General features: G+C 34.1%; 97 protein-coding genes, 1 tRNA gene and 12 pseudogenes (1 of these 110 running past the window's edge). 60 read left to right on the top strand and 50 right to left on the bottom strand.

Annotated elements, in window-relative coordinates:
- From ONG75_RS04510 to wmk (ONG75_RS04480), 7 genes and pseudogenes are all read left to right on the top strand, one after another.
- Positions 1-558 carry the 3' portion of a JAB domain-containing protein gene (locus ONG75_RS04510; RefSeq protein ID WP_264375884.1) on the top strand. The gene continues 99 nt to the left of window position 1, outside the view, so 558 of the gene's 657 nt are visible here — the last part of the coding sequence; its start codon lies off the left edge, out of view; its stop codon occupies positions 556-558.
- A 106-nt stretch (positions 559-664) separates the two neighbouring features.
- Positions 665-1,330: pseudogene (locus tag ONG75_RS04505) on the top strand (hypothetical protein); the annotation flags it as partial.
- 62 nt (positions 1,331-1,392) lie between these two features.
- Positions 1,393-1,524 (top strand): hypothetical protein, encoded by a 132-nt coding sequence (locus ONG75_RS04500; protein ID WP_255521118.1) that lies wholly within the window; start codon positions 1,393-1,395, stop codon positions 1,522-1,524.
- A 255-nt stretch (positions 1,525-1,779) separates the two neighbouring features.
- The gene (locus tag ONG75_RS04495; RefSeq protein ID WP_214303292.1) at positions 1,780-3,534 is read left to right on the top strand and encodes a reverse transcriptase domain-containing protein; all 1,755 of its coding nucleotides are present in this window, start codon (positions 1,780-1,782) and stop codon (positions 3,532-3,534) included.
- Between the two features lie 92 nt (positions 3,535-3,626).
- Positions 3,627-4,091 (top strand): annotated as a pseudogene (locus ONG75_RS04490) (hypothetical protein); the annotation flags it as partial.
- Positions 4,092-4,156: 65 nt separating this feature from the next.
- Entirely contained in the window at positions 4,157-5,071 is a 915-nt protein-coding gene (wmk, locus tag ONG75_RS04485; protein ID WP_264375755.1) for a WO male-killing family protein Wmk, read from the top strand.
- Positions 5,072-5,108: 37 nt separating this feature from the next.
- Positions 5,109-6,023 (top strand): WO male-killing family protein Wmk, encoded by a 915-nt coding sequence (gene wmk, locus ONG75_RS04480; protein ID WP_405197653.1) that lies wholly within the window; start codon positions 5,109-5,111, stop codon positions 6,021-6,023.
- Between the two features lie 92 nt (positions 6,024-6,115).
- Here the strand turns inward: wmk (ONG75_RS04480) and ONG75_RS04475 are convergent.
- The 5 genes and pseudogenes from ONG75_RS04475 to ONG75_RS04455 all read right to left on the bottom strand — a co-directional run.
- Positions 6,116-6,388: pseudogene (locus ONG75_RS04475) on the bottom strand (patatin-like phospholipase family protein); the annotation flags it as partial.
- A gap of 23 nt (positions 6,389-6,411) precedes the next feature.
- On the bottom strand, positions 6,412-7,794 hold the full coding sequence (gene tnpC / locus ONG75_RS04470) for an IS66 family transposase (protein WP_264375454.1): 1,383 nt from the start codon (positions 7,792-7,794) through the stop codon (positions 6,412-6,414).
- 283 nt (positions 7,795-8,077) lie between these two features.
- Entirely contained in the window at positions 8,078-9,874 is a 1,797-nt protein-coding gene (gene lepA / locus ONG75_RS04465; protein ID WP_264375882.1) for a translation elongation factor 4, read from the bottom strand.
- A gap of 81 nt (positions 9,875-9,955) precedes the next feature.
- Entirely contained in the window at positions 9,956-10,933 is a 978-nt protein-coding gene (locus tag ONG75_RS04460; protein WP_264375881.1) for a hypothetical protein, read from the bottom strand.
- Positions 10,934-11,018: 85 nt separating this feature from the next.
- On the bottom strand, positions 11,019-12,395 hold the full coding sequence (locus ONG75_RS04455; protein WP_264375880.1) for a malonyl-CoA decarboxylase: 1,377 nt from the start codon (positions 12,393-12,395) through the stop codon (positions 11,019-11,021).
- 282 nt (positions 12,396-12,677) lie between these two features.
- On the opposite strand from ONG75_RS04455, the gene ONG75_RS04450 reads away from it, so the two are divergent.
- Positions 12,678-13,370 (top strand): TerC family protein, encoded by a 693-nt coding sequence (locus ONG75_RS04450; protein ID WP_029237607.1) that lies wholly within the window; start codon positions 12,678-12,680, stop codon positions 13,368-13,370.
- Positions 13,371-13,618: 248 nt separating this feature from the next.
- Here ONG75_RS04450 and ONG75_RS04445 read toward each other — a convergent pair whose 3' ends face one another.
- From ONG75_RS04445 to ccmC, 6 genes are all read right to left on the bottom strand, one after another.
- Positions 13,619-14,623 carry an ankyrin repeat domain-containing protein gene (locus ONG75_RS04445; RefSeq protein WP_264375879.1) on the bottom strand — a complete coding sequence of 335 codons (1,005 nt, stop codon included), beginning with the start codon at positions 14,621-14,623 and terminating at the stop codon, positions 13,619-13,621.
- Positions 14,624-14,984: 361 nt separating this feature from the next.
- Complete coding sequence (guaA, locus tag ONG75_RS04440) at positions 14,985-16,547, bottom strand: glutamine-hydrolyzing GMP synthase (RefSeq protein ID WP_264375878.1); 1,563 nt, start codon at positions 16,545-16,547, stop codon at positions 14,985-14,987.
- A gap of 227 nt (positions 16,548-16,774) precedes the next feature.
- A complete protein-coding gene (locus ONG75_RS04435; RefSeq protein ID WP_264375877.1) occupies positions 16,775-18,250 on the bottom strand; it encodes a type II secretion system protein GspD in 1,476 nt (491 codons plus the stop codon).
- A gap of 326 nt (positions 18,251-18,576) precedes the next feature.
- Positions 18,577-19,959 carry an IS66 family transposase gene (tnpC, locus tag ONG75_RS04430; protein ID WP_264375454.1) on the bottom strand — a complete coding sequence of 461 codons (1,383 nt, stop codon included), beginning with the start codon at positions 19,957-19,959 and terminating at the stop codon, positions 18,577-18,579.
- A 346-nt stretch (positions 19,960-20,305) separates the two neighbouring features.
- On the bottom strand, positions 20,306-20,902 hold the full coding sequence (locus ONG75_RS04425) for a hypothetical protein (protein WP_241653902.1): 597 nt from the start codon (positions 20,900-20,902) through the stop codon (positions 20,306-20,308).
- Positions 20,903-21,241: 339 nt separating this feature from the next.
- Positions 21,242-21,952: a heme ABC transporter permease CcmC gene (ccmC, locus tag ONG75_RS04420; RefSeq protein ID WP_264375876.1), complete on the bottom strand. Its 711-nt coding sequence runs from the start codon at positions 21,950-21,952 to the stop codon at positions 21,242-21,244.
- A gap of 142 nt (positions 21,953-22,094) precedes the next feature.
- Between ccmC and ONG75_RS04415 the strand changes: the two genes are divergently transcribed.
- The 3 genes from ONG75_RS04415 (at position 22,095) to ONG75_RS04405 (ending at position 23,315) form a co-directional block, all read left to right on the top strand.
- The gene (locus ONG75_RS04415; protein WP_264331331.1) at positions 22,095-22,913 is read left to right on the top strand and encodes a pyruvate, water dikinase regulatory protein; all 819 of its coding nucleotides are present in this window, start codon (positions 22,095-22,097) and stop codon (positions 22,911-22,913) included.
- Positions 22,914-22,982: 69 nt separating this feature from the next.
- A complete protein-coding gene (ykgO, locus tag ONG75_RS04410; protein WP_006015378.1) occupies positions 22,983-23,111 on the top strand; it encodes a type B 50S ribosomal protein L36 in 129 nt (42 codons plus the stop codon).
- Positions 23,112-23,147: 36 nt separating this feature from the next.
- On the top strand, positions 23,148-23,315 hold the full coding sequence (locus ONG75_RS04405; RefSeq protein WP_264375875.1) for a hypothetical protein: 168 nt from the start codon (positions 23,148-23,150) through the stop codon (positions 23,313-23,315).
- A 7-nt stretch (positions 23,316-23,322) separates the two neighbouring features.
- On the opposite strand, the gene ONG75_RS04400 is transcribed toward ONG75_RS04405, so the two are convergent.
- Positions 23,323-23,517: a hypothetical protein gene (locus ONG75_RS04400; protein ID WP_264331209.1), complete on the bottom strand. Its 195-nt coding sequence runs from the start codon at positions 23,515-23,517 to the stop codon at positions 23,323-23,325.
- A 327-nt stretch (positions 23,518-23,844) separates the two neighbouring features.
- Entirely contained in the window at positions 23,845-25,884 is a 2,040-nt protein-coding gene (gene recG / locus ONG75_RS04395; RefSeq protein ID WP_264375874.1) for an ATP-dependent DNA helicase RecG, read from the bottom strand.
- A 144-nt stretch (positions 25,885-26,028) separates the two neighbouring features.
- Between recG and ONG75_RS04390 the strand changes: the two genes are divergently transcribed.
- Positions 26,029-26,982 (top strand): hypothetical protein, encoded by a 954-nt coding sequence (locus tag ONG75_RS04390; protein WP_264375873.1) that lies wholly within the window; start codon positions 26,029-26,031, stop codon positions 26,980-26,982.
- Positions 26,983-27,354: 372 nt separating this feature from the next.
- Here ONG75_RS04390 and ONG75_RS04385 read toward each other — a convergent pair whose 3' ends face one another.
- Complete coding sequence (locus ONG75_RS04385; RefSeq protein WP_007301923.1) at positions 27,355-27,603, bottom strand: hypothetical protein; 249 nt, start codon at positions 27,601-27,603, stop codon at positions 27,355-27,357.
- 515 nt (positions 27,604-28,118) lie between these two features.
- On the opposite strand from ONG75_RS04385, the gene ONG75_RS04380 reads away from it, so the two are divergent.
- The 4 genes from ONG75_RS04380 to ONG75_RS04365 all read left to right on the top strand — a co-directional run bounded on the left by ONG75_RS04380 (position 28,119) and on the right by ONG75_RS04365 (position 32,189).
- Positions 28,119-29,078: an IS5 family transposase gene (locus ONG75_RS04380; RefSeq protein WP_264375556.1), complete on the top strand. Its 960-nt coding sequence runs from the start codon at positions 28,119-28,121 to the stop codon at positions 29,076-29,078.
- A gap of 31 nt (positions 29,079-29,109) precedes the next feature.
- The gene (locus ONG75_RS04375; protein ID WP_264375872.1) at positions 29,110-29,649 is read left to right on the top strand and encodes a hypothetical protein; all 540 of its coding nucleotides are present in this window, start codon (positions 29,110-29,112) and stop codon (positions 29,647-29,649) included.
- A 339-nt stretch (positions 29,650-29,988) separates the two neighbouring features.
- A complete protein-coding gene (gene mtaB, locus ONG75_RS04370) occupies positions 29,989-31,215 on the top strand; it encodes a tRNA (N(6)-L-threonylcarbamoyladenosine(37)-C(2))-methylthiotransferase MtaB (protein ID WP_010402133.1) in 1,227 nt (408 codons plus the stop codon).
- Positions 31,216-31,274: 59 nt separating this feature from the next.
- Positions 31,275-32,189, top strand: coding sequence for an outer membrane protein (locus ONG75_RS04365; protein WP_264375871.1), 915 nt, complete (start codon positions 31,275-31,277; stop codon positions 32,187-32,189).
- Positions 32,190-32,468: 279 nt separating this feature from the next.
- Here ONG75_RS04365 and secD read toward each other — a convergent pair whose 3' ends face one another.
- Together secD and ONG75_RS04355 are read right to left on the bottom strand one after the other, a co-directional pair.
- Positions 32,469-33,983 carry a protein translocase subunit SecD gene (gene secD / locus ONG75_RS04360; protein ID WP_264375870.1) on the bottom strand — a complete coding sequence of 505 codons (1,515 nt, stop codon included), beginning with the start codon at positions 33,981-33,983 and terminating at the stop codon, positions 32,469-32,471.
- Positions 33,984-34,084: 101 nt separating this feature from the next.
- Positions 34,085-34,450, bottom strand: coding sequence for a hypothetical protein (locus ONG75_RS04355; protein WP_264336278.1), 366 nt, complete (start codon positions 34,448-34,450; stop codon positions 34,085-34,087).
- Between the two features lie 118 nt (positions 34,451-34,568).
- Between ONG75_RS04355 and hemC the strand changes: the two genes are divergently transcribed.
- The gene (hemC, locus tag ONG75_RS04350) at positions 34,569-35,447 is read left to right on the top strand and encodes a hydroxymethylbilane synthase (protein ID WP_264336279.1); all 879 of its coding nucleotides are present in this window, start codon (positions 34,569-34,571) and stop codon (positions 35,445-35,447) included.
- The gene (gene murB, locus ONG75_RS04345; protein ID WP_264375869.1) at positions 35,438-36,322 is read left to right on the top strand and encodes a UDP-N-acetylmuramate dehydrogenase; all 885 of its coding nucleotides are present in this window, start codon (positions 35,438-35,440) and stop codon (positions 36,320-36,322) included. The genes hemC and murB overlap by 10 nt, the downstream gene beginning before the upstream one ends.
- 82 nt (positions 36,323-36,404) lie before the next feature.
- Here murB and ONG75_RS04340 read toward each other — a convergent pair whose 3' ends face one another.
- Positions 36,405-36,878 (bottom strand): hypothetical protein, encoded by a 474-nt coding sequence (locus ONG75_RS04340; RefSeq protein ID WP_264375868.1) that lies wholly within the window; start codon positions 36,876-36,878, stop codon positions 36,405-36,407.
- Between the two features lie 117 nt (positions 36,879-36,995).
- Between ONG75_RS04340 and ONG75_RS04335 the strand changes: the two genes are divergently transcribed.
- Positions 36,996-38,180 carry a dicarboxylate/amino acid:cation symporter gene (locus ONG75_RS04335; RefSeq protein WP_264375867.1) on the top strand — a complete coding sequence of 395 codons (1,185 nt, stop codon included), beginning with the start codon at positions 36,996-36,998 and terminating at the stop codon, positions 38,178-38,180.
- Positions 38,177-38,767 carry an orotate phosphoribosyltransferase gene (gene pyrE / locus ONG75_RS04330; protein WP_010402118.1) on the top strand — a complete coding sequence of 197 codons (591 nt, stop codon included), beginning with the start codon at positions 38,177-38,179 and terminating at the stop codon, positions 38,765-38,767. The genes ONG75_RS04335 and pyrE overlap by 4 nt, the downstream gene beginning before the upstream one ends.
- 392 nt (positions 38,768-39,159) lie before the next feature.
- On the opposite strand, the gene ONG75_RS04325 is transcribed toward pyrE, so the two are convergent.
- The 5 genes from ONG75_RS04325 to rpsB form a co-directional block, all read right to left on the bottom strand.
- On the bottom strand, positions 39,160-40,176 hold the full coding sequence (locus ONG75_RS04325) for a substrate-binding domain-containing protein (RefSeq protein WP_264375866.1): 1,017 nt from the start codon (positions 40,174-40,176) through the stop codon (positions 39,160-39,162).
- 193 nt (positions 40,177-40,369) lie between these two features.
- On the bottom strand, positions 40,370-40,927 hold the full coding sequence (gene frr / locus ONG75_RS04320; protein ID WP_017532537.1) for a ribosome recycling factor: 558 nt from the start codon (positions 40,925-40,927) through the stop codon (positions 40,370-40,372).
- A gap of 7 nt (positions 40,928-40,934) precedes the next feature.
- A complete protein-coding gene (pyrH, locus tag ONG75_RS04315) occupies positions 40,935-41,678 on the bottom strand; it encodes a UMP kinase (protein WP_010407219.1) in 744 nt (247 codons plus the stop codon).
- Entirely contained in the window at positions 41,662-42,507 is an 846-nt protein-coding gene (tsf, locus tag ONG75_RS04310) for a translation elongation factor Ts (protein WP_264375865.1), read from the bottom strand. Before tsf ends, pyrH begins: the two co-directional genes overlap by 17 nt.
- Positions 42,504-43,319, bottom strand: coding sequence for a 30S ribosomal protein S2 (rpsB, locus tag ONG75_RS04305; RefSeq protein ID WP_139686382.1), 816 nt, complete (start codon positions 43,317-43,319; stop codon positions 42,504-42,506). The genes tsf and rpsB overlap by 4 nt, the downstream gene beginning before the upstream one ends.
- Positions 43,320-43,500: 181 nt before the next feature.
- Here rpsB and ONG75_RS04300 point away from each other — a divergent pair.
- The 3 genes from ONG75_RS04300 (at position 43,501) to glmS (ending at position 45,941) form a co-directional block, all read left to right on the top strand.
- Positions 43,501-43,577 (top strand) — tRNA-Asp (locus tag ONG75_RS04300).
- Positions 43,578-43,707: 130 nt separating this feature from the next.
- On the top strand, positions 43,708-44,121 hold the full coding sequence (gene yajC / locus ONG75_RS04295) for a preprotein translocase subunit YajC (protein ID WP_264375864.1): 414 nt from the start codon (positions 43,708-43,710) through the stop codon (positions 44,119-44,121).
- An 8-nt stretch (positions 44,122-44,129) separates the two neighbouring features.
- Positions 44,130-45,941, top strand: coding sequence for a glutamine--fructose-6-phosphate transaminase (isomerizing) (gene glmS / locus ONG75_RS04290; protein WP_264375863.1), 1,812 nt, complete (start codon positions 44,130-44,132; stop codon positions 45,939-45,941).
- Between the two features lie 241 nt (positions 45,942-46,182).
- Here glmS and ONG75_RS07840 read toward each other — a convergent pair.
- Positions 46,183-46,359, bottom strand: a pseudogene (locus ONG75_RS07840) (IS481 family transposase); the annotation flags it as partial.
- Positions 46,360-46,572: 213 nt separating this feature from the next.
- On the opposite strand from ONG75_RS07840, the gene ONG75_RS04285 reads away from it, so the two are divergent.
- Both ONG75_RS04285 and ONG75_RS04280 read left to right on the top strand, forming a co-directional pair.
- Positions 46,573-47,322: a hypothetical protein gene (locus tag ONG75_RS04285; protein WP_264375862.1), complete on the top strand. Its 750-nt coding sequence runs from the start codon at positions 46,573-46,575 to the stop codon at positions 47,320-47,322.
- 227 nt (positions 47,323-47,549) lie between these two features.
- Entirely contained in the window at positions 47,550-48,575 is a 1,026-nt protein-coding gene (locus ONG75_RS04280) for a hypothetical protein (RefSeq protein ID WP_264375861.1), read from the top strand.
- Here the strand turns inward: ONG75_RS04280 and ONG75_RS04275 are convergent.
- Complete coding sequence (locus tag ONG75_RS04275) at positions 48,565-49,089, bottom strand: gamma carbonic anhydrase family protein (protein WP_010404888.1); 525 nt, start codon at positions 49,087-49,089, stop codon at positions 48,565-48,567. The genes ONG75_RS04280 and ONG75_RS04275 overlap by 11 nt on opposite strands.
- Before the next feature lie 116 nt (positions 49,090-49,205).
- Here ONG75_RS04275 and secG point away from each other — a divergent pair, with 116 nt between their 5' ends.
- From secG to tnpC (ONG75_RS04250), 5 genes are all read left to right on the top strand, one after another.
- Positions 49,206-49,526, top strand: coding sequence for a preprotein translocase subunit SecG (gene secG / locus ONG75_RS04270; protein WP_264375860.1), 321 nt, complete (start codon positions 49,206-49,208; stop codon positions 49,524-49,526).
- A complete protein-coding gene (locus ONG75_RS04265) occupies positions 49,526-51,133 on the top strand; it encodes a CTP synthase (protein ID WP_127464150.1) in 1,608 nt (535 codons plus the stop codon). Before secG ends, ONG75_RS04265 begins: the two co-directional genes overlap by 1 nt.
- 39 nt (positions 51,134-51,172) lie before the next feature.
- On the top strand, positions 51,173-51,466 hold the full coding sequence (locus ONG75_RS04260) for a hypothetical protein (protein WP_007302591.1): 294 nt from the start codon (positions 51,173-51,175) through the stop codon (positions 51,464-51,466).
- Positions 51,467-51,483: 17 nt separating this feature from the next.
- A complete protein-coding gene (locus ONG75_RS04255; RefSeq protein ID WP_010404879.1) occupies positions 51,484-51,891 on the top strand; it encodes a nucleoside deaminase in 408 nt (135 codons plus the stop codon).
- Positions 51,892-52,058: 167 nt separating this feature from the next.
- Positions 52,059-53,441: an IS66 family transposase gene (tnpC, locus tag ONG75_RS04250; protein ID WP_264375454.1), complete on the top strand. Its 1,383-nt coding sequence runs from the start codon at positions 52,059-52,061 to the stop codon at positions 53,439-53,441.
- A gap of 189 nt (positions 53,442-53,630) precedes the next feature.
- Here tnpC (ONG75_RS04250) and ONG75_RS04245 read toward each other — a convergent pair.
- A pseudogene (locus ONG75_RS04245) lies at positions 53,631-54,672 on the bottom strand (IS256 family transposase); the annotation flags it as partial.
- Positions 54,673-54,891: 219 nt separating this feature from the next.
- On the opposite strand from ONG75_RS04245, the gene ONG75_RS04240 reads away from it, so the two are divergent.
- Both ONG75_RS04240 and ONG75_RS04235 read left to right on the top strand, forming a co-directional pair.
- Positions 54,892-55,914: an IS110 family RNA-guided transposase gene (locus ONG75_RS04240; protein WP_264375440.1), complete on the top strand. Its 1,023-nt coding sequence runs from the start codon at positions 54,892-54,894 to the stop codon at positions 55,912-55,914.
- A 245-nt stretch (positions 55,915-56,159) separates the two neighbouring features.
- A pseudogene (locus ONG75_RS04235) lies at positions 56,160-57,374 on the top strand (IS256 family transposase).
- A 101-nt stretch (positions 57,375-57,475) separates the two neighbouring features.
- Here ONG75_RS04235 and tnpC (ONG75_RS04230) read toward each other — a convergent pair.
- Together tnpC (ONG75_RS04230) and ONG75_RS04225 are read right to left on the bottom strand one after the other, a co-directional pair.
- Positions 57,476-58,858: an IS66 family transposase gene (gene tnpC / locus ONG75_RS04230; RefSeq protein ID WP_264375454.1), complete on the bottom strand. Its 1,383-nt coding sequence runs from the start codon at positions 58,856-58,858 to the stop codon at positions 57,476-57,478.
- Positions 58,859-59,057: 199 nt separating this feature from the next.
- Positions 59,058-59,435 (bottom strand): TraR/DksA family transcriptional regulator, encoded by a 378-nt coding sequence (locus tag ONG75_RS04225; RefSeq protein WP_007302671.1) that lies wholly within the window; start codon positions 59,433-59,435, stop codon positions 59,058-59,060.
- Positions 59,436-59,543: 108 nt separating this feature from the next.
- Between ONG75_RS04225 and ONG75_RS04220 the strand changes: the two genes are divergently transcribed.
- Together ONG75_RS04220 and ONG75_RS04215 are read left to right on the top strand one after the other, a co-directional pair.
- A complete protein-coding gene (locus ONG75_RS04220; protein WP_007302672.1) occupies positions 59,544-60,191 on the top strand; it encodes a heme exporter protein CcmB in 648 nt (215 codons plus the stop codon).
- Between the two features lie 78 nt (positions 60,192-60,269).
- A pseudogene (locus ONG75_RS04215) lies at positions 60,270-61,090 on the top strand (IS630 family transposase).
- A gap of 190 nt (positions 61,091-61,280) precedes the next feature.
- On the opposite strand, the gene ONG75_RS04210 reads toward ONG75_RS04215, so the two are convergent.
- Positions 61,281-61,991 carry a class II aldolase/adducin family protein gene (locus ONG75_RS04210; RefSeq protein ID WP_139686912.1) on the bottom strand — a complete coding sequence of 237 codons (711 nt, stop codon included), beginning with the start codon at positions 61,989-61,991 and terminating at the stop codon, positions 61,281-61,283.
- Positions 61,992-62,226: 235 nt separating this feature from the next.
- Here ONG75_RS04210 and ONG75_RS04205 point away from each other — a divergent pair, with 235 nt between their 5' ends.
- Positions 62,227-62,811, top strand: a complete 585-nt coding sequence (locus tag ONG75_RS04205) for an adenylate kinase family protein (RefSeq protein ID WP_250120390.1) — start codon at positions 62,227-62,229, stop codon at positions 62,809-62,811.
- On the opposite strand, the gene tsaB is transcribed toward ONG75_RS04205, so the two are convergent.
- The 3 genes from tsaB to ubiG form a co-directional block, all read right to left on the bottom strand.
- On the bottom strand, positions 62,781-63,386 hold the full coding sequence (gene tsaB, locus ONG75_RS04200) for a tRNA (adenosine(37)-N6)-threonylcarbamoyltransferase complex dimerization subunit type 1 TsaB (RefSeq protein ID WP_264375859.1): 606 nt from the start codon (positions 63,384-63,386) through the stop codon (positions 62,781-62,783). The genes ONG75_RS04205 and tsaB overlap by 31 nt on opposite strands.
- Positions 63,386-64,516 carry a cation:dicarboxylate symporter family transporter gene (locus ONG75_RS04195; protein WP_064085278.1) on the bottom strand — a complete coding sequence of 377 codons (1,131 nt, stop codon included), beginning with the start codon at positions 64,514-64,516 and terminating at the stop codon, positions 63,386-63,388. Before ONG75_RS04195 ends, tsaB begins: the two co-directional genes overlap by 1 nt.
- A 107-nt stretch (positions 64,517-64,623) precedes the next feature.
- Positions 64,624-65,790, bottom strand: coding sequence for a bifunctional 2-polyprenyl-6-hydroxyphenol methylase/3-demethylubiquinol 3-O-methyltransferase UbiG (ubiG, locus tag ONG75_RS04190; protein WP_064085277.1), 1,167 nt, complete (start codon positions 65,788-65,790; stop codon positions 64,624-64,626).
- Between the two features lie 145 nt (positions 65,791-65,935).
- Here ubiG and dnaG point away from each other — a divergent pair, with 145 nt between their 5' ends.
- From dnaG to ONG75_RS04160, 7 genes and pseudogenes are all read left to right on the top strand, one after another.
- Positions 65,936-67,669 (top strand): DNA primase, encoded by a 1,734-nt coding sequence (gene dnaG / locus ONG75_RS04185; RefSeq protein ID WP_010401576.1) that lies wholly within the window; start codon positions 65,936-65,938, stop codon positions 67,667-67,669.
- A gap of 98 nt (positions 67,670-67,767) precedes the next feature.
- Positions 67,768-69,066: a Na+/H+ antiporter NhaC family protein gene (locus tag ONG75_RS04180; protein WP_264375858.1), complete on the top strand. Its 1,299-nt coding sequence runs from the start codon at positions 67,768-67,770 to the stop codon at positions 69,064-69,066.
- A gap of 135 nt (positions 69,067-69,201) precedes the next feature.
- A pseudogene (locus ONG75_RS07835) lies at positions 69,202-69,483 on the top strand (DnaJ domain-containing protein); the annotation flags it as partial.
- Positions 69,484-69,540: 57 nt separating this feature from the next.
- A complete protein-coding gene (locus ONG75_RS07890; RefSeq protein ID WP_458694721.1) occupies positions 69,541-70,971 on the top strand; it encodes a TomO hydrophobic C-terminal domain-containing protein in 1,431 nt (476 codons plus the stop codon).
- A gap of 237 nt (positions 70,972-71,208) precedes the next feature.
- Positions 71,209-71,556 (top strand): ferredoxin family 2Fe-2S iron-sulfur cluster binding protein, encoded by a 348-nt coding sequence (locus tag ONG75_RS04170; RefSeq protein WP_006013713.1) that lies wholly within the window; start codon positions 71,209-71,211, stop codon positions 71,554-71,556.
- A gap of 7 nt (positions 71,557-71,563) precedes the next feature.
- Positions 71,564-72,577: a hypothetical protein gene (locus tag ONG75_RS04165; RefSeq protein WP_264374757.1), complete on the top strand. Its 1,014-nt coding sequence runs from the start codon at positions 71,564-71,566 to the stop codon at positions 72,575-72,577.
- Positions 72,561-72,962: a cytochrome c-type biogenesis protein gene (locus ONG75_RS04160; RefSeq protein WP_010401557.1), complete on the top strand. Its 402-nt coding sequence runs from the start codon at positions 72,561-72,563 to the stop codon at positions 72,960-72,962. Before ONG75_RS04165 ends, ONG75_RS04160 begins: the two co-directional genes overlap by 17 nt.
- A gap of 59 nt (positions 72,963-73,021) precedes the next feature.
- On the opposite strand, the gene ONG75_RS04155 is transcribed toward ONG75_RS04160, so the two are convergent.
- Positions 73,022-76,291, bottom strand: coding sequence for a UvrD-helicase domain-containing protein (locus tag ONG75_RS04155; RefSeq protein WP_264375857.1), 3,270 nt, complete (start codon positions 76,289-76,291; stop codon positions 73,022-73,024).
- 74 nt (positions 76,292-76,365) lie between these two features.
- On the opposite strand from ONG75_RS04155, the gene ONG75_RS04150 reads away from it, so the two are divergent.
- The 5 genes from ONG75_RS04150 to holA all read left to right on the top strand — a co-directional run bounded on the left by ONG75_RS04150 (position 76,366) and on the right by holA (position 79,708).
- On the top strand, positions 76,366-77,232 hold the full coding sequence (locus tag ONG75_RS04150) for a 4-(cytidine 5'-diphospho)-2-C-methyl-D-erythritol kinase (protein ID WP_264375856.1): 867 nt from the start codon (positions 76,366-76,368) through the stop codon (positions 77,230-77,232).
- 3 nt (positions 77,233-77,235) lie between these two features.
- On the top strand, positions 77,236-77,583 hold the full coding sequence (locus tag ONG75_RS04145; protein WP_007302686.1) for an Mth938-like domain-containing protein: 348 nt from the start codon (positions 77,236-77,238) through the stop codon (positions 77,581-77,583).
- Positions 77,577-78,386 (top strand): metal ABC transporter permease, encoded by an 810-nt coding sequence (locus ONG75_RS04140; protein ID WP_007302687.1) that lies wholly within the window; start codon positions 77,577-77,579, stop codon positions 78,384-78,386. The genes ONG75_RS04145 and ONG75_RS04140 overlap by 7 nt, the downstream gene beginning before the upstream one ends.
- A 114-nt stretch (positions 78,387-78,500) precedes the next feature.
- Positions 78,501-78,683, top strand: coding sequence for a hypothetical protein (locus ONG75_RS04135; RefSeq protein WP_015588477.1), 183 nt, complete (start codon positions 78,501-78,503; stop codon positions 78,681-78,683).
- 5 nt (positions 78,684-78,688) lie between these two features.
- Positions 78,689-79,708 (top strand): DNA polymerase III subunit delta, encoded by a 1,020-nt coding sequence (holA, locus tag ONG75_RS04130; protein WP_264375855.1) that lies wholly within the window; start codon positions 78,689-78,691, stop codon positions 79,706-79,708.
- Between the two features lie 207 nt (positions 79,709-79,915).
- On the opposite strand, the gene gltX is transcribed toward holA, so the two are convergent.
- The gene (gene gltX, locus ONG75_RS04125) at positions 79,916-81,265 is read right to left on the bottom strand and encodes a glutamate--tRNA ligase (RefSeq protein WP_264375854.1); all 1,350 of its coding nucleotides are present in this window, start codon (positions 81,263-81,265) and stop codon (positions 79,916-79,918) included.
- A 222-nt stretch (positions 81,266-81,487) separates the two neighbouring features.
- Here gltX and typA point away from each other — a divergent pair, with 222 nt between their 5' ends.
- Both typA and ONG75_RS04115 read left to right on the top strand, forming a co-directional pair.
- Positions 81,488-83,317: a translational GTPase TypA gene (gene typA, locus ONG75_RS04120; protein WP_007302691.1), complete on the top strand. Its 1,830-nt coding sequence runs from the start codon at positions 81,488-81,490 to the stop codon at positions 83,315-83,317.
- A gap of 333 nt (positions 83,318-83,650) precedes the next feature.
- Positions 83,651-84,877 carry a CCA tRNA nucleotidyltransferase gene (locus ONG75_RS04115; protein WP_264375853.1) on the top strand — a complete coding sequence of 409 codons (1,227 nt, stop codon included), beginning with the start codon at positions 83,651-83,653 and terminating at the stop codon, positions 84,875-84,877.
- Here the strand turns inward: ONG75_RS04115 and ONG75_RS04110 are convergent.
- The 7 genes and pseudogenes from ONG75_RS04110 to ONG75_RS04080 all read right to left on the bottom strand — a co-directional run bounded on the left by ONG75_RS04110 (position 84,870) and on the right by ONG75_RS04080 (position 91,460).
- Positions 84,870-87,125 (bottom strand): coiled-coil domain-containing protein, encoded by a 2,256-nt coding sequence (locus ONG75_RS04110; RefSeq protein ID WP_264375852.1) that lies wholly within the window; start codon positions 87,123-87,125, stop codon positions 84,870-84,872. The two genes, ONG75_RS04115 and ONG75_RS04110, sit on opposite strands and share 8 nt — an antisense overlap.
- Positions 87,126-87,226: 101 nt before the next feature.
- Positions 87,227-87,760, bottom strand: coding sequence for an HK97 family phage prohead protease (locus ONG75_RS04105; RefSeq protein WP_252154529.1), 534 nt, complete (start codon positions 87,758-87,760; stop codon positions 87,227-87,229).
- Positions 87,761-87,935: 175 nt separating this feature from the next.
- Positions 87,936-88,154, bottom strand: coding sequence for a hypothetical protein (locus ONG75_RS04100; RefSeq protein ID WP_264375851.1), 219 nt, complete (start codon positions 88,152-88,154; stop codon positions 87,936-87,938).
- A complete protein-coding gene (locus ONG75_RS04095; protein ID WP_264375850.1) occupies positions 88,129-88,257 on the bottom strand; it encodes a hypothetical protein in 129 nt (42 codons plus the stop codon). Before ONG75_RS04095 ends, ONG75_RS04100 begins: the two co-directional genes overlap by 26 nt.
- 302 nt (positions 88,258-88,559) lie before the next feature.
- Positions 88,560-89,452: pseudogene (locus ONG75_RS04090) on the bottom strand (IS256 family transposase); the annotation flags it as partial.
- Positions 89,453-89,504: 52 nt separating this feature from the next.
- Positions 89,505-90,464, bottom strand: a complete 960-nt coding sequence (locus tag ONG75_RS04085; RefSeq protein WP_264375556.1) for an IS5 family transposase — start codon at positions 90,462-90,464, stop codon at positions 89,505-89,507.
- Positions 90,465-90,587: 123 nt separating this feature from the next.
- Positions 90,588-91,460 (bottom strand): IS982 family transposase, encoded by an 873-nt coding sequence (locus tag ONG75_RS04080; protein WP_264375849.1) that lies wholly within the window; start codon positions 91,458-91,460, stop codon positions 90,588-90,590.
- Between the two features lie 196 nt (positions 91,461-91,656).
- On the opposite strand from ONG75_RS04080, the gene ONG75_RS04075 reads away from it, so the two are divergent.
- Entirely contained in the window at positions 91,657-92,616 is a 960-nt protein-coding gene (locus tag ONG75_RS04075; RefSeq protein ID WP_264375556.1) for an IS5 family transposase, read from the top strand.
- A gap of 455 nt (positions 92,617-93,071) precedes the next feature.
- Positions 93,072-93,689 (top strand): annotated as a pseudogene (locus ONG75_RS04070) (IS6 family transposase); the annotation flags it as partial.
- A 253-nt stretch (positions 93,690-93,942) separates the two neighbouring features.
- Here ONG75_RS04070 and ltrA read toward each other — a convergent pair.
- The gene (gene ltrA, locus ONG75_RS04065; protein ID WP_264336129.1) at positions 93,943-95,190 is read right to left on the bottom strand and encodes a group II intron reverse transcriptase/maturase; all 1,248 of its coding nucleotides are present in this window, start codon (positions 95,188-95,190) and stop codon (positions 93,943-93,945) included.
- A gap of 43 nt (positions 95,191-95,233) precedes the next feature.
- Complete coding sequence (locus ONG75_RS04060; protein ID WP_264336130.1) at positions 95,234-95,383, bottom strand: hypothetical protein; 150 nt, start codon at positions 95,381-95,383, stop codon at positions 95,234-95,236.
- A gap of 344 nt (positions 95,384-95,727) precedes the next feature.
- Here ONG75_RS04060 and ONG75_RS04055 point away from each other — a divergent pair.
- A pseudogene (locus ONG75_RS04055) lies at positions 95,728-95,949 on the top strand (TomO hydrophobic C-terminal domain-containing protein); the annotation flags it as partial.
- Between the two features lie 236 nt (positions 95,950-96,185).
- On the opposite strand, the gene ONG75_RS04050 reads toward ONG75_RS04055, so the two are convergent.
- Entirely contained in the window at positions 96,186-97,130 is a 945-nt protein-coding gene (locus ONG75_RS04050) for an IS110 family RNA-guided transposase (RefSeq protein ID WP_264375534.1), read from the bottom strand.
- A 318-nt stretch (positions 97,131-97,448) separates the two neighbouring features.
- Between ONG75_RS04050 and ONG75_RS04045 the strand changes: the two genes are divergently transcribed.
- Complete coding sequence (locus ONG75_RS04045; RefSeq protein ID WP_264376171.1) at positions 97,449-98,768, top strand: dihydroorotase; 1,320 nt, start codon at positions 97,449-97,451, stop codon at positions 98,766-98,768.
- Positions 98,769-98,852: 84 nt separating this feature from the next.
- Complete coding sequence (locus tag ONG75_RS04040; protein WP_029237687.1) at positions 98,853-100,031, top strand: ribonuclease D; 1,179 nt, start codon at positions 98,853-98,855, stop codon at positions 100,029-100,031.
- 283 nt (positions 100,032-100,314) lie between these two features.
- Here the strand turns inward: ONG75_RS04040 and coaE are convergent, their stop codons facing one another.
- A complete protein-coding gene (gene coaE / locus ONG75_RS04035) occupies positions 100,315-100,893 on the bottom strand; it encodes a dephospho-CoA kinase (protein ID WP_264375848.1) in 579 nt (192 codons plus the stop codon).
- Positions 100,894-101,027: 134 nt separating this feature from the next.
- Between coaE and ONG75_RS04030 the strand changes: the two genes are divergently transcribed.
- The 3 genes from ONG75_RS04030 to tnpC (ONG75_RS04020) all read left to right on the top strand — a co-directional run bounded on the left by ONG75_RS04030 (position 101,028) and on the right by tnpC (ONG75_RS04020) (position 104,905).
- Positions 101,028-102,431 (top strand): NAD(P)H-dependent flavin oxidoreductase, encoded by a 1,404-nt coding sequence (locus ONG75_RS04030; RefSeq protein ID WP_264375847.1) that lies wholly within the window; start codon positions 101,028-101,030, stop codon positions 102,429-102,431.
- 81 nt (positions 102,432-102,512) lie between these two features.
- Positions 102,513-103,418, top strand: a complete 906-nt coding sequence (locus tag ONG75_RS04025; RefSeq protein ID WP_264375846.1) for a DUF1129 domain-containing protein — start codon at positions 102,513-102,515, stop codon at positions 103,416-103,418.
- Between the two features lie 104 nt (positions 103,419-103,522).
- Complete coding sequence (gene tnpC, locus ONG75_RS04020) at positions 103,523-104,905, top strand: IS66 family transposase (protein ID WP_264375454.1); 1,383 nt, start codon at positions 103,523-103,525, stop codon at positions 104,903-104,905.
- A gap of 117 nt (positions 104,906-105,022) precedes the next feature.
- Here the strand turns inward: tnpC (ONG75_RS04020) and ONG75_RS04015 are convergent, their stop codons facing one another.
- Positions 105,023-106,642 (bottom strand): recombinase family protein, encoded by a 1,620-nt coding sequence (locus ONG75_RS04015; protein WP_264375845.1) that lies wholly within the window; start codon positions 106,640-106,642, stop codon positions 105,023-105,025.
- Positions 106,643-106,947: 305 nt separating this feature from the next.
- Between ONG75_RS04015 and ONG75_RS04010 the strand changes: the two genes are divergently transcribed.
- Together ONG75_RS04010 and ONG75_RS04005 are read left to right on the top strand one after the other, a co-directional pair.
- Positions 106,948-108,144 (top strand): hypothetical protein, encoded by a 1,197-nt coding sequence (locus ONG75_RS04010; protein ID WP_264375844.1) that lies wholly within the window; start codon positions 106,948-106,950, stop codon positions 108,142-108,144.
- Entirely contained in the window at positions 108,110-109,219 is a 1,110-nt protein-coding gene (locus ONG75_RS04005) for a hypothetical protein (protein ID WP_264375557.1), read from the top strand. The genes ONG75_RS04010 and ONG75_RS04005 overlap by 35 nt, the downstream gene beginning before the upstream one ends.
- Positions 109,220-109,231: 12 nt before the next feature.
- Here the strand turns inward: ONG75_RS04005 and ONG75_RS04000 are convergent, their stop codons facing one another.
- From ONG75_RS04000 to ONG75_RS03980, 5 genes are read right to left on the bottom strand one after another with little or no spacing between them, the layout of a single operon-like run.
- Positions 109,232-111,247, bottom strand: coding sequence for an AAA family ATPase (locus tag ONG75_RS04000; protein WP_264375809.1), 2,016 nt, complete (start codon positions 111,245-111,247; stop codon positions 109,232-109,234).
- Positions 111,248-111,270: 23 nt separating this feature from the next.
- Positions 111,271-112,485, bottom strand: coding sequence for an AAA family ATPase (locus ONG75_RS03995; RefSeq protein WP_264375808.1), 1,215 nt, complete (start codon positions 112,483-112,485; stop codon positions 111,271-111,273).
- Positions 112,482-112,970 (bottom strand): hypothetical protein, encoded by a 489-nt coding sequence (locus ONG75_RS03990; RefSeq protein WP_264375552.1) that lies wholly within the window; start codon positions 112,968-112,970, stop codon positions 112,482-112,484. Before ONG75_RS03990 ends, ONG75_RS03995 begins: the two co-directional genes overlap by 4 nt.
- A 23-nt stretch (positions 112,971-112,993) precedes the next feature.
- Positions 112,994-113,791, bottom strand: a complete 798-nt coding sequence (locus ONG75_RS03985) for an ATP-binding protein (RefSeq protein WP_264375551.1) — start codon at positions 113,789-113,791, stop codon at positions 112,994-112,996.
- Between the two features lie 51 nt (positions 113,792-113,842).
- Entirely contained in the window at positions 113,843-114,334 is a 492-nt protein-coding gene (locus ONG75_RS03980; RefSeq protein ID WP_264375550.1) for a sigma-70 family RNA polymerase sigma factor, read from the bottom strand.
- An 870-nt stretch (positions 114,335-115,204) separates the two neighbouring features.
- Here ONG75_RS03980 and ONG75_RS03975 point away from each other — a divergent pair.
- Positions 115,205-115,343 (top strand): annotated as a pseudogene (locus ONG75_RS03975) (Holliday junction resolvase); the annotation flags it as partial.

The raw sequence follows: 115,343 nt of genomic DNA, 5'->3' as shown, positions 1-115,343 counted from the left end.
CATGAAAGGCCACAAGCTCAAGAAATTGCTAAAAATCTGGTGAATACTTATGCAGGAGTAGGAAGGATTTTAGGTCGAGAAATGGATGACCTGAAAGTCATAGAAGGAGTAACTGATTCTGCAGTAGCAATGATTATGTGTGTTAAGGAAACACTAGAAAGGGTACTGAGAGAAAAGCTCAAAAGTGAGCCAATAATGGACTTACAAGGGCTAGTAGAGTACTTAAACGTAAGTATAGGCCACTCAGAAAGGGAATGTGTAAAAATACTGTACTTGAATAAAAGGCGCCAATTAATCGGAGAAGAATCCTATATTGGTGAAATGGAAAAAGCACCAGTATACATAAAGGAAATTACAAGAAAAGCATTAATAAAGAATGCAACATTAGTAATAATGTCACACAACCACCCTGGGGGAAGTTTAGAACCTTCAGAAGAAGATCAAGAAGTAACAAAGAGCTTAGCAGCAGCATGTAGTACTGTAAGCGTTAGATTATTTGATCATATTATCATTACAAGTGGGGGTTATTTTAGCTTTAGAGAAAACGGATTGTTATAGCAGAAAGTATTTGCAAATCCACTCATTATAATTTATAATGAGTAATAGAATGTATAATAACAAAGTTTATTGTACACTTAAAAAGTATTTTTAATATGGGGGTTATATGACTAGTAAAGACAAGTTATTGAAGAAAATATTTGGTGCTCTTGAAGGCGTTGATATAAAGCAGTCTAAGTTTGTGAGCAAAATTAATAATCAGAAGGAGATAAAACCGGAAGATGCAATGCCTTTCCCTGGTAGAGAAGTTCGCGAAAACAAAATCAACTATGGGAAAGGATTTGACTATATTTATGGCACAAAACCTTTGAGTAATCAAGCAGATTATCCAGAAGGGTTAAATCCATTTGCTTCAGCTTTGCAAAAAATAAAGCCAAATACAGAAAAGTTGAGCTGGTTTAAGAGTGCTGTGGTAAGAGCAAAAAATCCAAATGAACTGCACAAGGTTGTAGACGAAGCACTAGCTGCTGGAGGAAGGCTAAATGCATGTAATGATGGGGAATGGAGCTTTGCTGAGTATGTAGTGTTGAGTACACATTTTCACAAATTAGAAAAAAGTGATCGTAAAAAGCTAATACGAAAATTAATGCTAAACGGTGCAGAGTTTCATGATACTCTACTACAGAATAAACTGATAGGTGAAATCTATGATGAGCTACAACCAGAAGTTCAACCACAGATAGATAAGCAACTAGAAGAACTAGAGAAAGCTGGTGAAAGTGCTGTTCAAGAAGGAGAATTAATAGATATCGAGATAGACAATACAACATCGGTGCGACCCGAAGTTGCGATTTTGTGATGGTTAGATTCCATCTTCCCTAGACATCAGGGATAATGTATGTCTCACATTTTAAAGAATGGCAACCTTTAGGATGCAAGCATGAGATAAAAGCAGGTAATGCTAAACCTTATAGCAAACTCCTGCAAACAGAGTTAGATATGGTTACGAGAGAAACTTATGATTGAATTGTCGTTATATTGAATATGCGAAATTAAGGTTGTTTTACGCATAGACCAAAATGGTATGAAGCATACGAGGAATTAAAGTTAGATGTCTTTGATTATAGATGTTCTCAGCTTCCGGTAAAAAGTAAGAACCTAAGTCTAACACGAAACAAAATCGTGAAACGGGATAACCATATAGGTGCTCTTATATTCATTTGAATGTAAGTAGGCAGCCAGCCATAAGCACTTACATTGGAGGGATTGTCCAAGAAGCTAATGCCCAAAGTAATATTTGGGATATGCAGACGTGGACACTATAATTTGGAAGGTAAAGTGGTGAATAGTAGTAAATATGTTATAGACCAACAATTTGTTAGGTATGAATGGAATACAATTCCTTGGCGTAAAGTTGAGAAATTTGTATTTAAGCTACAAAAGCGAATTTACCAAGCTGCAATATGTAATGATAAGAAGAAGGTACATAAACTTCAAAGATTATTACTCAATTCAATAAGTGCAAAACTACTTGCTGTCAGAAAAGTAACTCAAGATAACAGAGGGAAGAAAACTGCAGGTATTGATGGAAAAGCAAATCTTAATCATAAAGAAAGATTGCAATTAGCATATTCTTTAAATGTTAGAGAAAAAGCGAAACCATCAAAACGTGTTTGGATTCCAAAACCTGGAAAACCAATAGAATATCGCCCTCTTGGTATACTTACTATCTCAGATAGGGCAAAAGAAACACTTATGAAAATGGCACTAGAGCCAGAGTGGGAGGTAGGATTTGAACCGAACATGTATGGTTTTAGACCTGGTAGGTCATGTCATGATGCTATTGAAGCCATATTTAATTCACTGAATTGGAAAACAGCGTACTGTTTAGATGCTGATATTTCTGGATGTTTTGATAATATTAATCAAAATGCTCTGTTGGAAAAACTTAACACTACACCAACCTTTAGAAGAATTATAAAAGGATGGTTAAGAGCTGGAGTAATGGAAAACAGAAAATTTGAATCCACAAAACGTGGTACAATTCAAGGAGGGACGATCTCACCGTTACTTGCTTGTGTTGCATTAAATGGATTAGAACAATATATCAAAGAAACGTTATGGAGTGAACTTCTTCAATATAGGAAGATGAAATGTGGTGTTGCAAGCAGTAGAGAAGCAAAAAGCTCATTAAGTGTAATTTTCTACGCAGATGACTTTATCATCATACATGAGAGTAAGGAAATCATTCTGAAGGCAAAAATGATAGTTGAAGAATGGCTCAAAACCATTGGACTAGAATTGAAACCTTCAAAAACAAAGATTTCTCATACTCAAAATGGAGAAAAGCCAGGATTTAATTTTCTTGGTTTCTCAATAAGGCATTACTCTACGAAAAATAATAAGAGGGGTTATAAATTATTAGTCAAACCAAGTCGTGAATCCAGAAAACAGCATACACTCACTATAAAACATAAGATTAGAGGATTAAGAGGATCAACACAAGAAACAGTAATAAGACAGCTTAACCCAATTACTAGAGGGTGGAGCAAATATTATTCTTCGGTTGTGTCAAACAAGACCTTTAGGTTTATTGACAGTGTAATGTTTAGAAACATCTGGAAGTGGGCAGTCTACAGGCACCCAACCAAAGGAAAATACTGGATTAAAAATAAATACTTTAAAAAGTATAAAAACGATAATTGGCGATTTATGACAAATAACAAAGTTCTTCTTATTAAGCACGGAGATCATGCTATTAAAAGGCATGTCAAAGTGAAAGGAACCAAGTCTCCATATGATGGCGATTGGGTTTATTGGGGTAATCGTTTAAGGAAGATACCAGATAAACTACCAAGAGTAATAAAATTGTTGAAGTTACAACAAGGTAAATGTGGTCATTGTCAACTTTGGTTTAAAAATGATGATATCTTAGAAACACATCATATTGACCGAAACAGACGTAATAATATGAAAAAGAATTTATCCTTGTTACATGGACATTGTCACGATGAATTACATAGAAAGTGTGCATGACAAGCACCAAATTATAGAGGAGCCGTATGAGGCGAAAGTCTCACGTACGGTTCTGAAGTCGAGTGGGGAGAGGCGACTTTTCCCACTTAGATAACTATATAGAATTTTCTGATAATAGCAAGGTAGAGGTAGCAAAAATACTGAGAGAGTTAGGAAGTAATATTTTAAAAATTGGTAATAATGCAGTTGAGGTTAAAAGTGAGAAGGGAGGTATAAGAAACTATACCGATATGTCAGATGGAAGCTCTATTGTATTAGAATTTCCTACAAGCGCTGGCAAGCTAAATATCATATTGTACCAAGATGCAAATCAGGTGCAAGTGAGAGTAGAAAACAAGGAAATGTGGGCTGAGTTACAAAAAAGAGGCGAAGAAATAGGAAAAAATTGCCTTTTTGGAGGAGTGAAACTTCAAGAAGCAGTAGAGAAAGGTAATTTCACTAGATGTGGCATATGGAGTGAAAAGTATGCTATAAAAGAGATTGGCAATGATGAAGTATTGTCTTCATGGGTAGATAGGGTATGTGGAGGTAGTAAAGAAACCTTTAGGGAACTTTAATTCATTTATTTTAAGGTTCCAGAGTTTACTGGAGCCTTTGAGCTATAGTAGAAAATATTATATATATGGTTTTTTGCGTGGAAAAAAGTCTAGATTATGAAGTAGGACAAAAAGTAAAAAGTTGGAGGTTAGAGAGAGGGTATACTCAGAAGGATTTAGCAGAGAAGGTTGGTGTAAAGTACTGGGCAATACTGCAATATGAGAAAGGGAATCGTAGAGTTCCAATTGAAAGGTTATATGCTATAGCTGAGGCACTATCAATCAGTATTACGGATCTTATTCCTGTATCAAAAATCTGTCTTGAAGATGAGGGAGAAGAAATATTAGATCTAGTAAGAGAATATAAAAAGATTAATGATCAGGAGTTACGTAAGATGTTTTGTTTGCTAACCAAATTTGTCCAAGTTAGTGAGAAAAGTAGTAGAAAATCGGAAAAAATAAAAATTGCAAAGAGTCTGGTTAAAGCAGGAGTTTCTGTTGATATTGTTGCAAAAACAATTGGTCTGTCTGCTGATGAATGTGTTGAAGAAAAAGTTGGTTCTATCTACTACCAAATAGGAAAAAAGATAAAAGAATGGAGGCTAGTGAGAGAGTATACTCAAAAAGATTTAGGAGAGAAAATGAGTACAACGCGTCACGAAATAAGCAACTATGAACAAGGAAGGACTGCTGTTCCACTTGATAAATTATATGAAATGGCAGAAGCGTTATCGATTAATATTACGGATCTACTAATAGAGGAAGGGAGTAAAGCGAAAAATGAGCTACCTGATTTGATTAAAGAATACAAAGAAATTGAGAGCCAAGAACTACGTAATGCACTAATAAAATCTTTGTTTGAAGGTATAAGGATTTGTGAAGAAAAAGTGAGAAAAGCGGAAAGGATCAAAGTTGCAAGAGATCTAGTAAAAGGGGGAATTTCTATTGATATTATTTTGCAAGCAGTAGGTTTATCCATTGATATGGTTTTAGATGGGTAGCTCGTGGAAAATTATAGTAATAGAGTTTTTTTCTTAAATGGAGGTATATGTGTTTGTTTCTGCAAGCAATGTTAGCTATGGAATAGGGCAAAAAATAGAAGATTGTAGGTTAATGCGAGGTCATACTCAAATAGGATTAGCAGGTCAAATAGGTTTAACATGCCAAGAAGTGAACAGCTATGAAAATGGGTATAGTTCTATTCCAATTGAAGTACTATATGTAATAGCAAGAGTACTGTCAGTTAATGTTGTAGATCTATTACCTAAACCAATAACAGTAAGAGAGTATGAAGATGAAGACGAAGAAATACTCTATCTAACAAAAATATATGAGAATCAAAAGTTAGGTAAAATAGTACCTTCATTAATCAGGTTTGTTCATATCAGCGAAAAAATCAATCAAGAAGAGACAAGGTTGGAAATAGCAAAAAATCTAGTGAAAGAAGGGGTTTCAGTTGACATAATTTCCCAAGCAACGGGTTTATCTATTTACGAGTATGATAGTACAGAGAGAGAAATCTGCACTGATTCTATATATTACAGAATAGGACAAAGAATAAGAGAATGGAGATTGATAAGGAGATACACTCAAAAAGATTTGGCGGATAAAGTTGGTGTAACACTCAAGGAAATACACGAGTATGAAAAAGGATACACTGCCATATCATTTGATAAATTATATCAAATAGCAGAAGGATTATCAGTGAATATTAAAGTTCTGCTACCTAAAACAAGAGAAAGCAAAAAGCTATTGAGTTTAATGGATGAGTACAGAGAACAAGAATCACTAGTCAAATCCCTATCTGAAAGTATGAAAAATGGCAAGAAAAAAGTTAAAAAAATAGAAAAGATCAAAGTTGCGAAAAATCTAGCAAAGGCAGGTGTTGCTCTTGATATTATTGTGCGAGCAAGTGGCCTAACTGTTGATGAGTTAGGTGAGTGTGAAAATTGAATTGTGTTTAAGATATAAGTAAAGATAGTTAATATATTATCTATTATAAACCCTTATTTAGCTCTGCAGAATTTTTTTGGCATTTCTACGTATCAAGATAAAACATCACAGAATTTATCGACTACTTTTTGATTTTCCTCTATCATTGCCTTTGCTTCTTGCTGAAGAGATTTGATATTTTTTGATGTAATATTATCCATGTCAGGTGATGCTATTTTTAATTGCGATTGTATACGTATATATTTATCAGCTATAACTTGATCAAGTTGGTAATTTACTGCATCTAAACTTGAGGCAAACATTACGTTCAACAGCGGTTTTATCCAACCTATCTTTCCAAATTTCCTCGAGTTAGAATACCTTATACGTATCCGTTCAGGAGAGTGGTTTAAGAAACAATAGATAAGAGGTTTTGGAAAGGATTGAGACCCCTTTGTTTCCATGTTAAGTATAACGAAATTATCCGTTCAAGGAATGCATTTCCCCGCTTTGATTGTGTAAAATACGAATTTTTGCGGTAAACGACATAATGCCGTATCTGCTGTTCAGCATGGTTGTTTGTCAGCGGAATGTTTTTTGGGTCATCTAAAAAATTCCACATCATTCTTTCAGATTTCAAAATATTTTTCGCAACTCGAGAGGCTCCAATTGCTTCAGGTAAGTAGGATATTTCCTTCAAGTAATACCTTGTACGTTTTCGCAACTTTCTGGCACGTCTGGCAAATCTAAAAACATCTATCTCATTTTTTAGCAAAGCCTTTTTTAGTGCAAATAATTCAGTAGCTACATTTCTTAAGTAACAGCCAAGAACTTTGACTTCAATATTCCAACTATGCGCTAATCTTTCAAAATCCCTTGCTAAGTGTGCCCAGCAGATTTGCCTTTTTTCATCAGCAAAGTAATTGTATACTGCGTACCTGTCGGTTACCACTAAGCTATTATGATTGCAGCATGCGTTATTTTTTAAAACTTTCATTCCTCTTGACTCTGTCAACTTCACAAAACTTGCCGTATTGCTTGCAAACATCCAACACCAAGCGAGTTTACCTTTGTTATAATGGCTCGTTTCATCAATATGTAGAACTTTACTCCTACTTATCTCTTGTTCGATCTGCTCATACATTTTTTTGCATTTTGAAGCAACTCTATGTTCACTATTTGATATGCTAACGACGCTTATGTTCAAATTGAAGATATCATTTACGACACTCGCTATTTCGCGTTTTGAATTTTTGTAGAATCCGCTGAACGCTGCAATTATTGACTTAACCCTTGGACCAAATGTATCTGACGTAACACCTTCTGGTAACTTACTGCTTCTTCTTTTTCCGCATCTCCGGCAACGACCATGCTCCATCTGATATTCCACTACATAAGGCCTAATTTCCGGAAGATCAACTTTTTGATGAATGTACGGTCCATTGCATATTGCAATCCCTCCTCCGCATTCACAAGTAGATGACAACTTTACTTTTATCACCTCATCTGCATCCATTTTGGCGCGAAAACTTCCTTTATGACCAACCTGACCACCAACGTTTCTGTCGCTCTTTGGCTTGTCCTTTTTTATTTTGTACAACTCTCTAGAGCTTGGTAGAGATGAATTTTTCGAGTTTAAACCAAGCCTTTCCTTTAATTCAGCGTTCTCTATCTTTAAAGCCTTGTTCTCTGCTTTTAAACTTTCATTCTCCCTTTCCAGCTTTTCTATTTTTGCTTCTAACTTTTCTATTTTTTGCTGTAAATTTTTGCAAAGCTCTAAAAGGTTTACCACATTACCTCACTTTTGCTCTATGATTATCTTTTTAGATCACCTTGTCTACCTTATTCTGCCACTCCGCTGAACGGATACTATATCTGATTTTTACTGATTGAGTGGAGCAATTGAGCTGCTCTCTGTCATCCCAGCGTTTAACACTGGGATGATTTCGTTGTATGGTATCTTATATAGTGTTTTACAAATTCACATAGCTATTTCAAATTTACCCATATCAATGTCAGTCAATTTATTGAGAAAATATCACTTAGTTCTTTAAATTTATGTTTTTGGATATATATTAATCATTTATTTTCAAAGCCTCAATAAAAGCATTTTGTGGGATGTTTATGTTTCCTACAGAATGCAATCTTTTCTTACCTTTCTTCTGCTTTTCAAGCAGCTTCATCCTTCGTGTGACGTCTCCACCATAGAGCTTGGCTGTTACATCTTTTCTATACGGGTTAATCGTTTCTCTAGCAATAATTTTTCCGCCTACTGCCGCTTGAATCGCGATTTTATATTGCTGGCGTGGTATCAAGTCTTTCAAACGTGCACATATTTCACGGCCTCTTTTTTCTGCCCTGCTTTTATGAACAATGCAGGCTAACGCATCCACAGGTTCTCCATTAACTAAAAAACTTAATTTATCTATCTGACTTTCCTGATAATCGGATATTTCCCAATCTAAACTTGCATATCCCTTGGAAATTGATTTTAGTCTATCGTAAAAATCAAAAACAACCTCAGACAGCGGTAATTTATACTTCAGTAGTGCTGTTGTCGTATTACCAACATAAGATAAATCCTGCTGTTCTCCTCTCCTTTCTTCACACAGAGATAGAATCTCTCCTAAATATTGATCAGGTACCATTATAGTTGCAGTGATCCACGGTTCTTCCACTATTTCAATTTTTGTAGGGTCTGGCATATCGCTTGGGTTATGGATATTTAAAACTTTACCATTTTGTGTTGCAACTTTATATATAACACTCGGTGCAGTTGCTGTTAGATCTAAATCAAATTCTCTTTCGAGTCTTTCTTGAATGACTTCAAGATGTAGCATTCCTAAGAAACCGCAACGAAATCCATAACCTAGGGCATTTGACGTTTCAGCATCAAATGTAAAACTAGCATCATTTAAATGTAATTTTTCTAGTGCTTCCCTTAAATATTTAAAATCATCTGTGTTATTGGGAAAAATACTGCAAAATACTACAGGATGTACTTCTTTAAAGCCAGGTAATGCCTTGTTGCACGGCCTTTTCTCTTCAGTAATAGTGTCTCCTACTTTGCAGTCAGCTACTTCTTTCATTGAAGCAGTTATAAAACCAACTTCACCTGCTGAAAGTTCACCAGTCATAACTTTTTTAGGAGTGAAAATACCGATATTATCGACCTGATATGTAGCATTATTAGACATCATAACGATTCTCATGCCTTTTTTTAGTACTCCATTTTTAACTCGCACTAAAATTACTACTCCTAGGTAAGGATCATACCAACTATCAACTAAAATTGCTTGCAGTGGAGCATTTGTATCACCTTGAGGAGCGGGAAGTTTTGTCACTATAGCTTCAAGTACATCCTTTATCCCAAGACCAGTTTTTGCCGATATCAAAATTGACTCAGTTGCATCAATTCCGATTACCTCTTCAATCTGAAGCTTTATCCTTTCTGGATCTGCAGCAGGAAGATCGACTTTATTAAGCACAACTATTATCTCATGATTATTGTCAATTGCCTTGTAGACATTTGCCAGGGTCTGAGCTTCAACTCCTTGGCTGCTATCTACTACCAAAAGTGAGCCTTCACATGCGGCTAAGCTTCGGCTGACTTCATATGAAAAGTCAACATGACCTGGTGTGTCCATGAGGTTGAGGCAATATTTATTACCATTATTTGCAGTGTAATTGAGTCTTACCGTTTGTGCTTTGATTGTGATTCCGCGTTCACGCTCTATATCCATTGAGTCAAGTACCTGATTGGTCATTTCCCTTGTCTCAAGACCGTTACATTCTTCTATCAAACGATCAGCAAGAGTTGACTTCCCATGATCTATATGTGCTATTATTGCAAAATTTCTTATATTGTTCATAGATCTACTTATTTAAGTAGATCTATTTTACATTTTAAGTATTACAAGAGCAATTACTTATCTTCCTTTTTGCTGAAAACATTAAGCTGGCGTCTGTACTGGTCGGAAGTATTCAGTAGTTGATGGTTGACTCAGTTTGCTACTTGCCTCATTCTTTTCCTGCTTGCATGTTTTTACTGCATCAGCAAGGCTTAGGTAATCATTACCAACTTTAATTCTTACATCTTTATTTTTTTCTAAATCCGCATCAGTTGGTCTATCACTTATTATTCTAATACTACCATCACTGTTAGCACCTAATGTAATGCTAAATTCTTTTCCGTCTACATACCAGTTAAACTTTATTCCATATTGAGCTGCAGTACCTAAATTATAATATCTAACCCCCTCATGTATGTAGCCACTGATAGGTTCTTTTTGATCTCCACTTGAAAGAAGAAAACCGGCAATATTGTTTTCTTTACAAAATTCACTATTTAAAAATTCGCTTATTTTAATATCTGTGCTTTTATTGTCTTCTTTTAGCTTAATTGTTGCATAAAGAAGATTTTTATCCCCATGCTTTGTAATTGATACCGCATCAATAGTGCCGCTTTCTATGTACTCGCTAAACTTTTCTTCAATTTTCTTTTCTAATTCTTTTTGCCTTTCTGCACTTTGTTGTTGCATTTTTTCTAACTCTTCTTTCATTTTTTTCTGAAGTGATGTAATTTGATTAAGTTCTTCTTCACTCCGGTTAACACTATTAAGCAACTTTAAAGCTTCTACTATTATACTTAAATTTTCATAAGCTACTACAACATCATACTTGTCACTTAAAGGCTCATTATTAGCTAAAGAGTGTTTAAAGCTATCCCAACACTCGTGTTGAACAATAAAACCTGCTCCTATAAGCTTTTCTTTTATGTTTTTCTCTTGATCAGGATGTTTTTTAATTAGCTCCAGGCTTTCTTTAATATCATTAACTAAATTATCAGATACAGGCGACTTTACTATCGACTTGCTCTGTATTGACTCATCTAGTTCTTTTATGATATCTTGAAGCTTTTCCAAAACCATACATTTTACCTCATAAAACTATTCAATATTATATACATAAACATTAGGGAATGTTAGCACTTTCTATATGCTTGCGCGCTTCCTATTATTCCTTTAACATAGCTGACACTTTTTTTGAATGAGAAATCGCTTTATTAATCATATAATTCTCATGATTGTTATCTATTTTAGGCAGCTCATACAGATAATTCACCATTATTCCGGCTGACTGACTAATGCCTTTTTCAGAAGTATCAGCCATCCAGTTGATTTGTTTGATTGATGCACCATTGCTTAAATGAAAGTGTGCTACTGGATCATAAGCACCCCCACCACTGCTTTTAACCTTTAGCAAATAATGTGCACAAAGTTTCAGTAGGGACTGTTTTTCGCATTCAATGTTAGTTTTTATGCTTTCTAAAATTTCTGTACCTGATTGTTTTATATTAAGCTTACCTAATAAAGCTACGTCTTGATTTTTTAGCCATTTTGTAAATCCAGGAACTGGAGAAAGAGTTGCATACACTTTTACGCTTTTAAATTCTTGCGATAGTTTTTCTACGACTCTCTTTATTAAAAAGTTACCGAGGCTAATTCCAGATAAACCAGTTTGAGTGTTTGATATTGAATAGAATATAGCAGTACTTGCACTGCTTGGGTCACTTGAGGGCACTGACTCATCCAAAAGGTGTTGAATACTATCTGAAATCTCATTCATCAATGCAACCTCTACAAAAATTAGAGGTTCGTTTGGTATTTTGTAATGAAAGAAAGCAAAACAGAGACGATCAGAATCTAGCCTATTTTTTAGGTCACCCCAAGAAGAAATTTTATGTACAGCTTCATATTTTATAAGTTTTTCCAACAATGATGCAGGTGAATCCCAGGTGATTTGATGAAGATCAAGTAGATCAACATCAACCAAAGTACAGAGTATATTTTTTAATTCATTTTCTAGTGGGTTTAGATTTTCATATTGGTTCTTTAGCTTAAGCACATCAGAACGCATATCAACAATAAACTTAAGACCTTCTGGTAAGGAGATAAACTGCTTCAATATTTTAGAGCGTGGTGATTCAAGGACTTTTATTAAGTCTTGTTCAAACTTATAGCTCGACTCAGAATCTTGATTTTTCTTATATACTTTTATTTCTTCATCTATTTTCGTTTTATCCGGATTGAACTTTTCTGCCAGGGTTTGTAAAAATTTTATTTGACCTGCCTCTGATAAACTCAAGTACAAATTACCAAGAGATACGGTGTTCTTACGTGCTGAGACTTCACCCCCCTTTGGGTTTAAGCATTCGTTCATCTTCAAGACTAAACTATCGACATCGCGACTACTACTTAAATCAGGGTTAATATTGCCAACCCATGATCTTACAGCGTTTGCTACTTCACCTAGTATCTTAAAAAAGCTCTTTGGTGCTTTCTGATCTTCAACTTTCACTATATCAGTTTTTGCTAATGATTCTTTTGTCATAAATTCCTTTTACTATGTATCTATCTTAATTTAAAGAAAAATCTTAGTCTACAAAGAAGGCATATACTTTCATGGTACAACTATTTTATAATCTATTTAAAATTTTCGTAAAGAGAGTTAGATTTTTAATTTTATTATTCTTCTTATAAAAGTACTTTTATTATAAAAATGACCTTTTTTCTCTTCCTTTTTCGGGTAAGGCTGATTTTTTAATTACCTAGGCGAAGTTACTTAATTTTTACACATCTATTGTAAAGTACAAAATCTGACTTTGGAATGAAAATGCTAGCTGATGCTTGGACTTTATTGATACTTACGCTACTTGAAACTATACTTGGTATAGACAATTTAATCTTTATTTCTCTAGCAATAGATAAGGTGCCAAATCTGCTGAGAGAAAGAGCCCGCCTTATAGGTTTTGGCTTGGCGCTATTGATGCGTTTTGTAATACTATTTTTTACATCATATATATTATCAATGCAAAAGCCTATATTTCACACTGTATCTCTGGATATCTCAGTAAAGGATTTACTTATGATTGCAGGAGGGTTATTCCTTATTGTTAAAAGCTCTATGGAGTTATGGAGCGACATTTTTGTACATAAGGAGAATAAAACAAAGGCAAATGTTAAATCACAATTTTTTTTAGTTGTGCTACAAATTATATTAATAGATTTAGTTTTTTCGGTTGATTCGATATTAACTGCCATAGCATTAACTCACAATATGATAATCATTGCCATAGCATTTACATTTTCCATACTAGCGATGCTATTTTCATCAAGTTATACCGCTCAGGTAATAAAATCCAACCCAAGCTTAAAAGTAATTGCCATTCTATTTATTTTACTCGTCGGTGTATATCTAACACTTGAAGGGCTTCACATAGAACTACCAAAAGCATGTTTGTATTCTTCATTTATGTTTGCATTGCTTGTGGAAGCTATAAGCAAAATAAAGAAAATACAGCCTTGAAACTATTTTACACGAAGCAAAAATCCAATCAGTGCGTGATGTACAACTGTGCGAACATTTTCTAGCAGGAAGGTGTCATTCAGCTTCGGTGTCATCCCAATGCTTGACACTGGGATCCATTTTTCCATCATCAAAAACATTGTATTTTTACATTACTTTTATGCTTACCAACTTAACTGGATCCCAGTGCCCAGACACTGGCATCCTACAGATAATGTTCATACAGCTGTGCGTCACGCGCTCTACTGTCAAGCAGCTCCTTGCTGTTCATTTGTTGTTAAAACGGCAGATGGTTTCTCTGCTCCATCAACTTTAGTACTAGGCTTTAGTAATGCATATGTAGCACAACCAACTACCAGTGCTGCTGCTGTAACTGCAACCACTGCTATAACGATAGGTATCAACTGAGCTGCAATTATTCCAGTTGTAAAAAGTGCCACTGCTATAGCAGTGCCTAATAATCCAGTTACTCCACCGGCAATCTTTGCTTTATTACGCGCTTTTACAAAAGAGCCTCCTCCTTCGTCTAATAGAGCTTTTACTACGTCTTGATCCGTAGCATAATCTAAAGGAGTCTTTCCATATTTATCTACTGCGTTAACATTTGATTCTCTTCCGATTAAAACCTCTACTATCTCTTTGCTATCAAACAAAGGAGCATAGTGCAAAGCAGTCTTTCCATCTTTATTTACTGCATTAACTTTTGCTCCTTCTTTGAATAAAACCTCTACTATCTTTTTGCAAGAAATAAAGTGCAAAGCAGTGTACCCACTTTTATCTCTCACATTAACATCTGCTCCTGCTCCGATTAAAACCTCTACTATCTCTTTGCGACCACGAATAGCAGCAGAGTGCAAAGCAGTGCGATCAAACCCATCTTTCGCATTAACATCTGCTTTTGCTCCGATTAAAACCTCTACTATCTCTTTGCGACCACGAATAGCAGCAGAGTGCAAAGCAGTGCGATCAAACCCATCTTTCGCATTAACATCTGCTTTTGCTCCGATTAAAAACCCTACTGTCTTTTTGTAATGATTATCAGCAGCTATAATTAATAACGTCTGCTTTTCGTATAGGAGAGTATCAAATGCATGATTTACATCAAATTTATCTTTCTCCCACTTTTGATATAGATCTTGATTCTGTTCCTTTAGTTCTTCTTGTATTTTCTGAATTATATTATCTTTATTTAAATCTTCCTTAGCCTCAATCGTCTTCAGTACTGTTTTCAGTGATTCATATTCTCCTGTCATGATTTTACCTTCAATATCAAACTGTATATTTAATTATTACATGATTATGATAAAAAGTCGATTAAAACAAGCTAATAACTGGGATTGTGAATAGTAAATTAGATTCAAGTAGCCTCTGTGGTGTCATTCAACTTCGTTGTCATCCAAGTACTCCTTTTTCTGTCATCCGAGTAGCTTGACACTGGAATCCAGATCAAGTACGGCTATTATCCAAATAACCCTTCGTTGTCATCCCAGTACTGGGATCCAGGAACCAGCGTCACGCGCTGGAATGACATTAAATAATTTTCCTTAAAATTTGAGTTATGCAAGCAGCCTCTTTGGTGTGATTCGAGTAGCTGAAACTGGAATGAAATTATTGCTACTCCCACTCAATAGTTGCTGGTGGTTTGGAAGTTAAATCATACACAACTCGATTTACTCCGGAAACTTTGTTAACAATTATACTACTGACGTCTTGCAAAAACCTCCAAAATACTAACGAATGTTGATCTTTATTTTCAAATGGAAATGCATCAGCTGTCATGCCATCAGATGAAGTCACAGCCCTTAAAGCGCAAACATATCCGTATGTACGATTATCTCCCATAACTCCCACAGTTTTTACTGGTAACAGTACAGCAAAAGCCTGCCATATTTTATCATACAGATCATAATTTTTCATTGTGTTGATATATATTTCATCTACTTCTTGCAATATTCGTACCTTTTCTTCATCAACCTCACCTATGATCCTCACTGCAAGTCCAGGCCCAGGAAATGGATGTTGAAATATTATCTCATCTGAAAGCCCAATTTCTTTGCCAAGCAGCCTTACTTCATCTTTAAAGAGATAGCGTAAAGGTTCTACTAGTTTCAGATTCATTTTTTCTGGCAACCCACCAACATTGTGATGAGATTTAATTGTACTAGTGTTTCCTGAAGCGTGCCCTGATTCAACTACATCAGAGTAAATGGTGCCTTGCATTAAAAAATCCACATCACCTATTTTTTTTGCCTCTTCTTCAAATACTTCGATAAAAGTATTGCCGATAATTTTTCGCTTTTCTTCCGGATCAGTTATTCCCCTTAACCTACTTAAAAACAAGTTTGATTTATCAACGTAATTTATTGGAATTTCTTTTAACATAGCAGTGGTCTGGCTCTTACGCAATAACCCAGTATCGATAAAAATACAGTTTAATTGTTTTCCTATAGCTTTGTGTGTAAGAACTGCTGCAACACTTGAATCAACCCCCCCACTTACTGCAGCAATTACTTTTTTCTCCCCTACTAAGTTTTGAATTTTTTCCTTCTGTTTTTCAACGAATGACTTCATTGTCCAATCTCTCTCACAATTTGCAATATCTAAGAAATTAGAGAGAAGTTTACTACCATTTGTCGTAGGCTTAACTTCAGGATGGAACTGAGTACAGTAAATCTTCCGCTGTTCGTTGGCAATTATTGCGATTGTTTGATTTATTATACCTGAGGCAATAGCAGTAAATCCTTGCGGTATAGTTTCGACACTGTCTGCATGGTTCATTAGCACATCGACTTCGGAATTAACGTTCCAAGTATCCTTTATAATTGGGGATTCTTTTAGTATCTTGATTTTAGTTTTGCCAAATTCCTGATTGAATTCTTTTCTTACCTTTGCCCCGAAATAATGACAAATGAGTTGCTGTCCATAACATATTCCAAGTATAGGAGTGTTTATTGTTTCGTTAAGTTTTATAATTTTATGTGCTACTTCACTTACTTCAGAGCAATTGTCATTTACAGATTGCGGTCCTCCAGAAAAAATAAATCCATTGAATTTTGATACTGTTTCGAAATCGATATTGCTTGGAAATATTTCACAGTAAACGCCCATTTCCCTGATTTGTCTTGCAATAAGCTGTGTAAACTGTGAACCAAAATCAATAACGGCAATTGCTGACAATGTGCTCCTCCATATTATTTAAAGCAATATTTGATAATAAAGAAAACAATAAAGTAAGTAAACTAAGACCTGTTTAAAAACTTTAATATATGACTAAAGTAACTTAAATTTACCGCAACAGATTTGTGATTAAGCTGTCTTAATTATCATTCTGATACTCTCTTCTTATCATAATAGCAACCCCAACATCTTTCCTTAAGTTGATGCCATTGCCTGAACGGATACGTTTAATATATATATAAATTCCTATCTTTTATATCTAATAAACCAAGTGTTGGTACGATTGTTGCTTTCAGGAAGATGACGGTTTCTACTGTCTTAGCCAGTTTTTTTGACTTTTGATGCAATAAGTTTTGGTTATCTTTTCTATGCTCTATAAGCCCACCAATTACCATAACTTCGCCGCTCTTAATTTTTAACGTAGAGTGCATTTCTCTGGTTTCAATAATTGGAATGTCACTATTTAATTTCATTTTATTCTGCTGTGCGACATATTCTATATTTGGGTCTTTAGTGTAATCGTTAATTCTTGATAAGGTTGGATGTATATCCATGAATATTTCATTAGTATCAATGTTAATGCTTGGGTGGATTATTAACACCACACCTATTGGAGTGCTATTCATCTTGGTAATTAAGGCATGATTGGAGTTTCCGGTATCTTTCTGTATATCGGAAGTAAAATAGATATGGTTTTTAGTAAATGAAATCATTGCTTGCTGATTATTTATAGCATGTACTCTAGGGCTTGAAATTACGGTTGAAGTGCCAAATTTATTTAAAATTTTTACTAAATCTCCTAAATCACTCACACTAGAGTTAATTGCTAGGTCAATAATAGAGTTACCTTGATTTGTTATAGATTTGGTTTCATTATGCAAATCATTTAAGTTGATACCAGAAAGGTATTTATCGTCTAATAAAACTTCAACTATTTTGGCCTCGATCATTACTTGAGAAGACGCCAATTTCTTAACTTTATTAATATATTCTTCAACAGCTTTGTGAATATCTTTTCTAGCATTTAGAATAATGACACCAGCTTCTCTGTTGGATGAAAGAAACTCACCATCATCTACTCCGTTAACATCCATTATTGCATTTAAGCCTTTTTCTAATGAATTCCATAAATCACTACTATATTGAGATTTCATATAGTTTCTATCACCATCACTGTCGGTAATATTGTTACCAATGATAAAACTCCTTTGCGCAGAGTGTTGAATATTGATGAAGTCTACGTAATAATTTTGTGCATATGACAAATCTTGTTCAATTCTAATTACACCATTATTCATTGAGTAACGCAATTTGGCGCTGTTGGCTATATTCTGAATTACTTCGTTTATGTTCTTATCTTTTAGCTTTAAAATAATATTACCTGATATTTTGGGATCTATGTCTAAGTTAACGTCAGAAAGTTTTCCTATCTCAATCAGTAAATCCTTTACTGGTACTTTTTCATCAACATTAATCGAAAGAAACTGATTACTGGTTGTAAGATCGGGAAACTCTACCGGTAAAGGTATCATTTCTGGTATTGCTGGTTCGTTATTCTTCAAAGGAGTATTATATTGTTGCAACGAATAATCGTGCTTATAATTGTCTATATTAACAGAATGTTGCTTGTTAGGTAGATGTGTACAAGAAATAATGAAAAGGAGTATTAAACATTTTAAAATAGCCATGAGGGCAGCATACAAATCTATACTAATAGTTTTCTATAAAAATGTTAAAAATGTATTTAATTGTATCCGTTCAGGGGAGTGGTTTAAGAAATGATAGATAGGAGATTATGAAAAGGGTTTTAGCCGTATGGAAGTGGGATGAAAAGAAGCACTGGTTTCACATGCGTCTGAACAGACACCATTTTACAGCATTTTAAATTTGTCCTGTGCAATGTTTGTACAGTTGCGATAAAAATTACTTGACAAATTTTGACAGCTTTGTTATTTTGATAGTGAAGATATTCTAGAGCTCGAAATCTATCTTCGTCTGCAGACTTTTCGTATCCGTTCAGGAGAGTGGTTTAAGAAACAATAGATAAGAGGTTTTGGAAAGGATTGAGACCCCTTTGTTTCCATGTTAAGTATAACGAAATTATCCGTTCAAGGAATGCATTTCCCCGCTTTGATTGTGTAAAATACGAATTTTTGCGGTAAACGACATAATGCCGTATCTGCTGTTCAGCATGGTTGTTTGTCAGCGGAATGTTTTTTGGGTCATCTAAAAAATTCCACATCATTCTTTCAGATTTCAAAATATTTTTCGCAACTCGAGAGGCTCCAATTGCTTCAGGTAAGTAGGATATTTCCTTCAAGTAATACCTTGTACGTTTTCGCAACTTTCTGGCACGTCTGGCAAATCTAAAAACATCTATCTCATTTTTTAGCAAAGCCTTTTTTAGTGCAAATAATTCAGTAGCTACATTTCTTAAGTAACAGCCAAGAACTTTGACTTCAATATTCCAACTATGCGCTAATCTTTCAAAATCCCTTGCTAAGTGTGCCCAGCAGATTTGCCTTTTTTCATCAGCAAAGTAATTGTATACTGCGTACCTGTCGGTTACCACTAAGCTATTATGATTGCAGCATGCGTTATTTTTTAAAACTTTCATTCCTCTTGACTCTGTCAACTTCACAAAACTTGCCGTATTGCTTGCAAACATCCAACACCAAGCGAGTTTACCTTTGTTATAATGGCTCGTTTCATCAATATGTAGAACTTTACTCCTACTTATCTCTTGTTCGATCTGCTCATACATTTTTTTGCATTTTGAAGCAACTCTATGTTCACTATTTGATATGCTAACGACGCTTATGTTCAAATTGAAGATATCATTTACGACACTCGCTATTTCGCGTTTTGAATTTTTGTAGAATCCGCTGAACGCTGCAATTATTGACTTAACCCTTGGACCAAATGTATCTGACGTAACACCTTCTGGTAACTTACTGCTTCTTCTTTTTCCGCATCTCCGGCAACGACCATGCTCCATCTGATATTCCACTACATAAGGCCTAATTTCCGGAAGATCAACTTTTTGATGAATGTACGGTCCATTGCATATTGCAATCCCTCCTCCGCATTCACAAGTAGATGACAACTTTACTTTTATCACCTCATCTGCATCCATTTTGGCGCGAAAACTTCCTTTATGACCAACCTGACCACCAACGTTTCTGTCGCTCTTTGGCTTGTCCTTTTTTATTTTGTACAACTCTCTAGAGCTTGGTAGAGATGAATTTTTCGAGTTTAAACCAAGCCTTTCCTTTAATTCAGCGTTCTCTATCTTTAAAGCCTTGTTCTCTGCTTTTAAACTTTCATTCTCCCTTTCCAGCTTTTCTATTTTTGCTTCTAACTTTTCTATTTTTTGCTGTAAATTTTTGCAAAGCTCTAAAAGGTTTACCACATTACCTCACTTTTGCTCTATGATTATCTTTTTAGATCACCTTGTCTACCTTATTCTGCCACTCCGCTGAACGGATACGACTTTTCAACTTCATTAATTTATAATCTCTAGTTAAAGTATATTGTACTTATGTATAGATAACTTCTATCATAGCTATATACATTTTTCTGAGTTTTTTTGTATTACTTAGGAGGATCATCATGTTTAAAATCATGGATTACGCATATCATTGACATAAATGCCTTAAAAGGACAGATGGTACCTACGTCCTCTTTATATAGATTATGTATTTGTTCAGATACGACTAAATTGTGTCTAGTGTAGAAAAAATTAGACAAATTCAGCATTATATAGAACCAAATTCAACGGAAGTAGAATTATCCTCATTTCCATAATAGTAAGGATTTGCTTCTTGCGTATTATTAACAGCAGTTTTTAATAGTACTTCCTTATCACTATTCCATGCAACTTTCTCCATAATTGGAATATAATCCTTACACTTTTGATTATCTCCACAATCCTTGATTTTACTATCATCATTTAGATAACGCTTCAATGCATCATAGTATACTTTAGTGTTATTACCCTCTTTATCTATCATTTGTCCTAAGGTATTAACAAGTATCAATGGTGCAACTTGTTTTGCTTTTACAACACTTGTTTCACTGGACTCTCTAAAGAGATTAGGACATGCTCCTCTGGAAAAAAAGCTCTTGTTGAATTCTGGATTACTACGGTAAACGTTCGGGTAACAGAAACTCTTAATCTCTTCTTCTTGACACGCTAACTCTATTTGATCATCGACACATTTTTCACATTCTATATTACCAAGCCAGGATATTGAATTAAGATCCTCTGTAAAGGCAAATTTAAAATTTACTGCACCATAATTACCATTTGCTCCCTCTTCTATATATTTTGCAATCTTAGGATTACTGTACATCTCAGGATATAATTCCTTTAGTAAATCAGATGCACTAAAACCTTGACAACCTATCTCATTATCAACTTTATAAAAATGAGAATATGGCCCACAATTTTCATACTTGGAACAATCTGAGGTTACTTTTCGAGATGTAATTTCTCCATTTTCATTCTCTCCTTCATCAGTAACAGGTTCGCCCGTATCAATTTCACCTTCTCTATCGGTAACAGGTTTATCTATACCACTTCCTTTTTTACATTCTTCAGCTATTTTTTATACCACTTAGTCTCTGCTGATGATTGCTCTACATTTTAATTTCCGTCGCTGTTCACAACATTACACTCTGGAACTATATACCTAATATCGCATGCTGATTTCTCTCTTTATCTTCTGCAAATTAATTAAATGAAGGGCATTAAGTATCCACACTACTAAAAAAAGTGTGGTACAAAATATAAACATTGCAATGAGTGGCAGCAGTAAAGAACCTTCTATTGCTACTCCACCTTTTCTAAAAATACTTGCTGGCTGATGAAGAGTAGACCATAAATTCACAGAAAATTTTACTATGGGAATATTTATAGCACTAAAAATGGCAAATACTGCTGATGATTTCTCTGCTCTTGCTTGATTATCAAAAGCGCTCCACAATGAAAGATAACCAACATACAGAAAAAACAAAATCAGCATTGAAGTAAGCCTTGCATCCCATACCCACCAAGTACCCCATGTTCCTTTTCCCCAGATGCTACCTGTGATTAAGCATATTGCCGAAAAGACTGTCCCTGCAGGAGCAGCGGCATGTGCTAAGACACTAGCAACACTATTGTTCCATACCAACGAAATGAAACTGAGTGATGCAATGAGTCCGTATATTCCAAGAGCAAGCCATGCAGAAGGCACATGAAGATACATAATTCGTACAATTTCTCCTTGTTTATAATCTCCTGGGGAGAAGAATAATGCCAAGAACATTCCAATTAAAAAACATGCGAAACAAATAACCCCAAGCCAAGGTAGAGCTTTTTTAGCAAAAGAAGTGAAATTTGTAGGCTTTAATAAAAACATTCATTTTGAGAATAATTGTGTTAAGAATTTATCAATTAGTTTGAGTTTTATCAACAAGATAGTTTTTCTATATTTACGTAGTATAATAAATTAGCACAATTTCAGTAGCAGATTGCTTGCTATTATTTTTATTATAACGTTGATGACCCTTAAAAAGCTTAACCTACACTTAGTGTCAGATTCAAGTGGTGAAACTGTTATATCAGTTGCAAAATCAGCTCTGAAACACTTTCGTTCTGTAGAAACGATCGAATATGTTTGGTCTTTTGTAAAAGGAGAAGAGCAGATTGACAAAATTTTAGAGGAAATTAATAGAAAAAGTGATGAGCATAACTTTGTTATATGTACTATTACTGATGATGGACTCAGAAAATATCTAAAAGATAATTGTATCAAGTTAAAAATTCCATATAGAGCAATATTATCACATATTATTAGAGAAATTTCATCCTATCTTGAAATTGAAAAAGATGAAAAACTTGACCTATATACTGAAATAAATAACGAATATTTTCAGCGCATTGAGGCAATAAACTATACCATTAATCATGATGATGGACAAAATATTCAAGATATTGATAAAGCCGATATAATTTTGGTTGGAGTTTCACGCACATCAAAATCTCCCACCAGTATGTATTTAGCTTATCGAGGCTATAAAGTTGCAAATGTTCCTTTTGTTAGCGAGATACCCTTTTACGTCGACTTAGCAAAATTAAAAAATAAACTGACTATAGGAGTAACAATAGACGTAAGAAGGCTAATAGAAATACGCAAAAATAGACTGACTTCAATTAATAATGAAGGTAATAATATATATGCTGACCCTAGAAAAGTAGAAAAGGAAATTAAAGAAGCGGAGGAGTTCTTTAAGCAAAATAACTGGCCAATTATTGATGTTACGCAAAGGTCGATCGAAGAAGTATCAGCAACAATTATACAATATTTTAATAAAATGTGAAAAATTTATCAATTGACTAACTCTCTGTCAGTGATCATAATGTAAGGTAATTCTATTCTTACTATAGATATGAAAGTTAAAGGGTCACTAAAATCTCATCGTAACAGAGATAAAAATTGTAAAGTTGTGAAAAGGGGTGGTAAAGTTTATATTATAAATAAGGTAAAGCCGAGATGTAAAGCGCGTCAAGGTTCTTAGCTTTTTGTTTGCCTTTTTATGTCATATGTTTTTCATATGGAAGCATGGTTAGAAAGAAACAAAAATTGTTGCATAGCACTGCCCATTTCTTCTCCTACATTATATTTTGGTATTAACCTGATTACAGGCAGACGTGGCTTGTTAACATTAATTAACTTAAAAAAAGAAATTAATTACGTGCGTCAACAAGTCCATGAATTTTAGTTCCACCCTAAGCCCTCTTGAGCTTGAGAATTTTTTCTATATATAGGCTGAGCATGAATGACATCTGATCATCAATTATGCAAATCTGGATCTTGTTGTGCATACTTAAGTCATTTTGCCAAAATTCCCTTTTTACACCACCTTTTAAACCTCTTATGTATACTTCTGTAATTGCAGTAAATTTTTGATCATTGGCAGCCATTTCTCCACACTGCTTCCATACATACTCTCAACTTCTTCTCGCTTTTACTGTGTATTCCTTTTGTGCTCTTTAAAACGGTACCTTCTATATATATTTATTGTTATTAGGCTAAGTTACCGCTTTTTTTCCATTTTTATACTTCCTGCCCTTGATTAATTTGACCTGCTAACATTTTGTTTACAGGGCCTGCTATTAACTCTGCACAATTTATTCTTATGGTAAAAACTTCTTCTTCACTCTTATTTTTCCTTAACTTGACGCATATGGTTTGTTAAATACTCCCGTCTGTCAAGGAATTTCTACTCATGAGGGTTATGGCTTGAAAGATTACTGAAATTTTGAAAAATGTAGTCTACTTCTATATTCAAATATATCAAGCAGTAATTCAAAATTAGCTATTGTACCTTTTTCACTATTATATGCAAGGTTGAGCAATTCTCTGTCCTCATATAAATCAGCAAATTTAAACTCCATGCACCCTGATTGTTTTGTGCCTAGAATATCTCCGCTACCCCTCAGCATCATATCCTTTTCAGCAATATAAAATCCATCTTGTGACTCACACATAATCTTTAACTTTGAATACGAACTTTTACTGAGATTGTCATATAACAGTACACAAAAAGACGGTTTACTTCCTCGTCCTACTCTACCTCTTAACTGATGTAATTGCGATAACCCGAACTGCTCTGCATTCTCTATAATCATAATAGTTGCATCTGGTACATCTATACCAACTTCTATCACAGTAGTTGCAACAAGCAGAGAAAATTCATTCCTCTTGAAGGAAAACATCACTTGATCTTTCTGCTCTTGAGTTAGTTTTCCGTGTATTATTCCAACTCTATCAAAAAATGTCTTTTGTAGTTCCTGAAAGCGCATTTCTGCTGCGGCAATATTGAGTTCTTCGTTTTCTTCTATATATGGACAAATCCAATATGCTTTTTCGCCTCTATTTATAGCATCTTTCAGTCTTTGAATAATATCTGGTAGTTTTTTAACGTTCATAATAACGGTTTTTATTGGCAATCTAGATTTTGGTTTTTCCCTTAAAATAGAACATTCAACATCACCATACATAGCTTGCTGCAAGGTTCTTGGAATGGGAGTTGCAGTAACAAAAAGTATATCGGTATTTTCTCCTTTTCCTACCAACCGATTCCTCTGTATCACTCCAAATCGCTGTTGTTCGTCTATGACTGCGAGTCCTAAATTTTTAAATGTAACGTTGGCTTGAAATAATGCATGAGTACCAATTACTATATTTAAAATACCACTTGCAAGTTCGTTCATAATAATCTTTCTTTCCTTGCGCGCAGTTTTACCGGTAAGCAAAGCAACTTTTATATCAGTACAAGATAGAGCTTCTTCGATCCAATTATAATGTTGCTCAGCCAAGATAGTAGTTGGTGCCATTAGAGCTGCTTGCATGTTATTTTCTACCACATTCAGCATCGCAAAGAGTGCAACTACAGTTTTGCCACTCCCAACGTCACCTTGCAGCAGACTTACCATGCGGTATCTGGATTTTTGTCTTTCTGAGATTTCATCTATCGCTCGAATTTGATCATTTGTTAATTGGAACGGTAATTCATTTAAGACCTGCTCTTTGTATTTACTCAATATTATAAATTCTTTTCCCTCTTTTTTTACATGATTTTCCCTTGCAAGCTTTAGTGCCAACTGGTACGCAAATAGCTCATCATAAGCAAGTCTTTCTCTGCAAACTTCTGCTTCTGCGAGTGAGCTCGGTCTGTGCAATCTTATGATGCTTTCTTTCCAATTCAGCCATTTCTTTTGCTTGATTAATGTTTCATCTATCCACTCTGGCAAATCAGGCAAATCTTTTAGATTAGAACTTATTATGTTTCTAATGCTCTTGTTAGTAATACCGCGACATAATTGGTAAATTGGCTCTATGCAGGCTATTTCTTTAAATTGATTGATATCAGACAACATGTAATCTGGGTGAGTAATTTGCCAATGTTCGGCAAACTTTTCAAGTTTACCACTGATTACTATATCTGTTCCAACTGGAAATAATTTATACAAATATTTAACTGAGTAATTAAAAAAAACTATAAATAAATACTGACTTTCACTTTCAACGATTATTTTATATGGCCTACCTCTAACAGTGGGGTGCTGGTGCTCATACACTTTTGCCACAAAAGTTGTAAATTCTCCCACTTGAGCATCAGGTAGTGATTTACTTCTATCCACATAACTGAGCGGCCTATAAAACAGCAAGTCCATTACTCTGTCTCCACCGCAAAGTTTAGGCAATATTGCGGAATGAAACTTTAGTATATTCTCAATTTTACTATTTAGAAAAGTCAGCACACTTGACTGCTCATCAACATTCATACTGTGTAAAACCGTTTATTCATAATAGAGCCTTACTAAAATCCTGTCACCCTATTATGACTGTCTATGTTAAGTATATTATTGACATATTAACTATTTTTATGTATTATTATACTATCAGCAATTCATATCAAAGTATTAACAATGAACAACTCTATACAGGAAAAAAAGGGAAATCCAGTAGTTACGCTAAAGGCTCAAGCGGAAAAGTTTGATTTTAGCAGGTTAAGGGCTGATAAAACCAATGAGTCAGCAAACACTGGTGAGCAGATGTATGAAGATTTTCGAAGAATGAGATTTGTTATTAACAGCAAAAATCTAGACCAAAGTTTAATTGGTGCATTGATAGACGGAGCTAAGCAATACAATTTTGATGAAGTTTGGGATAGGTATTATAAAAATCAAGGGATACCTGGCAATAAAAAAACCGACCAATATTATAAAGAGGAGTTTGAAAGGTTTTATAATCTAGGTAAAGGGTACGCTCATCTATTACCAAAAGAAGGAGATGAAAATAAAAGTTATCGTGCGTTTGGAAAAGAAGTTTTCAAGGAAATGTTCAAATATGCTGAAGCTCAAGTTCCAAGCGATTCTATCTTAAAAGAACTAGTTACTAACTGTAACCAAGCTGCTTATGTAGGTGCATTATATAATGAGGATAGTCCTCTTTTTCATGTAACTAAAATACATGAATTAACTTTCAGCTCCAGTCATACAACATATATTAATTGCAGTAATTCAGAACGTGTAGAAGTCACAGTTAAAGAGCTAATCTCTGCCACCGTATTTGTAAAGCCAAATGAAGAATTATGTAAATTGAACAGCTCACTAGAATTCGCACTTGAATCTCAAGATGGGAAAGATGATGTGATATATAAAGATGGCAAATTGTCACTTACTGTACCTCGAAAATTGAGAGATTATAAAACTGATGGCATAAGTTTATTTGATATTATTAAAGAATATTTCTATAAATTCTGCGAGAAGTTAGGGTTCAAGTTTGAAGTAGAAATAGAGCATGATTTAGGTGATCCGATGAGCTACCTCGAAGAGGTAGCTCTGCCCATTCATAGCAATGAACACGAAAATACGCTCTAAAACTAACAATTAAAATATCTCAAGTTCTGTTAGCTTATTTGCATAGTCAGTTGTACTAGACGCAACTTAATCTGACAGAAAAACTAATATCAATCTCTATGTTTGATGCTACTAATATTTTTCTAAAAAGCAATATGCTTGCTATCAAGAAAAGTCTGCATAGCAATATTTACCTCAATGAGGCCTTGTCTCAATTCCTAAATATAGCTGTGATTTTCTGGTTTATCATAGCCCATATCAGTCAAAATGCGCGATAATAGCACCATCAAAGAAAGATATATTAAAAAGATTAGCGGCAGTAATTGCAGTTTTCTCTGTTTGCCATAGCAACTCTTGAGTAGGTATCAGTAATAATGATAATCTATATATCTGCTATAAAACCTCGAGATCCGTAGAATAGGGCTGACTAAGGTTCTCATACATTCCTGTATGCTGAGAACATAAAAGCTCTTTTGATTCTATTCCTAAATCCTCAAGTATTTGCTCCTGTTCAGCTATAAGTTCTAATAGCCCTGTTCCACTTTCACTTACTTCACTTCGTTCAAGACACATAAGTTCTGTTAACTCTGCTATGTCTTCTCTAGAAAGCTGATTTTTTTCAGAAAAAGTTGCTTCACTCATATGGTCCTCTTTTTGATATAAAGAGTATCTTATACAAGAGAATAACTAAAATAATCTAAACTCTTGTGTCATATTTGTAGCTTGGTGTAGTTATATGGTACATTTCAGATAAGAGTACTGATTATCTAATTGTAGGAGAAAACCTAGTCAAAATATAAAAAAGCAGTGGAATTGGGGGTGGTAAATTCAGAAGTGTCTGAATAACTGTGTGAACTAAGTTCGGAGGAGAATAGTATCAAGAAAGGAGAAAATTATATGGTCTTACCTTTATTGATGTATTAATTGAGAAGAGTTCTTAAAAGTTAATGTTTTGTTAGTTGTTTCATACTAAAATAGGAATATATAAGTAATTAGGAAAATGTTATGCGGTCTAATTTCAATTCACTTAATAAATACGGATGGCTTTGTTGCATAGCTAGTGTTGGTTGAGGTTATTGTAAGAAGAAAAGCTTTTTAATATATGGCTACTAACGCATTTTGTTGTAAAATAGGCATTTTTCAAACAAGTACAACTTATGCCACAAAAAATGAGAGTAAGTAACCAAAGAGAATATAACGAGTTTCTCAAAAAAAGAGGAAATGTTTTTCATTTTGTTAATCAAGCCATAGAAAATTGGTATGAAAATAGTCCAAAAGTTGCAGGTGGCAATAACACTTATAGTGATAAAGTTGTAATTTTAATACACATAATAGTTCATCTTTTTAGAATTGGCTTGAGACAAGCTGTAGGTTTTGTAAAAGGTTATATGGTACAAATAGGCAAAAAACTTAAGATTATCAGCTATACACAAGCTTCCAGAAGATTTAAAAAGCTTAATTTGAAGATTGATGACCATAGAAGCAATAAAGATGATCTGGAAAATGTTGAAATTGCCGTAGATAGCACTAGAGTTAGTATCTACAATAATAACGGTGGGCATAGTAAGCTTAATATTCGAAAAAGGAAATACAGTGGTTATGGTCAAGTAAGAAAATTACATGTTGTTTTAAACATAAATGATAAGAAAGCAATAAGCATGAACTACACTAGTGGTGTTGCTGTAGACTATTTGCCGGTCTGCGATATGTTAGAAGAAGTCAGTGATAAATATAACATTTGTTCTATTCGAGCAGATGCGGCTTATGATATAAAAAGTGTGTATAAAGAATGCAGAAAATACAATATTGTGCCTATTATTCGCCCTAGGAAGGATACTAAAATTTGTTTAGCTGACTACTTATCAGAAAGAAACAAGTATATTAGTAGAATTAGGTCATATGAGAATTATGAAGATGGTATTAATGAATGGAAGAAAAAAGTTAAGTATGGAGCACGGTCTTATATTGAAGTCTTTTTCTATAGGTTGAAGCAAATATTTGGGTTTGGCTTGAAAAATAAATCAGAGGTAAATCGTGAAAAAGAGCTGTTAATTAAGTGCTACTTATTGAACAAATTTACTGATATAGGTATGGCTAAATTTAAATTAGCTGCGTAAATTCACTGTGATTTACATGCCTATCAGTGCTATGCAACAAAGCCAATACGGATATGTATCTGATGCAAATGGATTGTCTCACCAACAAATGGGAATGTATGATGATTTAGGAAGATATGAAGTTGCTGATGAAGATATGATGTACCAAAAAAACTATGGTATTATTGGTGATAGTTTAAAAAAAGTAACAAATCTGACTGGAGATACAGCAAAGAGTATAGCAGATTACCTTATTAAACCTGTTAGTGATCAGGTTGCAAAGCAAATCGTTGTTCCATTAGGAACAGAGATTATAAGTAAAATTGTCGTACCTATTACAAAGAAAGTTGCAGAACAAAATCAAGACATGATAAAAGAGCTAACAGATAAACTCATGGTTCGCGTGGAAGATTTTGCTCGGTTACAAATAGAAAAATTAAAAGAAGACGTAAAGCAAGAGATAACATCAATACCAGGTAAAGTTTTAGAGAAGATAAAACCTTCTTCATGGCTTCCATGGAAAGCAGAAAGTTTGGATGAAGCTTATTCTGATACTTATGTACCAAATGATATAGATGAATTTGCATGGTAGAGCTTCAAGGTTTAGCAAAATGTTTTTTGGTTTATATTCGCTTGAGGTTAACATCATTGGCATTAAGCTTTTTTTATGGAATATAATAGATTTCTTGCATAACCAGCCAGCTTGGTATCCAATAAGAAAATCTTGATTCCAGCGTCACGAGCTGGAACTCTTTGAATTCCAGTTATGCAAGAAATCTAATACCAAAATGTTAAATGATCTTACTGTATATCTACAAATTCTTCCTGTGATTTTCAACTCTAGAGGTTATGCTTAAATTATAATATCTACCAAAAAAATAGTCATTTTGCTTGGATATTTGATATAATTTAGATCTATTAAAGCAAAAGCATGAATGAAGTAATAACATTTGGTTGTCGTCTAAATTTCTACGAGAGTGAGTTAATCAAAGAAGCATTAAAAAAAGCAAAGAGAGAAAATGTTGTTGTAGTGCATAGCTGTGCAGTGACAAACGAAGCAGAACGCCAAGTGAAGCAAAAAATACGTAAGATCTATAAAAACGACCCAAGTAAAGAAATTATCGTAGTTGGCTGTGCCGTTCAATTAGATCCTAAATCATATAGTGATATTCCTGGTGTAAGTAAAGTGCTAGGTAATCAAGACAAGCTAAGAGCTGAAAATTATCTACTAAATAATGATGAAATCTTAGTCAGTGATAACCAAGTAGAACCTATTCTCATTAATGGATTTGAAGATAAATCAAGGGCATTTATTGAAATTCAAAATGGTTGTAATCATAGTTGTACATTTTGCTCAATTACTGAGGCAAGAGGAAATAATCGATCTGTGCCAGTAAACAATATTATAGAGCAAATTAAGATTTTTATAGAAAATGGGTATCAAGAAGTGGTGTTTACAGGTGTTGATATTACTGACTTTGGTACAGATTTGTTTGGTAAGCAATCACTCAGTTCAATGATTAGAAGAGTTTTAAAGGATATACCACAGTTAAAGAGACTAAGACTTTCCTCTATTGATGTTGCTGAAGTTGATGATGAACTAATGGATTTAATAGCTAATGAGTCAAGACTTATGCCTCACTTACACTTGAGTCTACAGTCTGGTAATAATTTAATACTAAAGAGAATGAAACGTCGTCACAATAGAGAACAAGTGATAGAATTTTATCATAAAATGAAGAGCTTAAGACCTAATATAGCATTTGGCGCTGATATTATTGCTGGATTTCCAACAGAAACTGATGAAATGTTTCAGGATACAGTTGATTTACTGAAAAAAATAAATGTAGTTTATCTACATGCTTTTCCATATTCAGAGCGGAAAAACACACCTGCTGCACGGATGCCACAAATACCAGAGAATGTACGTAAAGAACGAGTAAAGCATCTAAGAGAAATAAATAAAGAAATGATGAGCAGTTTTTATCAATCTTTGCTCGGCACTGAGCAAAGCGTTTTGGTTGAGCAGAATAATATTGGTAGAACAGAAAATTTTGCATTAATAAAACTTACATCAAGAGTTCAAGCTAAAAGTATTGTGAAAGCTCATGTTAAAGGAATAGAAAATAATTGTTTAATTGGAAATATTATTTCTTAATTTTTGTACATTAAAGGAATATATGATATAGTAGTTATACTATAAGTGATAATTCATTTATGATAATTAGAATATCTATTGCTTTATTTTTCATCTTCATTCCGTGTGTCTATTTTTTTATTACTTATATCAGTAACAATACACACATTGAGCAAGTGCAGCCCTTAAAATTAGAAACGGACAATAATGAAAGTGTGATACATTCTGAAGAAGTTACTGAAAAAGAAGTGCCAATAAAATGTCAAGAACTTGAAAGTAGTTCACCTTCTGTTTTCCAAGTAGCTAATCAGAAAAATATGTGGCCAAGTATTGCAGATCAAGCTGAACCTACAAAGGAAAAATCAAAAAAACTTGATTTCTATGTTAGTGCTAATGGTGGTAAGATATATTCTGATAGCTCAGAAGTATTTGTGGAGGGTATACGTGCAATAGGAAAAAGAATTCTTACTTTAGCTGAGGGCCGTTATGGTGGTTTTCTTTTAGACCTATTCTTAGGAGATGAAATTAAAAACATAAAAAAATTTAACGGTAAAATTGATTTTCAGTGGCTTAGCAGCATATCTGTAGGTTACTATGCTGGAGAAAATGGCCGAGTTGATTTTGAGACCATGTATTCTAAAGTCAATATTGAAGATAGTAACTCTCCTCCGGTATTTGATAAATCAGCAAGTGTATCTGCATTCTTATTAAATTTTTACTATAACCCTAATGTTCAAAATACTCAATTTGCTCCGTATATTGGTCTTGGTATAGGATCAACAGTTTTTAGATTAAAAAGGATTGATAAATCATCTAAAAATTTAATGCCACTGAATGTTCCTTGGCTTGTTTATCAAATAAAGCTTGGTGTTGATTACTCAGTAATTCCAGAAGTTAAAACCTTTCTCGGCTATCGTTACTTTAATATTCCAACACCTATTGCAGACGATATATCCACTCATAATATTGAAGTTGGTTTGATGTTTAATTTTTAGTAATAATATCTTTTCAATTCTAATATCCTGATTTCCATTCAGAAATTTGATAAATCTATCCATATCTTTAATCTTATGGCCATATCCTTTGTGATAGCCTGAAGATGGTTTCTGTTTCTTTTTTCCTTTTCCTCCACAAATATATTGGTTTTATGCTCACTAAATTGGTGAGCATGTTACAACGTTTTTGACGACGAAAAGACTGGATAGCTACTTTCATGACAACCATTTAGTTGTCTTTTCTCGTCTATCTTATTTTGTCACTCTGCTGAACAGATACTAAAGTACTAGCTTTTGTGGGTTAATGCACAATTCTATCAGAAGTTTTGTGACTATAATTGCAGAAAACATCGAGCACAGGATTCCTATCGATAAAGTGACAGAAAACCCTCTAATTGCTCCGCTACCAATAATGAACATTATTCCTGCAGCAATCAGTGTAGTGAGGTTTGAGTCAAGAATTGTTTTTATTGCGTTTTTAAATCCTTCTTCAATGGCACGAGCTGTTCTTTTTCCTGCTCTTATTTCTTCGCGGATGCGTTCAAATATTAAAACATTTGCATCCACTGACATGCCAACAGTTAGCGCAATTCCAGCAATTCCAGGGAGAGTAAGAGTTGCTTCAAGTAAGGTAAGAATGAGTAGTATAGAGATTACATTAAAAACGAGTGCAACAGACGCTAATAAGCCTAATTTGCCGTAAGTAATGATTATAGATAAACCAACGGCTATGATAGAGATTATTGCTGCAATTTCTCCTGCTTTTATTGACTCTTCTCCAAGGCTTGGACCAATGTTTTTTTCTTCAATTATTTTAAGTGGTGCAGGTAGTGCACCTGATTTTAAAAGTATTGCAAGTTCACTCGCTTGTTTTTCAGTGAAATTACCGCTAATTTCTCCCTCTCCATTTAGAATAGGTTCACGTATTGTTGGTACAGTTAAGACTGTGTTATCTAAAACAATTGCAAAAGGCTTTCCTACATTTTCTTTAGTAATTTTTGCAAATTTTTTACTTGCTATGCTGTCGAATTTGAAATGTACTGTTGGTTTACCTAAATTGCCAAATCTAACTGATGCGTTAACTAATGAATCACCGCCTATTTCAGTTTTGCGGAATATCGGGTAGGAATTACCCAAAGAATCCTTGAGCATAATCGTAGTGTCATGATCGATATCTTGCATTTTAGCTACATTGGTGTTTGCCAAATGGAAGGCCAGCTTGGCTGTTTTGCCAAGCAGAGATTTTATCTGCTGAGTGTCTTCTACTCCAGGAACTTGGACTAATATCTTATTTTGTCCTTGTTTTTGCACACTTACTTCCTTAGTACCAAGCTTATCTAAGCGTCTTTGAACATTAACTATTGACTCTGAAACTACTTCATTGATTAATGAATTCTTATAATGCGGTTTATATGAAATGAAAATTGCAGTATTTTTTCTACTCAATTCTAAATTTGGGTTTATTTTATGTATTAACGTTGAAACTTTTTTGTAATCATCAATATTATTTAAAGTTACAACCACTTGTTTATCGTTTTTTGCGCTAAATTCAATCTTTTGTGTTAACAGACCTTCTTTTATTTCATCGGTTAGCATGCTTAGTTTCTCTTTGAAGTAAAAATCTAAGTCTACATTTAGAAGCAGAGATGATCCACCTTTCAGGTCGAGCCCTAGATTTATCCTCTTTTTTGAGGTGAAAAACTTATTATCAAAGAAATTTGGTAGTATTATATATAAAGATAGTAGAAAAATTAGTAATACTGAAAGAGATTTAACTATGAGCTTGTTTAGCATAAATTTAAACTATACTTAGGTACAGTGTAAACTGAATGGTTGCTAATCACAAGCACCTAAATGAAAAGATTCTAAAGCCTTAATCTATAATTGATTGTACTTTATACTATACTTTGCTCTTCTGAAACATCATTTACTAAAGTGTTATAAATGTATGAATTAGGTTGAGAATTAGCTTTAAGATTCTCTATTTGTTTGTTTTTTCTAATGCTATCAATCGGAAGGTAAATGCATAAACCAAGTATTGAGAAAGTAACTATGGTAGCTGGTATGTGAGTAGCAAGAAATTCACTATAACTTGGATCTTTCCAACCGAGAGGACTAGATAGAGAAGGATGAGAGAAAAACTTTGGAATTACTACTGTTGCACTTAATAATATTATAATACTAGTTACAGTGGCACTGAAAAGGGGTAAAACATTTTTTTTATTAAATTTGCCATTAGAGTCTTTTAAAATATCAAACATACATACTCCTCAATTACTAACGTGCATGATACTAGGAGCTAATTATAAAATGTTCAATAACTAAATTGGAGATAATAAAAAATGGACATAGAATATAGATGTACAATATGAAGAATGTATGATAGTTAAAATAGGTACGAGGGGAAGCAATCTTGCGGTTGCTCAAGCTTTGGAAGCAAAACAAAGATTATTAGAGTTTTTTCCTAACCTATCTATTGAGATCATTAAAATCAAAACTTCTGGTGATAAGTATGTTAATGTAAATCTTGCTGAAATAGGAGGTAAAGGACTGTTCCTCAGGGAGATTGAGGCTGAATTACTCAAAAATAATATAGATATGGCGGTTCATTCGCTAAAAGATGTACCTGCGTTTTTCTCGAAGGACTTAACAATTCCTTGTGTTTTAGAGAGGCTAAGTCCATGTGATGTATTTATTTCTCATAAATATAAGAGCCTAAAAACTTTGCCACAGCAGGCTACAATTGCAACTTCTTCAATAAGAAGAAAAGTTCAGCTACTAAATCTCAGGCCAGACTTAAATGTAGTGCCACTGCGTGGAAATGTGACAACTAGACTGCAAAATCAGAATTTTGATGGAATGATTTTAGCCGAAGCAGGACTGATAAGATTAAAAAAACACCATTTAATTACAGAAGTATTATCACCAAAAGTCATGTTAAACGCAGTAGGGCAGGGGGCAATTTGCATTCAATGCCGAAAGAATGATATAAAAGTTATCGATCTTTTAGAGAAAATTAATAATAATATGTCTTTTATAAGGGCAAAATCAGAGCGCAGTTTCATGAAGACAATAAATGGTTCATGCTTTACGCCGCTTGCAGCTTTAGCAGAATATGTGAGTGAAAACATGCTGAATCTTTGTTGTATGTTAGCAGATGAGAAAGGTATATATTTCACTGAGCGTACTTCGTTTGTAGAAGATGCAGAAAAAATGGGTATGGATGCAGGATTAGAGTTAAAATCAAAATGCTTATAAGCTTACCTAAAGTATGTGGAATCTACCGTTATAATGTTTCAATGTCTAAAATGACTTGGTTAAATGTTGGTGGCCAAGCTGATGTACTATTTAAGCCACGTGACATTGAAGATCTAATGTGCTTGATAAAAGATGCGGAGTTACCAATTAGCGTTATCGGTGCAACATCCAACATAATAATTCGAGATAGTGGCATTCGAGGAATAACGGTGAAATTAGGCAAGGAATTTGCATATATAAAATGTAAAGATAATAACTCCATTGTTGCAGGTGGTGCTGCATTGCTTAGTAACCTTGCCTACTTTGCAGGGGAACAGCAAATTAGTGGGCTTGAGTTTCTTGCTGGAATTCCAGGAACAGTTGGCGGTGGGATAGAGATGAATGCAGGTGCATATGGTAGTGATATTGCGAGTGTTGTAAAGTTTATAAGGGCAGTGAATCTAGAAGATGGGAATTTATATGAATTTTCCAGTGAAGAAATGGGATATTTTTATCGTGGACATAGTCTAAAAGGCAGGTGGATTTTTATTGAAGCTGAATTTAAAGGAGTAAGTTCAGAGTATGAGCTTATATTGCAAAGATTGAAAGAAGTTATTGATAAAAAAAATAAAAGTCAACCAGTAAGAGGAAAAACTGCTGGTTGTATATTCAAAAATCCAATAGGCTGCAAGGCATGGAAACTGATTGATGAATCTGGCTGCCGAGGATTAGATAATGGTGTAGCTAAAATTTCTAAGAAACATTGTAATTTTCTACTCAATTACAATAATGCAACTGCACTTGACTTAGAAAACCTTGGCAACAGAGTAAAAGATGCAGTAAAAGATAAATTTAACATTGAACTTGAGTGGGAGATAAGGGTTTTGGGTAGGTAACTTCTAACCTTCTCTAATATGACCTATTTCAATTGAGTACACTTCAATTTAAGTCCAAGGTACACTATTTTGCGAGGATAATTTATGCTTCCTTTGAAGAAAAGCATTCTTTTATTTTTTCAATTACCGGCTCTATAATGTAGTGATTTATTTTCTTAATCATAGGTTCTACAATCATATTTCCAACAATAAGGCCTGTAATTGGGGCAATAATTCCTATTGTCGCACCAATCAAAACTGCTGATCCTGTATTTAACATTACACCAGGAAAAATAGCACCTATAGCTGCACCAAGACCAATCCCGATTGCAGTGCTAGTAACGCCCATACAAAATATAGGGAAAATGCATTCTCGATTTACTTTATCTTCCTTATAATCACAATATGTAAGGTATGCGATAGATAATATTGTAGAAACAGCAGCAATAATTCCACCTATAATGGAAGGTGATAAAATTGCGAAACTTGGACCAAGACCTACAAGCACTCCTATTGAAATATTCATTCCCATTAATATTCCAACAAGGATTAACTCTTCTTTAGTTTTTTTATCCATACCCCTCCTTACACTTAATTAATAATAAAATGTTACTCATCTTTACTTAACCTGTAAAGTTATCTTAACCTAATTTCAAAAATTATTGTATAATATCATTTTGAGGTTTTATTTTCAATGCGCAAACTTGCAATACTCTTTTCTATACTGTTTGCGGTAATTGCTTACTATTTAAACAATGAAGTAATATTTGAAATAGCAAAGCTATTTAGCGATATATTCATCAGTCTGTTGAAATTGATTAGCTTACCTTTAGTTTTTCTATCTATAGTGTCCACAATTTCAGGGCTTAAAGACTCAATTGAAATTAAAGTATTACTTAAGAAGACGCTGTTTTACACGCTGTTTACAACAATTGTAGCTGCATTTGTTGCGTTATCTTTCTATTTATTCATAGACCCAGTAAGAAAAAATTTCATAAGCAACACAATAGAAAGTGTGAGTGACAGCAATCACAATTACTTTTCATACTTAAAATCACTCATTCCATCAAATTTTGTGCAAGTTTTTCTTGAAAATAACGTTATTGGCAGCATACTGATCGCTTTTTTAATGGGTGGAGCTATTATTTCGCTCTCAAAAGAAAAACAAGATATATTACACCAAATATTTTCTGCACTATTTGATACACTTCTTAGAATTGCTCAAGGGTTATTAAAGTTTATTCCTCTTGCTGTATGGTCTTTTATCACATGTTTTTTATACGAGTTAAAAGGTGGCAGCGAATTCCATAGTCTTTTTTGGTATTTTGCTTGCATAATGTCTGCAAATTTCGTGCAAGCATTTGTGATTTTGCCACTACTCATGTGGTATAAAGGTATATCACCAATTCAAACGATGAAAGGTGTTATGCCAGCACTTACACTTGCGTTTTTTTCTAAATCATCTAGTGCAACGCTGCCTACAACTATAGAATGTGTGCAAAATCAGCTAAAGGTACCAAAGAAATTGTCATCTTTTATTCTACCAATATGCACAACAGTCAATATGAATGCGTGTGCTGCATTTATTTTAATCACAGTGATGTTTGTTGCAGAGATGAATGGGCACACATTTTCCTTAAGTGAGATGTTCATATGGATTTTTTTAGCTACAGGAGCTGCAATTGGTAACGCTGGAGTGCCGATGGGGTGCTATTTTATGGCAACTAGTTATTTGGTATCAATGAATGTTCCTTTGTACATTATGGGATTGATTTTGCCTATTTATACAATCATTGATATGTTTGAAACTGCAATAAATGTGTGGTCTGATATCTGTATAACGCAGATAATTAATAAAGAATTTCAAACTCAAGAATGATATTAGATAATACAATAATAAAAGAATTTGAAGAGGCTGGTGCGATTTTGCACGGACATTTTGTACTCTCGTCAGGGCTGCACAGCAACACTTACATACAATGCGCTAAAATTTTTGAAAATCCAAGCAGAGCAATGAACGTTTGTGAGCTATTGGCGAATAAAATAAGAAAAGAGCTTATTGAACCCATAGATTTAATACTATCTCCTGCGATTGGTGGAATAATCGTGGGTTATGAGATTGGTAGACAGCTTGGAATCCGAACAATATTTTGCGAACGTGTTAATGGTAAATTTGAATTACGCCGTGGATTTGAGATTAAACAAGGTGAGAAAATCTTATTAATTGAAGATGTGATTACCACAGGTAAATCTTCACTTGAAGCAGTAAAATGTGCAGAAGAGAAGGGAGGTAAAGTTGTTGCTGGAGCTTCTTTGATCAAGAGAAATAGTGAAACAAAACTGCCCTTTCCTGTAATATCTTTGATTGAACTAAATATCAAAAACTATAGCGAGGAAGAACTGCCAAGTGAATTAAAACAATTACCTATAATGAAACCTGGGAGTAGAGAATATTTAACAAAATAATTCTATATATGGCTAAAGTGATTCAGTAACTTTTACGTGTTATATGTTAATCTTTTTGCATCAAAGTTAGATATTACAGTTTATTTTCCTGTATTCGTTCAACAGAATGGCAAAATAAGATAGACAAATAAAGATATAAAGTAAAAACAATAATAGGTGTCATTCCGGTTCGTGACACTTGCTTTATGTAGTTTCATTGAAAACGTTGTTTTTATTATAATACCTCCTATGATTAGTTTGCTTGTGAGCACCAGTGTCTGGGCACTGGAATGACAAGAAAAGGCTACTTGAATGACAGGAAAGGAACTACTAAAACAAATAGGTGTCATTCCAGCGCGTGACGCTGTAATCCAGAAAGGAAGGGAGTGTTAAATAAAAAAATATCAAAGTCATCATATTATATCACGAACCTTTTCCAAGACTTTTTTCATATTTTCGCTTGAAAGTGGAATTAAGCCAAGCCTAGATAAATATCCACCTTCAGTACTAATAGAGTCTATAACTTCTCTAATGAATTCCCTTAATCCATCAACAATATCTAAGTGTTCTTTCTTTATATAAAGATATAAAGGCCTTGCTAACATATACTCCCCCGATGATATATTTTTATAAGTTGGCTCAATTCCTGCGATTGTGCTTCCTTGAATCTCATCTTGGTTTTTCGCTAAAAAGCTGAAGCTAAATATTCCTAAAGCATTTTTATTGCTCTTCAATTTTTGTATTATTATGTTTTCATTAATTCCAACTTCTATATATCTTCCATCATCTCTGATATTACTACATGCTTTCTTTCTTTTTTCTTGGTCTTGATAATTCTCTTTGAAAATCCTTGAGTTCATACATGAATATTGATCAAGCATAATAAAATTAATCAAAGTTTCATGTGTACCTGTATTTTGATGTGGGCCATAGATTTTAATTTCTGTTTTTGGTAGAGCTTGATTTACATCAGACCAAAATTTCTTGTTATTCTTTACTAATCTATCATTGTCTTCAGAATATGAAGATAAAGTTTCAAACAGGTCATTTTTTGTAAAATCAAATCTATGGCTTTGATTTGAATTTGCAATAACAATTCCATCATAGCCAATTATGATCTCTATTACTTCATTCACTTTATTTCTTTTACATAATTCTCTCTCTACTTCCTTCATAGGGCGAGATGAAGTAGTGATATCTGGTGTGCCTTCCCCTATTCCTGAACAAAACATTTTGAACCCTGATCCACTTCCTATCGATTCTACAACTGGAGTTTTAAAGGAAAATATACGGCTGAATTCTTCAGATATAAATGAGATAAAAGGAAAAACAGTTGAAGATCCAACAATTCTGATATATCTTCTGGCATCAACATTTGACAGTGGGATGAGTAATACAAATGCAAAAATAAGGAAAAGGCGTTTCAGCATCGTTTTCGCTCAAGAGTGTAAACTTAATTATCGTAATAAAAAATCAAACTGAAAAGCTTTTTTTCTAGATTTCAAAAGGTATAACGATCAAATGTGTGCGTAATGATGAGATCTGAATCACAGCATTCATACAACTGTATCTATATCGAATCCTCTTATGTTTTTCAATACTGAAAAATTCTTTCATATTAACTTAATGATGCAATATATCCTTTTCTTTAATAGATAAGTCATCATCGACTTTTTTTACATTATCATCAGTAATGTTTTGTATTTCCTTTTTGGCAACATGAAAATCATCTTCTGAGATTTCCTTATTTTTCTTCATTTCCTCTATTTCTTCCATAACATCTCTGCGTATATTTCTAATTGCAACTCGTGCATTTTCAGAAAATTGATGCAATAATTTCACTAATTTTTCACGAGTTTCTTGTGTTAAGTCTGGAAGAACTATACGTATAGTATTTCCTTCAACAACAGGATTTAAATTCAGGTTAGCATTGATTATCGCATTTTTTACTTCACCGATAACAGTAGCATCCCAAACTTTAACTGATAGAGTTTTGTTATCTATAGCTGAAACGCCTGCAACTTGGTTCAGTTTTTGATGTCCACCATAGATATTTACAACTATACCATCAAGTAATGATGCGTTAGCTCTACCAGTACGTACACCTTTCATATCATCGTGAAAAGACTGAATAGTTTTTAGCATTCTTTCTTTTGTTTTAGCTTTTATTTCGTTTAACATAAATTACCTAATGTTTACAATCTGAAACTATAGTATAAGTGCCTTGACCCTTAATAATATCAACCATTTTTTCTCTTTTTAAAGAAAAAACTACAATTGGGATAGAATTCTCACGAGCAAGTGAAATTGCTGATGCATCCATAACTTTTAAATCACGAGTTAGCAGATCTGTATAAGAAAGCCTATCATACATCACAGCATTCTCATTTTTTTTTGGATCGGCAGAATATACACCACTTACTTGAGTACCTTTTAAAATAACATCACAATTCATTTCAACAGCACGTAAAGCTGCAGCTGTATCTGTAGTAAAAAATGGGTTACCTGTGCCTGCTGCAAAAATGACCACTCTACCTTTCTCTAAATGATGAATAGCCTTCCTTCTTATATAAGGCTCACATATAGTAGTCATGGGTATAGCAGACAACACCCTAGAGACTATAGAGCTTTTTTCTAAAAAATTTTGCAAAATTAAAGCATTAATGACAGTACCAAGCATTCCAATATAATCACTGCTTGCTCTTTCACAGCCACTTAAAGACGCTGATGCACCACGAAAAATATTCCCACCACCAACAACAATACAAACTTGAACCCCGAGATTACAAACTTCAACTATGTCTTTGGATAGTTTATCTATAACTTCCATATCATGGCCAAATAGCTTTGATCCCATCAAAGCCTCCCCAGAGATTTTGAATAACACTCTGGGGTACTTTACTTCTGAAGTTTTGTTACTTATTTGCACCATCCAAAGTAAGTAACTTATAATTAGCTAATTTAACAGCACTTGATTCTATAAAATCAGCAATCTTCATTTTATCATCTTTTATAAACTTCTGCTCTAGCAGAACAACTTCTTCATAGTATTTAGCCATTCGTCCATCTACTATTTTTTTCGCTACCTCTTCAGGTTTATTTAAGCTCTTTACTTGCTCCTCGATTATAGAACGCTCATTTTTTAATTTTTCTTGATCTAAATCATTTATAGATAAAGCTTCAGGTTTCATAGCAACTACATGCATAGCTATTTGCTTTCCAATCTCTTTTTTATCACCAGATGACTGCAATGCTACTAAAGCACCAATCTTACCTAAGCCAGGCATATCACCATGTACGTATCCAGAAATAATCCCATCTTTAGTCTCTAGGTAGCAAAGATTGCTTAACTCTAACTTCTCACCAAGAACCGATGTACCACTCATAATAGCTTCCTGCACTGTACCAACATCTTCATATTTGGCATTTTTTAACTCATCAAGACTAGTACAACGTTCTTGACAAGCAATTGATGCTAAATTTGAAACTAATGCTATGAACTTCTCATTTCTAGCAACAAAATCAGTTTCACAATTGACTTTAACCAATACACCATAATTTTTAGCCAAGCACATAGCAATAAGCCCATCCGAAGCTACTCTATCAGACTTTTTGTCAGCTTTAGCAAATCCTATTGTACGCAACCTATCAACGGCTTTCTTAATATCACCATCACACTCTTCTAACGCTTTCTTACAATCGCTTAAGCCAAGCCCTGTTCTATCGCGTAATTCCCTTATACTACTTGAATCCATCTTCATTTACTTACTATTACCTCCTTTTCTGTTTCAACCTTAATACGCTTCTTTTTAGTTTGCACAATATCCTCTTCTTTTTCTTGAATAAGCTCATCATCCTTAACTCTAGACCTTGTCAAACTAGACTCTATTCCAGCTAATATAGAATCAGCAACTAATTTACAATAGAGCTCTATTGATTTTCTTGAATCATCATTTCCTGGTATAGGATAGGCAATACCATCTGGGTCAGAATTGGTATCAAGTACTCCAACTACAGGAATACCCAGTTTTTTGGCCTCTTTAACCGCTATATGCTCTTTGTTAGTATCAATAATAAATAAAATATCAGGAACTGCTCCCATTTCTCTAATTCCACCCAATTCTTTATCAAGCTTTTTTCTTTTCTTTTCAATGTTTCCTAATTCTTTTTTTGTTAAGATGCTATCTTCATCATTGGATATTTTCTCATATTGTATCAAAGTTTTTATCGAAGAAGAAACAGTGTTCCAATTAGTAAGCATACCACCAAGCCATCGATCATTTACATAATACTGACCACAACGAACTGCTTCACTTGCAACAATATCTAAAGCTTGAAATTTTGTACCAACAAATAAAATGCGACCATCTTGAGATGCAACATCGTATAAAGCTTTCATCGCCGCCTCTAACAATGGTAATGTTTTTCGTAAGTCTATTATGTGTATACGATTCTCTTGATGTATACCATATATATATGGGGCCATTTTCGCATTCCAGCGACTAACTTTATGGCCAAAATGCACACCAGATTCAGCTAAATCACGTATAGTGACTTTAGGCAAATTTGTCATATTTACTCCTCCAAATAGTTTATCCTCCATGGCATAACCCTAACGGGACTACTTGCATAAGCCATGTGTGAAATTAAGTTATTTACATAGTAATAAAAAAGACAAAAAAGCGCAAACAAAAAATATTGACAAGTGGCAACACGTTGATTAGCTTTAAGGTTGCAAACGTTAAAAAGCAATGGGGGGTGTAGCTCAGTTGGTTAGAGCGCATGCCTGTCACGCATGAGGTCGTGAGTTCAAGTCTCATCACTCCCGCCATTACAGCAGAAACATCTTAAAATTCTTTAACTTTCTTATTAATTTGAATTAATTTCTTTCAGAGACTTGACATGATATTGTAATTGCTGCTTAATCTATTTAATTTTATCATTAATAATTGGGATTAAATATGTTCCTTTCTGAGGTTTTTGCGGTAGATGCGACTAACAATGTATCAGCATCTGTTGCTAGCTTTATTCCACTCATTTTAATATTTGTAGTATTTTATTTTCTCATTATTCGCCCCAATCACAAAAAACTAAAAGAACATAGAAGGATGATAGATCAAATAAAACGTGGTGATACGGTTATTACTTCTAGTGGAATAATAGGTGAAGTAAACAAAGTTGACGAAGTAAATGCACAACTAATACTAGAAATAGCACCAAAAATTGAAATAAAAATCCTAAAGTCTGCTATATCTGAAATCTTAAATAAAGAAATTCAAAAGCCAGTAGCTAAATCTATTGAAAAAAGCAAAGTTGAAAAGAATGGCAAGAAAAATAAACTAGAGGAAAGTAAAAAAGACAAAAATGCTTCATAATTTAAGAAGTGTGTGGAATATTAGGTATAGTAAGTAGCGGTGATTCAGTAATACCAATTTTACTAACCGCGTTGCAAAAATTGGAATACAGAGGGTATGACTCTTCAGGTATAGCAATTATAAATAATAGAGGTAAGATAGAAGTAAAAAAATCAGAAGGTAAAGTTGAAAGATTGTGTGAAGTTGTTCATGAGAGCAAGATATCTAGTAGCAAAGTTGGTATAGCACATACTCGTTGGGCTACACATGGAGCTCCAAATCTTAAAAATGCTCATCCCATTTATATAAATAATGTTGTTGTTGCTCATAATGGCATAATTGAAAATTACAATATATTAAAAAAGGATCTGGAGGAAAAGGGAGTATCTTTCCACACCGATACTGATACAGAAGTGATACCAAACATATTAACTTCATATCTTGATGAAGGGTTATCACCAGTTGATTCTATATTACAGTGTCTAAACAATTTACAAGGTTCACTTGCTTTGGCTTTATTATTTGCAGAATATCCAGATACTTTATTTGTTGCAAAAAGAAATTTGCCTTTAGCAATAGGATATAACTGTAATAAAGTGTTTGCTGCTTCTGATACTAATACTTTGAATTCATTTGTAGAAAAAATATTGCATTTAGAAGATAATGATATTGCAGTAATAAAATCTAACGAATTCAGTATATATAATAATGGTATACAAGTTAAACGCAGAACAGAAAATAGCAGTCCAAGAAATTTTCTAATTAGTAAAAATGGTTACCCTAGCTTTATGCTAAAAGAAATTTTTGAGCAACCGTATGCATTAAACAAAACAATAAATCAATTTTATAAACAATATAAAGAAATCAACAAAGAATTATTTTCTGAACTAGGTTACATTACTATAGTTGGATGCGGTTCATCCTATTTTGCTGGACTAATAGCAAAGTGTTGGCTGGAAAGTATTGCTCAAATTCGGGTATATCTAGAAATCTCGTCAGAATTTAGGTATAGCAGCGTCAAGCTCGAAGAAGGTAGTATTGGCTTATTCATTTCTCAATCTGGTGAAACTGCAGATACTATGGAAGCACTACGTTATGCGAGATTTCAGAAACAAATGATCATTAGCATAATTAATACATTTAATAGCAGCATAGAAAAAGCCTCAGATATTGTATTGCATACTCTTGCTGGACCTGAGATTGGTGTTGCTTCGACAAAAACCTTTTCTACGCAGCTTGCAATTTTAGCATGCTTTGCTGTAGAGCTTGGAAAAATAAAAGGTATACTGGGTAGAGAGAGGATAAAGGAACTAAGCGGTGCTATTAATTCCATTCCCGAACATGTAGAGCATGTTTTGAATGTGATGGAAATACAACATATATCAGGCAGTATATTAGAGCACAATAATATAATTATAATTGGGAGAGGAAGCTCATATGGAGTTGCAATGGAAGGTGCATTGAAGATAAAAGAGCTTTCATATATCAACACAATTGGTATTGCAGCGGGAGAAATGAAGCACGGTTCTATCGCCTTGATAGACTCTACTGTACTTGTTATCGCAATTATTCCTTACGATAATTTATTCTTTAAAACGCTATCCAATATACAAGAGATTATTGCAAGAAAAGGTAAAGTAATTGCCTTTAGTGATAAGCAAGGAGCACCGCTCTTAAAGGGAATTTGCATAGATGTGGTGCAACTTCCAGAAGTTGACAATTTTGTTTCTCCAATTATCTACAGTGTTGCTATGCAATTTCTTGCTTATTCTATTGCAGAAAAAAAAGGGTTAGATGTAGATTGTCCGAGAAATTTAGCTAAATCTGTCACAGTTGAGTAACTTATTTAAAGTGAGTTGCTAATTAACAGCTCTAATTGTCAGTTATAAATTACTGAATTTTACTAATAAATTCATTGCTATCATTAGCCCTCTGCGAAAGAATATGTAACTAATGTAAGGATGAGAGAGGCTAAAATCCACGCCTCAAATTAACAAGATTTGCCATTATGGTTACCAGACACAACTTAATCTAGCAAGCAAGAATTAACTAACAGAAAAATTGAAAACTAATATCAGTCTCTTATGTAATGCTACTAATATTTTTCTAAAAGCAATATGTTTTCTATTCAGGAAAGTCTACATCGCCATAACAATATTTACTAGAATGAGGTCTTGTCTCATTGTAAAAACACAACCAATGATCAACGTCTATCTGAAGATCTTCTAATGAATTGTAGATTGTTTTACAAAAAAAGAGGAGTAAATGAGAGTTCAGTAACTTGATTATAGAGTTGTACTGCCTTTCCATATTTGAAGCAAGTTGTTATTCTATCTCAAACCGTAGCACAAAGTAAATATGGCAATTTACACTAAAATTTTCTGTTTATGATTTATATTATGTAAAGATACTATTTGACCTTGAGCTTTAAAGATATTATGTAATAGCATTATTTAATATGCGAGGTTTATTATGGCTAAAGTAAATGCAGGTGAAAGCGCAAGAAAGCTCAAAGAAATTAAATTTCAGCTTATGTCACCAAAAAAGTCCAAAAGTAGTCAACAAATGTCACCAAAACGGAGTCGGAATTCTGGTGAAAAGCTATGGAATGCATTAGAATCATTACAAGAAGCAAAATCAGAGTTAAAAAAAAGAAAGTTTGAAATAGAACTAAAAAAAGACACTGAAATATCAGACGAAGGAATAGAAAAAGTAGTGGAATTGGAAAGGAAAACAGAAAAAGAGATAGAAGAAATAGCAATGCCAATATCAACGTTACTACTTAAGGAAACAATAATAAAATTACAAGGAACAAAAATAATAAATTTTTTAAAAAAATTAGAAAAACAAGTAAAAGAAATGCAAGAATTATGTAAGAAACTAGAATTAAATGCTAAAATAGAAGAAGAAGATCTAAATAAGCTCGAGGACATAAAGAAAGAATCAGAAAAGTGTTGCAGAGAGTTAGTGAGCTATATGCCTAATTCAAATAATCCTAGAATGTTGTACACTGCTGTTATTGGTGTTGGTCTTGCTGTTGGGCTGGTAGCAAGTACTATACTTGAACATACAACTAGACTAAGTATGTTAGCAATAATTGGCATAGCTACATCATTTGCACTCGTAGCTGGTGGTGCTACATATGCAGCACTAAGACCTAATACTAAAATAGATGAATCAAAAGAAGTCCAAATAAAGAGTTCTCATCACTCACTTTCCTAATCACACTTTAATTCAAACTTTATCAGTTTTATTCAAGTTGCTTCTAAAAGGAGAATATCAATGGTGTTCTCCTTACTGATTTGGTTAAAATGCAGAAAACGCCTATGTCAAAATTTACACAGATGTTAAGTGCTGCCACTAATTTCCAGTTAGTACAATTTGTATATCTTATTGACATATTTAATTTATTCTGTTACAATTTTTAGTAATTAGGTTGGGATAAAACAATGAAGAGTTTTAAATGGCTACTTAATCAAGTCAGACTTTCATGGATTAGCTTAATATCAAAAGTAAAGAGCTTTTTTCAAACTAACGATACACATTATCAAACAACTGCTAGCAATGGAAATGATCATACAAGAAAAATAAGTGTAGAAAATACAATAGAGGCGAAAGTTAATGAAGAGGATGTATGGTATGATTCTCTGAAAGAACAAGAGCCAGGTGAAAAAGAAAGAGATCTGGATGAAGAAGAATTTTTTGATGCTATTGAAAATTTGGATGAAGAGGAAGTGAGTGCTAACATAGAAGGAAAAGAGTATGAAAAAAATAAGTACTATAGTCTACAAGATGGTCTACAAGAAAAAAATGAATTTGATCACACAACGCACACTCTTACACTTGCTTTTGAAATTGAAAAGCCATTTCCAGACTCTGACCTTAGTAAATTTAAGTTATGCGAACTTAAGCAAAATGGTGATAAATATACGTTTATCTTAGAAAATGATCAGAAAAATCGAATAGAATTACACTCTGAATATCTCAATATTTATTTTCCTAAGTATTTTGAGAAACACAGAAAAAAAGGAGCTTACACCGAACTTTTTTCTCAAGAGGAAAATAGAATTAGCAATGATATTATAATACCGCTACAAGTTCCAAAAGAAGCAAGCATACTTACCAAAGAGTGCAATTGGTTAATAAGAAAGGTTGTAGGTGAAATACCATATTATCCAGTGGGCAAATCGCTTGAATACTGCAGGGGTCGTGTAAATTTCTTTCTTAACTTAAACAATATTATGTCTTTTTCTCTAAAATCAGCAAAAGCACAATATGCAGCTATGCTATCAGGTACTCCAACAGAAACAAACTGGCCAATAAAGGATATTCTAGTCAGAGGTAGTTTTATTAATCAGCATATTCCTAGAGTTGAAGAAGCTTATATTGATAAGCATTATATAGTTGAAGAAACTTTTGAAGTAGTTAACGTAGAATGTGCATCAGAGCTGAAGATTTCTCAACCTAGCATATAGCCTTATATTCTTTCATCAGCATGATATAATTTTGTGCAGATTGTGTAATATGTTTTATTTCTTCATTTGACATTTTTTTGAAGAATTGTGCTGGCCTGCCAGCCCATACTTCACCACTTTTTATCACTTTTCCATGTGTCACCAGTGAACCAGCAGCTACCATAGCTTCAGACTCGACAATCGCATGATCCATTATAACAGAGCCCATACCAATAAATGCTTTATCATGTATCGTGCATGCATGTAACACACAAAAATGTCCAACCGTCACCATACTACCAATAATCGTGTCACCGCCTGGATTTCTATCTACATGAATTACGGTGCCATCTTGAATATTCGTTTCATCACCTATTTCGATTGATCCAACATCTCCTCTGATCACACAATTAAACCAGATACTCGCATTCCTTCCTATTTCAACGTTACCTATAATACGCACACCATCTGCGATAAAAGAACTTTCATCCATTTTTGGTTCATAATCTTTGTATTTTAGAATGTGATAGCTCATAATTTAAATAAGGTTTAATACATACTTGGGTTCCAGTAGTCAAGTTACTCGGGTAAAGATATTCTTGACTTATGATCCTTATGCTCCTAAAATCTTTATTTTTAGCTCTATTTATAATGTCAGTAACAGTACTTAGTGTACTTCAAATAATATTAGTTGTTGTATTGGTAATTTTAGTGCTCCTGCAGCCACCTGGAAGTAGTTCATTAAGTGGCTTTAGTAATTCACAACAGGGAATGAATTCAATAATTCCGGTAAAGTCTTCTGAAAATCCACTCAGTAGAATAACTTCTATAGTTGCTGGGCTGTTCATTATAAATACACTGTTACTATCAGGATTATGTTCAAAAGATGTACATAAAAAATCAATTGCAGAGAAGATTATATCAGAAAAGAAGAAAGAAGGCCAATCAACTTCTGTTCCATTTGAAAATTAATGAAAGAAACCAAGTTTATCTTTGTTACAGGTGGAGTTGTTTCATCACTTGGTAAGGGTTTAGTTGCTTCAAGTGTGGGAGCACTTCTTCAAGCTCATGGATTCAATGTTCGCATCAGAAAGCTTGACCCATATCTCAACATTGATCCTGGAACAATGAGCCCAGCTCAGCACGGGGAAGTATTTGTTACTGAGGATGGTGCTGAAACTGATTTAGACCTTGGACATTACGAGCGTTTTACTAAAATTAAAGCAACCAAGGACGACAATATAACAACTGGTAAAGTATATAATAAATTATTAAAGAAGGAAAGGTGTGGTGATTATCTAGGCAAAACTGTGCAAATCATTCCTCATGTGACAGATTTAATCAAATCTTTCATTTTTAATGGTACAGAAGATTTAGATTTTGTAATATGCGAAATAGGCGGAACCGTAGGTGATATTGAAAGCCAACCGTTTTTGGAAGCTATACGCCAAGTTAATTATAAACTAGGAAAGCAAAAAGTTATCCTTATTCACTTAACTTTAATACCATATCTCACTGCAGCACAAGAATTAAAGACAAAACCGACACAGCATTCAGTTCGAGAGTTAAACTCTGCGGGGTTACAACCAGATATTATATTATGTCGCAGTGAAAAAGAAATTTCCGATAATCAAAAAGAAAAGATAGCCAATCTTTGCAATGTTTCTTTATCTAACGTAATACCTGCTCCTGATGTAAACCATATATACGAGTTACCGTCCTTGTATAATCAATGTGGGCTCGGGACACAAATTTTGGATCACTTTCACTTAAGTAAGCCAAAACCAAGCTTACCTGAATGGGACCAAATAGTACACTCTATGAGACATCCAACACAAGAAGTTATCGTTTCCATAGTAGGAAAATATACTGAATTTCCTGACGCATATAAATCACTGATTGAAGCATTAAACCATGGTGCAATTAGTAATAAAGCTAGAGTGAAGATAAATTGGGTCAACTCAAGAGAAGAGAATGGAAAATCTATAGATGCAAAGTTTATCAGAGAAAAATTACAAAGCTCTAATTCAGTCCTTGTTCCAGGAGGATTTGGTGATAACGGAATAGAAGGTAAAATATTAGCAATAAACTATGCCCGTGTAAATAACATTCCTTTTTTAGGAATATGTCTTGGTATGCAGCTTGCAGTGATTGAATTTGCTCGTAACGTTATTAAGCTTGAAGATGTACACTCTGAAGAATTTTATACTTGCAAACACCCAATCATCAAGCTCGCTGATGGTAAGAACGTTGATCTTGGTGGAACCATGAGACTTGGAACATACAAGTGTAATGTAAATCCAAATTCAAAAATGGCAAATGTGTATAGTAGTGTCACTATTTCAGAAAGACACAGACACAGATATATAGTTAATTTAGATTATAAAAATAACTTAGAAGAGAATGGAATGATATGCAGTGGTATATCAGAAGATAAAACATGCATAGAGGCAGTGGAGCTAAAAAATCACTCATGGTTTATTGGTGTGCAATTTCATCCAGAATTTCAATCAAGACCATTTTCTCCTCATCCTCTCTTTACATCATTTATTAAGGCAGCTATTGACAATAGAGTTTAATAGAACTGAATAAACTCTATTCTAATAGAGAGGTAAAAAATGTTACTAAGAAATAGTAAAGATAGCATTACATATGGATCTGCGACCTTCGAGGAATTGAATAGGCATGTAGAACAAATAATATATAAATTAGAGGAGGATCAAATTATAGAGGATATAATGGAAGAAGTAGTTGTAGCTATAAACGAACTAAAATCGGTAGAAGAAATAAAAAAATATTTAAAGCGAGAAATAGATAGCCTTGTAAAAAGGACAATAGTCCTTAGTGAATTCTATAACCTAGAAAAAATAGAAAAGCCAAGAAAAGAAAATTATATTTACCCAAGCACCTAATGTTTAAGTACCAATACATGGAACTTGCCATAGAGCAAGCAAAACTTGCTCAGAAAGATGGCGAAGTGCCAATAGGTGCTGTAATAGTTAATGGAAACAATATCATCTCCTCTGCACACAATATATCTAATGATCCAACTGCACATGCAGAAATGTTAACAATTAGACAAGCATTTTCAACTTCCACGCTTTATGAAGCTGAAATGTACGTAACGTTAGAGCCGTGCCCGATGTGCGCTCAAGCTATCTCTTTTGCAAAAATTAAACGTCTGTACTTCGGGGCTTACAATCCCAAAGGTGGAGGAGTTGAAAACGGCACTAGAATATTTCAATTCTGTAACCACATACCTGAAGTTTATGGTGGAATATTAGAAACAAAATGTTCTCTTTTGTTAAAAGATTTCTTTGAGAAATTGAGAACTTAGTTTAAGATGTGTGAGATTGTTTCAATATTTTTTGAGTAAAATCTGTATTATAACTCTTTCGTATATTTGACCAATTTGCTCATGCAACGGTATCCGTTCAGCGGAGTGGCAGAATAAGGTAGACAAGGTGATCTAAAAAGATAATCATAGAGCAAAAGTGAGGTAATGTGGTAAACCTTTTAGAGCTTTGCAAAAATTTACAGCAAAAAATAGAAAAGTTAGAAGCAAAAATAGAAAAGCTGGAAAGGGAGAATGAAAGTTTAAAAGCAGAGAACAAGGCTTTAAAGATAGAGAACGCTGAATTAAAGGAAAGGCTTGGTTTAAACTCGAAAAATTCATCTCTACCAAGCTCTAGAGAGTTGTACAAAATAAAAAAGGACAAGCCAAAGAGCGACAGAAACGTTGGTGGTCAGGTTGGTCATAAAGGAAGTTTTCGCGCCAAAATGGATGCAGATGAGGTGATAAAAGTAAAGTTGTCATCTACTTGTGAATGCGGAGGAGGGATTGCAATATGCAATGGACCGTACATTCATCAAAAAGTTGATCTTCCGGAAATTAGGCCTTATGTAGTGGAATATCAGATGGAGCATGGTCGTTGCCGGAGATGCGGAAAAAGAAGAAGCAGTAAGTTACCAGAAGGTGTTACGTCAGATACATTTGGTCCAAGGGTTAAGTCAATAATTGCAGCGTTCAGCGGATTCTACAAAAATTCAAAACGCGAAATAGCGAGTGTCGTAAATGATATCTTCAATTTGAACATAAGCGTCGTTAGCATATCAAATAGTGAACATAGAGTTGCTTCAAAATGCAAAAAAATGTATGAGCAGATCGAACAAGAGATAAGTAGGAGTAAAGTTCTACATATTGATGAAACGAGCCATTATAACAAAGGTAAACTCGCTTGGTGTTGGATGTTTGCAAGCAATACGGCAAGTTTTGTGAAGTTGACAGAGTCAAGAGGAATGAAAGTTTTAAAAAATAACGCATGCTGCAATCATAATAGCTTAGTGGTAACCGACAGGTACGCAGTATACAATTACTTTGCTGATGAAAAAAGGCAAATCTGCTGGGCACACTTAGCAAGGGATTTTGAAAGATTAGCGCATAGTTGGAATATTGAAGTCAAAGTTCTTGGCTGTTACTTAAGAAATGTAGCTACTGAATTATTTGCACTAAAAAAGGCTTTGCTAAAAAATGAGATAGATGTTTTTAGATTTGCCAGACGTGCCAGAAAGTTGCGAAAACGTACAAGGTATTACTTGAAGGAAATATCCTACTTACCTGAAGCAATTGGAGCCTCTCGAGTTGCGAAAAATATTTTGAAATCTGAAAGAATGATGTGGAATTTTTTAGATGACCCAAAAAACATTCCGCTGACAAACAACCATGCTGAACAGCAGATACGGCATTATGTCGTTTACCGCAAAAATTCGTATTTTACACAATCAAAGCGGGGAAATGCATTCCTTGAACGGATAATTTCGTTATACTTAACATGGAAACAAAGGGGTCTCAATCCTTTCCAAAACCTCTTATCTATTGTTTCTTAAACCACTCTCCTGAACGGATACAAACAAAGGGGTCTCAATCCTTTCCAAAACCTCTTATCTATTGTTTCTTAAACCACTCTCCTGAACGGATACAAAATTTCATATATCTGGCTATGAGTAGAGTTATGTTAAGGGGAGAAATATGCTTGAATTCCGGGAGTGTTAAACAAACTGTGTCAAATCGCATTTTTAGTTCAACTCGATTTTTAACCTACCAGGAAAAAAGATATCAAGTTGAGAAATAGTAAAAGCCCAATCATGTATAGGCATAGTCCATTTCTCTCCTGCCTTCTTTATAGCACAATATACCTATTCATACAAGGCATTTGTGCTAGTAAATGAGCCCTTAGTTTTAGTAAATTTTCTGATCTGTCTATGTAACCCTTCAATAGGATTTGTGGTATAAATTAACTTTCTTACAGGGCCGGAATATTTAAAATAACTAGACAGATTTTCCCAATTATTCTCCCAAAACTAAAGTATATTTTTCTCCCCATTTTTCCTCTAGCTCAAGCAAATAATTCTCGGCTATTTCTCTACTTGATATGTTTTTTTCAAATCATTCATGAAAACTTTTGCTCGATACATATTTCAGTGAATTTCTTATCTGATGTACTATACATTTCTGCTTTAGGAAATACGCTATTTATAGCTGTAGGAAAGCTTTTTAACACAAGCTATCAGAATATCATCTACTCCTCTCTCCTTTAGGTCATTTAGTACTCCCAACCAGAACTTCACTTTCAGCCAAATAAAAACCCAAAACTTCTTTTCTGCCATTTTGCTAATATGTTATACATACATTTGCTTACACAATGCCCGTCCTCCTTGACCTTAAAAAACCATGAACACTATTGGATATACAGATTGCAGCGGACGACTGCGCCATTCGTTGATTACCGGTAACAATTTGTCAGTAATACTTGATATCTCTGCTGCAGATATTTTATATTTCTTCTACATGCGATGCTATATCCCATGCCACTGGCATATGTACTTAAAACCTTTGCTTCAAGTTCGTTTGTTTGCCTTTTTCTGACTACTTGTAGCTCGAAACTTCCTTCTCTATCTCTTGGTGTCAATAGTTCAAATACTTGTCCGTAAAGTCTTTGAATTTCTTCGGTTGTTTTCTTCGCTTTCAGCCGACAAATGGTTTTCTATCTCGCCTTCCCTCTAGCAGTTTTTTTATAAATGGTGTTAATGCTCCATCTCTTCCTGTCAATGGTCTTGTATCTTGTAAAAAGCATCTAATGTTTTAAGCTTAAGCATTAGATGGAGAAGAGAAGAACTCTGTCAGTGGTCTTAGATATAAAATCTGTAAGGTAGATAAGAGTTCTCTTCTCAAGAGTACAGGCTGGACGGTATCGTAGAAAAACCTAAATGGTTCTAATTCTGTATTCACAAGACTAGCCTTACTTTTCATTTTTAATGGTAACGCATGGGGTTATATATGATCAACAACTTTTTAGGTATAGATGTATCGAAAGATCGCTTTGATGTTTTTCTCTCGTTCATAAGCAAAAAAGGAAGATGTGAAACTAGAAAAAGGAGTTTTAAAAACGAGGATTCTGGGTTTCAAGGTTTACTTAGCTTTCTACAAAAACATAATGTAGAAGAAGTAAAAGCCTGCATGGAGGCTACTGGTTGTTATAGCGAAGCTTTGGCTGAGTTTCTGCACAACGCTGGACATTCTGTTAGTGTTGTAAATCCTTATTGCATAAAATCTTATGCAAGGAGTAAGCTGATACGACAAAAGAATGATCAGACCGATGCAGAAGTTATTGCTGATTATTGCCAAAGACAGGAACCTTCTAGTTGGACACCACCTTCTCCTGAAATGAAAAAATTAAAACATCTTTATCGTTGCTCAGTTGCGTTAAAAGATGAGTTAACATTAGTAAATAACCACTTAGAAAAAAAAGAGAGACTGCTTAAAGAAGTTGCAAGTGCTTGGGAAGACCTTGCAATGAATATAGCTCAAAAAATAGAAACAATAAAAAACTCCGTACGTGAACTATTAAATCAACATAAAGAATTGTTGGAAAATTTTCAACTTCTATTGACTATTCCAGGAATAGGAGAAGAATCAGCAATAGCTATTTTAGCTGAAGTTCCTGACATAGAGGTTTTTAGAGATGCCAGGCAATTGGCAGCATATACAGGAGTTATACCACGAAATATGACGTCAGGTTCCTCTGTATATGCCAAACCCAGATTAAGTAAATCCGGTTCACAAACATTACGTAAAGCACTTTTCTTTCCTGCTATAGTAGCTAAGAATCACAATCCTATCATTATTAGTTTTTGCCAGAGATTAAAGGAAAAGGGTAAGCATAATATGGCTATCGTTGGTGCTGCAATGCGTAAGCTACTCCATATCATTTTCGGTGTTCTAAAATCCAAAAGTGCTTTTAATCCTGACCATATCAAGAATTACAGGGCAAAGCGGTTGGAGGAGAATTTAGTACTTTAAAATCAAAAAATGCGTACTTTCTATCTTATGTAAAATAGCATTTTACACAAATTTATTTAATGTAGTTGGTTAGTGTATATGTTGATAGAAAGTATTTTTTGATTTCGTAATACAGCTTAAGATTCAATTTCTATAATTTTCTTGTTGACTGACAAGACGGTATCTTCCTTCTCGGGAGTGTTAAATAAACTGTGTCAAACCGAAAAAAAAGTAATAAATTGATATAAAAAAATGGAGGTTTGACAATGAGTCAGAAAGTAGTAAACAGAACTACCGGTTTGGTAGATTATAAAGAATTAGAAACAAATATCCTGTCGTCTATACGAGAAGGAAGACCGTTGACAGGAAGAGATGGAGCATTAACACCGTTTATAAAAAAGTTGCTGGAGGTAAGCCTGGAAGGTGAAATAGAAAACCACTTGTCGGCTGAAAGCGAAGAGAATAATCGAAGAAATGGGAGGAATGCAAAGACTTTACGTACAAGCGCAGGGTCATTTGAGCTTTTGACGCCAAGAGATAGGGAAGGAAGTTTCGAACCACAAATAGTCAAAAAAAGGCAAACAAACTTACATCCAGAGCTTGAAACGAAGATTTTGAGCACATTTGCCAGTGGTATGGGCTATAGAGATATAGTGTCACATGTTGAGGAAATTTATGATCACAAAATATCGGCGGCAGAGATATCAAGTATTACTGACAAATTGCTACCAGTAATCAACGAATGGCGTAGTCGCCCGCTGCAGTCTGTATATCCGATAGTTTTCATGGTTTTTTAAAGTCAAAGAGGACGGGCATTGCGTAAGTAAATGCATGTATAATATATTAGGCATAGATCAAAATGGCAAAAAAGAAGTATTAGGTTTTTATTTGGCTGAAAGTGAAGTTCTGGTTGGGAGTGCTAAATGACCTCAAAGAAAGAGGAGTAGAAGATATCCTTATTGCCTGCGTTGATGGGCTGAAAAGCTTTCCTGCAGCTATAAACAGTGTCTTTCCTAATGCGGAAGTGCAGATGTGTATAGTGCATCAGATACGCAACTCACTGAAGTATGTGGCCAGTAAAGATGCGAAGAGTTTTTTGAGCGATTTAAAGAAGGTATATCAAGCTTCAAGCAAGGAAATTGCCGAGAATTATCTGTTGGAATTGGATGAAAAATGGGGCACAAAGTATCCTATGGTTTTGGCAGAATAATTGGGAAAACTTGTCTGGTTATTTTAAGTATTCTGGTCCAGTTAGGAGGATAATCTACACCACCAATCCCATAGAGGGGCTACATAGGCAAATTAGGAAATTCACTAAGACCAAAGGCTCATTTACCAGCATAAATGCCTTGTATAAGCAGGTATATTGTGCTATAAAGAAGGCAGAGGAAAAGTGGACGATGCCTGTACATGATTGGGCTTTAACTATCTCTCAACTTGATGTTTTCTTTCCTGGCAGATTGAAAATTGAGTTGAACTAAAAATGCGGTTTGACACAGTTTATTTAACACTCCCTCCTTCTCGTATAGATGATAAGATATTTGTTTCTAATTCTTTATAGGTATCCGTTCAGGAGAGTGGTTTAAGAAACAATAGATAAGAGGTTTTGGAAAGGATTGAGACCCCTTTGTTTCCATGTTAAGTATAACGAAATTATCCGTTCAAGGAATGCATTTCCCCGCTTTGATTGTGTAAAATACGAATTTTTGCGGTAAACGACATAATGCCGTATCTGCTGTTCAGCATGGTTGTTTGTCAGCGGAATGTTTTTTGGGTCATCTAAAAAATTCCACATCATTCTTTCAGATTTCAAAATATTTTTCGCAACTCGAGAGGCTCCAATTGCTTCAGGTAAGTAGGATATTTCCTTCAAGTAATACCTTGTACGTTTTCGCAACTTTCTGGCACGTCTGGCAAATCTAAAAACATCTATCTCATTTTTTAGCAAAGCCTTTTTTAGTGCAAATAATTCAGTAGCTACATTTCTTAAGTAACAGCCAAGAACTTTGACTTCAATATTCCAACTATGCGCTAATCTTTCAAAATCCCTTGCTAAGTGTGCCCAGCAGATTTGCCTTTTTTCATCAGCAAAGTAATTGTATACTGCGTACCTGTCGGTTACCACTAAGCTATTATGATTGCAGCATGCGTTATTTTTTAAAACTTTCATTCCTCTTGACTCTGTCAACTTCACAAAACTTGCCGTATTGCTTGCAAACATCCAACACCAAGCGAGTTTACCTTTGTTATAATGGCTCGTTTCATCAATATGTAGAACTTTACTCCTACTTATCTCTTGTTCGATCTGCTCATACATTTTTTTGCATTTTGAAGCAACTCTATGTTCACTATTTGATATGCTAACGACGCTTATGTTCAAATTGAAGATATCATTTACGACACTCGCTATTTCGCGTTTTGAATTTTTGTAGAATCCGCTGAACGCTGCAATTATTGACTTAACCCTTGGACCAAATGTATCTGACGTAACACCTTCTGGTAACTTACTGCTTCTTCTTTTTCCGCATCTCCGGCAACGACCATGCTCCATCTGATATTCCACTACATAAGGCCTAATTTCCGGAAGATCAACTTTTTGATGAATGTACGGTCCATTGCATATTGCAATCCCTCCTCCGCATTCACAAGTAGATGACAACTTTACTTTTATCACCTCATCTGCATCCATTTTGGCGCGAAAACTTCCTTTATGACCAACCTGACCACCAACGTTTCTGTCGCTCTTTGGCTTGTCCTTTTTTATTTTGTACAACTCTCTAGAGCTTGGTAGAGATGAATTTTTCGAGTTTAAACCAAGCCTTTCCTTTAATTCAGCGTTCTCTATCTTTAAAGCCTTGTTCTCTGCTTTTAAACTTTCATTCTCCCTTTCCAGCTTTTCTATTTTTGCTTCTAACTTTTCTATTTTTTGCTGTAAATTTTTGCAAAGCTCTAAAAGGTTTACCACATTACCTCACTTTTGCTCTATGATTATCTTTTTAGATCACCTTGTCTACCTTATTCTGCCACTCCGCTGAACGGATACTTTATAGTCTACCAAACCGGTAGTTGTGTTTGCTTGACTCATTGTCAAACCTCCATTTTTTTATCAATTTATTACTTTACTTCTCGGTTTGACACAGTTTATTTAACACTCCCGACAAGTTCTAATCATTAATGTTATACACGTTCTTTTCTTTTTCTATTCTCTCTTGTTCTTCAATACAATACATAGCAAGCGGATTAGCTTTAAGTCTTTCGACTCCTATTTCTTCTCCCGTTCCATCGCAGTAACCATAAATGCCTAATTTTATTTTTTCCAACGCCTCCTTAATTTTTTCTTTTCTATCTTTTCGGCGCTTAATTAATTCTCCATTTTCACTATCAGAATAAATACTACTATCTTCTAGATCTTGTTTCTCCAGTTCAGAGAGTATTGATTGTAACTTTAAGCTAAAGTATTCCAGTTGTTTTACGTTCATATATTCTTCATTTTCTGAAGGAACGTAATCTTCCGGTAACTTTATTTTTATTAATTTTTCCATAGCATTATCAATAAAATATATTAAAACTTATATAACTTGTAAACACAAAAAATTATACTACCCTCAAAGTAAACACTATAATTTATAATAAACATTTAAAATCCTGGTATGATTAGTTTGGTAAAAAAATTAGTAATAAATGATAATAATCTTACTTATATAGTATGTATTTTTATTATAATGTTAAGTTTATCTTCATATACACTTGAAAACAACAGTAAACAAGAAGTCATATTAACATTAACATGGATATGTGCTACATTTGTTTTGCAGATCTCTACAAATAATTTATTTACATCTGATTATCATGATGGAATATTAGAGCAAATCTTTTTACAGCCACTCTCTTCTAGGCTGATAGTTGCTTATAAAATCTTCGCTCACTGGTTGTTATTTGGGTTACCGATTTCAGTGATTTCTTTCATGTTCAGCTTTGCAATTCTAGGCAATAATATTGAACATTCAATAGCAGTTGGAGTGTCTTTATTATTTAATACGCTGATAATCATTAATATTTCAGCTACTGGAAATGCATTGATGATTGGTCGAAATAACTTAGCATCAGGAGTGTCGCAAATTCTTGTTTTGCCAATGATAATGCCAACTTTTGTATATTTCAAATTGCTAACTCAATTTGAAAATTTATCCTTGAATATTTATACACTACTAATCACCATCTTAGTTTTTGTCATTTTAATTGTTAACAGCACTATAACTACTCACATAGCATTAAAATTTGCTGTGGAGCAGGATTGAAAAAACTTACTAGTTATAGCCCTTCTCATAATAGTCCAAAAAGAGTAAGATATGGATTGATAGTAGTGGAAGGTAAGGATGCCAGTAGCATATAGTTATGACTTAAGAAAAAAGGTAATGGAAGCATTGGATGAAGGAGAGAGTGGAGAAACTGTTGCCAAGAGATTTAAGATCGGAAAAACAACTTTATATGAGTGGAAGAAAAGACGTGAGAAAACGGGAGATTTTCAGTCAAAAAAGCCTGGAAGCGTGGCATAAAATTACCGACTGGAATGCATTTGCCGAATTTGCAAATGAGCAAGGTGGCAAAACTCAGTCAGAGATGCTGGGGCAATATTAGTAGACAAACAATTCATCGAGCACTTAAAAATATAGGATTCACAAGAAAAAAAAGACCTACGGATATAAAGAAAGAAATGAAGAAAAGCGAGCTCAATTTTCAAAGGTTATAGCAACAAAAGAACCTAAAGAATTAGTGTATATAGATGAGTCTGGACACTGAACCTATGGGTATTGCCAGAAAGGACAGCGGTTTTATGCCCTAAAATCTGGGAAGAAAACTCAACGAATTAGCATGGTTGCAGCCTTAAGTGGAAGAAAAATAATTGCTCCGTTAACCTTTGAAGGCCACTGCAATATGGATATCTTTAATAAATGGTTTGAGCAGTTTCTGACACCGATTTTGGAACCTGGACAAACTGTTATCCTTGATAATGCTACTTTTCATAAGTCTAATAAGATTTGCTAAAGGAGTTGGTGCAGAAATTTTATATCTTCCTCCATATTCTCCAGATTTTAACAAAACTGAACATTATTGGTTTGCTATAAAAAACAGAACCAGGAAAAACATTCCTTTATTCAAATCTTTTCGTCATGCTGTCGATTCTTCTTTCTTATGACCTTTTTGGACTATTATGGGAAGGGCTATATTTACTTGTATCTGCTTAGTTAAGGGTGTTAACTTAAGTAGAGATGGAGACATTAGACTTCTTACATGAATTGAAGAGTTACAGCGTGTGAAACCATTATTGGATTTCAGACTGGCTGGTTATGCAAGAAATCTAATATCTATCGAAGAGTCAGAAACTTTTATAACTTACCTTTAATCAACCTAACCCATGCGTGCCAATCTCTCTCACCAAGATTGCTTTCGAAAGACAGAAGATCCTTTACGGCTTTTGAGCAAATTTCTTCACTTGGAATTGACAACTCCCTATTCATTGCTAGCGTCAGGCATTGAGTTTTACAAGCTTGTTCTAAGTGATACGTATAAAACATTGCTTCTTGTATAGTCTGACCACATGTTATAGATCCATGATTGCGCATTAACATCACAAAATTTTCTTTCAAATCAGCTATTAATCTTTTTCCTTCTGTATCATCAAGTGCCAGGGAATTATAATCATGGTAAGATACCTTATTATAAAAGTGCAGCGCCCACTGACTTATTGGGAGTAATCCATCCTTGAGAGAAGAAACTGCTACAATAGAAGGTGTATGTAGATGAAAAATTGCTTGAATATCTTTCCTTGCTTGATAAATGAAGCCATGGATTACATAGCCAGTTTTATTATATTGATATTCTTTGCCTTCAATTATATTCCCATCAAACGATACTTTCATCAATGAACTTTCATCTACTTCATAAAAACGTATACCAAACGGATAAACATAAAATGACTTTTTATCTTCAGAACGTACAGAGAGATGAGTATACGTATGATCATCTAATTTAAGATAAGATAAAATTTGATAGGCGTTAACTAGGTCTCTTTTCAACTCACTATTTGTTAATAACATAGCTCTTGACTAAAATTTTCTAAAGATTTATACGTAAAAAAAAGTTTATTACAAACTAAAAGGTGAACCTACGTTAAAATACTAAGCACTTTTACTTGCCTTAGGTGATTAGAGTTTACATTTCTAGATTACATAGTATTTTAACTATAAAAGCGACTTTTTATGTAATATTTCATATGTTTTAAAGCCTTGTTTTTATGTTATTATAATTGTAGGTTTTAATATTAAAAATAATATGATAAACGTTGACATAAAAAAACAGCTAACAAAATTTTTCATATATATCACTGGTCTTCCAGGAAGTGGTAAACTTTCTACAGCAATAGTATTATCTAGTATGATAAATGCAGTAATTGTAAGTGGACTTGAATATAATCAAACTTCCAAAGAAGCTCGAGATAGAATATATAACACTACACATGTTATGTTTCAGGCAATAGAAGCCTATCCTATTGACTCAAAAAATTATATATTTGTTGATGAATTAATTAAAAATAATGATTACAACATAAGAATATATAACTCAGTAGTAGAACTTAGTAAAAAAATGAGCACAAAAATCCTCCCTATAGTACTTAGGTGCAATCCATTGATATTACAAGAGCGTACTATATCAAAAAAGCAAAGAAAAAATAGGAAGGTTACTAATATAAATAGTATTAAATTTAGGGAGGAAGATTTATTTGTACCACAAAATGCTATAGAGGTAGAAAATTCAAATATGAGTATAAAAGAAGTAGCAGAAGAAATAGTAAGTCAGATGTACAAACTTGGCCAAATTAATAGTGTTTACGCAATAGGCAACGATTTCATATACTGAGGCTCATTTAAATATAGAGCCTCAACTCCATTTAATTTTTGTTTATTTTTTAGTCTATAACGGACTAATAGCCCTGCATGGCTAGCATCCAACTTTGGTAAACTGCAATCCATATATGTAATGCAGTGCGTTTCAGGCTGGAGTTCACTTACTACAGCAGGATTTGATAGCGGTAACAAATTGAAATCAAATAACTGCGTATAAAACTTTTGATCATCTTCGATTATAGCTTTAATATTTTTTTTGCTATTTGTACAAAGTAGCGATATTGCATATGCTTGAGCTTCCAGGGCACTAACCCCATATAACGGCTTATTTGTAGCAAGATTTATACCTTGTGCAGTTGATATACCAACTCTGATTCCAGTAAAACTTCCTGGTCCAACTATCACTGCTAAATGGTCTATTTTATCGTAGCTGTAATTATGCTTATCAAACAAAGTATTCAGTATTTGAAAAAATGATTCTACATGGCTATTGTTTGCAGAATTGCGTTCTACAAAACAATTACCATCGTAATCAATTACTGCTATTGAACTACCAGCACCTACAGTATTAATTGCTAGAATGGACATCACTTAAGCTTATCATAGAGCTTTGTAAACATCATAGTGAACGCACCGTTACCCATAACATTTGCTGAAGTTATTATTGGGTCAAACACTATATACAATGCTGTAATTAATGAAAGCATCTCTGGAGAGAATTTAAGATACTTCTCAAGAACAGGCAACATTACCATAATTCCTCCCGCTGGAACTGCAACAATAGCAAATTTAAATAACAGAAAGTAGAGAAGGAAAGTCACATAGTCTGTTGCAGACAATGCACCACCAAAAGTCATTATCATTGATAGTATTATAATAAAAAAGCAATCACCTACTAAATGAAAGCTAGCAGTTATTGGCACAACAGACGATGCTATATCATGCTGCTTTACATTTTTTTTGCTTCCTTCAAGAGTAAGCGGCATAGCTGCATTACTAGACATTGTGCTCATTGCAGTAATAAATGCTGGTATCATATTACCTATACTAGCTATCCAGCTTGTGATCTTGAACGAATTTGCTGCTCCATATAAGAGAAAAACATAAAGGTAAGTTGAAGATGATATAATAATAAAAATTATTGAGTAATCCTTAAATATTATGGGTAAAACCTGATCATGTTCCATTTTTAAAGCAAGACCAAGTACAAACATTGGAATAATTGGCGTCAAAAATGTCTTCAAAATAAAGAGAGTTAAATCTAACATTTTGTTCGAGAGCTCTTTGCTTTTTTTTGGTAATATTGTGGACACTAATATGCTTAATACAAATCCACAAGCAAGGGCATAAAAATTAGAAAGCAATGCAGGTATCCTAAATGACCATAAAGGAACAATTGTTTCTTCATATGTTATATCTTGTATTGAATAAGTGTTTTGTGTGATGAAATGCCCAACAGAATAAGCTATTAAACTTGAAGCTAGATTCGACAAGAAAATCGTTATAATAAGTAACAATATAAACTTTATAGCCGACTGCTTAAGATTGTTAACACTACTAAAGATTAATGCAAAAACAATAAAAGGCATTATAAATAGTAAGATCTCTTTTATACTAAGGCTTATTGAATACAAGAAGGTTTTCACTTCCATTGGAACTAGATGACCAAAAAATACAACCGAAGTGATAACAGCAAGTAAGGTTAGTAATTGTAACATATTCTAATATAGCGATATCCTATGGAAATACATATGATAAATTAGCTGCTAAGTAAAGTAAAACTGCCTAAAATATTTGCATTACCTTCTAGTACTTGAATGAGATTTCAAATTACAACGTTTCCACAAAGTATATAATTAACATCCACACCTTTGGTCAAGTTCCATTCACGCTTTATTACATTATATTCCATACCAGTCATATCTTGTAGTGTTACATTGTTTTCCCTTAGATGATTTGCAATTTCTGATGGCTTGAGAAATTTATTCCAATTATGTGTGCCTTTTGGCAGCCAGTTTAATATGTACTCTGCGCCGACTATTGCAAGACAGAAGGATTTAATAGTTCTATTTATCGTCGATATAAAAATTAGCCCTTCTGGCTTCAACAGCTCTATTGCTTTTTTCATGAAAAACTCTAAATTATCGACATGTTCAACCACTTCCATCAACAAAACCACGTCATACTTCTTGTCATTGCTTAGCTCTTCAATGCTAGTGTGTGTGTATTCTATATTTAACCCTACTTTCTTCGCATGCGACTGTGCCACTTTTATGTTTTCCTCACATACATCTATTCCCGCAACGCTAATACCAATACGCGCCATTGACTCTGACAAAATGCCACCACCACAACCAACATCGAGCAATGATAGTTCTTTTAAATCGCATTTTTTTAATTCTTTTATTTTCTCAACGATGTATGATACTCTCACAGGATTCATCATGTGCAATGGCTTGAACTTGCCATTCTCATCCCACCATTCACCTGCTATTTTAGCGAATTTTGATATTTCATCTTCATTATAAGTTTTTGTGGTTTTTTTCTTGCTAATATTGCTAAGTTTATCAAGGCGTTCTTTATGTCTACTTTCTTTTGAAAATTCTGTTTCGAGGAATTGTTTGACTATGTCTTTTGCTAATCCACTCGCAGTAAACCCTGCACCAAGACACAGTATATTCGCGTTGCCATGCTCGCGAGCTAATTTTGCGATCTCAACACTATTACATAAAGCAGCGTAGATTCCTTCAAAACGATTTGCCACAGTACTCATGCCCAAACCTGTACCGCAAATTAATATTCCATAATTTGCTTTTTTGTTTGTTATATCTTCTACAACTTCAGCAGCATAGTCAGGGTAGTCTACACTCTTTTGTTCAGCAGTGCAGCCACGGTCTATCACTGTATAATCTAAAGTTTCCAAGTAAGCCTTTATTTCTGATTTTAGTTCATAACCTGCGTGGTCTGAAGCAACTGATATCACATCTGACATATAAGAAATTGCAACTTAAGGGTATTTATATGGGTAATTTATTTTGAGCTTTTTGTCAAGCTCTCCTGATCTTTCTGAATAAATTTCGAGTCAGATATGCATAAATTCTATATAATTTTTATCCTACCACTACTCATTCGGTAAAATGGATCATATAGATATTATAAAGTCAAAATTATTGTTGTCCGACATAGTAGGAAAAAAAGTTAGGTTAATAAAAAGAGGAGATAGTTTTGTTGGACTCTGCCCATTTCATAACGAAAAAACTCCATCTTTTTCGGTCAGCAATGTTAAGGGCTTATATTACTGTTTCGGTTGCTCAGCTCATGGTGATGCGTTTGAATTTATTTCACAAACTGAGGGCTTAAGTTTTAAGGAAGCGTTGGAAAAATTGGCATCTGTTGCAGGTGTTGAGTTACCCAAAAACCTCAGCTTTGCTAAAGAAAATGACAAACTGTTTTCAGCACTGAATTTAGCTGCAAGTTGGTTCGCGCAGAAAAATCGAGGTGTTATGGCTTATTTAAGGCAGCGCAAGATCTCACTCAAAATCATAGATAAATTTAAGATAGGTTATGCACCAAGTTCTGGCTTGAAGGAATATTTGAACTCCTCTGGTATTAAAGACGAGATTTTGATCGATGTTGGGTTAATAAATAAGAATTCTCGTGATTATTTCTATGATCGGCTGATATTTCCTATACACAACATCACGGGCAAAGTTATTGGTTTTGGCGGACGTGCGCTGAACTCTGAGCAACAGCCGAAGTATCTAAACAGCCCAGAGAGTCAGCTCTTTAAGAAAAGAGAAAATTTATATGGATTAAACTTTGCTTTGAGTGAAATACGCAAAAAACAGCATCTATTTGTTGTTGAAGGATATATGGATGTAATAGCACTACATCAAGCGGGAATTAGCAATACAGTTGCTCCGCTTGGTACCGCAATTTCTGCAGAGCAGATAAAAAATCTTTGGAAACTTGCTAAAGAAATTTCTATCTGTATGGATGGCGATAGTCCTGGATGTCATGCTGCTATTCGAATTGCAGAACTTGTTCTGCCGATACTGGAGCCTGGATACACATTGAAGTTCGTGACTTTGCCAAGCAACAAGGACCCATACGATATATGCAATGAACTAGAATATAAGACGGAAGATGTACTATCCGCTTTTAACCGCTCAACAGAACTGCACTCTGAATATTTATGGCATCACATAATTGGTAGCAATTTGCAAAATTATGAAAAATTTGCTCCGGAAAAATATTCAATTCTTGAGCACAAGTTCATGAAATATGTCAATGCTATCGGTAACAGCAGTATTAGAAGGTATTATAGAGATTATTTTTACAATAAGGTCAGTGAATTAAGAAGAAACTTTAAAAAGCTGATTTTTAATAGCAAAGCAACAAAAGGTGAGTATCTTTACAATAAATCTCCAGAGCTAATTGAAGCAGAGCAAAATCAGGCCATAATTTTGCGTATAGCCGTAGAATTTCCTGAAATCTTGAACCGTCCTATATTTTTTGAGCAATTTTCTCATTTCGAATTTACTAATGAGATGAAAAAATTACAACAGTGCGTAATTAATATGGTAACTAATGAGAGCAACTTTAATAAAGAAATTCTGCTACAGGAGTCTAGTGTTATAAAGTTTATATTTGAAAAAACTAGCGTATTAAATAGTCAATTAAGTGAGAAGAGATCGGCAGAAACTGTCTGGAATAACATAGTATTACGGAAAGAATTAAATGTATTACAAGAAGAAAAAATTAAAGCAAGGCTGGGCGGTAATTTTGACTTAGAGGAAAGGCTAATAGAACAAATAAAGCAAATAGAGGATAGTATACAAGAAATGCAAATGGAATTTATTCAAAAGTAGATGGCTTAAGATGTTCAAAATTGGTAGAAAAACAATATATTGATGATTGCTTAAAATAGCTTGTTCTAGTATACTTCCGATTTGTTCAACTACGATAAGTGTTTGCATTTCTTCCTCTCATTATCTTTCTAGCTTTATACCTTGGAAGTGGTATTTATTTTTCTTTTATCGGACTTGGCAATCCTCTTCATCAAATTTCACCGTTAGTTTGCTTATTACCAGCATTATTTTTTGCTGTTCTATTCAATAAAAACAAAATTCAGCATAGTATTGATACACTTATAAAAGGTATGGGTAATAAAACTACTCTTACCGTGTGTTTGATTTTTCTATTTGCTGGAGCATTTTCTACTATTACTGAATCGCTTGGTAGTATAAATGTTATTACTAACTTAACTATTCGCTTTCTTCCAGCACGATTATTACTTCCTGGAATGTTTTTACTTTCTACTTTTATTTCAAGTGCAATCGGCACATCAATCGGAGTTATTGCACTTATAACACCAATAGCTGTTAATTTAGCACAAAATGGAGCTTTTGATTGTGCAGTGGGTGTTGGAGCTGTGATAGGTGGAGCTATGTTTGGCAGCAACCTTTCAATGATATCTGATACTACTATTGCAGCTACTTCTTCACAAGGAGCTTCAGTAAAGGATAAAATAAAACTCACTCTCAAGACAGGATCTGTTACAGGTGCTATAATACTTATTTATCTGGTAATAATTTCAAATAGTAGAGAAGTTGTTTCTATCTCAAGTCTGAATTATTTATCCATAATCAAAATTATCCCTTATATATCTTTAATAATTATGGGTTTATTTGAAATAAACACTCTGGTAACATTAGCTATTAATATGGTTATTGCTGGGATATTAGGAATAGCTTTTTTTGATTATTCTCTTATTGAATATTCTCGTGGCATATATAGGGGTTTTTATAAGATGAATGAAGTAATGATATTTATTCTCTTCAGTAGTGGATTAAGCCACTTAATGTACGAATACAGTCAGAAAAAGATAGATATATTCACCGATAAGGTGAATATGACAAAAACTCAAGCTGAATTTATGATTGCGGGAATATCATCTCTGTTTACTATTTTAGTTTCCAGCAATGTTGTTGCTATTTTATTAACTAGTAATATTGCTAAAAGGCTTGCGCAAAGATATAACATTGCACCACACCGTAGTGCGTACTTATTAGAGATATTTACTTCTATCACAAAAAGTATCTTACCTTATGGTTCTCACGTATTACTAGCAAGCAGCATTGCCTCTCTGTCACCTATCATCGTACTAACAAAAGTATATTATTGTTTTGTTTTTGCAGCAGTTGCGATAGGTGAAATAGTTATTAACGGCAGACGTCGTGCGGTTGTAGCTCCTCAATTACCATAAATAACTCTTTAAATTTTCACTCAATTTGTTGATAAATATTATAATATTTGCTAAAATACTTATATAGTACCAATTCTTTTAAAGACATAGTATTACTAATGTTATAAAAAATGTATCAAAATAGTGGAGAAACAAATGCCTGATTATTATGAAATATTAGGAGTAAAAAGAGATGCTACTCACGATGAGATAAAAAAAGCATATCGCAAATTAGCATTGAAGCTTCATCCAGATAAATTGCTTGAGGAAGTGAAAGAGCTAGATAGGCTAGAAGGAAAGAAGAAGGACGGAAAGCTACTATCACAGTCGGAAGAAGATCAACGGACTCAACTTGAAGAGAAATTGACAAAGTTCAAGGAAATATCAGTAGCACACGAAGTGTTATCTAACCCAACAACAAGAAGCCAGTACGATAGAGGAAAGTATGAGGATGGGGATTGTAGTGATGAACTGGAGTTGTTGCGGGCAAAACTGATGGAACTGATAAGTAAACTTAAACAAGAAAATAAAAGAATGAAAATTTTTTATGAAATATGTAATATGTATTTGTTGAAAAGTCAAAAATTAATCAAAGAGGAATCAGAAAGGGTAATCAAGCGTTTTAAACAAATAGGCAAGATGGGCAAAGCTAAAGAGACTGAAAAATTAACCGAACTCGAATATGTAGACACTATTCCGAAATTGTTGTTAAATATCCAGTCAAATGAGTATGAAGAGTTTTGTGATATAATAAAGAAAGTTACAATTGCTGCTGGTGACATTACATTTCTAGTGCAAATTGCTATTACGTACGATCGTGTGGAATTTTTCGAGCTCTTTGAAGGAAGGATAGAAATATCACTAAATGAAATCTTAAGATATGCTTATGAATACCAATCTGAAAATTTTTTGGATTATTTTTTTAATGAGTGCTTAGATAAATTAAATATCAACTATAAAGATGAAAAAGGAAATACATCTTTACATCATACATTAAAATGGTTGGATTTGGATAAATCAAAATACCAAGGTTTTGTCAAGTCACTTCTTAGTAAAGGTGCAAGGCTTGATGTTAAAAATAGCAAAGATGAAACTCCATTTGATCTCTTGGTCAATTATGCTACATACTGCTCTCGTAAGAAAAAAATAGAAAGATTAAATAATCTTTCGGTGGTGCTTAGTTGTTGTAAAACTGATGAGCTAAAGAAGCTAGAAGGTACACCTGCATTAAATAAACTAGTAGATATTATTGTTAAATGTAACCATAAAGAAGCTTTAGATCTCCTAGTCGAAAATAACATAAAAATTTCAAGTATTACTTTAGAAAATATCGTGACAAGCGATTGCAATGAAGAGATTTTTGGTTGCTTTTTACATAAAAATAAAATTGACTATCAAGATGAAAGTGGGGATACAGCTCTACATCATGCTTTAAGAAACTTGCACTTCGATAAGTCAATGCTTTGCAAAGTTGAATCACTTGTGAGTGCAGGTGCGAGATTTGATGTTAAAAATGACCAAGGTGAAACTCCGTTTGATCTCTTGGTTGAATATGTTGAGAAGGGGTTTTATGGTCAAGCGTCAAGGTTAAGTTATGCTTGGAAGTTGCTTAACAAATGTGAAAATAAAGATGTACTAAGAGAGCTAAAATATAAAGATGGTACTACTGCATTAGATAAACTAAATGAGCTTCGTATTAAGTGTCGTAATACTTCTATCATAGTTGCTTCTACGTTAGCAGTAGTAGGAGTTGTTTTAGAAGTAGCTATTGCAGTTTACTCAGGAATGTTAGCGTTAGGGATAGGAATTGGAGTTTGTTGTCTTGTTGTTGCTGCAATCATATACCATTGTAATAGTCCTGGAAATTTATTGAAAGATAGCAATGCTGAAGTTGCAATTAATCAAATGGCATTAGTAAAATTATAACTTAAGATCAGAAGAAATGGCAGATCAAGTTTAATAGTGTTAATTCAGTAATATATTTAGTAAAATCTAAAACTAAGAAAATTCTATACTTGCAACTCTGTGAGATGCTGGTGGTATCTATCTTACTTTCTTGATAGGAATATAGATGACAAGAGATAGGCAATGGAATTACAAAGAGTTTGCAAATATTAGTTATTATTTGTAGAATATAGAGAAATTAGTAGAGATTTTAATAGTATGCCATCCGTTACTTTTATTTTACCTGATGGAAGTAAGAAAAGTTATGAAGCTGCAGAGGGAGAAACTCTTCTTAATTTAGCCCATAGAAGTGATCCAGATCTGCTTGAAGGTGCATGTGAAGGTTCTCTTGCTTGCTCTACATGCCATGTGATTGTTGATCCAAAATTTTATGATGTTGTAGAAACACATAATCCTATATCTGATGAGGAAAATGACATGCTGGATCTAGCTTTCGGTTTAACAGAGACATCGAGGCTTGGATGCCAAATAAAAATCACAAAAGATATTGACGGTTTGTGCGTAACCGTGCCCAGAGGTACAAGAAATATATCATTAGATAAATAAGAGGATAATGCGTAAAATTTTTATCTATATTCTCATCTCCTTACCTTTGTTTATTCCTCTAGCGTATAGTGGTTTTTGGTATTTTTCTGCATTTAAGGTAAAAAGTCTTTTAACTGATTACATTAATGACGAAAAAGTTGATATTTCACATGATTTTAAGGGATTTCCTTTTAACCTAGTTTTTCGTGTAACGAATCCAAAATTTTCTAATGAGCAATTAACTGTTTCATCTGAAGCTTTAGTGATAAAAAACAGATTATTTGATAAGTCAGTATATATCTATATACCAAGCAATAAAGTAAACATTGCTGTCCGTAGTGATGAGAAAAAGAATATAAAGTGTCACACACACGTGAGTAGCCACTTTGTTGTTAAACTAAATGATTTACTATCTTCATTAAAATTCAACAGAAATAGCACTGTAATAGACTATATAGATACATTTCGTTACGAAGATTATGGATTAAAATGTGATGTTTTAGAAAATCAGCAAAGTGTTATAACTGAAGTGAATGATAAAAGTAATTACATTCAATTTCACTTTGATAAAGAACTGAATGAAAATACTAAACTAGAATTTGATTTTTATACTTACCGTTATAAACATACTGCAAGTCCTGAAAATTACCTTAGTGTCGACGCTAAATTAGATTATGAATTTGTAAACCATATTTCAGCTTCTAAGATTAATTTCAACATAGAAAAATTTTTGATTGAGAGTAATAACTTTTCTATTGCTGCGAATGGTGGAGTAAGTAATTACAATTTAGTTACATCTTCATTTGAAGATAAAATCAATGTAGCCATATCAAATTATAAAGAATTAATTTCGTTTGTGACTAATGATTCAAAGACTGCAGATAAATTGGAAAAATCAATATCTTCCTTATCAGAAAAAATCACTGATAACGACATTCAATTTTCAATAAAGTACGACAATAATGTAGGTTCAGGCTTTATTGGAAAATTATCCACTACTGATTTTATCACTCAATTCACCAAGAATGAGAATAGTAATTAGCTTACTTTTTACATTGATATTCCATTTAAGCATAAATGCTTTTACTTTGGATGATAAACTAAGAGACGAAAGCATGGAAGAGCGAGCAAGTAGCTTATTTGCAGTAATAAAGTGTCCAGTATGCTCTGGTGAATTATTATCCGAATCTGAGTCTCAAGTTGCATATGGTATGCGTAAGACAATTCGCAAGAAGATCAGTGATGGATATACTAACGAGCAAATAGTTTCAGAGTTAAAAAATTCTTATGGAGATTCAATTATCATTGTACCACCTGTAAAATCTAGTACCTACATTTTATGGTTTATTCCTTTTATAATTCTTCTTATTGGATGTTTTCTAATACGAAAATCAGTTCAGAAAATAGATAAAGTAGTAAAAAGATAACTATAGAGTAAAAGTGAGTTTACAACAAATGCAAGTAGCTACTATACGAACATTTGAGTTTAGATCAAAGATTGTAAGGTTAAATCTTCCATCCAAATAACCACGCACTCTACCTGCTTATCTGGGTAGACTTCTTGCACTAAGGTTTTATAGATCAACATTTGCTTTTTTATTTCATTTGATGAGGAAATAGAAACTTTATGGTGTGATTTATAGTCAATTATGATTGCTTTGTCTTCTGTTATACACAGTCTGTCTAGCCGCACTAATACTGGTTTTCCGTCAATTGTTCCACTAAGTGGAATTTCTGATTTGCCCTCCAAGTCGAACAGGTAATCATATTTTTCATTAAAGGTTAATATTTTGCTGTAAATTTCATCCTTATCTTCACTAGTGTTTATGCTATCAAGATATTTCCTAACCCAATTTTTTCTCCTGTCTTTCTCTATCTTGGGCATATATTGCAATATACTGTGAATTATTAAGCCTCTTGCATAGCTGTCTGTCGTCCCAATGCTCCTTTTTGTCATTCCAGCATTCTCATCTGTCATCCCAGTGCTTGACACTGGCTTTTTTTCTCCAGGTTCCAGCGTTACGTGCTGCAATGACATTGATAGGTTTGATGGAGGTGAAATCACTGGAACATCAAAATAATCACGTTTTTTATAAATAGAAGGGTAGTTTGCATTCATGCATAGCACTTCAACTTTTTCTTTAAATATCGGCTGTAAGTATAGTTTTTTCCTCTCATATAATGCTCCATATTGAATAACTAGATCATACCAAGAGCCCTTTTGCACTGGCTCTTTGCCTAAAATGTATAACTCATCTTCAGCACGCGTAAGTGCCACGTACAGCAAACGCAAATATTCGTTATAATCCTCTAGTTTTTTCTCTCTTTTTACTTGATTACAATAAGCATTACTATTTTTGCCACACCAAAATGGTGCTTCCGTTGCATCAAACAAAATATTTTCGCTGTTTCTTGGTACTGTATTTGTGTCAACTAAAAACACTATTGGAGCTTGTAGACCTTTTGATTTATGAATTGTCATTATTCGTACAGCATTGAGTTCTGATTGCATATCGTTTTTAATCTCAGGATTATTTTCTTTGATCCACTGAACAAATGCTTGAAGAGATGGGTGCTCAAATTGCAATACGAGGTTCATAAATTCGTCTAGAATCTCGAAGCACTCAAGACCTAGCCTTGCAGCAAATTTCTTTTTACCTGTGCGTAATATATGCGTGAATAATGTAAGAGGGGATTTTGTCTGAGATAAGTTAATCAGATAGTTTAATTCGCTATAAATAACCTCATGATAATCATGAATTTTTTCCCACAATGACTGCTCTTTACGATTATATGCAATATTGAATAAATCGTCCTCAGTAAAGTTAAATAGCGGTGATTTTAAAACATTTGCAAGAGCAAGATCATTTGCCTGGAGGAGCAAAAATTCAGCTAAAGCTATTAAGTCCTGCACAGCTATGTAATCCATAATTCTAAAATAATCTCGGCCTATAACTGGTACATTTACTTTTTTTAGTTCACTTATTATGTAATCAACTAACACATTTCGCTGCCGTACCAAAATCATAATATCCCTTGGTTCTATATGACGATCTTTGGCGACTAAAATCCGCCCTTCGTTTAACCAATTGTGAATTCTTTGGGCTATTGCCTGAGCAAGTAATCGATCTGTTACTACATAATCTTTCCTCTGTATTAAATGAATTTGTAAGGCTTGCTGCTCTTCCTCTTTATACCTTGGCAGTAACGGCCAGATTTCAATGTACCCTTGATCGTTTTCTCTATATGGAATATGTTTTATCTTGTTATCATTGAAAGATATTTCTTCACGAAAATTGTTAAATATTCTGTCTACAAGCATCAAAACTTCTGGAGTTGAGCGAAATGACTTTTCAAGTTGACATGATACCCAATCTCTGCCACCGGTTTTCGTGTGAAAATATTGCTGCATGTAATTAAATAGATGGGGATTTGCTCCTTGAAATCTGTAAATTGATTGTTTTACATCTCCAACAACGAATAAAGTTCTCTTTTCGTCACCACCGGTAAAAAATTCATTGCAGAGATTTGTTATAATTTTCCATTGACTGATACTATTGTCTTGTGCCTCGTCAACAAGAATGTGGTCTATTTTTTGATCTAGATTAAACAATATCCAATCTTTATAGCCTAGATTGCTAAGGAGATTTGTTGCTAAATTGATGATATCATCATAATCAAGCAGTGCATTCTTTGATTTTTCACTATTATATAGATCAACATATACTTTAAATATACTAAGTAAACTACTGGTTCTTGCGAATATTTGATAAGAATTTATATCCTTTACATGGGTAAACAATGCATTTTGAATGCTTTCTATCATTTGCTCTACGTCTTCAAATTTTTCCAAAGCACCCTTTGTTATAATGGATGATATGCTCTTTTTTTCGTACGATTCTGATTTGAGAAATACTTTAGCTAAGTTCTCTATCTTGTTGTCATCCCAGTGCTTGACACTGGGATCCATATTTCTTTTTTTCTGGATCCCAGTGTCAAGCACTGGGATGACAACATTTGGTACGGACGATTTTGTGCTATTACACCAATCATAAAGTATCGCACTGTAACTCTGATCTCTTTTGCTGCCCTCACTTAATATTTTAGCTAATCTTTTTATCTGCTCAATCGTTTCACTCTGTAAATCGTGAATCTTATCTGGGGCACTTAGTTTATCTTTGATATACCCTAAATTATTTTCTAGAGCTGATCTCTTTATACATAAGGTATAGAGTAAATCACTCAGCTTGTTTTCATCAATTTCAGCTGCAATGATATTTATATCGTCCTGCACAGTTTCATTATGAAGCGTTTTTTCAAATACGATGGAATGCAATTCTTTACATTCGCTCAACGTACAATTTGGAGCGATACCAGCTTCTGTAGGAAAGCTGGAGATTAATTTGTAACAAAAGGCGTGTATAGTTTGAATATTAAGACCAATATTTTCCAGTTCAGAAAAAAGCCTTCTTGCTCTTGTTAAATAATCTTTATTTTCTCTGGTCACACACTGGGCTAATTGTTCTAAATCTGTGACCAATATACCCTCTGGACATATTGCCCACTTACTAAGTGTACTGTAAATGCGATCCTCCATTTCATTTGCTGCAGCATTGGTAAATGTTAAGCAGAGAATATTTCTCTTATTCTCTAATAGAAGTCTTAATACTCTGTCTATTAAGATCTTTGTTTTACCTGTACCAGCTGATGCACTTACCCATACAGAGAAGTTAGGATTTATGGTATTTGATCTCATTAGGAGTGTATAAAGTTTGACTGAAGTGGCATTTCAAGTATAGTAAATAAGATAGTGTTAGTGAAGATATACAGATGGAAAGTTTTTGTGTAAAGGCTCCTGCAAAGATCAATCTTTTTTTACATATTATAAATAGAGAAGAAAGAGGGTATCATTTAATTGAAAGTTTGGTTGTCTTTGCTAAACTTTCTAATTTTTTAGAGATAAAAGTAGGAGAAAAAAACTTTAGATATGATAACTCTACAGTTCAATTTGTAAACTCTGAGTTTAAAATAAATTATCGATATAATACTATAACGAAAGCATTGAGTCTACTGCTTAGGCATGCTCCTGTACGCACTAAAGTCACTGTGAAGGTTGTAAAAAATGTACCAATTGCTGCGGGATTTGGTAGTGGTTCCTCAGATGCTGGAGCTGTGATACGCATGCTGGGAGAGCTTTGGAACATTGATAGGCAAATTTTAAATGATATAGCTTTAAGCGTTGGTGCTGATGTGCCTGCAAGTGTAGATAGTAAGCCAGTTTTTGTTAGAGGTGTTGGTGAGGAATTATGTCCCATTAAACAATGCTCTTTACCCATAAGTCTGGTACTTGTGAAACCAAAAAAAAAGTTTTTGAATACATCAGAAGTATTTTCCAAGTATAAAGAGGATTTCTCTAATCCAATTAAGTGGAGTGATAAAACTGAGGAGAATTTGTTAGAGCTTCTTAAAGAGACAAAAAATGACCTTCAAGAAGTAGCAATAGGTTTTGTACCTGAAATTCAGAATGTAATATCAACACTAGAGTCACAAGAAGGCTCTATACTTTCTCGTATGTCAGGTAGTGGTGTAGCGTGTTTTGGAATGTTTGATAGTGAAGAAAATGCAAAAGCTGCAGCGGCAAATATCAAAAAGGAATATCCAGAATGGTGGGTGTGCGACACGGAATTAATAGTTTGATTTATGCCCTTAATTTCCAAGAAGAAAAATCTTATAGATGGTTACAGGGAAGAAAGATTTTGGGTAAATAATCAAGAATATCATGGCTCAATTATAATTTTTCCTGAAAAGGTGATTGAATTGAAAGAAAGTGATATAAATAACAAGGAGTATTTTAAATCTTTTTTAACAGAGGAAATAGAGATTTTGATAATAGGTACTGGTAAGATACGCGATTGTTCAATGAAGTCTTATCTTATGGAGCAAAAGAATTTAAATTTTGAATTTATGACGACGGGTTCTGCATGCAGAACCCATAACGTTTTAATATCTGAAGATAGATTTGTTGTCAGTTATCTGATAGCATGTTAGAGATATTTACACAGAGTTTTTTTATAAACAGTCTAATTGCGGTAATTATGATTAGCCTAGTCACAGGAGCTCTAGGGTCATTTATGATATGGCAAAGGTTATCGTATTTGGGTGATAGTTTGTCCCATTCTTCATTGCTTGGTATTGCACTTGCTTTGATCTTTAATATCAGCCCATCGGTAAGTATAATGCTCATTGCAATTATGTTTGCTATACTACTTTCTCTTAATTTTAATAAATTATACTCTGCTGATACGATATTGAACATAGTTACCAATGTAGTTTTATCATCGAGTTTAATACTTATGTCTTTTCTTCCATCAGGTAATAATAGTATTATTAGCTCACTTTTTGGTGACATATTAATGATTGACCAAAGTAATATAATATCAATTTTTCTAACCTCCGTAATAGTTACTTTGATATTAATATTTAGATGGCGCTATTGGCTGATGATTTCGATTAATCAAGATTTGGCAACAGTTGAGAAAGTACATGTTAATTTTGTTAGGCTAGAATTTTTGATTATACTCGCTATCTTTATTGCAATTTCTGCTCAATTAATAGGAATATTACTCATTGCTGCATTTTTGTTAATACCTGCTGCATCAGCAAGACTCATTTCAAAAACTCCAATGCAAATGATTATTGTTGCAACAGTTTTTTCTGTGATTTCTGGAGTATCAGGTTTGATATTATCTGCAAGTTTTGACTTATTAACTGGACCTGCAATTATACTTATCGCAGCTGTGTATTTAATCATTGCTTATTTTATAAGATTGGTGTTAAGTAGATCGACTTAATTTTGGTCTCCGAAGTTCATAATTCATTAACAAATGAGTGTAACTATCTGAGCGTAAAGTAGTTTTTGCTACGTTGTTTTTATGTGCTAATTGTTAATTTGTGGAGTGAAAGATATGGCCGAAGGATTTTTTTCTAGATATATAGGACAGCCTATAAAAAATTTTTATAATTATGTTACGGGAAAGAAAGAAGTGTCTGATGATATGCAGAATACAGCAAATCAAGAAAGCTCAGAATTGTTGGAAACTGATGTGCAATCAAATGATGTACCACCAAGTAGTGATAATATAATATAGATGGCATGAGAATCACGCCATCTAAAGTTAAAAAATTCCTTGAGAAACCCGATACTTTAAGTGGTGTATTAATTCATGGGAGTGACAATAGTAAGGTCGATATTTTTGTACAGGAAATAATTGCCAACTTGAATGAGTATTCAGTTCAGGTGATGGATTTTGCAGTAGTGAATAAGTCGCCTGGCTTGTTATTTTCCGAGTTGGCAAACATTTCGATGTTTACTAAAAAAAGGTTAGTTAAGCTGATAAATGTCAGTGGAAGTATATCTAAAGAGTTAAGAAACATATTGGATCATAATATAGGCGATCATTATATAGTAATGATAGCAAATGATCTTCCATATAGTTCTACAACTAAAAGTTATATGGAAAGCTCAAAAATTTTCGGTGTCATTACCTGCTATAAGGACAGCGGTAGTAATCTTTGTGATATTATATCAAGTTACTTGAAACAAAATGATATAGAGTGCACAAGTGAGATAATCTACCACTTGCAGTCTTATTTTAATCATAGCAAACTGCCTATATATTCAGAGCTTGAAAAATTAGTTTTATATCTAGGAAAAAAAAAAGATCTTAAACTTGCTGATATAGATCTATGCTTTTCAACCTCCGGCAATGATTATGTTACACTTGATAATCTGTGCTCTGCAATAGTGAGTAAAGACATGGGACAATTCATCAAAATTTCCGATGTATTGATATTACAAGAGAATTTTTCACCGATAGCATTAATCCGTATTATATCAAATTATTTTCTACGGCTAGAAAGCGTTTTGCTGTTAATACAAAATGGAATGAATGAACAAGCTGCAATTGACCAGCTGAGTCCTCCATTGTTCTTCAAACAATTGCAGAGTTTTAAATCTCATTTGAAAAGTTTGCAACTTTCAGAACTTAAGAAGATCTTAGAAAATTTGATGAGCTTGGAAGTGACTTGTAAAAGAACTGACTTGGACCATAAAATGATCTTTCAGCATGAGATTAACTATTGGTGTTATTCGTTCAGCAGAGTAGTAAAATAAGGTAGACGAGAAAAAACAACTAAATGTTGTCATGAAAGTAGCTGACACTGGGATCCAGAAATATGGGATATGTGTAGAAGTTATTTTAAAATACAACGTTTTGGCAAGATTATGGATTCCAGTGTCAAGCACTGGAATGACAGGAGCAGAAACTGGAATGACAAGAAATCTAATATTTTCACATTTCCTGAACAATGCTTATTGGTGTCATTCAAATACATTCGGTGCATTTAAACCTTTTGTATGATTTTCTTCTAACCTTGCAACAATGCTCTCTCTACCGATAAAAATTAATAATTTAGCGAGTTCTGGACCTGTTTCTGTTCCTGTTAAAGCGAGGCGCAACTGCATAAATAGATCTTTTGCCTTTATATCAACTGTCTGTCGAATATTTTTAACCCACTCTGATAATGTGTTTTCATTACAATCACCTTTAGGCAATGAACTTAGCGCTATTTTTATAAACTCTTTATTAAGAACCACAGGCTCTATACCAAATTTGCATGTTTTCCACCATTTGGCCACCTCAGAAAACTTTTCTATATTACTCCTTATAAAATACCAAAACTCTGAGCCAATTTGACTTAAACGATCTTGCACCATTTCAAATGGCATTTGTTGCAGCACTTTGCTATTTAGCTTATACATTTCACTCAAGCTGAATTGTGCAGATGCTGAGCTAAATTTTTTAATATCAAATGAGTTAATTAAAGACTGCATATCAACATGAGCTTCTATCGGATCAGATGTGCCAAGTTTTGCTAAATAGCTAGTTAGCGCCATTGGCTCAATCTCATCTTCTCTTATGGACTTAATATCCAACCCACCTTTCCGTTTCGATATCTTGCTATCATCAAAATGTAGTAGGGGAAGGTGAGCAAATATAGGAATTTTCGCTTTTAATGCTTTAATAATTTGGATCTGAACTGCGGTATTAGTTACATGATCTTCCCCGCGTACAACATGGGTTACATTAAAGTCAACATCATCAACAACAGAAGGTAACATGTATGTATAAATTCCATCTTCTCTTTTTACCACAGGATCGCTAATGTGAATTGTTGCAATATTTATTTCACCTTTAACTTCATCATTCCATTTTACAATTTCGTTTCTATTCAATTTAAATCTGAAATGTGGTTTTCGTCCTTCTTGCTCATAACGAATTTTCTCTTGCTCAGTTAGAAGCAACGCACCTCTATCGTAAACAGGGGGAAGACCTTGTTTTAATTGAAATTTTCGTTTAGTGTCTAATTCTTCTCTTGTTTCATAACATGCATAAATATGACCTTCTTTCATTAACTGTAAGAACACCTCGTTATAGCTCTCAAAACGCTCTGATTGCTTAAAACTTGAATTCCAATTTATGCCAATCCATTTTAGGTCTTCTATGATATTATCTACATATTTGATATCTGAACGCTCAAGATCAGTATCATCAAAACGTAGTAAAAATTTTCCATTTTGATTACGTGTGTACATCCAACAAATGAGTGCAGTGCGTATGTTTCCTACATGTAGGTAGCCAGTTGGGCTTGGAGCGAATCTTGTTAGCATTTAAATGATTACTTTAGTTTATTTTAATTTTATATAAATGTACTGCTAAAGCAAGATTCTTCTTTGTCTTGGTGTTAGTTGCTACAAAGTACAGCGAACATGAAACCTTTTTGTTAGAGTTCCATGATCTGCCTAAAATACTCTGAAAGCACGGCTTTAGTTATTTACTCTAAATATATTATACGTATACTTGTTATTAAATTAAATTTGAAATGATAAGAAATGAGTGAATTTAAATCAATCCGCAATATTGCAATAATTGCACACGTTGACCACGGAAAAACTACTTTACTTGATAACATGTTAAAACAAAGTGGCACGTTTCGTGAGAATCAAGAAGTTCAAGAACGAGTGATGGATAGTGGTGATCAAGAACGTGAACGTGGGATTACAATACTTGCAAAATGTACGTCAATAATGTGGGGTGATGAGAAAATCAATATCATTGATACACCAGGACATGCGGATTTTGGTGGAGAAGTGGAAAGGGTGCTCTGCATGGCAGATGGTGTATTACTACTGGTTGATGCTGCAGAAGGTCCAATGCCACAGACTAAGTTTGTGTTGTCAAAAGCACTAAAGGCAAATTTAAAACCGATTGTGATAATCAATAAGGTTGATCGACCAGACAGCAGAATTGATGAAGTACTAAATGAAATATATGAGTTATTTTTTAACCTTGATGCAACCAACGAGCAACTAGATTTTCCAGTACTCTATGCTTCAGGTAGAAATGGTTGGTGTGCTAAGGAGCTATCTGATGAGAGAAAAGATTTAAGCCCATTATTTTCAACGGTGATAGATTACATAAAACCTTCCGTTTATGATCAAAATGCACCTTTTGCTATGCTAGTTACTTTACTTGAATCTGATAAATTTCTTGGCAGAATATTGACAGGAAAGATTTACCAAGGAATCGCGCAAGTTAACTCAGATCTTAAGGTAATTGATCTTGATGGTCAAGTGGTTGAGCGAGGGAGATTAACTAAGTTACTCTCATTTTCTGGCTTAAAACGCGTTCCAGTAGAGCAAGCTGTAGCTGGTGATATCATTGCCATTGCAGGACTTGAGAAAGCTTCAGTTTCAGACACTATAGCAGCACCAGAAGTTACAACTGCGATCAGCTCAACTCCAGTTGACCCGCCAACAATGGCGATTACTATAAGCGTTAATGACTCACCTTTTGCTGGGCAAGAGGGAACAAAACTTACCTCAACTGTTATAAAAGATCGTTTATATGCAGAAGCAGAAACAAACGTTGCAATTACTGTAACTTTGGCTCCAAGTGGTGAAGCATTTGAAGTAGGTGGACGTGGTGAGTTGCAGCTTGGGGTACTGATTGAAAATATGAGAAGGGAAGGTTTTGAACTTTCAGTTTCACGGCCTCGAGTGCTGTTTAAAGAAGAAGATGGCAAAAAACTTGAACCTATAGAGGAAGTAGTAATTGATGTAGATGATGAGTATAGTGGAATCATCATGGAAAAACTTAGCTTTCGAAAAGGTGAAGTAACTGATATGAGACCTTCTGGTAGTGGCAGAACTAGGTTGACATTTTTAGTGCCATCAAGGGGATTAATTGGCTATCAAGGAGAATTTTTAACTGATTCTCGCGGCACTGGTATAATCAACCGTTTATTTCACAGTTATGCTCCACATAAAGGTTCAATTTCCGGAAGGCGTAATGGGGTTTTAATTTCAACAGACAAAGGCGAAGCAGTAGCGTATGCAATTTTCAATCTGCAAGATAGGGGAATTATGTTTGTTAAGCCACAAGATAAGGTATATTGTGGTATGATTGTCGGTCAGCATAGTCGTGACAATGATTTAGAAATAAATGTACTTAAAGGTAAGCAATTAACAAACGTAAGAGCTTCAGGTAGCGATGAAGCTATAAAGCTTACTCCACCAAAAATAATGACACTGGAGGATATGATAGCATATATAGACGATGATGAATTGGTAGAAGTAACTCCAAAATCTATACGTTTGCGTAAGAAGTTCCTCGATCCAAATGAACGTAAACGTGCAGGAAGGGCGAAGAATAAAGAGTAATCAACGTTCCTGATAAAAAGCTGGATGAGCTACTCGGATAACACCATCATAAAGGGAACCAGTGTCAGTTACTTGAGCAGGTACTGGGATGACAAGAGAAGGCTACAAAGGTGTCATGCAAGTAGCTCATCCAGCTTTTTTATAATCATCGAAAACATTGTATTTTAACATTACTTTTATACTTATAAGTTTCTAGGCACTGGATTTGTTGTAGACTTACTCTATCACTTTACCCTCTTATTTTACCACTCTCCTGCCTATATATTTTTATATGAGGATTTTTGCAAAAGTTTCGCATTTTTTGTAACATGATTTTCAGTATGTGTAACCTAAATGCAAATTGATCACGAAACTAGTGTAATTATTGAGGCCATAGAGAAATTTGGTGGTGAGGCAAGGCTTGTTGGTGGATGTGTTAGAGATTCAATTTTACAGCGTGACATTCACGACATCGATCTTGCTACTAATCTGCTGCCTAATCAAGCAGTTAAAGCGTTAAAACTCCGTAATATAAAAACTATTCCAACTGGCTTAAAACATGGAACTATTACTGCGATTTTAAATAAAAGATCCTTTGAGATTACAACGCTAAGGCATGATGTAAAGTGTGACGGTAGACATGCGAAGGTAGAATTTACTAATGATTGGCAAGCTGATGCTTCAAGGCGCGACTTTACGTTTAATGCTCTTTATGCAGACAAATATGGCCATATATACGACTACTTTGGTGGCATTCAGGACTTAAAAGCACGAAAGTTAAACTTTATAGGTAACGCTGAAGATAGGATTAAGGAAGACTATCTACGTATTTTAAGAGCGTTTCGTTTTCACGCTAAAATATGCATAGGAGATTTAAGTGATGAAATATTGGATGTGTGCAAAAAGCATTCGCACATGATTCAAAACCTCTCTGGAGAGAGAATAAGAGAAGAAATATTTAAACTCTTGGAATGCAATGATCCTGCTCCAACACTTAAGAGCATGCAAAAATCTGATGTTTTACAAAAAATTATTCCAAAAGAAGTAAAATGCGAAATTTTATCTTCACCACTTCTTATCAACACTAAACCTCCTACAAAACCCTCAGCGTATGGCCATACGCCTTTCCTAGATCCCACAATCGATGCACTAACAAAATTAGCGTTGCTTATTAGGACTGCTAAAGATAGAGTTAGTCTTGGGGAAGAAGTGAGCAAGTTTTTACGTCTTTCAAATAAGCAAAAGAAAAAAATATTATTTTTATTATCAAACAATATCAAAACAGAGCTTTCAGAAAAAGAGCAAAAGAAATACATATCTTTATTTGGTAAGGAATTATATTGTGACTTAATGAAGATTTGTGGTATTGAGTCTGGAATAAATGTTGATGAGTATATTTCATTTGCTAAGATGTTTAACATTCCAAAATTTCCTTTATCTGGTGATGATTTAATAACTATAGGTCATCAACCAGGGAAAAGTTTAGGTAGAAACTTGGAATTGCTACGACAACATTGGGAAGACAGCTCCTACACTTTAACAAAGGAGAAGCTGATACTTTATGCTAAAAGTTTTATCTAGACTTTGCTTCTTGCTTCACACTTACCGGAGTGCTATTAGTGTGACTCATGGAAGAATTAGGTGTTAATTTGTATTCTTTTTTAGCTTTTTTTGTTAATTGGTATTCATTGTTTTCTTCTGAAGTTTGAACGCACATTTTCTGATCTGGAGATAAAAATTTATCTCGTATGCTTGATGCTAGTTGTAATCCTTGAATCTTATCTGAAAAACATTTCATTTCAGCTTCCGTTAACTTCTGCACAACAAATTTTTTGACTGAATCATTATTGCTATTATTTTTGTGAGCTAAAAATTCCATTAAGGAACTTATTATTGCTTGACTATCTTCTTCATTTAAATATAACCCTTTTGCACACTCTTGAACAAAAATTACCTGTTCGATAGAATGCTTTTTACCAACTTTTTCAACAACTGTGTTAACCTTAGTTTCTATGATCGCTTTTCCAGATTTAACCAAATTCTCTTTCAACAGTGCAAGTAACTTATCACTTTTAAATTTATAACTATTTTGACATAGTAGAGATTGTATAGTTTTCTTAAGCACTATATGGCAAAAGTGTTTTCCTTCAAGTTCAGGAAAACTTTTTTTCAACTCCTTGTTTTCCTTAGATAAAAAGTTATTGAGATCCTCATTACCAAGAAGCTTGTTCTTGACTTTTGAAAAAGTTGATTTAGTAATTGACTTTGTAGTAGATAACATACTCTTTGCATCTAGTGCTTTAGTTTCTTTATTAATATCTTCTGGCTTTTTACTAGCGTCTTTTAGCTCATTTTTTAACTTTTGTTGTCCACTTTCAGGTCTTGAAACTTCAGTTTGTTTATCTTTTGATGTCAAACTTTGATTAGGTATTTCTTTATTATTTCTAGTAGAAAATGTTGTAATATTTTCTGTTTTTTTTGCACTTGGATGTTCAACTTGTTTTTGTAACTTTTTATTTTCCCCTTGTGAAGATTTTAATTTTCCCTCCAAATCTGCCTTTTGTTTCTTTATTTCAACGTTACTTTCTTCTAATTTCTGTGATTTTTCCTGCAATTTGTCAACTTCACTTTCTAATTCTTTTTTCTCTTTTTCAATGGTATTTAGATTAGTCTTTTCTTTCTCTAATTGTTGTTTAAGATTCTCTACTTCAGCATCTTTTCCCTTAGCTTTTTCTTTCAATTCGTTAACTTCATCTTCTAATTCTTTTTTCTTTATTTCAGCAGCATTTAGTTTACTACTTGAATCCTTTAATTCATCTTTTAGATTAGTTTTTTCTTGCACTAATTGTTGCTGAGCACTTTCCAATTTTTTTTCTAAATTTAGTATTTTTTCCTCAGCTTGTTTGAATTCTGCTTGTTTCTCCTTAAGTTGATTTTCTAATTGCTTTATTTTAGCATCAGATTCGTCTTTTAACTTACTAACTTCATTCTCAAGTTCTGTTTTTTGCACTCGTAGCTTTTCATTCTCTTTCCTCACAGTTTCATTTATATCTTTATTTTCATGAAATGACTTTATTAAATTATCTTTTTCCCTTATTCTTTTCTCTTCTTCAATTATAATTTGCTGTTGTTCGTTCTTTTTATTCTCCATTTCCTTTTCCTTTTGTTCTAATGCTTTATTTAATTCCGTTAAACTACGTATTTTCTTATCTTTTTTTTCTATCTCTGCTGAGAGCATTTCTATTTTATTTGCAAATTCTTTACTGCGCTCAGTTAATTCTTTCTGCAAATGTAATATCTCCTCAGACTTTTCCTTGAACTGTGCTAAAAATTCTTCTCCTCTTTCTTGTGCAATTGCTTTTAATTCTTTATAACTCTTTTCAAGTTCTGCAAGTTTAGACTTTAACTCTCTATTTTTCTCTCCTAAGAAATCATTTCCTGATTGTAAGCTTCCAATCTGCTGTGCTTGATTATTACAGAGCCCAATAAATGCTTCGAGTGCCTGACTTACACCTTCCAGTTCCTCATTTAATTCTTTATTCTTATCCTCTGTCTCAGCAAATTCAGTCTGAATTTCTATATCTTTAGCTGCAACTTCAGAAACTTGAACACTTTGATATGCTGCTTTAAGAGCATCAGTCTGAACCCCATTATCTGCAATAATTTTATTGTAATATAGGATATTCTTTGCCCATTGATTCCACTTTTCTGGCAACATTCGTCCAATTGTTTTTAGATATAGCCAAGCAAGCACAGTGGATAAGCTGTATTTTTTTTCCTTTTGTTTAATACTAGGTTCGTAATTAACCTTATTATTAGCATTTAGCATAAAATTACCTAATTTTTAAAGTATTGAAGTTATATATATTAATATAATTATTAAATAAATAATAATATAAATGTTAAATTGTGTGAAAATTTTTATAGATTTTAAGTAGAAATACACATGTTCGTAAGCACAGAATTTGCTTTTTCTATTGCTCTTGCTAACATTTCTTGTTCATTGTGCTGATTTTTCACGTTGATTACCTGAGCTGCCAAATTTGCAGGGAAAGTGACCAAACTAACTTCCCATAGCTCCACTTGTTTTAACACTCGAGCTCCGCTTTCATGATCAACATCATACTCTATTGGTATATAGCCAATCGAAAGCCCGTTAATAGTTCCAGTTTTGAGCATTAAATATGCTTCCTCTGCTTTTTGAATACCAAAAAGCAAATGTGCAGTTATATATAGGCCAACATCATTTTCGCAAATATCCGTAATATTACCTATAGGCTCGCTCGGATTGTGCTGCCAAAGAAGTTTTATCTGACTTTTATTTAAGTTATTCTTAAATGCTCCTGGTAATATCAGATCATTTTGCTTATCAACTATATTAAAAACGCTCGCATAGCCAGAAAATACTCCGTTTTCTTCTATGCTTTTTATTGACAATGGTGAATAGAGAAATTTCTTATTCATAAGTCCTCCTTGTAAATTATGGTATTGGGTTTGCCAGCGCTCTGAGCCAGCTTAAAATGTTGTATAGATTGTTTTCCTATATCTCAGAATGAGTATAAGGCACTGCAATATAATTCTATTGTATGCAGTGCTTTGAAAATGGGGAAGTACTTTTTTAGTTATAAAATTTGTCATTTTATATATATAAGGGTAGGGTTTGTTGCACATTGGGTTGTTCAACAGCAGCGTTTTCTAGATTTGTAGAAACAGCTTCGTTTGTAGGAGTAATTATTTTTCCTAGAAGGAAGCCAAATCCCAAAGAAACAGCTGCTATAAAACCATTCATTAATGACTCTGTCCATGTTTCTCCCTCGTATTCTTGATAGATTTTAGAATATATCATTATTGGCTTCATTCGGGTTTAAATTTCTTTCCAACTCTTCTGATGTTTTCTCCTCAGCATCTTGGGATTTTGTTGATGAACTTTTCTGTAAGTTTTCTAATTCTTGTGTGTCCATCAACACCTCACTATTAAAGCTTAAGTACAAATCATACAGCACTATAATTGTTTAGTCAAGGTAAATACTAGTATATTAAGTAAATATTTACTATATTAATATGATTGCTTAAATTCACAACTAATTGTTTGGGGGAATAAAAAGATTGTGTTTTGTAGGTGATTTGCGTAGCGGAAGGTGTTACCCCAGTTTTACAACACTGGGATAACGGTAAAAGTAGCTATATGCTCTGTCCTTGAATATTTTGTTGTTCAGTGGTAGCATTTTCGGGAGTGTTAAATAAACTGTGTCAAATCGCATTTTTAGTTCAACTCGATTTTTAACCTACCAGGAAAAAAGATATCAAGTTGAGAGATAGTAAAAGCCCAATCATGTATAGGCATAGTCCATTTCTCTCCTGCCTTCTTTATAGCACAATATACCTGTTTATACAAGGCATTTGTGCTAGTAAATGAGCCCTTGGTTTTAGTAAATTTTCTGATCTGTCTATGTAGTCCCTCAATAGGATTTGTGGTATAAATTAATTTTCTTACAGGGCCGGAATATTTAAAATAACTAGACAGATTTTCCCAATTATTCTCCCAAAACTAAAGTATATTTTTCTCCCCATTTTTCCTCCAGTTCAAGTAAATAATTCTCGGCTATTTCTCTACTTGATATGTTTTTTTCAAATCATTCATGAAAACTTTTGCTCGATACATATTTCAGTGAATTTCTTATCTGATGTACTATACATTTCTGCTTTAGGAAATACGCTATTTATAGTTGTAGGAAAGCTTTTTAACACAAGCTATCAGAATATCATCTACTCCTCTCTCCTTTAGGTCATTTAGTACTCCCAACCAGAACTTCACTTTCAGCCAAATAAAAACCCAAAACTTCTTTTCTGCCATTTTGCTAATATGTTATACATACATTTGCTTACACAATGCCCGTCCTCCTTGACCTTAAAAAACCATGAACACTATTGGATATACAGATTGCAGCGGACGACTGCGCCATTCGTTGATTACCGGTAACAATTTGTCAGTAATACTTGATATCTCTGCTGCAGATATTTTATATTTCTTCTACATGCGATGCTATATCCCATGCCACTGGCATATGTACTTAAAACCTTTGCTTCAAGTTCGGTTGTTTGCCTTTTTCTGACTACTTGTAGCTCGAAACTTCCTTCTCTATCTCTTGACGCTAATTCTGGATGGCTTTGTTGCATAGCACTGATAGGCATGTAAATCACAGTGAATTTACGCAGCTAATTTAAATTTAGCCATACCTATATCAGTAAATTTGTTCAATAAGTAGCACTTAATTAACAGCTCTTTTTCACGATTTACCTCTGATTTATTTTTCAAGCCAAACCCAAATATTTGCTTCAACCTATAGAAAAAGACTTCAATATAAGACCGTGCTCCATACTTAACTTTTTTCTTCCATTCATTAATACCATCTTCATAATTCTCATATGACCTAATTCTACTAATATACTTGTTTCTTTCTGATAAGTAGTCAGCTAAACAAATTTTAGTATCCTTCCTAGGGCGAATAATAGGCACAATATTGTATTTTCTGCATTCTTTATACACACTTTTTATATCATAAGCCGCATCTGCTCGAATAGAACAAATGTTATATTTATCACTGACTTCTTCTAACATATCGCAGACCGGCAAATAGTCTACAGCAACACCACTAGTGTAGTTCATGCTTATTGCTTTCTTATCATTTATGTTTAAAACAACATGTAATTTTCTTACTTGACCATAACCACTGTATTTCCTTTTTCGAATATTAAGCTTACTATGCCCACCGTTATTATTGTAGATACTAACTCTAGTGCTATCTACGGCAATTTCAACATTTTCCAGATCATCTTTATTGCTTCTATGGTCATCAATCTTCAAATTAAGCTTTTTAAATCTTCTGGAAGCTTGTGTATAGCTGATAATCTTAAGTTTTTTGCCTATTTGTACCATATAACCTTTTACAAAACCTACAGCTTGTCTCAAGCCAATTCTAAAAAGATGAACTATTATGTGTATTAAAATTACAACTTTATCACTATAAGTGTTATTGCCACCTGCAACTTTTGGACTATTTTCATACCAATTTTCTATGGCTTGATTAACAAAATGAAAAACATTTCCTCTTTTTTTGAGAAACTCGTTATATTCTCTTTGGTTACTTACTCTCATTTTTTGTGGCATAAGTTGTACTTGTTTGAAAAATGCCTATTTTACAACAAAATGCGTTAGTAGCCATATATTAAAAAGCTTTTCTTCTTACAATAACCTCAACCAACACTAGCTATGCAACAAAGCCATTCTGGATTAAGGGAGGAAGAAAGTATAGGAAATAGAAGGCTTTTTGGGTTTCATGGAATAGGAAATAAGAGTAGAGAAGATATGAACCAAAAAATTAGTAAGAGATCTATGGCGAGTATGCTCAATTTCTAATCTGTTTTTCAAATAACCAAAAACCGTTTCAATAATAGACCTTTTTCTCAGCAAAATCTTTTCATTTAGAGAGATTAAAGCATTTTTCATGTTTTTTTTCACTTTGGTAATAAGCTTTAATCCGCGGTCAAACAACTCTTGAAAAAGCTCCTTTTTTATGTAACCCTTATCACCAAACAAGAGACCTGTTAATTTTTTTGTCAGATGGGATACAGTTTTTTTGTCATCAACATTGCCTTTTGTTAGCGTAAGTGCCTGAATTTCTCCTTTATCATTAATAACTAGATGTAATTTAAAACCAAAAAACCAGCCGTAAGAGCTCTTGCTTAATTTTGCAATACCAGCAAAAACCTTATTTTTAGATATTCTTTTTGCATGGCAAATTGCAATAGGAGTTGAATCAATATATGAGATACCAGTATTTTTAGACTTTTCACAAAGCCACTTTAATAACATTGCTAAATGCCACAGAACCCTAGGTTTTAGTGCAACAAACCTAGTATATGAAGGCAACTTTGAAAAATCTGATTTGTAGAAAAATGTTAAGTGATGCAGGTAGAAAGCTTTGAAATTTTCACATGGAGATTGTTGATAGATAAGAATTATTGTAATGATTTCAGAAAGTGTAATTTTCGGTATTCTTGTAGGCTTTTTGTTGCTTGAAAGTAGTTTGTCTGCAAAATTTTCTTCTATAGCTTTACAAAAATCGTCGACCAAGAAAAATAGTTCCGTTATATCTTTATTCATGGGTATCCTCACTTTAATTTCTTAATATTAGCTGAGTTTACCCTATTTCCACTTCTTTTCTATTCTCTTCTAATCCAGAATGGCTTTGTTGCATAGCTAGTGTTGGTTGAGGTTATTGTAAGAAGAAAAGCTTTTTAATATATGGCTACTAACGCATTTTGTTGTAAAATAGGCATTTTTCAAACAAGTACAACTTATGCCACAAAAAATGAGAGTAAGTAACCAAAGAGAATATAACGAGTTTCTCAAAAAAAGAGGAAATGTTTTTCATTTTGTTAATCAAGCCATAGAAAATTGGTATGAAAATAGTCCAAAAGTTGCAGGTGGCAATAACACTTATAGTGATAAAGTTGTAATTTTAATACACATAATAGTTCATCTTTTTAGAATTGGCTTGAGACAAGCTGTAGGTTTTGTAAAAGGTTATATGGTACAAATAGGCAAAAAACTTAAGATTATCAGCTATACACAAGCTTCCAGAAGATTTAAAAAGCTTAATTTGAAGATTGATGACCATAGAAGCAATAAAGATGATCTGGAAAATGTTGAAATTGCCGTAGATAGCACTAGAGTTAGTATCTACAATAATAACGGTGGGCATAGTAAGCTTAATATTCGAAAAAGGAAATACAGTGGTTATGGTCAAGTAAGAAAATTACATGTTGTTTTAAACATAAATGATAAGAAAGCAATAAGCATGAACTACACTAGTGGTGTTGCTGTAGACTATTTGCCGGTCTGCGATATGTTAGAAGAAGTCAGTGATAAATATAACATTTGTTCTATTCGAGCAGATGCGGCTTATGATATAAAAAGTGTGTATAAAGAATGCAGAAAATACAATATTGTGCCTATTATTCGCCCTAGGAAGGATACTAAAATTTGTTTAGCTGACTACTTATCAGAAAGAAACAAGTATATTAGTAGAATTAGGTCATATGAGAATTATGAAGATGGTATTAATGAATGGAAGAAAAAAGTTAAGTATGGAGCACGGTCTTATATTGAAGTCTTTTTCTATAGGTTGAAGCAAATATTTGGGTTTGGCTTGAAAAATAAATCAGAGGTAAATCGTGAAAAAGAGCTGTTAATTAAGTGCTACTTATTGAACAAATTTACTGATATAGGTATGGCTAAATTTAAATTAGCTGCGTAAATTCACTGTGATTTACATGCCTATCAGTGCTATGCAACAAAGCCATCCAGAATGGCTTTGTTGCATCGCTACCTATGAAAGGCTAACTATACAAGCAACTTATTGAAAATCTTATTTTTTTGCAGTCAATCTGATCAAATTTAAGAATAGTAATTTATTGTTTGTATTAGTAAATTTAATTCTACTTAAAATAGCTAAAGCATTGAAATTCTTGAATTTTAGCTAGATTAGTGAATGGTAGTAAAATTTCTTTTACTCAAATTTAGATATTCACTGACCGTCCTTACTATAAATGCTAGAATAATAAGCTACTGATATTCTTCATCTTTTTTATCTTTAATCCGCCGTAGATAGCGATGCAACAAAGCCTCCAGAATTAGCGTTACAAAGGGTTCTGTCGCATTTGTAGGGAAGTAGAAAGAAGAATGATATAATTGTCTAAAAAAAAAGCAAAGATGTTTCGTATCAATCAAAAATTGTTGCCATATTTCAAAGGATTTAGCTTTTCAGCGGATGTTATCTGTATACATGAAATGTCGATTCTCTTTGAGCTATCGAGATTTGGAAGAAATGATGAGTATAAGGGGAGCAAAATGCTACGTTACAAAGGTGGGTTATCACCACTGATAGATGAGGCAGTAAGGAAAAGAAAGAAGCAGGTTGGTAGTAGTTGGAGAGACTTACATTAAATTAAACGGTAAATGGGTTTATTTATATACTGTAGACTTGTGTGTTAGTAGAGACAAGTCTGCAGCACTTGCATTCTTTCGTAAAGCCTTCAGGAGTAACTATCTTCCTGAGAAAATTGTAATTGATAAAAGCGGCAGTAATACTGCTGCTCTTGATGATTTGAATGCAGAAATTTCTGAAGATTACAGTTCTTTAAATAAAATATCTAAATAATATTGTTGATAGATTTATCAAAAAACTAATAAAGCCAATGCTTGGGTTTAAAAGCTTCCATTCCGCAAAGATTACCATCACAGGCATAGAAAATATTCGTATGATTCAAAAAAGACAAATTATTAAATAATGTTTCTACTTTTGAGAATTTTGCTATGTTAATAACTCCTATAATCCCACCTTTAATGATCTTCTTTCCTGTGGTTTATAGATGCGACAGAACCGGAAGGGCAGCTGAATGATACAAGGCAAGGTCTAACTGATGAAGTAACTCAACAGAAACAATCTGAAAGCAAGGATGAAGAGCTAAATGAAAAATTCTTGAAAGCAAAAATTTATAGTGGAGAGTAGACCGGCGGAGCTTCCCCACCAGTCTCTCGCAGAACTGTACGTAAACCTCTCAATTTATACAGCTCCCGTTATTCAGCCTTTTGATCCCAATCCTAGTGTCCAGTGATAGAAAATATTTGGAGACCTCTTTCTCACTTTTGCTAGAAATTGCTTTGCTAGTCTTCCATGATTTCGAAGTTTCTTATATTTGGCTCTGACCCATCCTACTAGGTGCCACTCTACATTTCTAAGAGATGGATACATCTCTGATTTATAAAACCTGCCATAGTACTGATACCAGCCTCGGACTATAGGATTTATTTTCTTTGATATTTTCTCTAGTGTTGTATATGTTTGCCTACGTATTTTCCATGACCTTATGGTTTGGTTGATCTTCTTCTTGGCTTTGTTGCTAATTGCAGGTAGAAATGAGACAAAATAGTTTCCTATTTTATTGTTCTTTGCCAGTCTAGGTCTGAACGTGTAACCCAGAAAGTCAAAGCTCTGTATTGGAAACACATCTCTCCTATTGTCATCCTTACAGTACACTATTTGTGTCTTTTCAGGATGTAATTTTAGCTTAAACTCAGCCAATCTTTCTTCGATCTTGTCTTTTATGAATTTTGCCTGTTTCTGGGTTTTACAGTGCACCATTGCATCATCTACATATCTCTCAAATGGTATTGTTGGGTAGTTTTGCCTCATCCACATATCAAATGCATGATGCATAAATATGTTAGAAATGATTGGGCTTACAGAACCTCCTTGTGGAACTCCCTTATTCCTAACTACCTTACTGCCATCTGCTAGTTGAATCGGGGCTTTCATCCACCTTTCCACGTACAGTATGACCCACTTGCAATCTGTATGCTTCTTGATAGTTTGCAGTGCTAACACATGATCCAGATTGTCGAAAAATCCAGAAATATCAAGATCTATCGTCCAATCACTTCTCCAACATCTCTTACACGCTGTACTTACCGCATCCAGTGCAGACTTGTTTGGTCTATAACCATACGAATCTTCGTGAAATTCCGGCTCTACTAACGGTTCGAGATACATAGTAGCTGCTGTTTGCCCTATCCTGTCGAATACTGAAGGAACACATAAAGTTCTTTGTCCTCCTGTATCTTTTGGTATCGCAACAGCTTTTACTGGTTCTGGAAAATAACTTCCGGATGACATCCGATTCCACAGTTTGTATAGATTATCTTTTAGATTTTCTTCAAACTTTGTTATCGAGACCTCATCTACACCTGCCGCACCTCTGTTTTTGGATACTTGTTTATAAGCTTTCCAAATCAGTTGCTTTGGTATGTCAAAAGATTTTGTTTTATTCATTAACTCTTCCCTTTCGGTTGATAAATAATTAAAACTAAATAACTCAGCCCCTTCGCTCCATTTCCATTACAAAAACTTCTTCACTACTACGAGCTAATCCGCCCCTGTTTTTCGCATCAGTACTCTCTTCCTTAGAGTTCAGCTCCTTGGACTTCTCCCTTATCATCGAAACGACAGGTTCCCATAGTTCCACACAATAGCCTGAAATAGGTTCATGCCACCTATATGCCGGATGCCACCTACCCAGTAGACAAGTTCCCGATAGGCTTATCCCAAGTTACTTTTTCTCCCCTGGTTTTGACATCATCGCATTACCTTTCGACGTGTAATCAGTGGTTCACTTGCGTTCATCTCTCTATTTCACACATGACGCATAATTACGCCTTTTCCATAACGCTCACTACCTTGGCTCTTTACCAAAGCAGCTTATGGTTGTTTGAAGCCTGCTCTTGTAAACCGGCTCCGAGGGGCCCACCCTCATCTATTGTGCAGCTTTCGCACTTAGTTTGCTCTTTCCTGAACATTCCTTGTGTCTCTACGGCACACAAAAGGCAAGGTAATTATGCTTCTGTTTCTTTTGTATTATCTGGAGCATTTGCTGTTGGTACAAGTCTAACAATGGTTCATTTAGCAATGTGTATTTCGCTTGCTGTAGCTGCATTAACTTTTCTTGCAGTAGGATGTTACTGTTCTTATAACGCAAATACCGCACTTAATAACGTTGAAATCGAAAATGGTAGTTATAGAATAGCTGCTTGAGTATTAATTTAAATCAACTATGTTTTTTAAAATTTTTTGAATTTAGTCTCATTTGTTGATAATTTTGTATTTTTATTCAATTGAAAAATGTATTTTGGCAACAAAAACCCTAGTTTATACAGAAAGAAATTTATATCAAACAGCAAGCACTGCTTAGATTTTATGGTTAACGAATATGTGCTTTAAATGTGTGTAGACGCACATATTCGTTAACCTATTTTCTATACAGATTTTTTTTATTTCATATTAATTGCTTCTTTAAGTCTTGCATTGGCAATTACTATGATTTTTCGCATTAGAGCTGTTATAGCTACCATCTTCTTTTTACCTCTACCAATAAGATCAGAATAAAAAGCACCAAGTGCAGATTTAGATCTTGCAGCAGCCATAGCAGCTGTGAAAAGCTTTGCACGAACATTGCTTCTACCACCTGTTATCCTTCGGTAACCAATAGTTTTACCGCTTTCTTTTGGATGTGGAGCAACTCCAGCAAGACTTGCAACTTCTTTTTTGTTTAGGTGGCCAAGTTCTGGCATTAGATACACAAAAACTTGTGATAACTTGAGACCTATTCCTGGCACTGTTCTCAAGATCTTTTGACGCTTTTGTAACTCTGGATTTTTATCAATAATTCTTTGTATGGCATCGTTGAACTCATTTATCTGACTGGTAAAAAAGTCTATTGTTTTTTGGCAACTTTCCTTTATATAGTCGTTTTCAGGTGCTGCAAGCCTACATTTCTCTTGAGTTCTCATTTGCGTAATGTCATCACGACGTTGACAGAGTGCAACTAAGGCGGTTTGTTCTTTTGACATAGGCACAAATAGAGATAGAGCACTATAGCGTTCAAAACCATATTGAGCAAGGGCTCTTGCATCTGATTGATCTGTCTTTGCTAAAGTTCCATGTGATATGATAAAACTTTTTACTTTACGAGTATTAGCTCGATGTACAGCAACATTCTTATCAACAAGAAAATGTGCTAAGCCAAGCTCATATTTTCCAGTGTTTTCTAAAGTTACTAGAGAATTAGGTAGGATATCTGAAAATTTTTGAAACAACTGTTGCCAACCAGTAGCATCATTGTCAAACTTGATAGCGCTCCTTTGGTTATAAGCTGCAGCAACATTTTTAAATTTTCCGATATCAATGCCAATGAAATTTTGATAAGATGTAATCATAATAAATAACCTCGATAGTTTAATTAATTTAAGATTGTAAACGGGTGCATACATATGTCCCATGCAACTATTCAAACGTATCGAGAGATGGGGCTAGTTTACCTTGATGGCTACGGTTGTAATACCAACTTTCATTCGGTCGCACACGCCCGTGATAGCCCTATTCCTATAGTGAGTAGGGTTATCTTTCCCTCTTATCTCTTTTATATCACATTTTTAACTTACAATATTCTTTATTGCTAGTTTTATATCATCACTTTAATTTGGTTGTATTTTACTAAAAAAACTTTAGATTTATTTTATAATCGATACTCAAATATGATTTGGAATTTATTGCAGACAGGGCAAAAGGAAGGCTATAAAATTGCGTATACCAATGCTCGTATTATTGACCCGGAAACTAAACTTGATATAAAAGGTTCATTATTGACTGAAGGGGGTAAAATTGTTGATTTTGGCGAATCATTATTTTCAACAAGTGGAGTTGATGAAATAATAGACTGTAAAGGGCTTGTTCTAATGCCAGGCCTTATTGACATTCACGTACATTTTCGTGAACCAGGTCAAGAGCATAAAGAAACTATACATACAGGCAGCAAATCTGCAGCTGCAGGAGGCGTTACAACTGTAGTTTGTCAGCCAAACACTGTTCCAGCGATTGATAGTGTTGTCTTGGCTCAGTATTTGAAATATAGAGCATTTGAAACTTCGCATGTGAATGTGGAATTTTACGCTAAAATCACCACTTCGGAAGAAAAATTAACTGAAATGGCACTCTTAAAGGAAGCAGGTGCAGTTGGTTTCACCGATGATGGTATGCCAGTTATGAATCCAATGATTATGAGACAGGCACTGCTTTATTCAAGTATGCTTGGTGTTCCTATTGCTCAACACGCAGAGGATTTAAATCTATCTGCTGGTGGCGCAATCAATGCAGGTAAAATTTCTGAAGAATTGGGAATAAAGGGAATCTTGAGTGCGTCAGAGTCGGTTATGGTAACTCGTGATATACTGCTAATGAAGGACATAGAAAATGTACACTATCATATTTTACATGTTTCTTCAAAAGATTCACTTGATGCTATTAAGCGTGCAAAAGATTTAGGGTTAAATGTTACATGCGAAGTAACTCCTCATCACTTTACTTTAACTGAAGATATAGTAAAGCAACATGGAGCAATCGCAAAAATGAATCCGCCACTTCGTACAGAGGAAGATCGTTTAGCTATGATTGAAGGTTTAAAGACAGGTGTGATTGATTGTATTGCAACCGATCATGCTCCGCATGATCTTAGTTCTAAAGATCTGCCACTTGAAAATGCTGCATTTGGTATTATTGGCCTTGAAACAATGCTGCCCCTTTCACTTGAACTATATCATAGTGGACAAATGGGTCTACTTGATGTGCTTGCAAAATTGACATATAAGCCTGCAGATATCATACATATGCCACGTGGCCGCATACAGAAAAACCTTGTAGCGGACTTAATTTTAGTTGATTTGGATCATGAATGGGAAATTAAAGTTGACAACTTTGCTAGTAAATCAAAGAATTCGCCTTTCGGTGGACGCAAAGTGAAAGGGCACGTAGTACGTACCGTTGTGTCTGGCAAAACTGTATATTTACAGAAGAGTTAGTTATTATACAATTGTGCTCTCAATTTCAATCAATTGTAAAGATTTAATATAAGTGGTAAAATATAGCCACTGAATAAAAAATATATGCTAATTAGTACGACATCGGAACTGGAAAATGCATGTAAAGAATTGATGGAAAAAGATCCAAAATTTATAGCAATTGACACGGAGTTCATTAGAAATAATTTAACCTACTACCCAAAATTATCGTTAATTCAAATTTCTTACGGAGAGAAGAGTTTTATTGTAGATGCATTAGTGCCAGAAATTGATTTATCATTCATTAAGAAAATGATGCTAAATCAGGGAATAATCAAAGTGTTTCATAGCTGCCGGCAGGATATAGAATCCTTACTCACTGTGTTTAAATGTGTTCCCACTCCTATTTTTGATACCCAAGTTGCTGCTATGTTTTGCCATTATTATCATGACTTTATTGGTTATTCAAAAGTAGTAGAGCAATATCAAGGAATAGCACTGGATAAAATTAAAGCTAAAAATTCAGACTGGTTAAGGCGTCCATTGTCTGAGGATCAACTAGACTATGCAATAAACGACGTGGTATATCTATATGATCTATACCAAATATTGTGCAATAAACTTGAAGAAAGTAATAGGATGAGTTGGTTTCAAGAAGAGATGGAATTATTGGTTGATATAAATAAGTATTTGCATAGTCCAAAAGATGCATGGAGGAGGATTAAATTTAACTATGAAGCAAATCCGAGGCTAATGTTAGTTGTTAAAGCAGTGAGTGAGTGGCAAGAGACTTTAGCACAACGCTATAACATCAATCGTAATAAAGTAATTAATAATGCTGTAATAATTGGTCTTATTGAAAAAAATGTGGAGCGTATTGACGAGGTTTTAGATGATCTTGAGAGGAACACAAAAAATATAAAAGAGGAAGATTTATTAGAATTTATGAATATTTTCAATGAGAATGAGAAGGAGTTTGTGCAGCAAAATTATACTCTGTCAGATAATTATGATAAATCTGTATTTGATATACTCTCGATTATTTTAGAGAGCAAATGTAAGGAAAATAACATATCAAGAAAGTTAGTTTCATCAAAAGATGAGTTAGCTGGTTCAATATCTGGGCAGATAGATAAACTATTCAAGGGGTGGAGATATGATTTTTTCGGTAAGTCAGTTGAATCATTTTTGAACGCAGGCTCAAGGTTTGAGATTTTAATGGTAAAATCTGCTGATAGTACAGCTAAAATTCGGAGTAATCTGGTGGAGAATAACTGTTGCTAAAGTAACTTAGATTTATCGACAATCGTCATCCCGCTACGTGTTAGTGGCTAAGAGATACCGCGGCGGTATGACGGTTAAGTAGGGTGTCATCCCAAGTGCCCAGACACTGGGATCCAGGAAAATTGATTGTAAACGAGCAAACATTTTCGATAAAATTACCAAAAAGCTAGATCCCAGTGTCAAGCACTGGGATGACAGGAGAGGGAGGCTACTGGGATGACAGCTACCCTGACAACCGTCATCCCGCTGCTTGTTAGCGGCCAAGTGACGGTATGACGTAAAGCTACGTGTTTAGGTTTAATGAATCCACTATTTTTTTCACTTGAGAAAAAACATTTGCGCTGGTATCGATGATGAAATCACTCATTTGCCTTTTTTCTTCAATAGGTAGCTGAATACTGGACATTAGATTCAGCTTTTCTTTATCCATATTACGCTCACTGAGCCTTTGAGCTTGTACAGCGCTATCTGCATGGATAAAAACAATAAAATCGCAATATAAACGGAATCTTGTTTCCAGCAAGAGTGGAATGTCTAGAACTAGAGATTTTCTATCATTTTTTTTCTCCTGAGCAATAAAAATTTCTAATTCATTTCGCACAACGGAATGCACTAAAGATTGGAATTGTTTCCAATTTTCATCATAGGCTAAAAAATATTCAGACAATACTGCTCTGTCTATTTTACCATTTACTACCACCCCAGGAAATTTTTCTTCTGCATAACTTATTATGTTTTTGTCCACTTTATAAAGCTGGTGCACGACAGAGTCGGCATCAAACAAAGCGGCACCAAATTCTTTAAAGCAATTGGCTACAAAGCTCTTTCCAACTGCAATCCCACCTGTTAAACCTATGATCATATAGCAAATTTCTTATAAAACTATATTTATAGCATCTCCTATGCCTATTTAAAACTGAATGCATAGGTATAAAAAGAAAAGCTATGATTTTTTTAGTAATTAAGTAAAATAGAGTGAAAGATTAAGAGGAAATTTTGAAAAATAAGATAAAAAAGATAGTGATTTCAGGGAAAGAAGTGTGGCCAATCATTGAGGGCGGTAAAGGTATTGCAATCAGTGATGGAGGATCAAGTGGGGCATTTGCTGCAGCGGATGCTGTTGGTACGTTTTCTGGTGCAAATGCTAAACTTATCGATGGCAATGGCGAGCTGGTACCACTAATTTATAAAGGTAAAACAAGAAATGAAAAGCACGAAGAATTAATTAAATATAGCATTGAGGCTGGAGTTAGTCAAGTAAAAATAGCAAATGAAATATCAAAAGGCCATGGGAGAGTACATATGAATGTGCTTTGGGAAATGGGGGCAGCAGAACATGTACTTCATGGTATATTAGAAAAAGCAAAAGGCTTAGTTCATGGCATCACTTGCGGTGCTGGTATGCCTTACAGACTCGGAGAAATTGCAGCTAAATATCAAGTTTATTACTACCCTATTATCTCATCAGCGCGCGCTTTTAAAGCGTTATGGAAACGTGCTTACCAAAAAATATCTTCTTTTTTACTTGGTGGAGTAGTATACGAGGATCCGTGGCTTGCTGGTGGTCACAATGGACTAAGTAATAGTGAAGATCCGGAATTACTACAGGCTCCATTTGAAAGAGTTGCAGAGCTTAGATCTTTCATGAACGAAGTTGGTCTTGCTGAAACGCCAATTGTTATGGCAGGGGGAGTGTGGCATTTGAAGGATTGGGAACATTGGTTTGACAATTTACAAATCGGACCAATAGCTTTTCAGCTTGGTACTCGTCCACTTTTAACAAAAGAAAGCCCGATTTCTACAGAGTGGAAAAAGAAGTTACTTACTTTAGAAGAAGGTGATGTATTTTTAAACAAATTTAGTCCAACAGGGTTTTACTCATCTGCAGTAAGAAATAACTTCATACGTGAGCTACAGGAGAGGAATTCACGTCAAATAAAATTTTCGGAAAGTGCAAGCGGAGAGTTTAACAATGAATTTGCAATGGGCAGCAGAGGTAGAAAGATTTACCTTACTGCACAAGACAAAGAACTGGCAGATAAGTGGACTCAGGAAGGTTATACAGAGGCAATGAAAACTCCAGATACAACTGTTATTTTTGTGACACCAAGCAAATTTGCGGAGATAAGACAAGATCAAATTAATTGCATGGGATGTTTGAGCCATTGTCTGTTTAGCAATTGGAAAGATCATGGTGACCATTCAACAGGGCGAAAGCCAGATCCACGGAGTTTCTGTATACAAAAGACACTGCAAAACATTGTACATGACGGCAATGTTGAAAATGAACTCATGTTTTCTGGACACAATGTTTACAGATTTAAGCAAGACCCATTTTATGAGAATGGCTACGTACCGACAGTAAAAGAATTGGTGGAAAGGATATTAACTGGGTATTAGGGTATGGTTGAATTGACAAGAAAACGTTACTCTGTTATAATAATTCTTTATTAATTTAATCTTAATTCTGGGGGAATTTTTATGCGTAGTAGTGTTTTAAAAAGGTATGCACTTGCCTATATAAAAGAAAATGGCAGTGACAATGGTGTTCAAGAATTTTTACGTTCTCGTGGTATGCAAAATATTGAGAACTGGAGTGATAAAATTTTTGAAGATGCGTATAAGGAATTTAAGCTCAGTAATCTAACTAATGAGCAGAACAGTACAGAATATGATAGAAGCAATAGGCAACAAACTACAGGCCCTCAAGTCACGCACGTACATATAAACGATAATAGAGGTTTAGATTTTTGGGATTATTTACTACTTAGCAACCTGTTTGGTGGTCGTACTACAGTTATAAGTAACCCTGGTTTTGATACTGTTGGCTACCAAAGCAGAGAAGATAAGAAAAAAGACTCAGAAGACAGCAGGAAATTATTAGCTTTAGGGATAGTAGCTGTAGTTGCGTGTGTTGCTTTCCATGCTTTAATGTGTGTTTGGTACAACAGCAGCGAAAAAACGGCTAGAAAGTCAGAAAAAATAGATTATCTAGATAGTCAACTTAAAATGTTCAGAAATATAGAATTTGCAGTTGGTGCAATTTCTTTAGCAGCTTTGATAGGTTTCGCTATTAACCCAGTCTTACCAGTTTGGGGTTTAGTCATTCTTGGCATTAATTCTCTTGTGTGTCTTGCTGGTGGTGTGGCTTTTCATATGAAACATAAGAAAGAGTCAGAAAATATTAAGAAGGCTGAAGAAGCGGTAGATAGCTATCCTGGACAAGGGCGTAGTTGTGGAGGTTATGATTCACCACCACCTTCTTACTTTTCTCAAAATCCTAATACTGTTTCAAGTGCTTCTTCTTATGATGACACCAGACCTGGTGGGTTGTTTTCTCATTCTAATGCGGAAAAACATTCTGGAAATCATGGATGTAATGTATGAACATTGATTTTAGAAGGTAAATTGTAGTATCCGTTCAGCGGAGTGGCAGAATAAGGTAGACAAGGTGATCTAAAAAGATAATCATAGAGCAAAAGTGAGGTAATGTGGTAAACCTTTTAGAGCTTTGCAAAAATTTACAGCAAAAAATAGAAAAGTTAGAAGCAAAAATAGAAAAGCTGGAAAGGGAGAATGAAAGTTTAAAAGCAGAGAACAAGGCTTTAAAGATAGAGAACGCTGAATTAAAGGAAAGGCTTGGTTTAAACTCGAAAAATTCATCTCTACCAAGCTCTAGAGAGTTGTACAAAATAAAAAAGGACAAGCCAAAGAGCGACAGAAACGTTGGTGGTCAGGTTGGTCATAAAGGAAGTTTTCGCGCCAAAATGGATGCAGATGAGGTGATAAAAGTAAAGTTGTCATCTACTTGTGAATGCGGAGGAGGGATTGCAATATGCAATGGACCGTACATTCATCAAAAAGTTGATCTTCCGGAAATTAGGCCTTATGTAGTGGAATATCAGATGGAGCATGGTCGTTGCCGGAGATGCGGAAAAAGAAGAAGCAGTAAGTTACCAGAAGGTGTTACGTCAGATACATTTGGTCCAAGGGTTAAGTCAATAATTGCAGCGTTCAGCGGATTCTACAAAAATTCAAAACGCGAAATAGCGAGTGTCGTAAATGATATCTTCAATTTGAACATAAGCGTCGTTAGCATATCAAATAGTGAACATAGAGTTGCTTCAAAATGCAAAAAAATGTATGAGCAGATCGAACAAGAGATAAGTAGGAGTAAAGTTCTACATATTGATGAAACGAGCCATTATAACAAAGGTAAACTCGCTTGGTGTTGGATGTTTGCAAGCAATACGGCAAGTTTTGTGAAGTTGACAGAGTCAAGAGGAATGAAAGTTTTAAAAAATAACGCATGCTGCAATCATAATAGCTTAGTGGTAACCGACAGGTACGCAGTATACAATTACTTTGCTGATGAAAAAAGGCAAATCTGCTGGGCACACTTAGCAAGGGATTTTGAAAGATTAGCGCATAGTTGGAATATTGAAGTCAAAGTTCTTGGCTGTTACTTAAGAAATGTAGCTACTGAATTATTTGCACTAAAAAAGGCTTTGCTAAAAAATGAGATAGATGTTTTTAGATTTGCCAGACGTGCCAGAAAGTTGCGAAAACGTACAAGGTATTACTTGAAGGAAATATCCTACTTACCTGAAGCAATTGGAGCCTCTCGAGTTGCGAAAAATATTTTGAAATCTGAAAGAATGATGTGGAATTTTTTAGATGACCCAAAAAACATTCCGCTGACAAACAACCATGCTGAACAGCAGATACGGCATTATGTCGTTTACCGCAAAAATTCGTATTTTACACAATCAAAGCGGGGAAATGCATTCCTTGAACGGATAATTTCGTTATACTTAACATGGAAACAAAGGGGTCTCAATCCTTTCCAAAACCTCTTATCTATTGTTTCTTAAACCACTCTCCTGAACGGATACAAATTGTACAGCAAATAGTGTCATTCCAGTGCTTGACACTGGAATCCAGCTTTTTTGTAATTTTATTGAACATGTTGTATAGTCGTTTGTTTACAATTAATTTTTCTGGATCCCAGTGTCTGTACAACTAGTACAACATTGCATAATTTTATTATGCCCATTTTGATCGAAATTTGCAAGACTTTTTATGCGAAATACTATGTATAAGTGATTGTGGTTGATTTCAATTTGATGAATTAACATTCTAATAATATTTTGCTTAGTCTGCCAATCTACCAGATCAAGTTTTGATTCAATACTTGAGGAAAAGTTTTGCAAGCTATCTGTAACAAGGCTCAATTCTTGTTGTAACTTCTTTTGATCGAGTGTTCTTTCTTTTTCTTCTTCAATTTCTTTCAAATGCTGTTTCATTGTTGTAATTCTTGGCTCAAATTCTTCTTGGCTTATAAAACCTTTGGCATAGCTATCAATAAATTTTTTGATACTCAATCTTAACTTACTTTCCTGCTTTTCACGTGTTTGATTATGTAGAGGTTTTTTGTTCTCTGACAATCTACGTTGATATTCATTTGCAATCCTATCTGGCTCTTTTAATATACTCTTAACTTCTTCCCATATAACTGTATCGAGTACATCAGTACGTATTGATTTATTGTCACATACTCTGTTGCCATTAAACCTGGAGCCAGAACAACGGTAGTAAGAATAACGTTGATTTTTACTATATGCACCACAATAAGTATATTGGCAGCGCTGACATACTGTTAAACTCCGCAACAAAAACGTTTCTTTTCTTTCCCGTACTCTTGCTCTTTGTCTATTTTCAGTTAGCTGTACTTGCACTGAATCAAATAAATTATCACTGATTATTTTTGGCACTGAAACATAAATCCAGTTCTCTTTATCATTACTAAAATGACCATTTTTGAGTCTACCACAAGTTCCTTTTTTTGACTTTCTTACTTGTGGTTTCGAGCATGCCTTAGTTTTACCATAAGCTGCTCGTCCTATATAAGCAGGATTTTTTAACATTTTCCAGATAGTACTTCTTTTCCAACGTTCTTTTCCTGTTCGTGTTATTACCGGTATCTCGCTAAGTCTACGTATAACTTCATTGATGCTTACTCTTTCTTGGCCAATCCAATTAAATATTTTGCACACTACATCCGCTTCTTCTTGATTAATTTCAAACTGAGCACTTCCTTCACCTACATGTTTTGCTATGTAGCGATAACCGTAAGGTGCATTACTCATTACGCTTATGCGACCAGTTTTAGCTGCATGAAGTTTTCCCCTGCGATTACGTTCCATAATTTTTGCACGCTCATACTCTGCTACTAATCCTTGAATTCCTAAAAACATATTAGATTCTGGGTTATCCTCAAATTTATGATTTAAGAAAATAACCTCTGATCCTGCTTTTCTAAACTCTTCGAGTAAGAGCGCTTGGTATGCAGATTTCCGTGATAGCCGATCAGGTGAATGAATGTATATCTTATCAATCTTACCTTCTGCTACTCTATCACGTAAACTCTCTAAGCCAGGACGTTCTAAATTTGATCCACTATAACCATTATCGACAAACTTATGCTCATCTAATAACTCATGTCCATCACTACTAATGCGACGCTCCAACTCTACAATCTGACTCTCTATTGTATTCTCCTGTGCCTGTTGTCTTGATGAAACTCTTGCATACAAGCTTACTGTTACCATTTTCTTCTACCTCCTTTATTTTATATTTCAATAATTGTTCATAAGCATTTGCCAAATATGTACTCGCCAATCTGTGAGGTTCATAACGGCAATAAATAGTTAAATCCCCTTTTTGCATGTTTTTCTTCCTGTGAATTTTTTTATAAGGTTAGGAGACTTCTATTAAACTAAACACCTTATTTAAGAAAGCTATCTAGTTCACACAAATTCTCCTTAATTCAATATACAAGATTTGAAAAAATTATGTCCAAAAAATCTTTGCTCGAATTGTCATATTATGTATAATATGGCTTATTTAATCTGTTATGAATATTCATCCAAGTTACAAATTTTGGGAGAGTGATTTAGAAGTTCCCGTTAATCTTTTACTAGATCGCTTTCAAGATTTAGAATTACGTAGACTATGGCTTGATTCTCTTTCTGGTAGACAATTGAGTATCATTTTTCAGCATTGCTTTAAAAATCATTTAAATGGACAACTTTTTCAAGACGGAGACTACGATGATAGATCCACTCAACAAAAACGTAAGATACTTGCCAGTTACTCTGACTCTCTTTTTAACTATTATCTCATTAGCTACTTTGATCGTACGAAACTTGAAGCTACAGTCAGTGAAGTAGCAAGATTTGCTCTGACTGAGAAGTTAATGAGATCGTATCTGATAAAAAATAATACTAAGTACGATAAAAGATCCTTGTTATTTTTACTATTTCACATAAATTGTGAACTTTTAAAATCTGTTTATCATTTTGATAAAGTGCAGAAGAAAGGTTTCGTATCATTTGCTCTACAGAAATCACCAAGACAAATAAACACTTCATTTAAAGAGTTTATGTCACAAGAAGCTGTAGAGCAGATACTGAAGTTTGAAAACCAATTGCAGGGTTTTTTCCATCACCAAGATCGGATATATATGTTTGTACGTCGAGGAAGTGATATGGATTTACTGCTTAACTCAAATAAAGTTGTTCATGGTCATAAACCTGAGTGGATGATTTTAGATTTCTCTCTTGATGGCACTCAGGTTAATCTCTGTGCTAAAAATACTAATAAAGCTGTGGAAATAGCAAATAGTATTGCAAGTGGGTATTTTGACTGCGAATGTACTTTTGTAAATATACAAGATAAGAACTTTCCACTACAAGTGCACAAATTTCTTCAAGCATGTATAGAGGGTTCTGATCCTAATATTTGTATATTTGAGTTAAATTTTAAGTCAGATTATTTTAAGAATAGTAATACATATCTTACTTTAAGTGTAAAGCCGTATGATTCTATTGCACCAGAGTTACATATTTTAAAGCCATCTATTGGCAATATACTACAATCTATTCAATCAGCTAAAGTAATGTTCCAAAACAAAAAGGTAACATTTTCTTTCAAAATAAGTGGGGAAGTTTATTATTCAGAGCATCCACTCAATAAAAAAGAAAGAGAGGACCTGAAGAAACATATGGAACAATCTTATGGTCTTAAAATTCTTTCACGAGCAAATTGCTGATCTTTTAAGTTCAAATAGTTCTTGGGTTAATCCAAGTCAAAATCACATTAAAGCAGCAAGATACTTATTTGATCTTGGATGGATACAAATGCAAGAAAGGTATTATATTGTTTGCTCTTGTGAAGAAGATTATCTTGATTGGCCAAATGTAATTGATCCAAGTTGTAGCAATGAGATTTTCATTGATCCAGACTTTGATGAAGCATGTGATGACGCTATTTGTGAAAACTGTTCTCGTCATATTTTGCCTAACACTTATCAAAAACAGAGATTTCATCTCTTATCCATATACTTAAATACAGAGAAAATCATAGACTGGTTTGAAACAAAGTTGAATGATTCAAGACTTATGTGGGAAAAAGTAGAAAAAGGAGTTTATTATGTTTGTAATCAAGGTCGTACTGTAAATCTAATAATCCTTGATTTTTGTACTGATGCAATATTTCTAACTATAGATAAACTTAGAGTCCATCCAACAGTTCTCATTACTCTAAAAAAAGATATACCGAATCTATTATTGAGCCTATATGTAGTGCGAATGGTAGAACTGTTTTGTCAGCTTAAGACTTTAACTGAGATATTTCAAGAAGCAGCTAAAAGAGGAGTACCAGAGGTAGTAGAAAATACTTCTTTGCAAGTTTTACCAGCTTCATATATTTCGCTTAAACGTGTTGAACCAATTATACCAACAAAGCTTTTGGAGTTACAGGTAGTTAAAGGTATGGTATATGTTAATAGCGTTGAAGTTATAAATAAAAAAGCTGTGTCATGTCTTAATATTTTTCGAATATTGTTCAAGCAATTTTTACATGACTGTGAAAAAGAATTACCACCTGAAAAACATACACTTCTCAATATTAATCAGTTAGAAAAACTCTTGGGACTTAGTTTAGAAGCAGATTTAGAACATCAAATCAGAAAACCATTAAATAAAATGCAAAGAACAATCAAAACTACACTTGCTGAGAGATTAGGATTAAGTATTGAACGTGATGATGTGATACAAACCCTTGGTTGGCAAAGATCATCACATGGTTATCGTATTAACCCTTTTACTTTGACTATAAAAAAATAGAATTTCCTGATTTTAAAAATTTTCAGCTCCATGAGTAAATTTTCCAACTCCACGTGCAAATGGTCCTGTTTTTACATCAAGCCATTTATCTTCTTTTGAACCATTAGCCATTCCTTTAACTATTTGCTTTGCTTGTAAAAGCTCTTGAACTATACGCTCTAGTCTATCCCTTCCCATACTATGAAAAACTTCAGGCAGTCTATGTCGTTGTTTATGTATTCCTGCACTTCCTGTGTGAGTAAATGGATGTCCTGAAATAGCAGCTCGCGCAATTGAATCAATAAGATATATTTTAAGATCCTTATCACTAGTATTTTGAGCTTTTAATTGTTCAGTGATGTCTTCTAATAGCCCTGTTTCTTCATTTCTCAGATAAGTACGTACAGTACGATCAGCCAGGCCATTTGCCTTAACAACAGCTCCATAAAATAAAGCATTTTGTCTTGGGATTTTTCCAATTGACCTAAAAATCATTGGTTTAGTCATATCTTCAACAGGCCAAAAAGCAAAAGAACACCTGACTCCATTTACGAGAGCAGAAGTGCCTCGAATAGCATCTCGTGCTTGCTCTACTGTTGATATAGGCTTTTCTCCCTTCAGCTTTCTCATATGATGTGCAGTAATTATTGAAGCTCCAGTGCTACATGCTAAATCAGATAATAAACACATGAGATAATCCCCTACTGCTGGATCAGCATTTAAATCTGCATGAATGAAAGAAGCAAGGGGATCAAATATAATGAGCTTTAAATCCTTTATCCTGCTCAGCTGCTTCATTACCAACTCAAATTCTGGAGATATTTCTACAACTTTACCGCGAACGTTCTTAAGTATGGTAAGAGATCCTCCGATGTTTGGTAATGGTACAATAAATAGCCTACCTTTATATTTCAATCTCTCGCATTTTGGATCAAGTCGTTCTAAGCGACGATGTATTTCATTTGTATCATCCTCCGCAGAAAATACCACCACAGATCCATGTTCAGTAACAAGTGGACCAAATCCGCATACCTGATCTATGCTACCTGCAACCTTGAGGGCTAGGTCAAGAAGTAGCATACCTTTGCCTGTATCTCCCATTGCAGCCAAAATGGAGGTTACACCCAAAGGAAATAATCCTTCAACCAAGAATCTTTGCTTTGGTACTGGGCCTACAAAACGCTCTACGCTCCAGCTAAAAATATCAAGTGGTGGTTTAATAATTATTTTTCTTGAGTTTTTTTCGATAAATTCTTCAATATTTATTCCCTCTAACACACAATCAGCAGCATCCCAACTCTTTGGTTTATTCGGTGGAATCTTAAGCGTAGCAAGTGATGCAACACCAAGTTCTAAAAGTCTCTTTTCAGCGTTTTTGGTATATTTATTACCTGCTTCATCGTTGTCTGGCCAAATAATAATATGCTTGCCCTTAAGCGGAGTCCAATCTGTTTTATCAATAGGCGCATTTGCTCCAAACATTGCTGTTGTTGCAGTTATTCCTTTCTCTATAAGTGCTTCTGCGCATTTTTCTCCTTCAACCAGAACAACCTTATCAGATTTTAAAATACCTGGAATGTTGTAGAGTGGCCTTATTTCTGGCTCTTTGAATCTTTGTTTTTTAACATCAAATGGTTTAAACTGTTTTTTCTCTAAAGGAGGATCATAACGGTAGACTATTACAATCAATTGGTTACTTTCATCGTAGTAGTTCCAACTACAAGTCAGGTATTGTTCTAGATTTCTAATATTATTTTTTTCTTTGATGCCAAGCCATTCACTTATTGAGAGCATTACTTCAGGAAACTCTGTTTTTGCATTCTTCCCGTGTACTGTTGCCCAAAGGTCAATAATGTCACCACCTTCTCCTGTTGCAAAATCTTTCCATAATCCAGCTCTTTCACCTGTTAACTCTATTACAGTGCTTTTGCCTTTGTTACCCTGTACATCACCTACATAAAACTTATCACCACGAAATGTCCCTCTTGGTAGTAGATGAAAAAGACAAGATCTGATATTTTGCAAAAGCTGAGTCTTTAGCTCTACCATAGTATCCGTTTTTTGCGGACAAGTTAAGCCGTAGCTATAATTTTAGAATTCTGCCAACGCCCATTTACCCTGCTAATGAATTTTGCTGGTATTGATTTACCGTTTCTTAGCTCATATACTACTTGCAAGACATTTGCACATTTATTTGGTTGAAACATTACCATACCAGATGTATAAAAACTTCTTAAAGCATTAGCACCAATTAAAGCTTGAAAAGGACTTTTTGCGAGTGTAGCTGTGGATACTTTTCTGGTATGACGTGTAATAATGATTCCAGCCATAGGATTAATTACAGAACGTAGTTTTTCTACTCTGCTTTGCAGGCCAGAAAACATATTTTCATAGTCAAGAGAATCCAAAACGATAAGATCTATCGTTTTAAATTTTTCTCCTATGATATCTTTTATTCTCTCTATACCTTCATCATTTAAAGTTAATCTCATCTTTGTAGTAACAATCAAGTTTTCCTCTGCTAGATTTGGCAGCCTTTGATTAGTTATGATTTGTTGTATGCGTTCCCTGATATAATTGTACTCCATCTCATTTTGCAGATAGACTATTTTTAGTGGCCTTGCTGACTTCATCTTAAGAAACGACACTCCTGCTGCAAGATGTGCAAGCAAAGAGAGAAGAAAATAACTTTTGCCAACCTTTGGAGTACCACCAATGACTAAAAGACCACCTGGAGTGAGAATTCGTGGAGCTATTATGTCCTCTGGTATTGGTGATTGATCACTCAAGTACTGCTTTACAGAAAATATTTTTTCTTCTCTTTTTTCTCCACTCTTTGATTTTTTATTGAGCCACTTTCTAGCAGAATATATATCACCCTTAATTAAAATCCAAAGATCAATAATATCACCACCAGTTCCTTCGGTAAAATTACGCCAATCACCAGCTTCCTTACCTACTATTTTAACTGTAATTGTATTTCCATTTAAGTCTCCAATATAAGTTTTTTCTCGGTAAAACTCACCATTTGGAAGTAGGTAAGAAACACACTCCTTGATATTATCAATTAATAATGCTTTTATCTTTTCTTGCTTTTTAGACATAAAATTCCCATACATATTTTTCATACGTGTAAAGTTGAGATTAGCTAGCTCACAAACAGTTTCAAAAGATTTTGAATTCAGCCAATGAATTGCTTCTTTTCTTAGCTTTGGGTTTTTTCCTACTGAATCCTGAATACCTCTAGTAACGACAGCAGACCAAAGCTTTTCCTCGTCGTACTTCAAAATGGAATCCTGTCAATCTCGTAATTTTTACGATATTCTGGAGTAATTACCGAGGCAATTTTGTTCTTCTCTCCATATTCATCAGTTATAACACCTACCTTTACTGTAAACTCCAACCCATTTAATTCTGCAATTGAATTTAGCTTACGAGCAAGGATTGCACTTTCTGAATTGTCATGTGGATGAATGTCGCGTGCCGATTCCAAGATACTGCGAAGCATAGAGCGACCCATTTCTCCCCAAGTATCTTCTGCTTTATTACTTTTAATACCAATTATTTGGTAAATCTTGTGCTTTTCATATAGACCTTCAATAACGGTAAATTCTGTATTTAAATAAATGCTACCGGTAGTGGGGCTTTTAGTAAACCAATGCTCATAACCTCCAGGCTTGATTGTCATTTTTACCTTTACTATTGTACCTTTTGGTATCAATCTACTTTGCGGTTTTACAGTGTTAAAATCAGTTAATAGGTTTTGTAACATATATCACTCTCCATGTTTAAATTTTAAAACTTGCTTTTAATCTTTGTAAGCAGCTTGCCTAAATGCGGTTCTTCAACCATACTCAGGCGTCCGCTGCGGTCTTTAGCTGGGTATCCCCAAGGGTTTAAAGTGTGGCAAACAAAAGAGCGCTTCTCCGTTCCATCATCTTTCTTGATTCCAACCATACTGATTACTTCGTCAACTATCCCAGGAATTTCACTGGCAGTTTTAGTTCCTTCGCATTGAGGTAGCCAAATTGGACGATTGAAATCATCGAGATATTGACCTAAAGTGCCAACTATGATGATGTCTTTGTCTCTGATGTGTTGAAATTGATTGAGCCAAGCCATCATTTCCTGAGCAAGTAATCCATATGCAGCTCTCATGTCCTGTTTTCCCGATCTCTCAGAAAAAGCCTCAGGTTGCATTTTTGCCCATAATAGACATAAACGTGAAGCAACGGTTATACTATCTACAAAGATGCATCGGTATTTAGAAAACTCAGGGAAAAGATCTTTGTACTTACCAGATACATGTTCATGGTGTCTTTGGCTATATGCTTGATCATACTTCAGCGCAGGATTAGGCCCCCCTATAAGACAAGCAATATCTCTAGCTTCATTCCAAGTGCGAAGACTAATTGAATCTCCTTGCCAATCTTGAACAGCAAGAAGCCCTGCTTCAAAATCAAGGCAAAGTGTTGGTTCATCTACGGTCTTTAGGAGACTTGTTTTACCAATACCATAAGGACCAAAGATGACCATTTTTACAGTTGATATTGTTTGCAATCTTTCATTATTATTCAAAATTTTAAGAACCATTATTTATCCATGCTACGATGTATATATATACAAGAAAGGCAAAAATTTTGTTCAATTTTTCTTTTTGCCTTCGTAGTAAATAGGAGAAAGTTTGGCACGTATCTTCTTGATAATATTGTTTAAAGTGGTTCTTGAAACGTTGTTCATTTTGGCAACTTCATGTAAGTTAAAAAATTTAAGTTGCTCACATATATTTTGCCATTCCTTTGGTAAAACCGAGATCATATAGTCTACATCAATGCGTTTTGTTATTTCATCCTCAAGTAGCTCTGTTACATCGATACTAATATAGTTATTGATATCGCGTTTTGCACATCGCTGTTTCTTTAACAGGTTAATAGCTTTATTTTCAGTTAATCTTGCTACAAAGGTGTTAAAGCTACTTTTATCTTCATCATACTGATCAAGGCATGGCCAAATTTCACAGAAGAGTTCTTGTTCAAGGTCTTCGTTATTCTCATCAATAAAGCACTTAGCAAGTTTTAGTCTATAGGCTTGGTATTTTACGTTTTTAACAATTATAGCTATATTTTTTAATTTCATGGTTTTCCCTAAAACAAATTAATGCTTTAAGGATGGAAGTTATTAATGCCCTTATGTAGGACAGGAGCAAAAATAAATAATACTGATGCAATTTTTAATCTATTGATATTCTATTGTTTTTTTTTGAGAATAATACTGATGCAATTTAAAATAATACAGTTCAGGTTTTTGGAACCTATTTTGAATGGATTTCAATATTTTTAAGAATGGGTAGCTCAGGCTTCCTAAAGTTATATTAAAAACATATAAGAATTTCATATTTTGAAATTCAATATCACCTAAAGAGCTAAAAATGTGGATTTCGCTATTAAAAGAATAGCTTAAATTTTTAAGAGGAAAATAGTTGAAAAGTATGCTCTCTATAACCTTAAGTTCCGTTCCTAATTACTGGCTTCCTAAATCAGGAATTAGGAATCAGGAATCTAGAACTAGCCTATATGGCGAGTTTTCACCATGCGTTCCTAAAACCGTTCCTAGGAACGGCATATCTGAAGTCCGCCAATATGGGGGATTCTAGCTTCCTGAAACCCTTATATATAATATATATATATAATACATATATAAAAATATACACATATATAAAAACATATAAAATATAAAAGTAGAATAATAAAAAAACCTCTAAAAGTAAAAAAATCATGTTTAGAAGGTTTTCAAATTCGAGAAAAATTTTTCAAAAATTGAAGATTTTTTGGACGAAAATTTTTCCAATCTTGTATATATATACGTAACCAACAATTGAAAGGCTTGGCAAGCAAACTGACTGTAAAAGAGTTTTCATATTAGTTGTTAAATTTCGAAAATTAAAGATTTTTTGGACGTAATTTTTTCAAATCTTGTATATATATGTACTCGGCAATTGAAAGGGGAATGCTTACACTAGATCTTGGTAAACAAACTGGTTGGACTATTTTACATGATGGAATAGTACAAAGTGGAAGTAAGAGTTTTCATGTTAGCAGGTTTAGTGGTGGTGGAATGCAGTTTTTAAATTTTCGTAATTGGCTGT

The organism is Wolbachia endosymbiont (group B) of Sphaerophoria taeniata (assembly GCF_947179355.1).
Lineage (GTDB): Bacteria > Pseudomonadota > Alphaproteobacteria > Rickettsiales > Anaplasmataceae > Wolbachia.
This window is presented reverse-complemented; position numbering and strand designations above follow the sequence as displayed.

Excerpts from the sequence above, each read along its gene's own strand:
- ONG75_RS04500 (WP_255521118.1), top strand. The coding sequence starts at position 1,393 with ATGTATGTCTCACATTTTAAAGAATGGCAACCTTTAGGATGCAAGCAT.
- ONG75_RS04495 (WP_214303292.1), top strand. The coding sequence starts at position 1,780 with ATGCCCAAAGTAATATTTGGGATATGCAGACGTGGACACTATAATTTG.
- wmk (WP_264375755.1), top strand. The coding sequence starts at position 4,157 with ATGGTTTTTTGCGTGGAAAAAAGTCTAGATTATGAAGTAGGACAAAAA.
- wmk (WP_405197653.1), top strand. The coding sequence starts at position 5,109 with ATGGAGGTATATGTGTTTGTTTCTGCAAGCAATGTTAGCTATGGAATA.
- lepA (WP_264375882.1), bottom strand. The coding sequence starts at position 9,874 with ATGAACAATATAAGAAATTTTGCAATAATAGCACATATAGATCATGGG.
- ONG75_RS04460 (WP_264375881.1), bottom strand. The coding sequence starts at position 10,933 with ATGGTTTTGGAAAAGCTTCAAGATATCATAAAAGAACTAGATGAGTCA.
- ONG75_RS04455 (WP_264375880.1), bottom strand. The coding sequence starts at position 12,395 with ATGACAAAAGAATCATTAGCAAAAACTGATATAGTGAAAGTTGAAGAT.
- ONG75_RS04450 (WP_029237607.1), top strand. The coding sequence starts at position 12,678 with ATGCTAGCTGATGCTTGGACTTTATTGATACTTACGCTACTTGAAACT.
- ONG75_RS04445 (WP_264375879.1), bottom strand. The coding sequence starts at position 14,623 with ATGACAGGAGAATATGAATCACTGAAAACAGTACTGAAGACGATTGAG.
- ONG75_RS04425 (WP_241653902.1), bottom strand. The coding sequence starts at position 20,902 with ATGTACAGTAATCCTAAGATTGCAAAATATATAGAAGAGGGAGCAAAT.
- ccmC (WP_264375876.1), bottom strand. The coding sequence starts at position 21,952 with ATGTTTTTATTAAAGCCTACAAATTTCACTTCTTTTGCTAAAAAAGCT.
- ONG75_RS04415 (WP_264331331.1), top strand. The coding sequence starts at position 22,095 with ATGACCCTTAAAAAGCTTAACCTACACTTAGTGTCAGATTCAAGTGGT.
- ykgO (WP_006015378.1), top strand. The coding sequence starts at position 22,983 with ATGAAAGTTAAAGGGTCACTAAAATCTCATCGTAACAGAGATAAAAAT.
- ONG75_RS04405 (WP_264375875.1), top strand. The coding sequence starts at position 23,148 with ATGGAAGCATGGTTAGAAAGAAACAAAAATTGTTGCATAGCACTGCCC.
- ONG75_RS04400 (WP_264331209.1), bottom strand. The coding sequence starts at position 23,517 with ATGGCTGCCAATGATCAAAAATTTACTGCAATTACAGAAGTATACATA.
- recG (WP_264375874.1), bottom strand. The coding sequence starts at position 25,884 with ATGAATGTTGATGAGCAGTCAAGTGTGCTGACTTTTCTAAATAGTAAA.
- ONG75_RS04390 (WP_264375873.1), top strand. The coding sequence starts at position 26,029 with ATGAACAACTCTATACAGGAAAAAAAGGGAAATCCAGTAGTTACGCTA.
- ONG75_RS04385 (WP_007301923.1), bottom strand. The coding sequence starts at position 27,603 with ATGAGTGAAGCAACTTTTTCTGAAAAAAATCAGCTTTCTAGAGAAGAC.
- ONG75_RS04380 (WP_264375556.1), top strand. The coding sequence starts at position 28,119 with ATGCCACAAAAAATGAGAGTAAGTAACCAAAGAGAATATAACGAGTTT.
- ONG75_RS04375 (WP_264375872.1), top strand. The coding sequence starts at position 29,110 with ATGCAACAAAGCCAATACGGATATGTATCTGATGCAAATGGATTGTCT.
- mtaB (WP_010402133.1), top strand. The coding sequence starts at position 29,989 with ATGAATGAAGTAATAACATTTGGTTGTCGTCTAAATTTCTACGAGAGT.
- ONG75_RS04365 (WP_264375871.1), top strand. The coding sequence starts at position 31,275 with ATGATAATTAGAATATCTATTGCTTTATTTTTCATCTTCATTCCGTGT.
- secD (WP_264375870.1), bottom strand. The coding sequence starts at position 33,983 with ATGCTAAACAAGCTCATAGTTAAATCTCTTTCAGTATTACTAATTTTT.
- ONG75_RS04355 (WP_264336278.1), bottom strand. The coding sequence starts at position 34,450 with ATGTTTGATATTTTAAAAGACTCTAATGGCAAATTTAATAAAAAAAAT.
- hemC (WP_264336279.1), top strand. The coding sequence starts at position 34,569 with ATGATAGTTAAAATAGGTACGAGGGGAAGCAATCTTGCGGTTGCTCAA.
- murB (WP_264375869.1), top strand. The coding sequence starts at position 35,438 with ATGCTTATAAGCTTACCTAAAGTATGTGGAATCTACCGTTATAATGTT.
- ONG75_RS04340 (WP_264375868.1), bottom strand. The coding sequence starts at position 36,878 with ATGGATAAAAAAACTAAAGAAGAGTTAATCCTTGTTGGAATATTAATG.
- ONG75_RS04335 (WP_264375867.1), top strand. The coding sequence starts at position 36,996 with ATGCGCAAACTTGCAATACTCTTTTCTATACTGTTTGCGGTAATTGCT.
- pyrE (WP_010402118.1), top strand. The coding sequence starts at position 38,177 with ATGATATTAGATAATACAATAATAAAAGAATTTGAAGAGGCTGGTGCG.
- ONG75_RS04325 (WP_264375866.1), bottom strand. The coding sequence starts at position 40,176 with ATGCTGAAACGCCTTTTCCTTATTTTTGCATTTGTATTACTCATCCCA.
- frr (WP_017532537.1), bottom strand. The coding sequence starts at position 40,927 with ATGTTAAACGAAATAAAAGCTAAAACAAAAGAAAGAATGCTAAAAACT.
- pyrH (WP_010407219.1), bottom strand. The coding sequence starts at position 41,678 with ATGGTGCAAATAAGTAACAAAACTTCAGAAGTAAAGTACCCCAGAGTG.
- tsf (WP_264375865.1), bottom strand. The coding sequence starts at position 42,507 with ATGAAGATGGATTCAAGTAGTATAAGGGAATTACGCGATAGAACAGGG.
- rpsB (WP_139686382.1), bottom strand. The coding sequence starts at position 43,319 with ATGACAAATTTGCCTAAAGTCACTATACGTGATTTAGCTGAATCTGGT.
- yajC (WP_264375864.1), top strand. The coding sequence starts at position 43,708 with ATGTTCCTTTCTGAGGTTTTTGCGGTAGATGCGACTAACAATGTATCA.
- ONG75_RS04285 (WP_264375862.1), top strand. The coding sequence starts at position 46,573 with ATGGCTAAAGTAAATGCAGGTGAAAGCGCAAGAAAGCTCAAAGAAATT.
- ONG75_RS04280 (WP_264375861.1), top strand. The coding sequence starts at position 47,550 with ATGAAGAGTTTTAAATGGCTACTTAATCAAGTCAGACTTTCATGGATT.
- ONG75_RS04275 (WP_010404888.1), bottom strand. The coding sequence starts at position 49,089 with ATGAGCTATCACATTCTAAAATACAAAGATTATGAACCAAAAATGGAT.
- secG (WP_264375860.1), top strand. The coding sequence starts at position 49,206 with ATGTCAGTAACAGTACTTAGTGTACTTCAAATAATATTAGTTGTTGTA.
- ONG75_RS04265 (WP_127464150.1), top strand. The coding sequence starts at position 49,526 with ATGAAAGAAACCAAGTTTATCTTTGTTACAGGTGGAGTTGTTTCATCA.
- ONG75_RS04260 (WP_007302591.1), top strand. The coding sequence starts at position 51,173 with ATGTTACTAAGAAATAGTAAAGATAGCATTACATATGGATCTGCGACC.
- ONG75_RS04255 (WP_010404879.1), top strand. The coding sequence starts at position 51,484 with ATGGAACTTGCCATAGAGCAAGCAAAACTTGCTCAGAAAGATGGCGAA.
- ONG75_RS04240 (WP_264375440.1), top strand. The coding sequence starts at position 54,892 with ATGATCAACAACTTTTTAGGTATAGATGTATCGAAAGATCGCTTTGAT.
- ONG75_RS04225 (WP_007302671.1), bottom strand. The coding sequence starts at position 59,435 with ATGGAAAAATTAATAAAAATAAAGTTACCGGAAGATTACGTTCCTTCA.
- ONG75_RS04220 (WP_007302672.1), top strand. The coding sequence starts at position 59,544 with ATGATTAGTTTGGTAAAAAAATTAGTAATAAATGATAATAATCTTACT.
- ONG75_RS04210 (WP_139686912.1), bottom strand. The coding sequence starts at position 61,991 with ATGTTATTAACAAATAGTGAGTTGAAAAGAGACCTAGTTAACGCCTAT.
- ONG75_RS04205 (WP_250120390.1), top strand. The coding sequence starts at position 62,227 with ATGATAAACGTTGACATAAAAAAACAGCTAACAAAATTTTTCATATAT.
- tsaB (WP_264375859.1), bottom strand. The coding sequence starts at position 63,386 with ATGTCCATTCTAGCAATTAATACTGTAGGTGCTGGTAGTTCAATAGCA.
- ONG75_RS04195 (WP_064085278.1), bottom strand. The coding sequence starts at position 64,516 with ATGTTACAATTACTAACCTTACTTGCTGTTATCACTTCGGTTGTATTT.
- ubiG (WP_064085277.1), bottom strand. The coding sequence starts at position 65,790 with ATGTCAGATGTGATATCAGTTGCTTCAGACCACGCAGGTTATGAACTA.
- dnaG (WP_010401576.1), top strand. The coding sequence starts at position 65,936 with ATGGATCATATAGATATTATAAAGTCAAAATTATTGTTGTCCGACATA.
- ONG75_RS07890 (WP_458694721.1), top strand. The coding sequence starts at position 69,541 with ATGGAACTGATAAGTAAACTTAAACAAGAAAATAAAAGAATGAAAATT.
- ONG75_RS04170 (WP_006013713.1), top strand. The coding sequence starts at position 71,209 with ATGCCATCCGTTACTTTTATTTTACCTGATGGAAGTAAGAAAAGTTAT.
- ONG75_RS04165 (WP_264374757.1), top strand. The coding sequence starts at position 71,564 with ATGCGTAAAATTTTTATCTATATTCTCATCTCCTTACCTTTGTTTATT.
- ONG75_RS04160 (WP_010401557.1), top strand. The coding sequence starts at position 72,561 with ATGAGAATAGTAATTAGCTTACTTTTTACATTGATATTCCATTTAAGC.
- ONG75_RS04155 (WP_264375857.1), bottom strand. The coding sequence starts at position 76,291 with ATGAGATCAAATACCATAAATCCTAACTTCTCTGTATGGGTAAGTGCA.
- ONG75_RS04150 (WP_264375856.1), top strand. The coding sequence starts at position 76,366 with ATGGAAAGTTTTTGTGTAAAGGCTCCTGCAAAGATCAATCTTTTTTTA.
- ONG75_RS04145 (WP_007302686.1), top strand. The coding sequence starts at position 77,236 with ATGCCCTTAATTTCCAAGAAGAAAAATCTTATAGATGGTTACAGGGAA.
- ONG75_RS04140 (WP_007302687.1), top strand. The coding sequence starts at position 77,577 with ATGTTAGAGATATTTACACAGAGTTTTTTTATAAACAGTCTAATTGCG.
- ONG75_RS04135 (WP_015588477.1), top strand. The coding sequence starts at position 78,501 with ATGGCCGAAGGATTTTTTTCTAGATATATAGGACAGCCTATAAAAAAT.
- holA (WP_264375855.1), top strand. The coding sequence starts at position 78,689 with ATGAGAATCACGCCATCTAAAGTTAAAAAATTCCTTGAGAAACCCGAT.
- gltX (WP_264375854.1), bottom strand. The coding sequence starts at position 81,265 with ATGCTAACAAGATTCGCTCCAAGCCCAACTGGCTACCTACATGTAGGA.
- typA (WP_007302691.1), top strand. The coding sequence starts at position 81,488 with ATGAGTGAATTTAAATCAATCCGCAATATTGCAATAATTGCACACGTT.
- ONG75_RS04115 (WP_264375853.1), top strand. The coding sequence starts at position 83,651 with ATGCAAATTGATCACGAAACTAGTGTAATTATTGAGGCCATAGAGAAA.
- ONG75_RS04110 (WP_264375852.1), bottom strand. The coding sequence starts at position 87,125 with ATGCTAAATGCTAATAATAAGGTTAATTACGAACCTAGTATTAAACAA.
- ONG75_RS04105 (WP_252154529.1), bottom strand. The coding sequence starts at position 87,760 with ATGAATAAGAAATTTCTCTATTCACCATTGTCAATAAAAAGCATAGAA.
- ONG75_RS04100 (WP_264375851.1), bottom strand. The coding sequence starts at position 88,154 with ATGAAGCCAATAATGATATATTCTAAAATCTATCAAGAATACGAGGGA.
- ONG75_RS04095 (WP_264375850.1), bottom strand. The coding sequence starts at position 88,257 with ATGGACACACAAGAATTAGAAAACTTACAGAAAAGTTCATCAACAAAA.
- ONG75_RS04085 (WP_264375556.1), bottom strand. The coding sequence starts at position 90,464 with ATGCCACAAAAAATGAGAGTAAGTAACCAAAGAGAATATAACGAGTTT.
- ONG75_RS04080 (WP_264375849.1), bottom strand. The coding sequence starts at position 91,460 with ATGAATAAAGATATAACGGAACTATTTTTCTTGGTCGACGATTTTTGT.
- ONG75_RS04075 (WP_264375556.1), top strand. The coding sequence starts at position 91,657 with ATGCCACAAAAAATGAGAGTAAGTAACCAAAGAGAATATAACGAGTTT.
- ltrA (WP_264336129.1), bottom strand. The coding sequence starts at position 95,190 with ATGAATAAAACAAAATCTTTTGACATACCAAAGCAACTGATTTGGAAA.
- ONG75_RS04050 (WP_264375534.1), bottom strand. The coding sequence starts at position 97,130 with ATGATTACATCTTATCAAAATTTCATTGGCATTGATATCGGAAAATTT.
- ONG75_RS04045 (WP_264376171.1), top strand. The coding sequence starts at position 97,449 with ATGATTTGGAATTTATTGCAGACAGGGCAAAAGGAAGGCTATAAAATT.
- ONG75_RS04040 (WP_029237687.1), top strand. The coding sequence starts at position 98,853 with ATGCTAATTAGTACGACATCGGAACTGGAAAATGCATGTAAAGAATTG.
- coaE (WP_264375848.1), bottom strand. The coding sequence starts at position 100,893 with ATGATCATAGGTTTAACAGGTGGGATTGCAGTTGGAAAGAGCTTTGTA.
- ONG75_RS04025 (WP_264375846.1), top strand. The coding sequence starts at position 102,513 with ATGCGTAGTAGTGTTTTAAAAAGGTATGCACTTGCCTATATAAAAGAA.
- ONG75_RS04015 (WP_264375845.1), bottom strand. The coding sequence starts at position 106,642 with ATGGTAACAGTAAGCTTGTATGCAAGAGTTTCATCAAGACAACAGGCA.
- ONG75_RS04010 (WP_264375844.1), top strand. The coding sequence starts at position 106,948 with ATGAATATTCATCCAAGTTACAAATTTTGGGAGAGTGATTTAGAAGTT.
- ONG75_RS04005 (WP_264375557.1), top strand. The coding sequence starts at position 108,110 with ATGGTCTTAAAATTCTTTCACGAGCAAATTGCTGATCTTTTAAGTTCA.
- ONG75_RS04000 (WP_264375809.1), bottom strand. The coding sequence starts at position 111,247 with ATGGTAGAGCTAAAGACTCAGCTTTTGCAAAATATCAGATCTTGTCTT.
- ONG75_RS03990 (WP_264375552.1), bottom strand. The coding sequence starts at position 112,970 with ATGTTACAAAACCTATTAACTGATTTTAACACTGTAAAACCGCAAAGT.
- ONG75_RS03985 (WP_264375551.1), bottom strand. The coding sequence starts at position 113,791 with ATGGTTCTTAAAATTTTGAATAATAATGAAAGATTGCAAACAATATCA.
- ONG75_RS03980 (WP_264375550.1), bottom strand. The coding sequence starts at position 114,334 with ATGAAATTAAAAAATATAGCTATAATTGTTAAAAACGTAAAATACCAA.